103 protein-coding genes and 8 pseudogenes (2 of these 111 running past the window's edge) are annotated in these 115,343 nt (G+C 60.1%); 52 read left to right on the plus strand and 59 right to left on the minus strand.

Going from position 1 to position 115,343, the window contains the following annotated elements:
• The 3 genes from AC56QP_RS33985 to AC56QP_RS33995 all read left to right on the plus strand — a co-directional run.
• Nucleotides 1–328: the 3' end of a L,D-transpeptidase gene (locus AC56QP_RS33985; protein ID WP_489861578.1), read on the plus strand. 794 nt of this gene lie to the left of the window's left edge; only the last 328 of its 1,122 coding nucleotides appear in the window; the start codon falls outside the window, past its left edge; the stop codon is at nt 326–328.
• A gap of 138 nt (nt 329–466) precedes the next feature.
• On the plus strand, nt 467–2,104 hold the full coding sequence (gene pyrG / locus AC56QP_RS33990; RefSeq protein ID WP_489861577.1) for a CTP synthase: 1,638 nt from the start codon (nt 467–469) through the stop codon (nt 2,102–2,104).
• A gap of 25 nt (nt 2,105–2,129) precedes the next feature.
• Nucleotides 2,130–2,669 (plus strand): DUF1697 domain-containing protein, encoded by a 540-nt coding sequence (locus AC56QP_RS33995; RefSeq protein WP_489861576.1) that lies wholly within the window; start codon nt 2,130–2,132, stop codon nt 2,667–2,669.
• 33 nt (nt 2,670–2,702) lie between these two features.
• Here AC56QP_RS33995 and AC56QP_RS34000 read toward each other — a convergent pair whose 3' ends face one another.
• Nucleotides 2,703–4,160: an NCS1 family nucleobase:cation symporter-1 gene (locus AC56QP_RS34000; protein ID WP_489861575.1), complete on the minus strand. Its 1,458-nt coding sequence runs from the start codon at nt 4,158–4,160 to the stop codon at nt 2,703–2,705.
• A 15-nt stretch (nt 4,161–4,175) separates the two neighbouring features.
• Here AC56QP_RS34000 and AC56QP_RS34005 point away from each other — a divergent pair, with 15 nt between their 5' ends.
• Together AC56QP_RS34005 and AC56QP_RS34010 are read left to right on the plus strand one after the other, a co-directional pair.
• Nucleotides 4,176–4,394 carry a hypothetical protein gene (locus tag AC56QP_RS34005; RefSeq protein WP_497100909.1) on the plus strand — a complete coding sequence of 73 codons (219 nt, stop codon included), beginning with the start codon at nt 4,176–4,178 and terminating at the stop codon, nt 4,392–4,394.
• Between the two features lie 91 nt (nt 4,395–4,485).
• Nucleotides 4,486–4,788, plus strand: a complete 303-nt coding sequence (locus AC56QP_RS34010; protein ID WP_489861573.1) for a DUF982 domain-containing protein — start codon at nt 4,486–4,488, stop codon at nt 4,786–4,788.
• Between the two features lie 280 nt (nt 4,789–5,068).
• On the opposite strand, the gene AC56QP_RS34015 is transcribed toward AC56QP_RS34010, so the two are convergent.
• Nucleotides 5,069–5,530: a pyridoxamine 5'-phosphate oxidase family protein gene (locus AC56QP_RS34015; RefSeq protein WP_489861572.1), complete on the minus strand. Its 462-nt coding sequence runs from the start codon at nt 5,528–5,530 to the stop codon at nt 5,069–5,071.
• Nucleotides 5,531–5,828: 298 nt separating this feature from the next.
• Between AC56QP_RS34015 and AC56QP_RS34020 the strand changes: the two genes are divergently transcribed.
• From AC56QP_RS34020 to AC56QP_RS34030, 3 genes are all read left to right on the plus strand, one after another.
• Nucleotides 5,829–7,031, plus strand: a complete 1,203-nt coding sequence (locus AC56QP_RS34020; RefSeq protein WP_489861571.1) for an MFS transporter — start codon at nt 5,829–5,831, stop codon at nt 7,029–7,031.
• Between the two features lie 1,037 nt (nt 7,032–8,068).
• Complete coding sequence (locus AC56QP_RS34025; protein WP_489861570.1) at nt 8,069–8,941, plus strand: protein-L-isoaspartate O-methyltransferase family protein; 873 nt, start codon at nt 8,069–8,071, stop codon at nt 8,939–8,941.
• A gap of 538 nt (nt 8,942–9,479) precedes the next feature.
• On the plus strand, nt 9,480–10,022 hold the full coding sequence (locus tag AC56QP_RS34030; RefSeq protein ID WP_489863452.1) for a phosphatase PAP2 family protein: 543 nt from the start codon (nt 9,480–9,482) through the stop codon (nt 10,020–10,022).
• 95 nt (nt 10,023–10,117) lie between these two features.
• Here AC56QP_RS34030 and AC56QP_RS34035 read toward each other — a convergent pair whose 3' ends face one another.
• From AC56QP_RS34035 to AC56QP_RS34075, 9 genes are all read right to left on the minus strand, one after another.
• A complete protein-coding gene (locus AC56QP_RS34035; protein WP_489861569.1) occupies nt 10,118–10,372 on the minus strand; it encodes a DUF1344 domain-containing protein in 255 nt (84 codons plus the stop codon).
• Nucleotides 10,373–10,552: 180 nt separating this feature from the next.
• Nucleotides 10,553–13,207, minus strand: coding sequence for an FtsX-like permease family protein (locus AC56QP_RS34040; protein ID WP_497109010.1), 2,655 nt, complete (start codon nt 13,205–13,207; stop codon nt 10,553–10,555).
• Nucleotides 13,204–13,884 carry an ABC transporter ATP-binding protein gene (locus tag AC56QP_RS34045; RefSeq protein ID WP_489861567.1) on the minus strand — a complete coding sequence of 227 codons (681 nt, stop codon included), beginning with the start codon at nt 13,882–13,884 and terminating at the stop codon, nt 13,204–13,206. Before AC56QP_RS34045 ends, AC56QP_RS34040 begins: the two co-directional genes overlap by 4 nt.
• Nucleotides 13,881–14,540, minus strand: coding sequence for an ABC transporter ATP-binding protein (locus AC56QP_RS34050; protein ID WP_497100908.1), 660 nt, complete (start codon nt 14,538–14,540; stop codon nt 13,881–13,883). Before AC56QP_RS34050 ends, AC56QP_RS34045 begins: the two co-directional genes overlap by 4 nt.
• A 1-nt stretch (nt 14,541) precedes the next feature.
• Complete coding sequence (locus AC56QP_RS34055) at nt 14,542–15,105, minus strand: hypothetical protein (protein WP_489861565.1); 564 nt, start codon at nt 15,103–15,105, stop codon at nt 14,542–14,544.
• A 165-nt stretch (nt 15,106–15,270) separates the two neighbouring features.
• Nucleotides 15,271–16,632 (minus strand): HAMP domain-containing sensor histidine kinase, encoded by a 1,362-nt coding sequence (locus AC56QP_RS34060; protein ID WP_489861564.1) that lies wholly within the window; start codon nt 16,630–16,632, stop codon nt 15,271–15,273.
• Nucleotides 16,625–17,296: a winged helix-turn-helix domain-containing protein gene (locus AC56QP_RS34065; protein ID WP_489861563.1), complete on the minus strand. Its 672-nt coding sequence runs from the start codon at nt 17,294–17,296 to the stop codon at nt 16,625–16,627. Before AC56QP_RS34065 ends, AC56QP_RS34060 begins: the two co-directional genes overlap by 8 nt.
• Before the next feature lie 129 nt (nt 17,297–17,425).
• Nucleotides 17,426–18,220 carry a COG4705 family protein gene (locus AC56QP_RS34070; RefSeq protein ID WP_489861562.1) on the minus strand — a complete coding sequence of 265 codons (795 nt, stop codon included), beginning with the start codon at nt 18,218–18,220 and terminating at the stop codon, nt 17,426–17,428.
• Between the two features lie 42 nt (nt 18,221–18,262).
• Nucleotides 18,263–18,520: a hypothetical protein gene (locus tag AC56QP_RS34075; RefSeq protein WP_489861561.1), complete on the minus strand. Its 258-nt coding sequence runs from the start codon at nt 18,518–18,520 to the stop codon at nt 18,263–18,265.
• 363 nt (nt 18,521–18,883) lie between these two features.
• Between AC56QP_RS34075 and AC56QP_RS34080 the strand changes: the two genes are divergently transcribed.
• On the plus strand, nt 18,884–19,300 hold the full coding sequence (locus AC56QP_RS34080) for a hypothetical protein (protein ID WP_489861560.1): 417 nt from the start codon (nt 18,884–18,886) through the stop codon (nt 19,298–19,300).
• Between the two features lie 149 nt (nt 19,301–19,449).
• Here AC56QP_RS34080 and AC56QP_RS34085 read toward each other — a convergent pair whose 3' ends face one another.
• Nucleotides 19,450–19,587, minus strand: coding sequence for a hypothetical protein (locus AC56QP_RS34085; protein WP_489861559.1), 138 nt, complete (start codon nt 19,585–19,587; stop codon nt 19,450–19,452).
• A gap of 493 nt (nt 19,588–20,080) precedes the next feature.
• On the opposite strand from AC56QP_RS34085, the gene AC56QP_RS34090 reads away from it, so the two are divergent.
• On the plus strand, nt 20,081–21,613 hold the full coding sequence (locus AC56QP_RS34090; protein ID WP_489861558.1) for an alkaline phosphatase family protein: 1,533 nt from the start codon (nt 20,081–20,083) through the stop codon (nt 21,611–21,613).
• Nucleotides 21,614–21,755: 142 nt separating this feature from the next.
• Here the strand turns inward: AC56QP_RS34090 and AC56QP_RS34095 are convergent, their stop codons facing one another.
• The 3 genes from AC56QP_RS34095 to AC56QP_RS34105 all read right to left on the minus strand — a co-directional run bounded on the left by AC56QP_RS34095 (nt 21,756) and on the right by AC56QP_RS34105 (nt 23,504).
• Complete coding sequence (locus AC56QP_RS34095) at nt 21,756–22,310, minus strand: histidine phosphatase family protein (protein ID WP_489861557.1); 555 nt, start codon at nt 22,308–22,310, stop codon at nt 21,756–21,758.
• A gap of 187 nt (nt 22,311–22,497) precedes the next feature.
• Entirely contained in the window at nt 22,498–22,893 is a 396-nt protein-coding gene (locus AC56QP_RS34100) for a hypothetical protein (RefSeq protein ID WP_489861556.1), read from the minus strand.
• A gap of 392 nt (nt 22,894–23,285) precedes the next feature.
• Nucleotides 23,286–23,504, minus strand: coding sequence for a hypothetical protein (locus AC56QP_RS34105; RefSeq protein WP_489861555.1), 219 nt, complete (start codon nt 23,502–23,504; stop codon nt 23,286–23,288).
• Nucleotides 23,505–24,376: 872 nt separating this feature from the next.
• Between AC56QP_RS34105 and AC56QP_RS34110 the strand changes: the two genes are divergently transcribed.
• The 6 genes and pseudogenes from AC56QP_RS34110 to AC56QP_RS34135 all read left to right on the plus strand — a co-directional run bounded on the left by AC56QP_RS34110 (nt 24,377) and on the right by AC56QP_RS34135 (nt 29,477).
• On the plus strand, nt 24,377–24,430 hold the full coding sequence (locus AC56QP_RS34110) for a trimethylamine methyltransferase family protein (protein WP_256752940.1): 54 nt from the start codon (nt 24,377–24,379) through the stop codon (nt 24,428–24,430).
• Between the two features lie 3 nt (nt 24,431–24,433).
• A complete protein-coding gene (locus tag AC56QP_RS34115) occupies nt 24,434–24,850 on the plus strand; it encodes a trimethylamine methyltransferase family protein (RefSeq protein WP_489861554.1) in 417 nt (138 codons plus the stop codon).
• Nucleotides 24,851–24,895: 45 nt separating this feature from the next.
• Complete coding sequence (locus AC56QP_RS34120; protein WP_497100906.1) at nt 24,896–26,545, plus strand: ABC transporter substrate-binding protein; 1,650 nt, start codon at nt 24,896–24,898, stop codon at nt 26,543–26,545.
• A gap of 503 nt (nt 26,546–27,048) precedes the next feature.
• Nucleotides 27,049–27,373, plus strand: a pseudogene (locus AC56QP_RS34125) (IS66 family transposase); the annotation flags it as partial.
• A 1,173-nt stretch (nt 27,374–28,546) separates the two neighbouring features.
• Nucleotides 28,547–29,041: pseudogene (locus tag AC56QP_RS34130) on the plus strand (ABC transporter ATP-binding protein/permease); the annotation flags it as partial.
• Nucleotides 29,042–29,213: 172 nt separating this feature from the next.
• Nucleotides 29,214–29,477, plus strand: a complete 264-nt coding sequence (locus AC56QP_RS34135; protein WP_489861552.1) for a hypothetical protein — start codon at nt 29,214–29,216, stop codon at nt 29,475–29,477.
• A 656-nt stretch (nt 29,478–30,133) separates the two neighbouring features.
• On the opposite strand, the gene AC56QP_RS34140 is transcribed toward AC56QP_RS34135, so the two are convergent.
• The gene (locus AC56QP_RS34140) at nt 30,134–30,406 is read right to left on the minus strand and encodes a Y4oE-related protein (protein WP_489861551.1); all 273 of its coding nucleotides are present in this window, start codon (nt 30,404–30,406) and stop codon (nt 30,134–30,136) included.
• 1,089 nt (nt 30,407–31,495) lie between these two features.
• Here AC56QP_RS34140 and AC56QP_RS34145 point away from each other — a divergent pair.
• Nucleotides 31,496–33,307 carry an OmpA family protein gene (locus AC56QP_RS34145; RefSeq protein ID WP_497100905.1) on the plus strand — a complete coding sequence of 604 codons (1,812 nt, stop codon included), beginning with the start codon at nt 31,496–31,498 and terminating at the stop codon, nt 33,305–33,307.
• Nucleotides 33,308–33,640: 333 nt separating this feature from the next.
• On the opposite strand, the gene AC56QP_RS34150 is transcribed toward AC56QP_RS34145, so the two are convergent.
• Nucleotides 33,641–35,434 (minus strand): PAS domain S-box protein, encoded by a 1,794-nt coding sequence (locus tag AC56QP_RS34150; RefSeq protein WP_489861549.1) that lies wholly within the window; start codon nt 35,432–35,434, stop codon nt 33,641–33,643.
• A gap of 147 nt (nt 35,435–35,581) precedes the next feature.
• Entirely contained in the window at nt 35,582–35,887 is a 306-nt protein-coding gene (locus tag AC56QP_RS34155; protein ID WP_489861548.1) for a hypothetical protein, read from the minus strand.
• A gap of 104 nt (nt 35,888–35,991) precedes the next feature.
• On the opposite strand from AC56QP_RS34155, the pseudogene AC56QP_RS34160 reads away from it, so the two are divergent.
• Nucleotides 35,992–36,364: pseudogene (locus AC56QP_RS34160) on the plus strand (ABC-type transport auxiliary lipoprotein family protein); the annotation flags it as partial.
• Nucleotides 36,365–36,420: 56 nt separating this feature from the next.
• On the opposite strand, the gene AC56QP_RS34165 reads toward AC56QP_RS34160, so the two are convergent.
• Nucleotides 36,421–36,618 (minus strand): GlsB/YeaQ/YmgE family stress response membrane protein, encoded by a 198-nt coding sequence (locus tag AC56QP_RS34165; RefSeq protein WP_497104102.1) that lies wholly within the window; start codon nt 36,616–36,618, stop codon nt 36,421–36,423.
• An 86-nt stretch (nt 36,619–36,704) separates the two neighbouring features.
• Here AC56QP_RS34165 and AC56QP_RS34170 point away from each other — a divergent pair, with 86 nt between their 5' ends.
• Nucleotides 36,705–37,193: a 5'-nucleotidase C-terminal domain-containing protein gene (locus tag AC56QP_RS34170; protein ID WP_489861547.1), complete on the plus strand. Its 489-nt coding sequence runs from the start codon at nt 36,705–36,707 to the stop codon at nt 37,191–37,193.
• A 145-nt stretch (nt 37,194–37,338) separates the two neighbouring features.
• Here AC56QP_RS34170 and AC56QP_RS34175 read toward each other — a convergent pair whose 3' ends face one another.
• From AC56QP_RS34175 to AC56QP_RS34190, 4 genes are all read right to left on the minus strand, one after another.
• Nucleotides 37,339–38,031 carry a DsbA family oxidoreductase gene (locus tag AC56QP_RS34175; protein WP_489861546.1) on the minus strand — a complete coding sequence of 231 codons (693 nt, stop codon included), beginning with the start codon at nt 38,029–38,031 and terminating at the stop codon, nt 37,339–37,341.
• Between the two features lie 24 nt (nt 38,032–38,055).
• The gene (locus AC56QP_RS34180; RefSeq protein WP_489863449.1) at nt 38,056–38,712 is read right to left on the minus strand and encodes an NRAMP family divalent metal transporter; all 657 of its coding nucleotides are present in this window, start codon (nt 38,710–38,712) and stop codon (nt 38,056–38,058) included.
• Between the two features lie 288 nt (nt 38,713–39,000).
• A complete protein-coding gene (locus AC56QP_RS34185; protein WP_256754042.1) occupies nt 39,001–40,404 on the minus strand; it encodes an ATP-binding protein in 1,404 nt (467 codons plus the stop codon).
• The gene (locus tag AC56QP_RS34190; protein ID WP_256754041.1) at nt 40,401–41,123 is read right to left on the minus strand and encodes a response regulator; all 723 of its coding nucleotides are present in this window, start codon (nt 41,121–41,123) and stop codon (nt 40,401–40,403) included. Before AC56QP_RS34190 ends, AC56QP_RS34185 begins: the two co-directional genes overlap by 4 nt.
• Before the next feature lie 185 nt (nt 41,124–41,308).
• On the opposite strand from AC56QP_RS34190, the gene AC56QP_RS34195 reads away from it, so the two are divergent.
• Complete coding sequence (locus tag AC56QP_RS34195) at nt 41,309–41,809, plus strand: EF-hand domain-containing protein (protein WP_489861545.1); 501 nt, start codon at nt 41,309–41,311, stop codon at nt 41,807–41,809.
• A 208-nt stretch (nt 41,810–42,017) separates the two neighbouring features.
• Nucleotides 42,018–42,404 carry a DUF302 domain-containing protein gene (locus AC56QP_RS34200; RefSeq protein WP_256754039.1) on the plus strand — a complete coding sequence of 129 codons (387 nt, stop codon included), beginning with the start codon at nt 42,018–42,020 and terminating at the stop codon, nt 42,402–42,404.
• 189 nt (nt 42,405–42,593) lie between these two features.
• Here AC56QP_RS34200 and AC56QP_RS34205 read toward each other — a convergent pair whose 3' ends face one another.
• Nucleotides 42,594–43,022 carry a CBS domain-containing protein gene (locus AC56QP_RS34205; protein WP_489861544.1) on the minus strand — a complete coding sequence of 143 codons (429 nt, stop codon included), beginning with the start codon at nt 43,020–43,022 and terminating at the stop codon, nt 42,594–42,596.
• Between the two features lie 215 nt (nt 43,023–43,237).
• Between AC56QP_RS34205 and AC56QP_RS34210 the strand changes: the two genes are divergently transcribed.
• A complete protein-coding gene (locus AC56QP_RS34210) occupies nt 43,238–43,483 on the plus strand; it encodes a DUF982 domain-containing protein (protein WP_489861543.1) in 246 nt (81 codons plus the stop codon).
• Between the two features lie 389 nt (nt 43,484–43,872).
• Here the strand turns inward: AC56QP_RS34210 and AC56QP_RS34215 are convergent.
• The 4 genes and pseudogenes from AC56QP_RS34215 to AC56QP_RS34230 all read right to left on the minus strand — a co-directional run bounded on the left by AC56QP_RS34215 (nt 43,873) and on the right by AC56QP_RS34230 (nt 48,807).
• Nucleotides 43,873–45,668: pseudogene (locus tag AC56QP_RS34215) on the minus strand (ABC transporter ATP-binding protein/permease).
• A 367-nt stretch (nt 45,669–46,035) separates the two neighbouring features.
• The gene (ppk2, locus tag AC56QP_RS34220; RefSeq protein ID WP_489861542.1) at nt 46,036–46,815 is read right to left on the minus strand and encodes a polyphosphate kinase 2; all 780 of its coding nucleotides are present in this window, start codon (nt 46,813–46,815) and stop codon (nt 46,036–46,038) included.
• 124 nt (nt 46,816–46,939) lie between these two features.
• A complete protein-coding gene (locus AC56QP_RS34225; RefSeq protein WP_497100903.1) occupies nt 46,940–48,256 on the minus strand; it encodes an MFS transporter in 1,317 nt (438 codons plus the stop codon).
• Entirely contained in the window at nt 48,235–48,807 is a 573-nt protein-coding gene (locus tag AC56QP_RS34230) for an MFS transporter (RefSeq protein ID WP_497100902.1), read from the minus strand. The genes AC56QP_RS34225 and AC56QP_RS34230 overlap by 22 nt, the downstream gene beginning before the upstream one ends.
• Before the next feature lie 212 nt (nt 48,808–49,019).
• Here AC56QP_RS34230 and AC56QP_RS34235 point away from each other — a divergent pair, with 212 nt between their 5' ends.
• Complete coding sequence (locus AC56QP_RS34235; RefSeq protein WP_489863716.1) at nt 49,020–49,229, plus strand: hypothetical protein; 210 nt, start codon at nt 49,020–49,022, stop codon at nt 49,227–49,229.
• 5 nt (nt 49,230–49,234) lie between these two features.
• Here the strand turns inward: AC56QP_RS34235 and AC56QP_RS34240 are convergent, their stop codons facing one another.
• From AC56QP_RS34240 to AC56QP_RS34270, 7 genes and pseudogenes are all read right to left on the minus strand, one after another.
• Nucleotides 49,235–49,366, minus strand: coding sequence for a hypothetical protein (locus AC56QP_RS34240; RefSeq protein WP_489863715.1), 132 nt, complete (start codon nt 49,364–49,366; stop codon nt 49,235–49,237).
• A gap of 399 nt (nt 49,367–49,765) precedes the next feature.
• Nucleotides 49,766–50,497: pseudogene (locus AC56QP_RS34245) on the minus strand (amino acid kinase family protein); the annotation flags it as partial.
• Nucleotides 50,452–50,733: a hypothetical protein gene (locus AC56QP_RS34250; protein WP_489861539.1), complete on the minus strand. Its 282-nt coding sequence runs from the start codon at nt 50,731–50,733 to the stop codon at nt 50,452–50,454. The gene AC56QP_RS34250 and the pseudogene AC56QP_RS34245, both read right to left, overlap by 46 nt.
• 82 nt (nt 50,734–50,815) lie before the next feature.
• Nucleotides 50,816–51,307, minus strand: a complete 492-nt coding sequence (locus AC56QP_RS34255; protein WP_489861538.1) for a c-type cytochrome — start codon at nt 51,305–51,307, stop codon at nt 50,816–50,818.
• A 40-nt stretch (nt 51,308–51,347) separates the two neighbouring features.
• Entirely contained in the window at nt 51,348–53,084 is a 1,737-nt protein-coding gene (locus AC56QP_RS34260) for a vitamin K epoxide reductase family protein (protein ID WP_489861537.1), read from the minus strand.
• Nucleotides 53,036–54,139 (minus strand): NAD-dependent epimerase/dehydratase family protein, encoded by a 1,104-nt coding sequence (locus tag AC56QP_RS34265; RefSeq protein WP_489861536.1) that lies wholly within the window; start codon nt 54,137–54,139, stop codon nt 53,036–53,038. Before AC56QP_RS34265 ends, AC56QP_RS34260 begins: the two co-directional genes overlap by 49 nt.
• A complete protein-coding gene (locus tag AC56QP_RS34270) occupies nt 54,136–54,519 on the minus strand; it encodes a hypothetical protein (protein WP_489861535.1) in 384 nt (127 codons plus the stop codon). The genes AC56QP_RS34265 and AC56QP_RS34270 overlap by 4 nt, the downstream gene beginning before the upstream one ends.
• 580 nt (nt 54,520–55,099) lie before the next feature.
• On the opposite strand from AC56QP_RS34270, the gene AC56QP_RS34275 reads away from it, so the two are divergent.
• Nucleotides 55,100–55,306 (plus strand): hypothetical protein, encoded by a 207-nt coding sequence (locus AC56QP_RS34275; RefSeq protein WP_269908218.1) that lies wholly within the window; start codon nt 55,100–55,102, stop codon nt 55,304–55,306.
• A 642-nt stretch (nt 55,307–55,948) separates the two neighbouring features.
• On the opposite strand, the gene AC56QP_RS34280 is transcribed toward AC56QP_RS34275, so the two are convergent.
• Nucleotides 55,949–56,773, minus strand: a complete 825-nt coding sequence (locus AC56QP_RS34280; protein WP_489863448.1) for an IS5 family transposase — start codon at nt 56,771–56,773, stop codon at nt 55,949–55,951.
• An 818-nt stretch (nt 56,774–57,591) separates the two neighbouring features.
• Between AC56QP_RS34280 and AC56QP_RS34285 the strand changes: the two genes are divergently transcribed.
• The 8 genes from AC56QP_RS34285 (at nt 57,592) to AC56QP_RS34320 (ending at nt 66,791) form a co-directional block, all read left to right on the plus strand.
• Entirely contained in the window at nt 57,592–59,013 is a 1,422-nt protein-coding gene (locus AC56QP_RS34285; RefSeq protein WP_489861534.1) for a class I SAM-dependent methyltransferase, read from the plus strand.
• Between the two features lie 293 nt (nt 59,014–59,306).
• The gene (locus AC56QP_RS34290) at nt 59,307–59,615 is read left to right on the plus strand and encodes a DUF2933 domain-containing protein (RefSeq protein WP_489861533.1); all 309 of its coding nucleotides are present in this window, start codon (nt 59,307–59,309) and stop codon (nt 59,613–59,615) included.
• 26 nt (nt 59,616–59,641) lie between these two features.
• Nucleotides 59,642–60,316 carry a methyltransferase family protein gene (locus AC56QP_RS34295; protein WP_269908215.1) on the plus strand — a complete coding sequence of 225 codons (675 nt, stop codon included), beginning with the start codon at nt 59,642–59,644 and terminating at the stop codon, nt 60,314–60,316.
• Nucleotides 60,317–60,328: 12 nt separating this feature from the next.
• A complete protein-coding gene (ftsH, locus tag AC56QP_RS34300) occupies nt 60,329–62,215 on the plus strand; it encodes an ATP-dependent zinc metalloprotease FtsH (protein WP_489861532.1) in 1,887 nt (628 codons plus the stop codon).
• A gap of 143 nt (nt 62,216–62,358) precedes the next feature.
• The gene (locus AC56QP_RS34305) at nt 62,359–62,910 is read left to right on the plus strand and encodes a hypothetical protein (protein WP_497109011.1); all 552 of its coding nucleotides are present in this window, start codon (nt 62,359–62,361) and stop codon (nt 62,908–62,910) included.
• Nucleotides 62,911–63,555: 645 nt separating this feature from the next.
• The gene (locus tag AC56QP_RS34310) at nt 63,556–64,656 is read left to right on the plus strand and encodes a YncE family protein (RefSeq protein WP_489861530.1); all 1,101 of its coding nucleotides are present in this window, start codon (nt 63,556–63,558) and stop codon (nt 64,654–64,656) included.
• Between the two features lie 141 nt (nt 64,657–64,797).
• On the plus strand, nt 64,798–66,399 hold the full coding sequence (locus AC56QP_RS34315; protein WP_489861529.1) for an ABC1 kinase family protein: 1,602 nt from the start codon (nt 64,798–64,800) through the stop codon (nt 66,397–66,399).
• A 74-nt stretch (nt 66,400–66,473) separates the two neighbouring features.
• Complete coding sequence (locus AC56QP_RS34320; protein WP_497109059.1) at nt 66,474–66,791, plus strand: hypothetical protein; 318 nt, start codon at nt 66,474–66,476, stop codon at nt 66,789–66,791.
• Between the two features lie 35 nt (nt 66,792–66,826).
• Here the strand turns inward: AC56QP_RS34320 and AC56QP_RS34325 are convergent, their stop codons facing one another.
• The 4 genes from AC56QP_RS34325 to AC56QP_RS34340 all read right to left on the minus strand — a co-directional run bounded on the left by AC56QP_RS34325 (nt 66,827) and on the right by AC56QP_RS34340 (nt 69,150).
• The gene (locus tag AC56QP_RS34325; protein ID WP_489861528.1) at nt 66,827–67,636 is read right to left on the minus strand and encodes a PRC-barrel domain-containing protein; all 810 of its coding nucleotides are present in this window, start codon (nt 67,634–67,636) and stop codon (nt 66,827–66,829) included.
• 199 nt (nt 67,637–67,835) lie between these two features.
• Nucleotides 67,836–67,997 (minus strand): SPW repeat domain-containing protein, encoded by a 162-nt coding sequence (locus tag AC56QP_RS34330; protein WP_420107554.1) that lies wholly within the window; start codon nt 67,995–67,997, stop codon nt 67,836–67,838.
• A gap of 12 nt (nt 67,998–68,009) precedes the next feature.
• Complete coding sequence (locus tag AC56QP_RS34335; protein WP_489861526.1) at nt 68,010–68,135, minus strand: hypothetical protein; 126 nt, start codon at nt 68,133–68,135, stop codon at nt 68,010–68,012.
• 136 nt (nt 68,136–68,271) lie between these two features.
• Nucleotides 68,272–69,150 carry a DUF6745 domain-containing protein gene (locus AC56QP_RS34340; RefSeq protein ID WP_489861525.1) on the minus strand — a complete coding sequence of 293 codons (879 nt, stop codon included), beginning with the start codon at nt 69,148–69,150 and terminating at the stop codon, nt 68,272–68,274.
• 289 nt (nt 69,151–69,439) lie between these two features.
• Here AC56QP_RS34340 and AC56QP_RS34345 point away from each other — a divergent pair, with 289 nt between their 5' ends.
• Together AC56QP_RS34345 and cls are read left to right on the plus strand one after the other, a co-directional pair.
• Nucleotides 69,440–70,156, plus strand: coding sequence for a Bax inhibitor-1/YccA family protein (locus AC56QP_RS34345; RefSeq protein ID WP_269908207.1), 717 nt, complete (start codon nt 69,440–69,442; stop codon nt 70,154–70,156).
• Between the two features lie 982 nt (nt 70,157–71,138).
• Entirely contained in the window at nt 71,139–72,575 is a 1,437-nt protein-coding gene (gene cls, locus AC56QP_RS34350) for a cardiolipin synthase (RefSeq protein WP_489861524.1), read from the plus strand.
• A 180-nt stretch (nt 72,576–72,755) separates the two neighbouring features.
• On the opposite strand, the gene AC56QP_RS34355 is transcribed toward cls, so the two are convergent.
• Nucleotides 72,756–73,454, minus strand: coding sequence for a DUF6629 family protein (locus tag AC56QP_RS34355; protein WP_489861523.1), 699 nt, complete (start codon nt 73,452–73,454; stop codon nt 72,756–72,758).
• Between the two features lie 317 nt (nt 73,455–73,771).
• Between AC56QP_RS34355 and AC56QP_RS34360 the strand changes: the two genes are divergently transcribed.
• On the plus strand, nt 73,772–74,416 hold the full coding sequence (locus AC56QP_RS34360; RefSeq protein WP_269908204.1) for a CBS domain-containing protein: 645 nt from the start codon (nt 73,772–73,774) through the stop codon (nt 74,414–74,416).
• A 58-nt stretch (nt 74,417–74,474) separates the two neighbouring features.
• Complete coding sequence (locus AC56QP_RS34365) at nt 74,475–75,803, plus strand: glucoamylase family protein (protein WP_269908229.1); 1,329 nt, start codon at nt 74,475–74,477, stop codon at nt 75,801–75,803.
• Nucleotides 75,804–75,846: 43 nt separating this feature from the next.
• Here AC56QP_RS34365 and AC56QP_RS34370 read toward each other — a convergent pair.
• A pseudogene (locus AC56QP_RS34370) lies at nt 75,847–76,327 on the minus strand (transposase family protein); the annotation flags it as partial.
• Nucleotides 76,328–76,549: 222 nt separating this feature from the next.
• Between AC56QP_RS34370 and AC56QP_RS34375 the strand changes: the two are divergent.
• A complete protein-coding gene (locus AC56QP_RS34375; RefSeq protein ID WP_489861522.1) occupies nt 76,550–77,746 on the plus strand; it encodes a methionine adenosyltransferase in 1,197 nt (398 codons plus the stop codon).
• Nucleotides 77,747–78,103: 357 nt separating this feature from the next.
• Here the strand turns inward: AC56QP_RS34375 and AC56QP_RS34380 are convergent, their stop codons facing one another.
• On the minus strand, nt 78,104–78,640 hold the full coding sequence (locus tag AC56QP_RS34380) for a c-type cytochrome (RefSeq protein ID WP_489861520.1): 537 nt from the start codon (nt 78,638–78,640) through the stop codon (nt 78,104–78,106).
• 1,182 nt (nt 78,641–79,822) lie between these two features.
• Between AC56QP_RS34380 and AC56QP_RS34385 the strand changes: the two genes are divergently transcribed.
• The 3 genes from AC56QP_RS34385 to AC56QP_RS34395 are packed head-to-tail and all read left to right on the plus strand — an operon-like array spanning nt 79,823 to nt 84,712.
• Complete coding sequence (locus AC56QP_RS34385) at nt 79,823–80,812, plus strand: HlyD family secretion protein (protein ID WP_269908201.1); 990 nt, start codon at nt 79,823–79,825, stop codon at nt 80,810–80,812.
• Nucleotides 80,802–83,582, plus strand: a complete 2,781-nt coding sequence (gene rbbA, locus AC56QP_RS34390) for a ribosome-associated ATPase/putative transporter RbbA (RefSeq protein ID WP_497100900.1) — start codon at nt 80,802–80,804, stop codon at nt 83,580–83,582. Before AC56QP_RS34385 ends, rbbA begins: the two co-directional genes overlap by 11 nt.
• A 2-nt stretch (nt 83,583–83,584) precedes the next feature.
• The gene (locus AC56QP_RS34395) at nt 83,585–84,712 is read left to right on the plus strand and encodes an ABC transporter permease (RefSeq protein WP_269908199.1); all 1,128 of its coding nucleotides are present in this window, start codon (nt 83,585–83,587) and stop codon (nt 84,710–84,712) included.
• Between the two features lie 235 nt (nt 84,713–84,947).
• On the opposite strand, the gene AC56QP_RS34400 is transcribed toward AC56QP_RS34395, so the two are convergent.
• From AC56QP_RS34400 to AC56QP_RS34460, 13 genes are all read right to left on the minus strand, one after another.
• Nucleotides 84,948–86,987, minus strand: coding sequence for a bifunctional DedA family/phosphatase PAP2 family protein (locus tag AC56QP_RS34400; RefSeq protein ID WP_489861519.1), 2,040 nt, complete (start codon nt 86,985–86,987; stop codon nt 84,948–84,950).
• Nucleotides 86,988–86,998: 11 nt separating this feature from the next.
• The gene (locus tag AC56QP_RS34405) at nt 86,999–87,550 is read right to left on the minus strand and encodes a phosphatase PAP2 family protein (RefSeq protein ID WP_489861518.1); all 552 of its coding nucleotides are present in this window, start codon (nt 87,548–87,550) and stop codon (nt 86,999–87,001) included.
• 68 nt (nt 87,551–87,618) lie between these two features.
• Nucleotides 87,619–88,836 (minus strand): MFS transporter, encoded by a 1,218-nt coding sequence (locus AC56QP_RS34410; protein ID WP_489863447.1) that lies wholly within the window; start codon nt 88,834–88,836, stop codon nt 87,619–87,621.
• Nucleotides 88,837–88,867: 31 nt separating this feature from the next.
• Entirely contained in the window at nt 88,868–89,320 is a 453-nt protein-coding gene (locus AC56QP_RS34415) for a Chromate resistance protein ChrB (RefSeq protein WP_489861517.1), read from the minus strand.
• A 152-nt stretch (nt 89,321–89,472) separates the two neighbouring features.
• Nucleotides 89,473–90,378 carry a ribose-phosphate diphosphokinase gene (locus AC56QP_RS34420; RefSeq protein WP_489861516.1) on the minus strand — a complete coding sequence of 302 codons (906 nt, stop codon included), beginning with the start codon at nt 90,376–90,378 and terminating at the stop codon, nt 89,473–89,475.
• Nucleotides 90,375–91,886, minus strand: coding sequence for a thymidine phosphorylase family protein (locus AC56QP_RS34425; protein WP_489861515.1), 1,512 nt, complete (start codon nt 91,884–91,886; stop codon nt 90,375–90,377). The genes AC56QP_RS34420 and AC56QP_RS34425 overlap by 4 nt, the downstream gene beginning before the upstream one ends.
• Nucleotides 91,883–93,268 carry an MBL fold metallo-hydrolase RNA specificity domain-containing protein gene (locus AC56QP_RS34430; RefSeq protein ID WP_489861514.1) on the minus strand — a complete coding sequence of 462 codons (1,386 nt, stop codon included), beginning with the start codon at nt 93,266–93,268 and terminating at the stop codon, nt 91,883–91,885. The genes AC56QP_RS34425 and AC56QP_RS34430 overlap by 4 nt, the downstream gene beginning before the upstream one ends.
• Before the next feature lie 482 nt (nt 93,269–93,750).
• Entirely contained in the window at nt 93,751–96,204 is a 2,454-nt protein-coding gene (locus AC56QP_RS34435; protein ID WP_489861513.1) for a heavy metal translocating P-type ATPase, read from the minus strand.
• Nucleotides 96,205–96,281: 77 nt separating this feature from the next.
• Nucleotides 96,282–97,712: a multicopper oxidase family protein gene (locus AC56QP_RS34440; protein ID WP_489861512.1), complete on the minus strand. Its 1,431-nt coding sequence runs from the start codon at nt 97,710–97,712 to the stop codon at nt 96,282–96,284.
• Between the two features lie 199 nt (nt 97,713–97,911).
• A complete protein-coding gene (locus AC56QP_RS34445) occupies nt 97,912–98,400 on the minus strand; it encodes a hypothetical protein (protein WP_489861511.1) in 489 nt (162 codons plus the stop codon).
• Between the two features lie 20 nt (nt 98,401–98,420).
• A complete protein-coding gene (locus AC56QP_RS34450) occupies nt 98,421–98,699 on the minus strand; it encodes a DUF5676 family membrane protein (RefSeq protein WP_489861510.1) in 279 nt (92 codons plus the stop codon).
• A gap of 12 nt (nt 98,700–98,711) precedes the next feature.
• Entirely contained in the window at nt 98,712–99,479 is a 768-nt protein-coding gene (gene copM, locus AC56QP_RS34455; protein WP_497100899.1) for a CopM family metallochaperone, read from the minus strand.
• 19 nt (nt 99,480–99,498) lie between these two features.
• Nucleotides 99,499–99,888, minus strand: coding sequence for a hypothetical protein (locus AC56QP_RS34460; RefSeq protein WP_269908187.1), 390 nt, complete (start codon nt 99,886–99,888; stop codon nt 99,499–99,501).
• A 366-nt stretch (nt 99,889–100,254) separates the two neighbouring features.
• Between AC56QP_RS34460 and AC56QP_RS34465 the strand changes: the two genes are divergently transcribed.
• The 8 genes from AC56QP_RS34465 to AC56QP_RS34500 all read left to right on the plus strand — a co-directional run bounded on the left by AC56QP_RS34465 (nt 100,255) and on the right by AC56QP_RS34500 (nt 108,506).
• Entirely contained in the window at nt 100,255–101,520 is a 1,266-nt protein-coding gene (locus AC56QP_RS34465; RefSeq protein ID WP_489861508.1) for an ATP-grasp domain-containing protein, read from the plus strand.
• 2 nt (nt 101,521–101,522) lie between these two features.
• Nucleotides 101,523–102,722 (plus strand): acetate/propionate family kinase, encoded by a 1,200-nt coding sequence (locus AC56QP_RS34470; protein ID WP_497109012.1) that lies wholly within the window; start codon nt 101,523–101,525, stop codon nt 102,720–102,722.
• 4 nt (nt 102,723–102,726) lie between these two features.
• Entirely contained in the window at nt 102,727–105,081 is a 2,355-nt protein-coding gene (locus tag AC56QP_RS34475; RefSeq protein WP_489861506.1) for a phosphoketolase family protein, read from the plus strand.
• An 87-nt stretch (nt 105,082–105,168) separates the two neighbouring features.
• Nucleotides 105,169–105,396 (plus strand): hypothetical protein, encoded by a 228-nt coding sequence (locus tag AC56QP_RS34480; RefSeq protein WP_489861505.1) that lies wholly within the window; start codon nt 105,169–105,171, stop codon nt 105,394–105,396.
• Between the two features lie 51 nt (nt 105,397–105,447).
• Nucleotides 105,448–106,005, plus strand: coding sequence for a DUF922 domain-containing protein (locus AC56QP_RS34485; protein WP_489861504.1), 558 nt, complete (start codon nt 105,448–105,450; stop codon nt 106,003–106,005).
• Between the two features lie 186 nt (nt 106,006–106,191).
• Nucleotides 106,192–106,404, plus strand: a complete 213-nt coding sequence (locus AC56QP_RS34490; RefSeq protein WP_269908181.1) for a cold-shock protein — start codon at nt 106,192–106,194, stop codon at nt 106,402–106,404.
• Nucleotides 106,405–106,588: 184 nt separating this feature from the next.
• Nucleotides 106,589–107,340 (plus strand): IS5 family transposase gene (locus tag AC56QP_RS34495; RefSeq protein ID WP_489861503.1). Its coding sequence is split into 2 segments (ribosomal slippage): nt 106,589–106,919 and nt 106,919–107,340, totalling 753 coding nucleotides; the frame shifts between segments, so codons are not numbered across the junction.
• Between the two features lie 167 nt (nt 107,341–107,507).
• Nucleotides 107,508–108,506, plus strand: coding sequence for a heparan-alpha-glucosaminide N-acetyltransferase (locus AC56QP_RS34500; RefSeq protein WP_489861502.1), 999 nt, complete (start codon nt 107,508–107,510; stop codon nt 108,504–108,506).
• 325 nt (nt 108,507–108,831) lie between these two features.
• Here the strand turns inward: AC56QP_RS34500 and AC56QP_RS34505 are convergent.
• A pseudogene (locus AC56QP_RS34505) lies at nt 108,832–109,286 on the minus strand (DUF4396 domain-containing protein); the annotation flags it as partial.
• Nucleotides 109,287–109,349: 63 nt separating this feature from the next.
• The gene (locus AC56QP_RS34510) at nt 109,350–109,553 is read right to left on the minus strand and encodes a heavy-metal-associated domain-containing protein (RefSeq protein WP_489861501.1); all 204 of its coding nucleotides are present in this window, start codon (nt 109,551–109,553) and stop codon (nt 109,350–109,352) included.
• A gap of 265 nt (nt 109,554–109,818) precedes the next feature.
• On the opposite strand from AC56QP_RS34510, the gene AC56QP_RS34515 reads away from it, so the two are divergent.
• From AC56QP_RS34515 to AC56QP_RS34530, 4 genes are all read left to right on the plus strand, one after another.
• The gene (locus AC56QP_RS34515; RefSeq protein WP_497103861.1) at nt 109,819–112,278 is read left to right on the plus strand and encodes a heavy metal translocating P-type ATPase; all 2,460 of its coding nucleotides are present in this window, start codon (nt 109,819–109,821) and stop codon (nt 112,276–112,278) included.
• A 79-nt stretch (nt 112,279–112,357) separates the two neighbouring features.
• A complete protein-coding gene (gene cueR, locus AC56QP_RS34520; protein WP_269908177.1) occupies nt 112,358–112,846 on the plus strand; it encodes a Cu(I)-responsive transcriptional regulator in 489 nt (162 codons plus the stop codon).
• A 99-nt stretch (nt 112,847–112,945) separates the two neighbouring features.
• Entirely contained in the window at nt 112,946–114,379 is a 1,434-nt protein-coding gene (locus tag AC56QP_RS34525) for a multicopper oxidase family protein (RefSeq protein ID WP_489861499.1), read from the plus strand.
• Nucleotides 114,380–114,392: 13 nt separating this feature from the next.
• Nucleotides 114,393–114,833, plus strand: coding sequence for a YqaA family protein (locus AC56QP_RS34530; RefSeq protein WP_269908175.1), 441 nt, complete (start codon nt 114,393–114,395; stop codon nt 114,831–114,833).
• On the opposite strand, the pseudogene AC56QP_RS34535 reads toward AC56QP_RS34530, so the two are convergent.
• A pseudogene (locus AC56QP_RS34535) lies at nt 114,816–115,343 on the minus strand (cytochrome b) (it continues 86 nt past the right edge of the window). The gene AC56QP_RS34530 and the pseudogene AC56QP_RS34535 overlap by 18 nt on opposite strands.

Here is a 115,343-nt window from a genome sequence, read left to right on the forward strand (position 1 = left end):
CGAAGGCCTGCAGTTCAAGGGTACGGTCGCGGTCGGCGACAAGCAGGAATGGCCGCGCTGGATCCCGACCCTGGACATGCAGAAGCGCGAGCCGAAGCACTACGCCCAGTACAAGGATGGCATGCCTGGCGGTGGCCAGAACCCGCTTGGCGCGCGCGCCATCTATCTCTACGACGGCAAGAAGGACACGCATTTGCGCATCCACGGCACCATTGCGCCGCAGTCGATCGGAACCAGCGCCTCGAACGGCTGCTTCCGCATGATCAACGAGCACGTCATGGACCTCTACAGCCGCGTCAAGGTCGGCACCAAGGTCGTCATCATCTGACGCCTGCATCCATCATGCCAAAAGGGCCGGCCTTGCCGGCCCTTTTGTTTTGCCTCGTCCACCACTTCGGCGCCTTCTTGGGAAAAAACCTTCGCGGTGGTTTTTTCTCTGGCGGAATCAATCCGGCCGCGTTAAGCGATGACTCCCATGGCGCGATATGTATTCATCACAGGCGGCGTGGTTTCCTCACTTGGAAAAGGCATTGCCGCAGCGGCCCTTGGGGCTCTCTTGCAGGCGCGAGGCTATCGCGCACGCATCAAAAAACTCGATCCCTATCTCAATGTCGATCCGGGCACGATGTCGCCCTACCAGCACGGCGAGGTGTTCGTCACCGATGACGGCGCCGAGACCGATCTCGATCTTGGCCATTACGAGCGCTTCACAGGCCGCTCCGCCAATCAACAAGACAACATCACCACCGGCCGCATCTACAAGAACATCATCGAGCGCGAGCGGCGCGGCGACTATCTCGGCGCGACCGTGCAGGTCATTCCGCACGTTACCGACGAGATCAAGAATTTCGTCCTCAACGGCAATGACGACTATGATTTCGTGCTCTGCGAGATCGGCGGCACGGTCGGCGACATCGAGGCGATGCCGTTTCTCGAGGCGATCCGCCAGCTCGGCAACGACCTGCCGCGCAACAACGCCGTCTACGTGCATCTGACATTGATGCCCTACATCCCGACGGCGGGTGAGCTGAAAACCAAGCCGACCCAGCATTCGGTCAAGGAACTGCGCGGCATCGGCATCGCGCCCGACATCCTGCTGGTCCGCGCTGACCGCGCCATTCCCAAGGAAGAGCGCCGCAAGCTGTCGCTGTTCTGCAATGTGCGCGAAAGTGCTGTGATCCAGGCGCTCGACGTGCCGCACATCTATGACGTGCCCATGGCCTATCACAAGGAGGGGCTCGATTCGGAAGTGCTCGCCGCCTTCGGCATCGATCCGGCGCCTAAGCCGCGCATGGAGCCCTGGCAGGCAGTGTCCAACCGCATCCACAATCCGGAAGGCGAGGTCACCATCGCCGTGGTCGGCAAATATACCGGCCTCAAGGACGCCTATAAATCGCTGATCGAGGCACTCTCGCATGGCGGCTTGGCCAACCACGTCAAGGTCAAGCTCGACTGGATCGAATCGGAGATCTTCGAAAAGGAAGACCCGGCGCCGTGGCTGGAAAAGGTGCATGGCATCCTGGTTCCCGGCGGCTTTGGCGAGCGCGGCTCCGAAGGCAAGATCCTGGCGGCGAAATTCGCGCGCGAGCGCAAGGTACCGTATTTCGGCATTTGCTTCGGCATGCAGATGGCCTGCATCGAGGCGGCGCGTTCCCTGGCCGGTGTCGAACAAGCCTCGTCGACCGAGTTCGGCCCGACCAAGGAGCCGGTCGTCGGCCTGATGACCGAATGGTTGAAGGGCAACATGCTAGAGAAGCGCCGGGAAACCGGAGATCTCGGCGGCACGATGCGGCTCGGCGCCTACCAGGCCGAGCTCGCCAAGGGGTCCAAGATCGCCGACATCTATGGCGACACGCAGATTTCCGAGCGCCATCGCCACCGCTACGAGGTCAATATCGACTACAAGGAGCGGCTCGAGGATTGCGGTCTGGTGTTTGCTGGCATGTCGCCTGATGGCGTGCTGCCGGAAACGGTCGAATACCCCGATCATCCCTGGTTCATCGGCGTGCAGTATCACCCGGAACTGAAAAGCCGGCCGCTCGATCCACATCCGCTGTTCGCCAGCTTCATCGAGGCGGCGGTGGAGCAATCGCGCCTGGTTTAGGCACGGCCAGGCGAGACCGCGCTTCATGCAGACCTATGTCGCGCTTCTCTACAGCATCATCCTCGGCGAGGGGCGCCGAGTTGTCATGTCCGACCTCAAGGCGATGGCGGAAGGCCTTGGCCTGAAGAATGTCCGTACGCTGGTGGCGACGGGCAATCTGGTCTTCGAAGCACCGGTGACGGAAATCGCCGGCCTTGAAGAACGGCTGGAAGCAGCCTTCGAGAGTGCCTTCGGCCGCCATGTCGACATCATCGTACGCGGCGCGGCCGATTGGCTGAGGCTTGCGGCCGGCAATCCGTTCGCGGACGAATCGGCCGCGGCGGCGGATCAGGTGGCGGTTCGGGTGATGCGGCAGCCGGTGCCCGACGAAGCCATCGCCACGCTCAGATCTTATGTCGGCGTGGGTGAAAAGATGCAGGCGGTCGGCGGCGACATCTGGATTTTCTTCTCCCGCGCCACGCCAAATTCACGGCTTCTGACGGCGACAAGCCGCAGGCGCCTGGGCATCGGCACCTCGCGCAACTGGAACACTGTGCGCAAACTGGCCGAGATGGTTGGCGCATAAGGGGCGGCATTGCGCCGCCCCTTACGATGCCTGTCAGGCTTTTGCTGTCCTGGCGCCGGCGCCCACGGCGGCGGTGCGCAGCACGTAGTAGATGGTGCCGGCGATGGCGACGCCGAAGAACCAGCCATAGACGCCCCACCAGGACGGCAGCCAGTTGGTGAAGTTGGGCAGGATCGACGAGAAGATGGCGCCGATGCCAGCGGCGATGAAGGCATTGACGTGCCAGCCGCCCTGGAAACGGAACTCTCCGTCCTCGCGATAAAGCGCCTCGACGTCGACCTCGCCCTTCCGGATCAGATAGTAGTCGACCATCATCACGCCGAAGATCGGTCCCATCGTCGCGCCGATGACGTTGACGAAGGAGGCCGCACTGCCTTCCCATGGCGCGAAGGGATAGAGCACAAGCGCGATCAGTGCCGCGATGTAGCCACCCTTCTTGAAGTCGATCTGACGCGGAAAGACGTTGGAGAAGTCGAAGGCCGGCGAGACGAAGTTGGCGACGACATTGATGCCGAGCGTCGCTACCGCGAAGGTCAGGGCGGCCAGCGCGGCCAGGAACCAGCTGTCGAATTTGGCCGAGATCTGGTCGGGGTGCAGCAGCACTTCGTGGTAGACGTCATAGGCGGCTATGGTGGTGACGCCGGCAACCAGCGAGAACAGGATGAGGTTAACCGGCAGGCCCCAGATGTTGCCCTTGCGCAGCGACGCCTGGTCGGGTGCGTAGCGGGCGAAATCGCAGAAGTTGAGATAGAGCGCCGAGAAGTAGGTGACCCAGATCGCGGCCACCGCGAAGAGCGCGGTCCACGAGCCAGGTTCTCCAGGCACACCTGCGTCCCTGGTCTTCTCCTTCAGCACGTCCATCGGGATATCGCTGGTGAAGGCGAAGGTTCCGGACTTGACGCAGAGATAGACCGCCAGGATCAGCATCATCACCCAGACCGCCGGCCCCGCCCAGTCCTGGAAACGGCGCACTGTCTCCATGCCTCGCTGGATGATCAGCAACTGCAGCGCCCAAATGACGACGAAGCAGATGACCTCCAGCCCGGAATGGCCGAGAAAATGCGTGTTGGCGTTGAAGTCGGCAAACCATTGCGAGCGGATCAACAGCGCCACGATGGCGCCGGAAGCGGCGGCCGTCTGGGCGCCGTACCAGAAGCAGGCGACGATGGCGCGCACCAGCGCCGGTATGTTGGCGCCCCAGATGCCGAAAGAGGCGCGGGCAAGCACGGGGTAGGGCACGCCGGTCTTCACCCCGGCATAGCCGACCATGTTCATCAGCGCATAGATGATCAGCGAACCGATGCCGATGGCGATGATGAAGTTGACGAAGCCGCCGCAGAACAGGAACAGGCTGGCCGCGAGATAATAGCCCCAGAGGCTGTGGACGTCCGATGTCCAGACGTTGAAGATCGAGAATGGTCCCCAGTTGCGGACCGTCGCCGGAGCGAGATCCTCGTTGTACAGGTCAGGCGATGCGCCTTGTATGATCACTGCGATGTCCTCCCCTTGATGGCCACGCGCTTCCGCGTGTTGGCCGCGCAAGTTAAGCCTGACGCAGGGGAACCGGCAACCAACCCATTTGCCGGCTTTGGCCTTAAAGATATTCAATCAGAACCGAGCTTATCAGCAGGGGTAAGCTGGGTGCTGGCATGCCTGCAATGGCGATTCGAATTTGCCGAAACAAGGGCCGAAGGCTGCCCGTTTCTTGCCACCAATCTTTTTTAAGCGGATCTTTCTTTTTCTCTGGAACCAAATGGCCATCCGGGAGTTTAATGGGGTTCGATCGAGCGGAGGGCGATCGACCGGGAGGAAACATATGGACCGCTTGCATTTCTTCACGCCCGTGCGCCTTGCGTCCGGGGTGGGGTACCCAGTTCAGGAAGTCGACAGCGTTGCCGAAGCGATGGTGTTCCTGCGTAAGTGGCCAACGGGGCGGCGCGGACCGGTTTATCAGTGCGCCTTGAATTGCTGCTCCGCTGCGCTGTCCGGCAACATGTCGGCCGAGGAAGCGAGAAAGGCTTTTACCGGATTTGCCCGCATCACCCGCCTGCTGGACGACGACATGGCGCTGCCCGTCGGTGGCGACCATATCGAAAACATCTACGCGTTGAGGCGGTAGGCGCCGAATTCTGTTGAGTTCGAAGGCTGCGCCCGTGATGGCTGCGGCAGGGTTTGTTGTGCGCCTCCGGTGAGAACGGCAAATGGGCCGGCCCGGAGCCGGGGCTTTCGCACGATTCTATAGCCCCCTTGCCACTGGCCACGCGCCGGGGAGCACAAGGCATCCTCACGCCGAACTGATGCAGCCGATCGGCGGCGCGCCTGCAATTCAAAGACTGAAAACAATCGTGTCGACGCAATCCACACTTGTGGTTCGGCGCATGCATCAAACGGTGGACAGCCTACTCGCTTGCTTCCCGGTCACTCGCTTCCCGGCCAGACACCTGTTCGATGAGGATCCGGAAGAAAACGTGCGGTATGCTATCTGACACGGGAGGCATTACAGGCTTGAGGGCACCTGGCTCCCACCAGTCCGCATGCTTGCTCAACACTGACCACGCGTGATCGCGCTGAAGCTTGTGGCCGACCCGGTCAGGCAGTTCTTCAAAGCGGCCGTCGACTACCACGCTTCTCCATCCTCGCCCCTGGCCGTGTTCGTCGATCTGGACGCACACAAGGGGATTGGTCCGCATCCAGTCGATCTTCTTCCCCGGCAAGGAGAACGCATAAAGGTGATAATCGGCGTAAGCGTAGTTGAAGCACACGACGTAGGGCTGTCCGTCCTTGGCACATGCCAAGTGGCCGACACGATTGGACGTCAGCAATTTCGTGCATTCCAATGCAGACAGTGTGCGGATCAGCATCGATACTATCTCCCATGCTGTAATTTCACACCTTGGCAGCAGCATTCGCAATGATTTGGGTCAAACCGCCGCGTCTGTTTGGTCAACAGGGTTCCGGCCGTGCTTCGGAGCGCAGCAACCCGCGGGTGCAGCCGGACCGTGATCGCGGGACCATCGCAAATGGCTGACATGACGACGGCCGGACCGTTGCTCCACTAGGTCGACCGCTTGTTCGTGCGGATCAGGGCGCGGGATCGCAGGACCCGAACACGCACCTGCTCGCTGGAGATGATCAGGAAAAAGCCGGAGTTAGCAAGCCATGGCCATTGCAACGAGGCATCAACTCTTCGCCGGGCTCTCGCGCAATACGTTTCTTCTGGCCTTGGCCAGCCTGTTCGCGGACATCTCGACGGAGATGCTCTATCCGGTCCTGCCGATTTTCCTCACGCAGACCTTGAAGGCCAGCGGGAGCGTGGTCGGCTTGGTGGAGGGCGTCGCTGACGCGACGCAGAACATCGTCCAAGGCTTTTCCGGCTCGCTCTCGGACAAGCTGCAAAGGAGAAAGCCCATCGCCCTGGCGGGTTACCTGCTGGCCGCGATCGGCAAGCCAGTTATGGGCGTCGCCACGATTTGGCAAGGCGTTCTGGGCGGGCGATTCCTAGATCGGCTCGGCACCGGTACCCGTTCGGCCCCGCGCGATGCGCTTATCGCCTCCTCCGTGGACGAGGCGAACAGGGGAAGGGCCTTCGGGCTCGAAGGAGTTGGCGATAACGCGGGCGCGTTCCTGGGGCCGTTGCTCGCTGTCTTGCTGCTCATCGTATGGCATCTCGACACGCGCCTGATTTTCTATCTCGCGGTTATTCCAGGTCTTCTCGCCTTCCTGATGGTCCTTCTCGTCGAGGAACGGCCCGTCGAGCTGATGGCGAAAGCGAAGATCGACGTCAGCTTCAGACGATTTCCCAGGGCCTACTGGAAGTATCTCCTGGCGACGGCCCTGTTCGGCATCGGCAATTCCAGCAACGCCTTTCTGATCCTGCAGACCAAGGATATCGGCGCCTCATTGACGGCGACGATCCTGATCTATGCGGGCTTCAACCTTGTCGCTGCGCTGGTCTCCTACCCGGCGGGGTTTCTATCGGACAGATTGGGCAGGAGAAACATCCTGCTCCTGGCGTTCGCCATCTTCCTGGTCACCTATCTCGGCTTCGCCTTGACCCGGCACGTCGCCCTGATCGCGGTGCTCTTCGTGTTTTACGGGCTCTATCAGGGGATATTCCGCTCCGTTGGCAAAGCGTTGGCGAGCGACCACGTGCCGGAGCAGCTTCGCGCCAGCGGAGTCGGCTGTTACAACACGACGGTGGGGTTGTTCGGTCTGGTAGCCAGCCTTGTCGCCGGATGGCTCTGGGACGGGGTCGGCCACGCCGCCGTGTTTCTCTTTGGCGCTGCTTGTGCAGTTGTGGGCAGTCTCGCCCTGCTGATGTTGGTTGCCGACGTCAAGCATCTTGGAACGGGCGGACGATGAGCGTTTGACGGAAGGGCTCTTCTCACCTTCGAGCTTCGGTGGCGCAGAGGCAAATTTGACTGGACGGCTGGTGCTCGAAAAGGTAACGAACGCAAATGTCAGATATGCAACTAGCGATTGCACCCATGATGGATGGGGCAGATAAATAAGCATAATCAGCTAGTTACGGGATTTTGTGTGCAAAACGAGCACACGAAAGTTCTGCTTCTCTTCTTTTTTCGTTCCCGCGAAGGAGCCGCCGAAAGCCCGTTTTCGGACGCTCTTCTGCCGAGATTTTGGCCGCTCCGATGCGGATGTTCGCCGGGATATCCGTGAACCTCATTGTCCGCCGCGGCGTCCAGTTTGCCTGGGGTTCTTGGAAGCTTTTCGAACTTTCTGCCTTGCGCCTCCAGCCGAATTGAGCGCGCTTATGAAAGAGATTGGGAGGTCCAGCCACGCGGCGGTACAAACTTGATCATCCGAGACGGCCGCTCACCGCGGGGGGGGGTGAGTCGGGAGGCCGCTACATCGTGCGACCCTCTATCGAGAGGGGCGTTCTTTTGCTATCGTCGGCGTGCAGCGTGACAGCCAAGTCTAGATCGCGCGCGACACGAGGACTCTCCAGACACTGGGCCTTCGGGATTGCGCTTTCCGGCGGGGGATCAGAAGCGCGACCTTCGCCATGGGCGTTCTCGTCTCGGTGTCTAAAGAAACCTCCCCAGACCCATTCATCGTACTTCCCACGGCGTCCGCTGCCCACAGCCGATTGGCAAATACAATAGTGCCTTCGCGTGTAAAGTGCGGTGCGTGTGGCGGCCAGGAATGGCGCCAAACCTTACAGTTTTGTATTGTGCAGGCAATCTAGCCTCAAACCGTCCTATGTATGTCTTGTACCGTCGGAACTGTCCGGATGATTTCTATACCCCTAAGGTTAGGCGACGCGGCCCACAGCATCGAGTCCCAAGGTGGAACCCCGTGGCAGGACATCCAATGCTGGAAGTGGACAATGGAGCTGCGGCATTGGTCAACGGTTCGCTGCTCTGGAAGGGTCAAACGCCATGGTGCTCAGCCGACGCGAATTGATGCTCTACGGTGCCGGAGGGCTGGTCTGCGCGGCCTTCTCGACCCACGCCGAGGCCAAGGTCCAGGCGCCGCTGACCGATGGCCCTCCGTTGTCGGGCAAGGCTGATTACATCCAGTGGATGCAGAAGAACCGTGGTGAGACGGCTAGTTTCCTGGGACAACGCTGGGACCGTCTCGAACAATTGATAGTCCACAAGGACGTGTGGGACGATCGCAACAAGCGCGCCTATCTTCTGACCCCACGCGAGCGCTTCGTCACCAAGGCGAACATCGCGCGCGCCTATGAATGGCACTATCTCGACATCGGCTATGGCGTGACCATCACCGGCCCGCATACGGTTGCCCGCATGACCAATTCCATCGACGTGCGCCAAGGCGACAAGGTGCTGGAGATCGGCACCGGCTCTGGATACCAGTCCGCCTATCTCTCCTATCTCACCGACAAGGTGTATTCGATCGAGATCATCAAGCAGCTGGCCGCCCGCACGCGCGGCATCTATGACGGGCTCATCGCCGACGGCTACACCGAATACAAGCATATCTCGACCCATACGGGCGATGGCTATTACGGCCTGAAGGAAGAGGCGCCGTTCGACAGGATCATTGTCACCTGCGGCATCGACCACATCCCGCCACCGCTGCTGCAGCAGCTGCGGCCCAACGGCATAATGGTCATCCCAGTCGGACCGCCCGGCGCCCAGCATGTGCTTAAGGTCACCAAGAAGCAGGCCGCGGACGGCAGCTTCACTGTCGCGCGATCGGACATCTATCAGGGAGGCACCTTGTCGTTCGTGCCACTGACCAAGCTCGGCGAGTCAGGCATAGTCGGCACCCACAATGGCGGCTGACGATGCGTGTCGGCCCGGCAATACCTGACAGGATACGGCAGGCCCTTCGACAAAGCCCGGCGGCGACCATGCATGCGGAATATGCCTGCCTAGCCTTTTTGCCAATGGCCGCCATTTTGTGAAGCCTAACGAGACGGTATTCATGCCAATAGGCAATAAGCAACCCCAGGACTATCAACGATGCCGGATATGCCCATAACTGGTTTTTCAGCAAAGCGATCACGAGGGCGATTTTTACGATCCCATGACTGAGAAGTTAGAATGCGTAAAAATCCTGGGTAGTGACCGAGACGTTGCTCGCCAGCACCATCGGATGGCTGGCGATGAAATCTGGGGGTCCTCTACGAGCTCTTCCGGTGTCAGGCTGTTGGCCAGCGAAACGATCGCGTTTGTGCTGACGAACGCCAGTACGACGGCGCCTACGCATTCAATGAGCGCGTGTGCGCCCTTGAGCAGCAGGCTGACCTCGAAAATCTGATGGACACTATGCTCGTTCATGGGTCTCCTGATTGGCAAAAAACGACGACAAGGCAATTTCATGGACGTGGCGATTACGCAATGGATCAACGCGGCAGCGGGAACCAGCCCCGAACTTGACAAGATGATGGTCGGGGTGACGACGTTTGGTGTCCCATTTCTAATTGCCTGCGTAGCCTTGCAATGGTGGAGCAAGACGGACCGGGTGCATGTTCGCCATGCGGCGATCGTTGCGGGACTGTCGTTCTTGACCGGGCTGGGCGCCAACCAGGTTATCCTGCTTTTTGTGCACCGTATGCGGCCCTACGAGGCTGGAGTCACCCATCTCATAATCCCTACCAGCGCTGACTGGTCGTTCCCTTCGGATCACGCGACCGCCGCCTTCGCGATCGTTGCTGCTTTTGCGTTTCAAGCCTTGCCAAGCCGTGCGCTCGTCTTCGCCGCAATAGCTGTCCTTGTTGCCTGGTCCCGGCTGTTCGTTGGGACACACTACATGACGGATGTCCTTGGCGGAGCGCTCACGGGTATCTGTGCCGCCGCGCTAGTGTCCGCGCTCTATCGGGAAGGCAACAGGCTTGACCGGATTGCAACAGGGATCCTGTAAGCGATAGGTAAATCCCAGACATGGGCGAATCCGGCTGCCCTTCAAGGAGAGGAACCGGGCTGGCAGAGCCAACCCGGTCTTTTGTTTTGTGAGGCCTACTTGGCCTGATGAATGCTTGAAACCGACAGCTTGCCGGCCTTGGTAGTGTAGGTGACACTCACCTTTTCACCGACTTTCAGCGTCTCGGCTTCGATGCCTTCCGGGAGGGTGAAAGTCCGCCCGTCGGACAACGTGATCGAGTCACCATTCTTGTCGACGCTGGTGATCGTGCCGGTGGTTGCCTTGGCAAAGGCTCCCGTTGAGGTGGCGACTGCCAGGATCATAGCGGTAGCGATGACTGATTTCTTCATTTTCATTTCCTTGTTGGGTTGTGATGCCGCAACGGGCCTTGAGCCCAGGCGGCAGCTAGGGCGATCCGGAGTAGCTCGGCTTCCGGATCATCTCTCTCACCTTGAGAGGATGGCGTGAGCCTAGGCTTGAGAGTTTTCAGGGGGATGGCCGCTGCATTACAATTGGGTAAGCATAGGCTGTCAGATATCCCGCAGGTGCTCGGCGTCGTGCCCGGGCGAGGGCCTCGCCGACAAGACCGCAATGACGACCGATGCGATCACAAGACTGAGCACGATTGCTAGGTAGGTCCATGGAATCGAAAGCGCCTCGGGCGGAGGATCGAACACGCCGGTCAACAGTTTGACCAGCATCCATGCCGTCATGAGACCCGAAGCCACACCGAATATGATGCCGCCGACAACAATGAGAAGGCCCTCGCTCCAAAGGAACGCGGCCAGTTGCCGGGGCTTGGCGCCGACGGCGCTCAAAATGGCGAAGTTCCGGCGGCGTTCGATGAACCCCAGCGCCAACATCAGCCCGGCCGCAGCTGCCGCCATGACGACAGAAAACCCAAGTTCGATCGTCGTCAATCCGCCCAGGTCGACGGCGGTGAGGCTCGAACCGATGAGGTGCTTCGCCTGGCTGATGTCGGAAACTTTCAAAGACGGGTCGATAGCGACTGCCGACGAGGCCTGTCGTGCAAGCGCGAGCGGATCACCTTTTGCTCTCATCAACACGTACTCGGACACATCCGACCCGGTCATGCGGGCTACATAGGCGGCATTGGCGACGAGGAACGGATCCTTCGGCGCGGTCGGAAATTCGCGCGCCACACCAATGAACTTGAACGGAACCGGATGATACTGGTGATCTCGTGCGTTCATGAGCCGCAGATTGATCGTGTCGCCTAGCTGGAGCTGAAAATCCTGTACGGTCTCCTCCGACACGAGCACGCCTTCGGGCGACGCGGCAAGGCGTTGCAGGATCTCGATCGCGCTGCCGCCGCTGAAATAGGCATCGGATAGGTTCGTTGCGCGTTCGATGCGCCCGGGATTGATGCCGTAGAGATCCTGCAAGTCCGCCCCGACATACGCGAAGCGATGCTGCATGGGCTCCGCCGCGGCTGCTTCTGGCGATGTCGCCAAGAGGCCCAAATGTGTCCCTGCCGGCCTGTCCGACGTTCCGAACACAGTGACGTCGGATCCGTTGGTGAGTTCTGCATCGATGCGGGCTTGTGCGTTGTAGGTGGTGTTGAAGATGGCGGTCGACGTGGCGAAGGATATCGCCAGCGCGGTCATCGCGATGCCGATGGTCAAGCGCCGCGGCTGTCTCGACAATGCGGCCGACACGATGGAAGCAAGTGGTCCAGAGACTGGCCTGACGATACCTTGCAACATGACGCCGTTGCGCGAGATGATTGAGGCCGACAGGCGGATAGTGAGCAGGGCTGTGCCCAGCCAGAACAGCGCCGGCGCTATGAACGCCTTGTAGTCGACCGCTGTTGCGGCGACGCCTTCAGGCGCAAGCACGATCTGATATCCGGTGCTCGCCGACTGCCAGAAGAACAGCCCGGCGGCGGCAAGCAGGACGATGTCCAGCCACAGGCGCTGCCAGAGCGGCGCATCTGTTCGGACGACGGCGTGACGGGCAGAACTTACCGTGCTCCAACGCGCATCGCGCCAGGCTGGCCACAGGAAGGCTGTGAAGCCCAGCAACAATCCCGCGCCCACGACAAAAACCAGCATCGGAACGCTTACCGATGTTGTTTCGAGCATGCCGGGAGCCAGAATGCCGAAGACCACTGTGCCAGCAATCCCGATCCCGGTGCCGCCGATCGCCGCCATTGCGGCCTCGGTGGCCGACAAGGCCATGATTCTGCGGGTCGTGGCGCCGCGAACACGGAGCAGGGCCTGCTCGATGCGCCGGCGTGCGGCGCCTGACGATGTCACGGCAAAGGTTAGGACCACGGCCAGTGCGATGCCGGGCAGGCCCAAAAACAGGAACAGGACGGAGGCGTAGAGCGCATCCTGGCGGACGGCGTCAAGGCGGGCACCGAGATTGTTCGCGACCAGGGCTTGACCCGCGACCTTCGCTTCAAAATTTTTCTCCGCGCCGGTAACGAAATTGTATGCCGAGACCGGGTCGGGCGGTAGCATGGCGTGAGCAAGTTGCACATGTAACTGCAGCCTGGCGGTGTCAGGTCGCGTTTTCTGCTGAGCATCAAACAATTGCTGCCAGTCTTGCTCCGGCAGGATGAGCACGTTGTCCGGTGGCGCCTGGGGAGCTGCCTGAGGCGGCAAGCCCACCGCCTGGAACAGGGAATCCGCATCGGGCAGATCGATCACACCGGCGACCTTGACGTCTACTGAGGGCAGCCCGATCCGCTCGATCGAGATCGTGTCACCAGGGCCAACGTGAAGGTTAGCCGCCGTTTGCTGGGCGATCAGCACGCCGTTGGCATCCCCGGCAAGTGGCCGCACTTCCGCCGGGAAGTCCTTTAAATAGCCGCTGTCGAAGGCGATGACTTGTCCCGGTCCCGTGGTCTGTGTTGTGCCTCCCGTCTGCGCCTCAAAACCTGCGACATCGGCATAGCGGACGCGGTGGACAGTCTTCACCCGCGCGGTATCAATCAACGCCTTGCCAACAAGGTCCGGATCCGCCCCTGGGATCACTAGAACCTGCCAGTCGATCGGGACAGCCGAGATGGCCCGGGCCGTCATGGAATTACTGGCGTTGACGAGGAACAGGCCCACCACAGCGAGAAGCATGACTGCCAGTGCCACGCCGGCTGTAGAGCCGGCGACACGTAGGAAACGGCGGGCGAGTATCCCACGGACCCAGAGGAGATATATCATGCCGCCTCGTTCCTGCGACGACCACTAACAAGCCGTCCATGATCCATTGTCCAGCGCGTCGCCATCCGGGCGGCCACCGCCTCGTCATGTGTCGCGATGACCAGGGCCACGTCTGTGCCTTCCAGTCTCTTGAGAATAACGTCGAAGAAGAGTTGCGCTGTCACGCTGTCCAACTGCCCCGTCGGCTCGTCTGCCAGGATGAGTTTTGGTCCTATGGCAAGGGCGCGAGCCATTGCTACCCGCTGTGCCTGTCCTCCAGACAACTCCTCCGGCAATTTGTCCTTGACATTGCCAAGGCCAAAGGAGTCAAGAAGCGACATCGCCGTGGCATTGTCCGCGGGGGCTTTGCCGCCCAATATCAGCGGCAATTCGACATTCTGAACCGCTGTGAGCGCTGGGAACAGGCTGGGGGTCTGGAATACGAATCCGATCCAGCGTGGCCTGAGTTCCTCGAACGAACCGAGGCCGGGCCATTCCACAGTGCCCGTTGTCGGCTTGTCCAGTCCGCCGAGAATATGCAGCAGGGTGGACTTGCCGCTGCCGGAGGGTCCAACCAAAGCAATGCGCGCACCACTGACGATCTCGCAGTCGACATTGGCCAGGACCGTAACCAGGCCGGCGTTGCCATCGCGGAAGTCTCGGCCGAGGCCTTTGCCAACAACGAGTGTCTCACTCACCTGACAATCCTCCCGTCTTTCAGCCTGACGATCCGGTCGGCTCGATGCGCCAGCGCTTCGCTGTGCGTTGCCAGCAGGGTTGCCAATCCCGCCTCGCGTCGCGCCTCGAAATGGCCGATGAGCCTGGATTCCGTCTCGCGATCGACTTCGGCGGTTGGTTCATCGGCAATCAAAATGGGGGGGTCGGCGGCCAGTGCCACGGCGAGACCGGCACGCGCCGTTTCGCCACCTGAAAGCTGGGTTGAAAATGCCGTTGCACGGTGCGAAAGGCCGACTCCTTCCAGGAGGGCGGCAAGTCGTTTTTCGTCCGGGTTTCCGGCCAGGAGCATCTGGAAGCGAAGGTTTTGTTCGACGGTCAGATGCCCGTATAGGTTCCCCGACTGCAGGAGGATGCCGAAACTGGCCGCACGAATGAGCGTGCGCGCGGCTTCCGACCGCCGGGTCAGCCGTACTCCGGACACTTCTACATGGCCGCCATCGGGCTCGTCCAGACCGGTCAAACAGGACAAAAGCGTGGACTTGCCGCTCCCTGACGGCCCGGTTAGCGCAACAATCTCGCCCGCCGCCAGCTGAAAACTGACGCCGCGCAGTGCGGCGGTCTCGTCATCCCCGATGTGGAAGAACCGATAGAGCTCATGCGCTACAAGGATAGGCATGTCACTTCCACTTGAACGAGTTGGACATCAGCTGCCATTGATCGACATTGTCCGCGCCCTTGGGCGCATAGAGTTCGAGCGTGACGAGCTTGCCGTCCTTGAAATAGAGGTAGCGCTCGTTCTCGAGCCGGATTTGTTTGTTGGTGACGGCGTTGGGTTCGGAATTGGACGTATAGACGATGCGGATCGCCGAACCCGCCGGCAGCTTGACCTGCTTGACCGCAGTGACCTTGACGGCGCGTTCGGCCGTTTCCAGCTCCGGAACAGACGTTGCCTTGACGCTCTCGACCGTCGGCGCGGCGTCTGCCTTTGATGCAGAAACAATGACGCCGTCGAGCTTATCGATGAAGCTTGCGCCGTCCGCATGATCCGACCGCGCCCAGCCCTCTGGCACCTTCATCGTGAAACCCAGCGGCGAGGCGTAGTCGATGAAGACCTGGGAATCCGGGATATCTCCGGGAGGGTTCTTTTCCGTGGGGACAGCCTTTTCAGCGGCGGCTGCTGCCTGGGCGCCGATGGCGGGGAAGAATACCCCCATGGCTCCCAAGGCCATGGCGAGCGTCAAAGTAGGCAGAGTGCGGGTGGTTGGAGAAATACGTTTCATAGTTGTTGCGGCCTTTCCAATTGAACGGGCAATAGGTCAATCTACGGCATCGAGTTTACAGCGAAGTCGCTGCTCTTATACGGATCGGTAAGCTTTCTGACGCGGCTTCAGTGCCTCCACAATCGGCTATTCCGCTGCTGGAAAGCTCACGATGACTGCCAGGCCCGGTCCGCAGTCTTCAAGCGCTATGGTGGCGCCATGCAGATCAGCGATCGCCCGCACGAGGCTCAATCCTAGACCGCTCCCGGGCGTGGAGCGGCTGTTGTCAAGCCGGTAGAGCCTCTGAAACACCTTTTCGCGCTCTTCGGATGGAATACCTGGTCCGTTATCGCTGACAGTTGCGAGAATGCGACCCGGCCGCCGCGATGTCGATAGCTGGATGACGGTACCTTTGGGACAATGCCGCAGCGCATTTTCTGCCAGGTTGGCGAACATTTGGGTCAGAAGTTCCCTATCTCCATGGATTTGGGCTCCCCCGGCTTGTAGAGGCGTTGTCGACAGCGACTTGCCGTCATCCTCCGCAACGTCGGCGTAGACCTCAACAATAGCGTCGATAACGCTGTTGAGATCCAGGTCTGCAAACCGCGCCTTGCGCGCGCCAGCCTCGATCTGTGCGATACGAAGCAGCGCATCAAAGGTCGCGTTAATCTCGGCGCTCTCGTCCAGCGCTTCCTCCAGTTCATCCCCAACCGTCTGGCCCAATGCCGTTTTCTCGGATGCCGCGTTCAAAATCATCTGGAGGCGGTTCAAAGGCGTCTTCAAATCATGCGCGATGTTGGCACTGACCTGCTTCATACCGTCGACAAGCGCTGACAGGCGGTCGAGAGCGGCGTTCACCTGAGCAGACACAATGTCGATATCGTCCCCGTTTCCAGTGAGGGGAATGCGGGCGTCAAGCCGACCATGCGAGACGTCCACCATCGTTGCAGCAATGCCGTCCAGTCGGCGCTGGACGCGAGATGCAAGCAGGGCGCCGCCGATCACAGCCAGACCTGTGATGATGAGCGTTCCCCAGCCGAAACTCATGAGGAGGATGGTCTCCAGCTCCTCGGTTTCAGACAGGCTGAAGGCAACCGTCAGCTTGTTTCCCCCGACCAAACCTGAATAGGCACGATACCGACTATCCGGCGCCAACCCCGGCAGTTGAGCGCTGACTATAGAAAATCCATCGCGAAGCGCTGTCGCGATGAAGTTTCCGGCCAGATGATTGCCACCCGGGCTAGTGAGTGAGAACAGCTGTTCTTTTTTCGTGCTGATCTGCGAGTGGCTGTCGACGGTGGAAATCAGATCCTCCAGATCGTTCGCGGCATACGTTTCCGCGACGACCGAATAGGTTTCCCTGATGGACTCGTCGAGCCGGTCGGCCAGGTCGAGACTCATCAGGCGATAAACGATGCCGCCGGAGACGATGAAAGCGAGCACAAACAAGAATGCAAACGTCAACGCAAGCCGAAAAGGCGTGCTGCGAAAGAGCCTGAGGCTAGGCATGCAGGCTGTAGCCGGTATGGCGCACCGTATGGACGAGCTGGGTTTCGAAGGGTTTGTCGATTTTGGTCCGTAACCGACTGATATGGGTCTCGACCACACTGGTCTTGGGATCGAAATGGAAGTCCCAGACTCGTTCCAGGAGCATGGTCCGTGTGATTACCCGCCCTTCGCCACGCATCAGTACTTCCAGCAGGCTGAATTCCCTCGGCTGAAGGTCGATCGTCTGGCCATGACGCGTAACATGGCGCATGATGAGGTCCATCTCGAGATCAGCGACCCGCAAGGTGGTCTTCTGCTCCTGAGTCGCCGGCCGCCGGTTAAGCGCATTGATCCGGGCAAGCAGTTCGGAAAAGGCGAATGGCTTGACAAGATAGTCGTCGCCACCAGCTTCGAGACCTTCGACCCGGTCGTCGACGCCGCCGATCGACGTCAGGAAGATCGTCGGGGTCCGCACGCCAGCGGCACGTACCGCCTTGATCATCGAGAGGCCGTCGAGGCCGGGAACCATCCGGTCGGCGACAATCACGTCGTAGGCGTCGCGGGTGGCCGCAAAGAGCGCATCACGTCCGTCAACCAAGATGTCGCACATGTGACCGGCCTCCGACAGGCCGTTTGCTATATATTGGGATGTCCTACTGTCATCCTCTAAAATTAGAATTCGCATTGCAACGACCTTCCAAATATATATTGCTTAGTGTCATAATATTATATTGGTTGATGACATGCTGCTCGATTCTTTGCTACAATGGGGATTGCCGCTCTATTGTTGGGTCAGCGTAGGTCTAGCGCGGATTTATTCCGTTTCGCCAATGCCTTCGCCGAGCGGGTCGGCGTCCTTCTTCATGCTCATGTAGAGGACAAGCCCGGCAATGCAGCCAAGGAAGATCAAGCTTGTTGAGGTGGTGCCAAAGCCCAAGCCGCCGTATTCGAGCGGTTGCGAGAGCAAGTCACCAAACGAGGCGCCAAGTGGCCGCGTCAGGATATAGGCAAGCCAGAAGGCGAGAATCCCATTCACCTTGAAGACATAGTAGGCCAAGGCGATCAGCGCGATTACGCCGCCAAACAACAGGCCGGTGGTCAGATAGCCCATATCAAAGGTTTCGGCGACCAGATCCCCCGCTGCGGTCCCCAGCGAGAACGTAAAGAGGATCGCCAGCCAATAGAAGATTTCGCGTTTCGTGGTGTAAATGGTGTGGATCGACAGTGTCCTTTCGCTGGCATACCAGACCGCGAATGTCGCAGCCAGGACGACGCTGAACGCGACTGTCGTCGTTTCGAGGCGAACGCCGAAATTGTCGACAAGGTTGTCCGTCACCAGGGTGCCCACAACGCTGATCAGCACGACAGCCAACCAGTAAGCCCAAGGAACGTAGCGCTTCTGCGCGAACTGAAACACCAGGGCGACCAACAGGACACCGGTCATGATCAGCGACGTCACCGTGAGCCCAAGGCCAAGATTGACGGCGAGGTAGTCCGCCGCCGTTTCACCCATGGTCACGGCCATAAGTTTGATCAGCCAGAAATCGATGGTGACCTCGGGAACACGGTTCGCGGCCGGTTGGGCAGATTGAAAGGGTAAGAGCGTCATGGTGGTGTCCTGTGATCGAGGCGTTGATTGTTGTCGGCTGGCTTATTTGCCCACGACTTTCATGGCCTGCGCGAAGAAGTCGTCCGCGCGCTTGTCGTCGTCCGCGTTGCAGCGCTCGATGCCTTTCGTCTCGAGGTCGGTCACCTTGGCCTTGTCCGCGTCGCTCATTTTTGCGGTAGCTTCGGCTGCTCGAAGCGTTTTGAGCATTTCCTCGCATGGCACATTGGCGGCAAACGCAGACGACATCGGGCCGGTAAGGGCGAGCGTGGCAAGGGCAAGGGCGAGGGTCAGATTCTTCATGCGGGAGTTCCTTCTTCGGAGCCGGTCTGGCGGCGACATCATTCATCGTCGGTCAGCTGAAAGCAGCCGACATCAGTAGGGTAGGGTGCTAACTTCACCTCGACCTGTCCGCAGAGTTACAGTTTCGTAATAAAGTCGCCGTTCAGGAATCAATGTCGCACAATGACCGCTGCACTGACAAAACATTCCAGCGACGTTCGCAATCCGTCACGTACTATGCAATGCGGACGGGAATTATTACCACTGCCAATATTACCGATCTGTAAGGAGTCGGAAAGCTTACCGGAAGTCGCGATGCCTATATTCTACATTCTTCATGTTTGACCCGAGCGGCCTTCGCCACTTTCTGTCGGGATGGTAGGTATGTACAATTTGTACAAAACGGCACGTATTTATTTCGTCGCCACGGCGAGCGCCTTGTCGGTCTGGACAGGATCCTCCTGGCCAGCGGAAATGTCTCGGCCGAAGCTTTGCGCGCCTTTGGTCGCGAATGACTGCTATGTTGGCTACATAACGCCCGCCGGCACCCTGCTGGTTTTGCTTTCTTCGAAAGACAATGATCCGTTGGTGAGTCTTGAGGTACCGGTCTCCTCTGCCAACCCAGAGATACCGTTCACTCCGCTCGATTTTTCAAAGCAGATCGGCAGCATCGTGATGCTCGACGCAGTGGGTACCGATCGGATCTACTCCGCCCGGATTGTCTCTATTGCCGACCCGATATTCACCGCCCTGTACATGGCCACCATTCTTAAGTTCCCACCAGGTGAGCAGCAGCAGTAACTGGACGCGGATGGTGTGGCGCGCTCGAAAGTTACGGTGAAGTCTCAGTTTGAAATCCATACCAGTATCTTCTTTTCTAGCCTCCGAACTGGTATTGATTGACGGACAAGCATTGATGAGCCGCTAGCACAGGACGTCACCAACAGCGTTCACGGACTGCTTCGCCGCGAAAAGCTGCCGGTGGAGGATCGGGAGATGTGCGGCATGGCTTCCCAGGCCGACAGCGTGATCTTCACGTCTGCCACGGGCGCTCGGTTGGCGTAGTGGATGGCATCGTCGAGGAGCACTTCGTCGCCTCCGACGTCGATCGCGGATCAGCGGAAGGTCGTCGAATTCCGCGTAAGCGGCGATGCGTTCGGGTCGACAGCGGCCGACCCTCCAGATAGCCATTGGCGAACGCCTGGAACATGCGTGCGTGAAGATTGGGTCATCAAGTGGGTCAGAGCGGCCGTTCGCCAACGTCCGATTCTGACCGATATTGTTGAAAAGTCTGCGCCGCGGCGGGGTACGGCATTTGCGCAGAATGGAATTCCCCCAAGGCACCAAATTGAATTCAAGTTCCATGCAATACGCAGGCGTGGAACGGGACTCTATTATCGGTGGCCACTTTGCGGTGCGCCCGACTTTTTCAACGGTATCGACCCAAAAGCGGTCGCATCTTCACAACACGGCTCGCTCCTGAGGCGCCTGGAAATCTTTGCCAACGAGTTTTCATGAACCTGTCATGTGCTGTCGCCTATTCTCGATCCGTCGCGGGGCTGCGAGACGAGGGACACTTCAATGAAATCGCTATCTCTGGCGCTGGCTGCGGGTACGCTGACGGCGGCGTTGGCTGGCGCGCTGTCTGATTCCAGCGCCGTCGCCGCACCCTACAAGCACGTATTGCTCATTAGCGTCGACGGGCTTCATGCGCTGGATCTGGCAAACTATGTCGCCGCCAATCCCGCAAGCTCGTTCGCCGAACTCGCCCATACGGGGATTTTCTATCCGAATGCGCTCACCAGCGCCCCGTCCGACTCGTTTCCTGGCCTTGTCGCACAGGTAACCGGCGGCACGCCCAAATCGACGGGCGTGTTCTATGACGACAGCTACGACCGCACCTATTTCGCGCCGGCCTCGGATTGCAAGGGCGAGCCGGGGGCCGAGGTGGCCTTCGCCGAGAACATCGACGTCGATTCGACGCGCCTTGATGGTGGTGGCAAGCCGGGCGACTACCGTAGCCAGATCGACCCGGCAAAGCTGCCGATGACGCTGATCAACGGCAAATGCTCGGCCGTCTATCCGCATGATTTCGTGCGGGTCAACAACGTCTTCGAAATCGTGAAAGCTCATGGTGGCCGCACGGCCTGGTCCGACAAGCACCCGGCCTACGAATGGCTGAACGGACCTTCGGGCAAAGGCGTCGACGACCTCTACGCGTTGGAACAGGACAGCTTGATCCCCGGCACGAAGGTCAAGACGACGGGCAGCTTCACGGCCGAGCGTGACTTTGATGAAGCGCGGGTCCAGGCGGTGATCAACGAAATCAAGGGCCTCGACAGCACCGGCGCGCATCACGCAGCGGTTCCCACGCTTTTCGGCATGAATTTCCAGGCGGTGAGTGTGGGGCAGAAGCTTCCCAAGGCCGGTCCTGGCGACGAGGCCGGTCTGATGGGTGGCTATCTGGATGCCAGCGGCGCGCCTGGCAATGGTCTTGCCGGGCAGCTCGCCTATGTCGACGGCGCCCTCGGCGAACTGATTGTCGCACTCAAGGACAACCACCTTGCTGATTCGACCCTGGTCATACTTGCCTCGAAGCATGGCCAGTCGCCCATCGACCTGGCGACGTTCCAGCCACTGGACGATGATCCATACACGAAGACACCGGGCTACGCCTTCCACATCGCCGACGACGCCGCGCTGATCTGGCTCAAACCGCAAGACAGGGTGAAAAACCTTACGGCGGCGCTGGATTATCTCGAGAAATCGAGGAAGGCTGAAGGCATCGCCCAGATCCAGCCGCCGAATGCCCTCGCTCTCGCCTATCAGGATCCGGCCACCGACAGCCGTACGCCGGACTTTATAGCCACGGTCAATCCGGGTGTGGTCTACACATCTGGTTCGAAGATTGCTGAGCATGGTGGCGCCAATGCGAATGATCGCAACGTGGCGCTTCTCATCAGCAGTCCCTCGCTCAAGCCGAGGTCGGTACCAGATCTGGTGCAGACGACGCAGGTAGCTCCCACCATCCTGCGGGCTCTTGGCTATGACGCGAACGAACTCCAGGCCGTGAAGCTCGAAGGCACCCAGGACCTGCCGGCGATACCGTTCTAGGCCCAGGATCATGCCGTTTCACAATTGGCCGCCGGGCATGCCCGGCGGCGAATTGTTCGTGATCAGCAATGTTTGCAGACAAGTGACCGCATCGCTGAGTGTGTTGCTGCGATCAGTTGAATCCGCCACCCAAAGCAGACTCTCACCTCAGTTGATCGGTGTCATCACCGTCCAGGAGTGCTTGGCGTTTCTGCGAGAACGACCAGACATTTGCCTCATCTGCTTCCAGTACCCAGATGCTGTCGAAATCATCGTCTTGCCATGATTGCGGAGCGATTCCGATGCCACCGACAAGCGCAGTTGCCAGGGCAGGAATAGACTCGTGTTGCCAGCTAACCAACACCGGCGACTGAGCTGTTCGGATGGCGTCCGCCGCTAGCTGCTCTTGGCCCTTTGAATGAGTGACATCCGGTTCAACACCAAGGCGCCTTGCCAGCGGAGTGATTGTTTGGCTAGGCCGCTTACTCCGAGTGCCGGAATCATCTCTTTTGATCGTGCCCGAGGCAACAATTGATGCTGGTCTGCCTAGAGGGAGAGGCGGATCGTAAAAAAATCTGCAAAGGCCTCCTGCGCGTTGCCAGCCACGCACCGTCAATGACGAGGGATCACTTTCGCCCTGTTCGGTAACTCCGAGGTCCGGACCACCTGGGATCGGCTTTTCGGCATGACGAATGATCATTACTAGCTTGTTTGGCATCGTCTCGCCTGCCTCAGGTTAGCATTGGACTAAGTCGACTGTTCTCTAGGCTGGCTTCGTGGTGTCACCAGAGATCGTTCTCGATACAAGCTCGTTTCCGCCTGTTGTAGAGCCTGCATAGCGGCCTGCATCATCGGATTACCGGACCCAAATTACTGCTTCTAGCGAAGTAGGACGCCAAGGTAGCCTACCGAATTTTCATCTCGGCTTCGCTCAAATACCCCATTTGAAGGCAGTTCGCGACTTCAGATGGGCGGCTCGGCGGTATGGAAACCGTGGCTTTCAAGTAATCGAGGCATCTCGCGCCGCATCGCATTATCCACCAGCTGCTGCAACGCCGCTTGTTTTCCTTGCTGGTGTTCGATGTTCGCCGAGGACATAACACCCAACCCGGACGATAATTGCCTCGAAAGCGATAGAGATGAATTAGCATCACCATCTCGGCGCTGCCGGCTATTGATTTTGACGGCATGGACTCTACGAGAGTTTCGAGTTGAGCGTCGTCCATCGTTGCGAGATGGGCATCAATGGCTTCGATGCAGTCGCCAAGCGCGGCTAGCAATTTGGCTGCGTTGTTTTGCATGTTTTTCACTACTGCCGGATTGATCTCGCCGGCATTGGAATGTCGGTCTGTATTCCTACAGTGTCCGCTGACCAGTCTCGCATCTCAGGGGAAGCATCACCGGATTTCAATATTGACACCGCCAGCGCAGCTATATCTGCGGGCGGTTTTGGCTTGGCAGTCGTAAACGTGAAATAGCCGGCCACGATGGCGCAAATATCGAAATGATCGGTGGAACGAATCGTATTGTCGTTAGCGCTGTTGTGCGCCAGCGCACGGATGTACCGTTTTTTGAAAGTTCGTCCTCATCAATAAGTTCAGTCATTCCACTTCGCCCCCGCGTCGATAGAACGTGAGTAGGATCGTTGCCTACATTAGTTAAAATGCGGATAAGGCCGACCTGGCCTCTGCCCTCAGTGAGTCCATTTTCGCAAAAGACGGCTCGCATCCAAGTCGATCATCCGTTCGAGCGGGATATCAAAATACCAGACGGCCACTGTGATAGAGACGATGGCAATAATCATCGGATAGAACGGGTCGAAGACAAAGTTGAGCGGGTGTCGCCTAATTTTTTTTAGACGCTTGCGCTCCCTGCCGTATTGAAAATCTTCGCTCAAAGCTTCGTTTGCCACGCTGCCAACCGTTACCGTATCGTAAGTCGCAGCAGGTTAAATAATTCTATCAGGTGTGGCTAATATAATCTGCGAGGAATACTACAGGGGGCAGTATGGTCAGCTCGGTTGCCCGTGGCGACCAGCGAAGACTTCCCAGCAGGGCGGGCGCTTTCATCGCTGCCTCGAGCTCCGCAACTGCCGTTTCCAAGGCCGGGGCGCAAGGCAGTGCTGTTGCGGATCACTCGCGATGATAATAACCGCTTGGCCTCGCTGCCTGTCGGCCCGGGGTTGCGGTTCGTTTTCCGGTCGGCGATCTGAAACACCCGAGGCTGCCGTCGGGAAGGTGGGGCGTCGGAACACTTTAGCCATCAATCGTGCTCCCACGGCGTCCGCCCGCAGGCGATCTTCAACGTAAAGTGTGGTTGTGTGCCGGCCAAGGGATCGGTCAAACCTTACGGTTTTGTATAGCGCCGGCAATCTCGCCTCAAACCATCCCGTATATGTCTTGTACCGTTGGAACTGTGGCGATGATGTCCGCCCCCACTCGGCGGCCCACAGCTTCGGTTCCAAAGGTGGAATTTTGTTCGATGGTCCGCCACGCAAGGGAGGTCAAAAGCCATGGCACTGAACCGACGCGAATTGATACTTTTCGGCGCCGGAGGACTGGTCTCCACTGGCTTCTCGACCGGAATCGCCGTCCCCGCGCGACTATCCAGAGTGCCCTCCGCTTACCAGCAAGGCTGGCTATATCCAGTGGATGCGGAAGAACCGGGGTGAGACGGCTAATTTCCTGGGGCAGCGCTGGGACTCGAACAAGTGACAGTTCTTAAAGACGGGGGCGATCGCCGCGCCACAAACAGATCTACGGCCAGTTCATGGTGACGGTCGACATGAAGACCGGCGCCCCGATGGGCGGCACGCCGGAGGGCGCCCAGATGATGTAGACGATGGGAGCACTGGCACTGAAATACCGGCTGCCGGTGGCGCACTGCGGCTATTCAAAATTAGCGACCGACTGCGAACAGCTTGTCGGCTGGTACAAATATGCGGGCGGGCTGCCATTCGACGATTTCAAGGAGGCCATGGCGGCGATCCGCGAGGTGGGGCCTCAGGGCCATTTCCTCGGCACCCAGCATACGCTCGAACATTTCGAGTCGGCCTTCTTCATGCCCACCATCATGGACTTCAACTCGTTCGAACAGTGGAAGGCTGAAGGCGCAAAGGACCACGACACCCGCGGCCGCGAAAAAGCGCGCAACATGCTCGCGGATTATGAGGAGCCGAAGCTCGATGAGGGTATCGCGGAGGGGCTGACGGATTTCATTGCGCGGCGCGAGGAGGCGCTGCCAAACAGCGTCAGTTGACGCGACGGACGAACAACTAACGGGAACAAAAAAAGGGAGAAAAAAATGACGCTCTTCAGAAGCAATGGCGACCGCGTGCCGGGCGCTATCGAGGCAATGGCGAAAGAGACGCGTGCAGGCCGCATGGATCGGCGAGAATTCCTGGCGCTGGCCAGCGCCTTCGGCGCCTCGACGGCTTTCGCTTATGGCATGATCGGCCTTGCCGCGCCGACAAAAGCCCTGGCCGACGAACCGAAAAAGGGTGGAACGCTGCATGTCGCGATGTCGGTCAAGGCACAGAAGGATCCGCGCACCTATGACTGGACCGAGATGGCAAACGTCACCCGTTGTTGGCTGGAGCCGCTCGTCCGCTACACGCACCAGTTCACTTTCGAGCCGGTCCTGCTCGAAAGCTGGGACGTCAATGACGACGCCACCGAATACACACTGCATCTGCGCAAAGGCATCACCTGGAACAATGGCGATGCCTTCAACGCCGATGACGTGGTCTCCAATCTGAACCGCTGGTGCGAAAAGGGTGCTTCCGGTAATTCCATGGCGGCACGCGTCGGCGCGTTGATCGACACAAAGACCGGCAAGGCGAAGGATGGCGCCATCACCAAGGTCGACGACCTCACGGTCAAGCTGAAGTTGTCCGAACCCGACATCGCGATCATACCGGGCTTCACCGACTATCCGGCGCTGGTCGTGCATCGCGACTTTGACAAGGATGGTGCCGACCCGATCAAGAAGCCAATCGGCACCGGACCTTTCGAGTTGGTGTCCTATGCAGTAGGTACCAAGGCGGTCGTCAAGCGTCGCGAGAACGGCAAGTGGTGGGGTGGTGAAACGCCGCTCGACGGCGTCGAGTTCATCGATTACGGCACTGACTTCAATGCCACGTTGAACGCCTTCGAATCAGGCGAGATCGACCTCGATTTCGAAACACCGGCCGATTTCATCGACGCCCTTGATAAGATGGATCTGGTGAAATCGGAGGTCGCGACGGCGACCACGCTCGTTGCCCGCACAAACATCACCTACAAGCCCTATGACGATCAGCGGGTGCGCAATGCGCTGCAGATGGCCGTGGACAACAATGCCGTAATGCAGCTCGGCTACGCGGGGCTCGGAACGGTCGGCGAGAACCACCACGTCGCTCCGATCCATCCCGAATACTATCCGCTGCCCAAGAAGACACGCGATGCCGCCGCCGCCAAGAAGCTGATGGCGGATACCGGGCACGCCGACTTCGAGCACGAGCTGATCACTGTCGAGGACGAATGGCAGAAGAACACCGGCGATGCGATCGCCGGCCAGTTGCGCGATGCCGGCATCAAGGTGAAGCGTACGGTGCTGCCGGGCTCGACCTTCTGGAACGACTGGACGAAGTATCCGTACTCGATGACCATCTGGTACATGCGGCCGCTCGGCGTCCAGGTGCTGGCGCTCGGCTATCGCTCGGGTGAGGCCTGGAACGAAACGGCTTATGCCAATCCGGATTTCGACGCCAAGCTGAAGCAGGCGCTTTCGCTGGCAGATCCTGCCAAGCGCAAGGAGGTCATGAAGGACGTCGAGCAGATCCTGCAGGATTCCGGCGTCATCATCCAGCCGTTCTGGCAGAAGCTTTACTGCCACATGAGCAAGAAGGTGAAGAACTACGGAATGCACCAGACCTACGAAATGGACTTCCAGACCGTCTGGCTCGACGCCTGATTTAGCTTCCGAGCTTTGCAAGCAACCGCCGCCGGCACCTCTGACAAAAGGTGCCGGCGGCCGGTAAATCACCGACAGGCAATTGGCGCAGGCAAAATGTCCGACGACGAGATCATCCTTTGCGAGCTTTCCGACGACGAGCTGGGGGTGATCGGCACCGCTTTGCGATGTCAAACCGATGTCAACGTCCGTCATTGATTCTGAGCGCTATGAGGCGAAGCGAAAGGGAGGAGAGGCAATTTGACCGCAAGGCGTGCCATCGACGTATGCGAGACTGTCTTCAGTACCTCCAGCCTCAAATTGCCCATCAAATTGGATCGCTTTGATCTTCGTCGAGCGTCTTCGATGTCTGTTCCAATTCGATGCCAATCGAAGCATGAAGCACGGCCTCGGACCTACCCACACGTCCGCTCTCCAACCGGCCACGAACTGTCCATTTGCTGCCCAATCAGTATAAATAGCTCTTGAAGTTTGCTCAGGGAGCGACGCCCCGGCATGCCCGTGACAAGTACGGCCAGCATCAACCCTTGAACCGCCGAGCTGGATGTTTCGCTCGCGAGGCCGTGCCACTGAGCCTGTCGACGCTCGCCGACCAGGTTGGCGCGGCCACTTTCGCGCTTATGCCCCTCTATCGCCGGATCGTCATGTTCTCGCTGCCGACCGATTGTATGGCGACGACACAACGGTGCCGGTCCTCGCCAAGGGCAAGACCGATATCGGCGGGGTTTATGTCCGCGACGACCGCCATTCGGCGGCGCCGATCCGCCCGCCGCGCTGTTCCACCATTCGCGCGACCGCCGTGGCGAACATCCGCGAGCGCATCTCGCTTCAGGGTATGCACCCTCGCGCTAACGACACATGATGATGTTGAAAATGCTCGGCATGCGTTCTTGACGGCTGCGTCGAAAATTACGTGCGGTGGAAGCGACGACGGGCACCGCTGCGCCAAACCCAAGCAGCTCGGCGTCTATCTATTGCAACCACTGGATGTCTTAACCAGATGAATCAATGCCAAGTAAAGACGCAGGTGCCCCTGGGAAGTTGCCGAATGAAGCCTTCGTCAGGCCGCCTCGCGCTTCCGCATTCCAGATCGGTACAAGGTGCCAATGGCTTCTACTCAGACTTGAATAGGGATCGAGCGGGCGTCCTTTGCGATCGAAATGCACCGCGAGCCCTTGGTCGACAGCGCATAGTACGACGTAGCGCTCGATCTGATCGTCCGATAGCTCGCAACCGTACGCTCTGTCCCGCACCATCTGAGCTGCGGAAAAAGTTGAAATTATGCAACCGGGAGCGCAGAGGTCGACATACCCCTGAACAGCGTCGATAACGTTGTCCGGAATCGGAAAGTTAAAGTGCCGCAAGTTTGTTGTAGTAGAAGCTATGGTCCGATTTGGCATTTCGCCTACTTAAAGCCCCTGTACACGCTATCAGGTGGGCGGACATAGCTGCAAGGACTGACTGAGAACCGCCGGCGAGGGATCGGTCAGCGGCCGCTCGACCGCAGGCGTTACGGAATGATTCGCCAAACGTCACCTTAGAGCGCATCATGCGCCGTCGCTGGCCACTGAACGGGCGCTCGTACTGGGAGTGTGAGCGTACTCCACCCTTGCCGGGAGCATGCGTTGGAAGACGACTTCCTTACTTCACGCGTGTCGGCTTTCGATTTCGACGCCCTTCGGAGCGTTTCTTAGGCATCTCTCGCCGAACTGAGCATCCCAGAGGTGCGATGGGCCGAACACGAAAAGGCCATGGCACGCGATTTCACACGATGCACATGTTGATGCCGGTATGATCGACTGGATCTTTCGCAAATGACTTGCCTACCAGCAGCGGGCTACTGGTTCTGGTCCTGGAAGATGAGGCGCTTATCGGCCCTAATTTGGAAGCGGCGCTAGTTGAGGCCGGCTTCACTGTGGTCCTTACCGCTGGCCCGCGTTGAAGCTGCCTGCGCCAATGCGCATTGCTTTCGATGGAGAAGCTGCGGCCGACGCTAGGCGCGTAGATTTCCTGCCGCTCGTGTTCGCGAGCGGAAGTCTGGTCGTTGCGCAGGTCTACCTTCGCATGACGATCCAGCGCCGCTGGCGTTCCTGGCTCACCACCGCGGTCATCGCGCGCTGGCTCGCAAGCGGCCGTTACTATCAGTTGAACCTCGTCAGCGGCGACCGACAGAATCCCGAATTCCGCCTCACGGAGGATTTGCGGATTGCCATGGAATCGCCCGTTGATTTCATCTCTGGGGTGCTCGACGCGTTTCTGTCGGCCTCCACCTTCATCGTGGTGTTGTGGACGATCGGCGACGCCTTGAGCCTCACCCTCGGAGGCTCGACCATCACCGTTCCCGGCTTGCTCGTCATCACGGCGGTGATTTTTGCCGCGATCACGTCCACCTCGATGGCGGTCATTGGCCGCCATTTCGTCCACCTCTCCGAGGGGAAGAATCAGGCGGAAGCCGAATTCCGTTACACGCTGACGCGCGTGCGGGAAAACGGCGAGGGCTTTTTTGCAGGATTAACGGAACCGCATGCCTGTGGCGGTACGGCGGTCGGTTTCCTTCTTGAGGGAAACTCTTTCCCAATGACGGAGTTGATGGAACAAGCTGCCTTTCTGGCAGCCGTAACCGGAGAAATTTTCCATGAGCAACTTCAAAATACTGACAACGGGCGCTATGGCGCTTGCGATCATGGCTGGTTCAGCGCTTGCTGGCGGCAGCACTGGAACGTCCGCGCTCGATGACCCGGCGAAGATGTCTCCCTTCTTTACTGATGCCGGCATGAAGACGATGAAGTCCGAAGCGGAATTCAAGGCCGCCTGGATGGCCATGAAGGAAGAAGACCGCGCAGGCATGATGAAGGAATGTGGCGACGAGGCTATCGCGAAGTCACATGACAATTTCTGCAAAATGACAAAGCAGCTCGGCGGCGCCAACTGATCAGCTAGGCCTAGTTCCCGATCGCCCCGCCGGAGTGCGCCGGGGGGTTTTTTCGTTTCGACACGTCTCAGCATGCGGAACCGAATCAAGGGTTCGCCGCTTCTACCTGCAGCAAACAATCCACAAGGCGCGTCTAATGTTCAGTGACAAGGAAACTCGTTTTTGGGAGGCCGGACTGTTCATGGCGGTGCCGCTCTCAATCCTGATCTCGGTAGTGATGGTTAGCTTTACGTTCGGCTGGTTTGGATGAGCATGCCGCCGCCAACCTCCTCGATTTGCCAATGGAAAACAATTCCTTACGAATATGTAAGGGGTGAACCTTGGCCAAGCGACTATAAGTGAGCGAGCAGCAGACCCCCGCTGCTCATGGGTGCACCACATCCAGCAGCCCGCTGCCTCGTCCCAATCAACCTTGGCAGCGGGCTGTCGGCTTTAACAGATCCGGTTTCAATCGTGTGGCGAGGTTTCAGGAATACGGATTTCCAGCGAGTGTTGTTCATCTCGGTCGCGATTCTGTTTTTCGCAGGCCTCGCATTTTGGGTGACAACCGAGTTGATTATTTCAAGCCATCCTGCCGTCGCTCATTGAACGGCATTTGACCAAGTATCATACACGCGAGGGCGGTTTTTTCGGAACCGGCTGGCGGCAGTGAAGTTCTAATGATGCCCGGTTCCCTCACCGGGCCGGTGTAACAGAAAGGCCCGTCGCTGCGTCCTCGGTGGCGGGTTTTCCTTTGTCGCGTCTAGTTCCTTGAAGACGCCATACCAGAATCGGTAGTCCGGTTCGCTGCCGGCGAAACGCGCTTCCAGGGCACACCGCGCAACTGCGGTCGCTGCGTCTGATCCATAAAGCTCGACCGCTGCTTGGATGGCCCGGTTCGGGTCAGCGAGCCCGGCCACGGTCAATGTGAGGAATTCGGCGTTCGGCATTTCCAAGCCTCAGCCTGTATTTTACCTCAAGCGTTATCGCTTGGTCACTACGAGAAATCTCGCGTGGCCTCAGCGTCGACTGCTGAATTCGTGGACGACGGCTAACCCTTCATCGTTCTGGCTGCCTTAGGCGAAAATAATGGCCCGCTGCGGGAGGCAACGGGCCATCAACTTAGGCAAGGGTGAATTGACCAATCGCGCGTCGGCATTGGGCGGTGGACCTAGTTTCGAACCTATGCAGCATAGTTCCGAGCCGGATTCCGCGTTTCAAAAACAAGAATCCCGCAGCGGCTGAGGCAGACCGCATACGTGCTCGATTAGCGCCATCTGTGCGGCCGCCGGGCAGCGCTCGCGCGATGGGCTGGGGCGCCTGTCGGCCAAGCAGAGCCGCTTATAACTTAAATGCCTCCGAGCGGCGCAAACGGCAGGTCACAATCTCGGCATCCTCGCTAGGGGCGACTTGAGGCGGCGCCTTGCCGAAATCCAACAACCGTGCTCGGCCGGGGGGCAACCAAAATCTAAGTCGTGCATTTTAGTCGATGCTGTTAGACCTACTCCCTATGTGCTGTTCTCGATGCGGTGCGCGCGACCATGGTTATGAGCACTGCACGCGTCTGAACCATGGCAGCCTCTCCGAGGCGCCTGCGCCTTCGACCAAGGGCGACGAACGGCACAAGCAACAGGTTCCGGTTAGCAATCCAAACAGGTCGCTGGGCCGGGCCAGATCGCTGGGCCGGGCCGGATTTTTTGATACTGATTGAAGTCGTGCGCCTGCAGCGCGCGAAGTCAGATCGCGGGACTGAAGCCATTTGCCCGCTGGGTCCCTCCAAGCGGTCAAAAGGGCCGGAAGGCCCGTCGCCAGCTGGCTCCCGGCCAGCGGGCGTTTTCATACGACAGACCGCAGATTACCCCGGAACAGGCCGCGGCGTCCTCCGACGGACTGTATCTCCGGCTAAGCCCGGCTCGCGGCGTCGCCTCCGAAGCAATCCGCCCGTCGTCTGTTAGCAAGCGCGTCATTCGAGATTGAGCGGGAACGAATGTGGCAGTGCCCAGTTTGGATAGCGACGGGACACCACATGGAGAATTCAAATGACACGCCGACCAAAGATTTTGGCCAGCACCGCACTCGGTCTGCTGATCGCGTCCGCGCCGTTCGGGCCCTTCGCGCCCCTCCGCAGCGCAGCATTCGGTGCCGCACGGTTCGTCGCATCCGCACCGCCAATTCTTATCAAGTTAAAATGCATGGAGGGCGAGTCCGCCGAAGCCTGCGCGCTGAGGCAGCAGGCTCCGTCCGAAAACGCTCCAGCGACCGAACCACAGCCTGCTCAGAAACCGCAGGAGCAGCCAAAAGAGGCAGCACCTCCGTCTGAGGCGGCTCCCGTTCCAGAATCCACCCCACCGGCTGAACCGTCTGCGAAGGACCAGCCTGCTCAACCGGCCGCGCCAGCGCCGCCAGCCGAGCCTGCGCCCGCTCAGGCTCCCGACAAATCGGCGCCAGTCAAGCAGGTCGAGCCGCCCGCAGATCAGGCACCTTTGCCCACCCCGGCTCCCCAGGCGCCTGCTACGACGGATCAGCCTGCGCCTGCCCAGGGTGAACAGCCGGCGGAGCCTACGAGCAAGCCAGAAAAGAAACCTGCCACCGAGAAGCCCGCACCAAAGCAGCCCGTGACTGGAGAACAACCTTCAACCGATCAGCAGCCTGCAACTGCCGAAAAGCCAGCCAATGGTGAGCCGGCGGCGCCCGCCCAAAGCGTCAAGCCAGTCCAGGGCGAGGCGCCAGCAGATCCGAACGCCGCCCCAGTTCTCGACAGCGAAAAGGATGCAAAACGTCCTGGCAAGGATGGCAAACCGCCCGCTCAGCAGAGCGATGGCGGTCAGGCCCCCGCGCCTGCGGCTGCCCCCGTAGACTCCGGACCGCCTCCTGCGGACGACAAGGCCGCGCAGCAGGAGATCAAGCCGGAGAAGATCGTTCCGGTGACGGACGAAAAGGGTACCCGCCGTGACAAGGCCCCAGATAGCCAGGCGCCGGAGCGTCCAAAAGGCGCCGATGTCCTCACGGAAATTGGCGGCCGGGTCATCATCCAGTTCAACAACCAGACGATTGTCGAGAGCAACGAAGCTCCGCGAATGAACCGTGGTGCCAAGGATGTGTACTACGAGGATCTGCCGGGCGGCCGCACCCGCGAGACGATCGTTCGCGACAATGGCAACCAAATCGTCACCATCCGCAACCGCAATGGAGACGTCATCCAGCGCTCCCGCATCACGCCCGACGGTCGCGAGTATGTGCTGAGCTATGTCGACGAGCGGTATTACCAAGACGTGCAGGATTGGCGCGACCCTGGAGATGACTTACCGCCGATGCGGCTAACCATCCCCCGCAAGCAATACATCCTGGAGTCGGATTTGGTAGAGGATCAAGGCGACTACTACACCTTCCTCGAGCAACCGCCGGTGGAAAAGGTCCAGCGCCTCTACTCGGTCGACGAGGTCAAGCGCTCGGCGCGTGTGCGCGATATCGCCCGGCGCGTTGATCTCGACACGTTGAATTTCGAATCCGGTTCGGCGGCGATCTCGGACAGCGAAGTCGAAAAGCTCCAAGGAGTAGCGGACGCAATGGAGCGGCTGCTGAAGAAGAACCCAGCGGAAACATTTTTGATCGAAGGCCACACCGATGCCGTCGGCAGCGACAACGCAAACCTGGCCTTGTCCGACCAGCGAGCCGAGGCAGTTGCCGAGGCCCTCACCAACGCCTTTGGCATCGCGCCAGAGAACCTGACGACCCAAGGCTACGGTGAACGCTATCTCAAGGTGAACACGACAGGGCCCGAACGACAGAACCGCCGCGTCGCTATTCGCCGCATCACGCCCCTTGTGGCGCCCGTCGCCAGTTCCAACTGACCAAGACAATCTCGCGATTCGGTAAAGTCCGAATCGCGAGACCCTTGCCAGACCAATCGCCCGGTCTGCTCCGATGACTGCGGTGGCCTTGGTGGACGGACGCCCGCTACGGACACCTCGAGGATTTCGGCGACGCCATCCTAGGTAAACTCCGGTTCAGCGTGAAATGGTAGCCACGATCGAGATGCCGTAGCGGCGTTTCAAGCGTTTGCTTCGCCAAATCAATTTCGAGGGAGCCGAAGGCGCGTTCCTTCTGCCATCCACGACAGTGACACCGGCGCCGTGGTCACAGTTCGCCTAACTCGGCGTATTGTAGAACGCGGCCTGCGGTTTCTAAGCTCCATTGACAACAGAGGCTTCCACGGCAGCCAGCGGCGCTTCCAGGCTCCAGGTGATGCCATGCGGACCGTACTCGAGATTTCCATGGCCTCCAACCGCTGCGGGCGCAATCCGCTTCAGCACCACGATTCCAAACCCACCCTGTCGGATGGCCTGAACTTGCGGCCCATTAGTTTCGGCCCAAACAAGGTGAAAGAGCCTCGAGGCACCGGAACCGCTAATGTTCCATCGGACCGAAATCCGGCCCATGTCCCCTGACAGTACCCCGTATTTGGCTGAGTTAGTCGCGAGTTCGTGGAAGGCGATTCCGAGATACTGCACCGCATTGGGACTGAGGACCAACGATGGTCCCGACATATCGATGACCTCACCCCGTGGGAACGGCCTGGCCTGGGCCGCCAAGAGTTCATTGATGGTGGCTCCCTTCCAATCGGCGGATACCAACAAGTCGTGGGATCGCGACAGCGCCATGATGCGCTCGCGCACCTGGGATTCAAACTGACTTGGTGTCTCCGATCGTTTGTTGGTCTCCCGGATCATTGACAGGATGACAGAGTATTGGTTTTTAACGCGGTGGTTGACCTCGCGCATCAGCATGCGGATACGGTGCTCGTTTTCCTTTGCCGATGTGATGTCCCGCGCGATCTTCGATGCGCCGACGATCCGCCCGGTCGCGTTGCGCATAGGCGATACGGTAAGCGAGACCGGAACCAGGCTGCCATCCTTGCGCTGACGTATTGTTTCGTACGTTTCGACCCGCTCACCACGGCGAATGCGTCCGAGGATGCGAGGTTCCTCGTCCTGGAGATTATCCGGAATCAACATGGTCACCGGCCTGCCTATCGCTTCGTCGGCGGTGTAGCCGAACAGCCTTTCGGCCCCGTGATTCCAGCTCTTGATGATGGCATTCAGATCCTTGCTGACAATTGCGTCGAACGAGGATTCCACAATCTCTGACAGATGCTGCCTGACCTCTTCGGCACGTTGGCGGTCGGTCAGGTCCAGCAGCATGTTCACGGCACCAATCAGATTGCCGTGCTCATCCCGCAGCGGTGTGGGGTAGGGCAGGAACGGAAAAAAGGATCCGTCCGGACGGCGCGCTATGGCTTCCTGGTTGCGGACCGGCCGGTTTTCCTTGAGCGCGATGGCCATCGGGCACTCGTCATGCGGCAATTCCTTGCCGTCGGGAGTGAACAGCTTGAACGTCACGCACCATTTGTCCTTGCCGACTTTTGGCTCCGTGCCCGCAAGGTCGGCGGCGGCGCGGTTGTAGTAGGTGATCGTCCCGTGCTGGTCGGTCGTATAGATGGCAACCGGAAGGGCGTCGAGAATTTGGTGATAGGTGCTGCCCTGCTGCCTTAACTCGATGCGTGTCCGCTCCAGGTCGGTAACATCGACCGTGAAGCACCTTGTGTTGATCAGCTCGCCGTCCCGAAAATGGCCGCTCGACGTGATTTCGACATGTTTGATCGATCCGTTACAGGCTCTCAATCGCGCCGGATATCGCGTGATCTTCTCGCCACGGGTCAGCCGTTCCAGAATGTCGTCGATCACGTCCCGGTCGGGGTAGAATTCTGCAATGTGTCGGCCGACATAATTTTCGGCACTAAACCCGAGAAGGTCAAGCTCAGCCTGATTTGCGTGAAGGATGACACCATCCGCGCTTACCAGATGGAGCGCGACGGCCCCGTTCTCGAAGAAATCCTGGTAGTCGAAGGCCCTACTATCCTCACCGGACAGTTCCGGACTCTTGAAGGCGACAACGTTCGCCTGCGTTACTTCCTTCATCCGAGTCCCCGATCGCGACTTAACCGACCTAAATGTGGTTCATAGCAATTCGTTCCACAACAGTCATTCCGTCGATGGTTCGCACGACTCCTGTCGCCGTCGTTCGTGGGACTGCGGAAGACTTTTCCGTCATCCCAATAAAAGCGACTAGTCGGGCCAATCTCTCGACGGTGGGGATTTTGACTTCGGCCTCTTTCCGTGCGCGGTTATCGAGGCGATGTCGACCGTGACCAGACCGCCAACCTTCACGGTCACCTTGCCATCTTGGTCATCGACGCGGATGACACGCCCGACGAGACTAATCTTGTCGCCGGACCTTTTCTTCTTGGGAGCATCGATCGCGAAGGGGAAGTTATAGGTCGGAATACTGACGCTGGCGCGGCCGCCTGGCAGCACCTTTATGATGGTGGCTGTCAACGTAATCTCATCACCGATCTCTATGTCCCACGCCATGGATATGACTCTGGAGAGGTCAGGTCGGTCGTCAAGCGAAATTTTGATTTGAGATAACAACGAAACCGCTGCGTCACGCGTCTACGCTGATGGCGCCCTGAGCGTCGCAGTGGGCCGTCCGGCTGCTTGATTGTGCAGGTGCGGCTGGCCGAGACGTTCCAGCGTTCGGACAGCTTTGCCGGCGTCGGCAGCCCGGGCGAGGGCTTGGCGATCGACTATCAGGGTGATCGTCGAGATCCGTTCATTCGAAGTGCGGGTCGACGGCTGCGACCATGCCGAGTCGACCTGTTCGTACGCATCCTGAACGACCGCAATGGTGAGGTGCTTGCCTCGAAGTGCTTCACCGCTTCCGCGCCTGTCTCGGGCGGCGGCAATCAGGCCTATGTCAGCGCGCTTGTGCCGGCCGCCCATTCGGTGGATCTGTGGGACGTTGAGCGCGTCGTATTGACCCGCCGGCTAAATGCAGACTTCGACTGAGGCCGTGCAAAATCCGATTGCGGCCGTCCTTTGGGACGATGGGTTCCAACCCCGGGCTACCGCCACCGACCGGATCGGCCCCGCCATCCGCCCCCGAGACGACCGCCACCAGCAACCAACGGGATGATTAGGAGAAGTACAATCGCACCGACGGTGGCATTGACGATCAAGCCGATCGTTCCGCTCTTGAGATGGACGCCTAAGCGGGGCAGCAGCCAGTCCCCGACGAACGCGCCGATGATTCTGATTGCGATGTCCCCGGTAGCGGGAGAGTGCTACCGTCTTTCCCCCCACTCATCGGTGTATCGATTCAGGCTTTGCTGCTACGGCTAAGCGAAACTTGACCAAGACGGATACTCTAGCCGCAGAAACGGATGTTGCGTTCTCCAACGGCTGGCGATACGGCGCGCCTATTCCTTCGGGTCCAGTGAGTGTAAATGACCTCTGGAACATCATTCCCGGCAACCCGCCAGTCTGTGTCGTCGATCTGACCGGCGGGGAGTTACGCGCAATGCTAGAGGAGAACCTAGAGCATACCTTTTCGGCTGACCCGTACGACCAGATGGGCGGGTATGTGAAGCGGTGTCGAGGCGTCTCGATATTCGCCGCGATCGAAAATCCGGCGGGCCAGCGGATACAAAAAATCTTCGTCTGTGGAAGGGAGATGGACCCGTCGGCGACCTATCGAGTTGGCTTTGTGACAATGCAAGGCGTACCGCCGAAATACGGCCGGAACCGCCGTGAACTCGATATTCAAGCCATCAACGCTATGGAAAACCTCCTCGCAAGGGGGCATGGAAAGGAACTGATAGAACCACCGTCACGCTAGACTGCGCCCTTAGGATTACAACTGTCATTGCACCGGCAGTCGTCGCCGAATACGAGTAGCTCTTGTATGGGTTGTTGAAGGCCTATCGCCTGGCCTAAATATCGTCCGCGCGCTATGGATAAAAACTGGATCAATCACGCCAAGGTCAGCACCAACTAGCTTGATCACCATCGGGCGCTCGCAATAATTCTTGAATGTTTGCTTCGATGATCCGGAAGCCAACGTCGCCGTACAGCTTCTGGCGTCCCTTATTCAGCACAAAACTTGGACTCCCCTCGATGTGCATCTTCTCGGCGTCTTGATAATCCGCCAGCAGTTCGGCAAATGCGATTCCATCGTGAATGATTTCTTCAATCGCGTCTATATCGACGCCGAGAGCTTCAGCCAGTTCGCACTGAACATCCCAACGGGAGATGTCGCGGCAATCTCGAAAAAACCCAGAACGGAACGCCCATAACACTTGATCGAAGATCGATGCCGCTGATCCGCTTCGGGGTTGCTGCATTTGTTCCTGCTGCCAATGCTGGACCGCCTTCATAAACAAATGTGGGCTTGCCGACGTCCGCGGGCGCGTTCCCAGCCAAATGTCCCGATGAACCGCGATGTGCGGGAACTTTTGCGCCACTTCACGCAGGTGAGCGTTGAACCCGGAATAGTTGCCTTTAGCGTTCCAAGTCGAAGGTATCTTGCGAGCCGTATCGCCAAATACCGAGCAGAACCAATAGTCCAAGTGAACCGCGTCACCGAATTGCTCTTTGACAGCGTCGACACGAGCCTGCGAGGCATACGCCCAAATGCACAACACGTCCGAGAAATATGTAACATGGACAACGCTCATCTAATCGGCTCCCTGTTGTTCGACCTAAATGCCTCTGGGGGCACCTTTGAGCGGTTTGCGTTCCGGTTTGGCCTTGATGTCTTCCACCTCTTGGGAAGCCTGCCAGAAGAACAGATAGGGACTGATGGTGGTCCCAAAAATAGCGACCACAGCGGTCCAGAATTGGACATTGGACGTGAATGTGGGGATGAACAGGCCCTTCGCCACTTCCTTCCAAGGAACTTGAACCACCATCGCCGTTCCGAAATAGGCGAACAGCGAGAGCGTAAGCCATTTAAGAATAGAAACGCAGCGGCTGTATGCCAGGAGAACCTGGAGAATGACCGACGCTGCCCCGAACAGGACGACGTAGATAAGCAGCGGGCCGCCGACGATCAGTCGTAAGGCATCCGCCATGCCGCCGAGATCGGCGCCAATGTTGATGGTGTTGGCGATGAGCAGGAGGGCTACGATGGACTGCAGCAGCCAGTTCGGGTAATAGAGCCGCATATTTCCCGCGATGCCGCGGCCGGTGGTTCTACCGATCCGCGCGCTGATTTCCTGAACCACCGACATCAGCTGATAGCTGAAGAGCATCGTCCAGGTCAGGCCGAAACCGAATTGAGCGCCGGCTTGCGAATAGGTCGCGATGCCGCTCGGATCGTCATCGGAGGCGCCGGTGATCAATCCCGGGCCAAGCACACTCAACAATCGCGGCTTCGACGGGCCTACGACTGGATCTGACTTTGTCGAGCTCATAGCAACCCCATCCGGATGAAATCTGGGCTAACAACTCGCCATGTCGATAAAAGCTCCATGCCGCCTGTCGCGGTTTATGGTGACCATGCAGAACGAGTGCCGATCGCGGCGGAGCTAAATTGGCAGTCGAAAGGGGGTCTCGTCAGGGCTCATCGATGACAACGACGCCGGGATAGGCCTCGGCTGTTCTTTTGTATCTGCGCCGACTTTCTTCCTTGGAAAGCAGGCTGATCACGCATCCCCGATCGGAAGCCGCACCATAGCGTCCAACCCGCCTCCAGCGCGGTTCCGCAGCAGAACCGTTCCGCCATGCGCCTGAATAATTGTTCGGGCAATGGCCAGACCCAGACCAACCCCGCCCGTATCCCGATTGCGAGACCCTTCCAGCCGCACGAAAGGCTCAAAGACGACCTCAAGCTGATCCTTGGGCAATCCCGGACCCTTGTCGGCGATGGTGATGATGACCGTCCCCGGTTCTTGCGTCAGGGTAACGTTTGCCACGTCGCCATAGCGGACCGCATTGTCGATCAGGTTGCGCAGCGCGCGTTTCAGGGCGTGAGGTCGAATGGTGGCGGGCACCGGCTGCGATCGTGAGAGGTTCGCCTGATCCCTGCCCACATCGCTCACTATATCGGCCAGCAAAGCAGCAAGATCTACCGTGGCTTCGGGCTCGGCCTTGGCGACGCCGCGCGCAAATTCAAGCGTCGCCTCGACCATGGCCTGCATTTCCTCGACCAGCGCCTTCAGCCGGACGCTGTCGTCGGTTTCGTCTAGCATCTCGATCCTGAGCCGCATGGCGGTAAGGGGTGAACGCAGATCATGGCTCAGCGCCACGAGCATATGCGTGCGCTCGTTCACGAAGCGCGCCAATCGGTCCTCCATGCGGTTGAAGGCCAGCGTGGTATCGCGCACCTCTGCAGGCCCGGTCACGGGCAGCGGACCAGCATCAAGCCCGCGCCCCAGCCGGTCGGCCCCGACGGCAAGCGCGCGCATCGGACCCACGACACGCCGCGCTGTCCACCAAGCCACAAGAGCCACGGCAACGGCCATCAACAGTAGCGGCAACAGGGCCTGCGGCGAAAGTTGCGGGCCCGGGCGATGGAACATCGTGCGCACATTCAGCCAATCGCCTCTGGCCAGACGGATCGAAAGCGTCATTTCCACTGGTTCCGTCCGCCCTGCCATCATCGCGTCGTGCATGGGGCGCATTGCGGCTGGCATGCCCTCGGGCATCGGCACAGGAGTTGTGGAAAGGGCATGAATATCCGCCCGGATTTCACGTTCTGGATTGCCGAGGATTTGCCGGATCTGGCCCAGAACAGAGTCCGCATCGGTGCTATCGTGCGATGCTTCAGGCGCAGGTCCCACTTCGAACCGAACCAGGGGCGAGTCTGCCGCCCTCAGGATGGAGGCGCGCAGATCTGCTGGCGCGTCGTCCAACAGCAGCACGACATTCGCGGCGCGTCCCGCTACCTCGAAACCCAAGGCCGCCCGCACGGCGCGGTTGCGCTCGTCGGTCAGCAGCAGGAGGCCAAGCCCCTGCGTCGCGACGAGCGCCAAAAGCAGCATAGCCAGCAACTGGCCACCCAAGGACTGCGGGAACAGATTGCCCAGACGGGCGAAGCGCGCCTTCACGGCATCTCCCTTACATCGGCGGCAAGACTGTAGCCGCCTCCCCAGACGGTGGCGATTAGTACGGGCTTGGTTGGATCCGCCTCGATCTTGCGGCGCAATCGGCTGATCTGGTTGTCAATGGTGCGATCAAACACCTGTGCCGCCCGGCCAGAGGTCAGATCGAGTAGTTGATCGCGACTTAGCACGAAGCGTGGGCGGGCCAGAAATACCGTCAGAAGGCGGAATTCGGAGGTGGTGAGCGCGACTTCGGCGCCTTCGGTATCGATCAGCCTTCGCCGGTCGGTATCCAGAACCCAACGGTCGAACGCCAGCTTGTGCCCGGAAATGCTGCCACCCGGCATCTGCGCCCGTTCGGACCGGCGCAGGATCGCCTTGATCCGGGCCAGGAGTTCACGCGGATTGAACGGTTTGGGCAGGTAGTCATCGGCCCCGACTTCAAGTCCTACGATGCGGTCGGTCTCATCCCCGAGTGCCGTCAGCATCAGGATTGGTATGCCACCCTGCGCGCGCAAACGGTGGCAGACCGACAGGCCGTCTTCGCCCGGCATCATCAAATCCAGCACAATCAGATCGAACTTCCCAACCTTCATGGCCGCGTCCATCGCTACGGCATTCGCCGCGGTGGTCGCGCGCATCCCGTTCTTTTCCAGATACTTCGCCAAGGCATCGCGGATCTCGCGGTGGTCATCGACGATCAGGATATGGGGCGGACTGGTCATCACAATATCTCCTTGACCTGACCCTAACTTATCCTGTGGGGTCACGTGGGCAGAAGATTGTCGCAAACCTTCACCGGGGCGGTGCTTGCGACAGTTTGATACAAATGACCATCCCACCTGACAAACCTGTGGGACACCTGCACCCCAAATTGAACTCATCGCAGATCAATTCAGGAGTGGTAATCATGAAACGTTCAACGAAGCTGACCCTCTCAATCGTTGCAGCCCTTGGACTTGCGGCGGTTGCAGTGCCCGTCATCGCGCAGCAGATGCAGCATGGCGGAATGATGGGCGATGGCATGGGTATGGTGCGTGGGCATGGCGGCATGATGGGCAGCGGTATGGGGACGATGATGGGTGACCCCCGGAGCTATGTTATGGCCACCTTTGATACCAACAAGGACGGCACGCTCAGCCCTGAAGAAATGACGGCAGGCGTTCAGGCAGAACTCAAGACCTATGACACCGATGCCAATGGCAAGCTGTCGTTGGAGGAATTCGCGGTGATGCATGCGGCCCACACCCGGCCGATGACGGTACGCGCCTTCCAGATGCACGACGCTGACGGTGACGCGCAAGTGACGGAGGCTGAAATGGCTGCCATGGCTGAAATGATGCAGAGCCACATGGCCGGGCAGCAAGGCGGAATGCCGGAAATGGGTAAAGGCATGATGGACAACAACTGACATAAGTGCTGCCCCCGGCTGCTTTGACGCAAATCTGGTGTCGGGGGCAGAGTCACGTGATAGGAGAAATCGATGATGAACGACTACGGTATGGGCTTGGGGATGGGGTTCGGCTGGCTGGGGACGATCGTCATTCTGGTCCTTGTGGGTCTAACAATCGCCGCACTGATTAGGTATTTACGAAAATGACCAACAGGGAGAAGTCGCCATGAATTATACGTTCAATCGGTTGGTAACCGGGGCGAAGTTTGACGAGGTCGACGCCCGCACTCGGAAGGCGCTTGCAGACAAAGGCTTTGGCGTCCTGACCGAAATCGACGTCAAGGCGACTATGAAGAAGAAGCTCGACGTGGACATGCCCCCCTATCGAATCCTTGGCGCCTGCAATCCGAAGATGGCGCATCAGGCCATCGGTATCGAGCCGCGCGTTGGCGCGATGCTACCCTGCAATGTGATCCTGCGCGAGGTTGCAGGCGGGGTTGAGGTCAGCGCGATTGACCCGGTGGCCTCGATGCAGGCGATCGATAATCCTGCACTGCATGCGGTTGCGGGTCAGGTGGGCGACCTGCTGGCCGAGGCGGTCGCTGCAATCTGACAGGCTGCCAATCTTGGCGAGAAGCAGAACGGCGGTCGCCGTCCGTTTCGAGCTCGAATTCGGCCGTCGCCTCAACAAGGCGATGGGAGGCGCGGTGGAAAAGACGCCTCACGCCTTCACGTCCGCGCCCTCCTTAGCAAAGGAACCAAGCCGTTCGTGAGTAAGACGGGCTGGATTCTCCGATTGCCTTCAGCCTCGTACATAACGCACAAGTTGATCGATGTTGAATTCGCGTTCGGCGATGATGCTTTTCATGAGATCGCCAATAGATATTATTCCTAGGAGACGCCCGTCACGCAGGACTGGAAGGTGCCTTATTCGTTTCTCGGTCATCAGGGCCATGCAAGCTTCAGCGCTCTGCGCGGGCTCCACGTAGACGACGTCTGGTTCCATAACCTCACGGATCCGCGTCTTCGGTGATGATTTGCCTTTTAAAAACACTTTCCTAGCATAATGCCTTTCGGTGAATATGCCGACGAGATTGTCGTCCTCCTTGACCAACATCGCGCCCACGTTTTTTCTTTCCATCATCTGGAGCGCGTGCAGAACCGTGTCGTCGGGGCGGACGAAATAGATATCGTCGCCCTTGGCATCGAGGATTTGCTGAACCGTGGTCATATGAACCTCCGTCGACCAAGTTCCCATCGTCAGGCACACAACTGCAAAAACCTAGTGCATGACGCATCAGGGCTCATTGACGTGAATCAATTCGTTATGCGGCAAAAAGCTTCATATTAGCCATAACTTAAGCGGCAAAGTGTTCAAGGGAGACGGTGATGGCGATGTAGAATCTACCGTTCCTGACCCCGGTTGTAGTCAAGGTCGACGGTACAGTGCAGGAAGTCGGCTCGGTCGCCGATGCTTTCCGGTTTCTGAGACGGTGGCCGACGGGGCGTCGTGGTCCGGTGTTTGGGTGTGCGTTCAATAGCTGCAACGCTGCATTTTCCGGTCAGCTTTCGGCAGAGCAGGCTCGACAAGCGTTTGCCAGCTTTGCGAGAATCAGTGGAATTCTCGTTAGAACTGGGGAAACGGTAATCCCAATCGAATGGCATCAAGCCGGAAACCGAATGTGGAAGTAGGCCTAAGATATCCCGCCGGCCAAGCGTACTCCGGCCACCTGTGAGATGCTTTTCTTTCTCGTGGCTGTTCTGCAATTTGCGACTGTCACGCCGGAGCCGACCATCAATCCCAGCCCAGACGTGGCCGGGTATTTAGCTATCATCGTTATCTCGCCATACTGGGCGAAGGTACCGAACCGCTTCCTGTCACAAGTTGACGGAGCGACAGATGACGCCTTCATGTCATGAGCGAGGGTCATCGAGTCCGGACCATCTTGCAACTGGATTGACCAAGATCAAAGCCATCGAAATCCAATCGGCTAAGCGCGTCGAGCATGGTCGGACCATGATGTTCCATCCGTATATTTCGCCGCGATCGCGGCGAATAAAGCTTGGACGCGCGTAGCCGGCTACCTCTTTCGACGGGCAGCAGCGATCGGCGGTGGCTCGATCGCACCGGCCCTGACAGTGGCCGGCTTGAGAGGCGACCCGCCGGCATCTTTCACAATCGTCAATGAGTGTGGAAAGAATTCAATGTTGTGCTGTCCGCGGCCGATGTTGAGGATGGCGGCACCGGGGAGACGCTTCTCCATCATCGAGAACACCCGTCTCAGCGTCGTGTCGTCGAACGCATCCAGCGCCTCATCGATGATCACCCATTTCGGCCGCCGCAAGGCAAGCCGGGCAAAGGCAAGCAGGCGCTGCTCGTCATCGGCCAGTTCATGCTCCCAGCGCGCGGAGCGGTCGAGCGAGGACGACAAGCGATCGAGACCGACCTCGGCGAGCACCGCCGAGATTTCGGCATCATCGACCTTGGCAACGCCGTCCGCATGGTTGAGCACCTCGCGCAGCGTGCCGAATGGGAAATAAGGAGTGCGTGGGACGAAGAGCGGCGCCTCGCCCGCCGGCATGCCAATGCGTCCGTTCCCCCACGGCCACAGACCAGCAATGGCGCGAAGGAACAGCGTCTTGCCGGCGCGCGACTCTCCCGTGATCATGACACGCTCACCGGCGCGGATTTCCACATGCGGCTCGGCGAGTTTCGCACACCCGTCCGGGGACGCGACCTCGAGTTTCTCGAATGTCAGCCTGCCATCCGGGTTTTCGCCGAACTCGATCTGCCTTTCCGTGCAGTGGAGCAGATCCGTTTCAGCAAGCGCAATGCGGAAATCGGCGACACGCATCAGCGTGGCCCGCCAGTCGGCGATGGCGCCTATGTTGTTGATGAACCAGCGCAGCGAGAAATGCACCTGGTTGAAGGCGCCGACCGCCATCATCAGCCCGCCGAAGCTGATATCGCCTGCGAAATAGATCGGAGACGCGACGAGGATCGGCGCGACAACAGTGATCCACCCATAGGTATCGGTAACCCAGGACAGGTTGATCTGGGCGCTGTAGATGCGCCGCATCGCGCCCAGCAACGTCCCGAGGTCGAGCTCGAGCTGTCGTTTCGCATCGGCCTCGCCATGCGCAAGCGCGATTGCATCGACATTCTCGTTGACGCGAACAATCGAGGAGCGGAGCTCTGCCTCCCGCGTGTAGCGATCACTGTTGAGGCGGATCAACGGGTGTCCGGCCAGCCAGCTCAGCCATGAGGCTGTGCCAGCATAAGGGAAAGCCGCCCAGACCATGTAACCCGGTATGGCCAGCGACGTTCCACCGATATGGAAGACGAAACCCGATGACAGCTGCCACAGAACGCCAACAAAGGAAGCAAGCAGGATGAATGCCTGCAGCAGGCCAACGCCGAGATCCGTCGAAAGATCGGAAAGGTGTCCGGCGTCCTGCTGCATGCGCTGGTCGGGGTTGACGCCGATGGCGCCGACATTGGCGAGCCGGAAAGCACGCGCCGGCCACATCCATTCGCTGATCAGATCGAGCGTCAGCGCTTCGCGCAACTTCAACCGTATCATCTGATTGAGCCAGGTCTGGCCGATATTGAGCACCAGCAGCCCCCGGCGATGGCGGCAAAGACGAGAAGCTGGTCCAGGAAGGCCTGCATGTCGCGGCGTGCGAGCGCGTCATAGAAAGGCTGGTTCCAGCGGTTGAGCAGAATTTGCCCGATCGACGTCGCCACGATGACGAGCATGATGCAAACCGACATCCACAACAGTGCCTTGCGCATCGGCGACCCGGCAAGGGCCTGTCTGATCGTTGCCAGCTGCTCGCGAAGGCTGCCGGCCTCGACATCCGGATGATCAGCCATGTGTGAAACCCTTGCGTTCGGAAGCGGTTACAGACGTTGACGGCGCATGTAGCCCTTCTGCGGAGATCGATCGCGGCGAATGGTTCGGCCCGGATATGGTTCGGGAAACGATGCTTATGGGCTAGCGGTCCTTTCTCGACCGACTTGGGGCGTCAGGCTAGACTTGCAGCCAGATAGGGAGGTTCGCGCGGCGCGCCTCAGTTGCAAGCGAGCCGAGCTTCCCGATTTCCATGGCCGATAGCCGAGCGTCGCGATAGTCGCATGATTGCCTCGCGCCCAGGAAACCAAAATGAAGAACAGCGGCCCGGCGCAGAAGAGATTATCCCTACGGCTTTGATGCCAGCAACATTATGCCCTGTGGTGTCATTTATTTCGCGAGCAACCCATTGCTGATTGCATTTTCATGAAAGCTGAAGACGATGTTTGGATCTGGAAGATCGGCTTTGCGATCTTTCCCTTCGAAATCGAGCCGGGTCAGGAGGTCCCGGATAAGGTTGATTCTGGCCAACGGCTTGTCGTCGGCCCTGACGATCATCCACGGCGCTGCAATCGTGTGGGTCCGCGCCAACATCTCGTTGCGAGCATCGCTGTAATCCTCCCAGTGCTTCACGGCAGTCGCGTCGATGGGACTGGTCTTCCACTGGCTCAGCGGGTCATCGCGACGCTCTTTAAGCCTCTTCTTCTGCTCCTCCTTTGAAATATCGAGGTAGTATTTCACGAGCGTGATGCCGCAATGCACCAGAAGATCCTCGAACATCGGCGCAGTCTTGAGAAATGTTTCGTATTCCTCGTTAGAGCAAAACTTCATCACGCGCTCAACGCCGGCGCGGTTGTACCAACTGCGATTGAATAGGACGATCTCGCCGGCGACCGGAAAATGTTTGACATAGCGCTGAAAATACCAGGCCTTGCGGTTTCGGTTGGAGGGCTTGGCCAGGGCGACCACGCGTACTTCGCGCGGTGAAAGATGTTGAACAATCCGCTTGATGATGCCGTCCTTGCCGGCAGCATCTCGTCCCTCGACAATCACCAGGATTTTCTGCCCGGTCTCGATGACATGGCGTTCCAACTTCACCAACTGGATCTGCGCGGCCTTCAACTCGGCCTTGTCGTTATTCTTTTCGCGGTTCTCTTTGTCAGTAGACATTTGATCAGGCTCTCGCTTCGAGGGTTGTAGGCGTGTGGCGCGGTTGATAATCTAATCTGCTTAGACGGCGACAAGCGTTCCAGAGGGGCGGAACAACCGCCGATCGCCCCACACCCTGTTGTGATCAACCCACCGCGTGGTGTTCAGAATGGTCGCCCGGGAGCTTCGCCATGTCTTTCACGTCTTGATGCAGATCGAGACGAACCGGTTCCGTCGTCTGAAGGATCGCCTTGGCTCGGGCCATCTCCTCGACGGGGCCGTGCGCCACGAGCAGGAATCCATCGGCTTTCAATGCGTCCTCATACTGGATCACGCTGTCCTTGGGGATGCCGAGACCGAACAAGGCTGCTCCGAGCGCGCTGAGGCCGCCGACGACAACCGCCCCCTCAACCACTGCGAACACCATGGCGGCAAGATGTCCGAGCACCATGACCGCACCTACAACAGGAATTGTCATGAAAATTCCACCGAAGAACAGGCCCCATAGACCGCCCCAGATTGCACCGTTCTGGCCCCAGAACTTGACCCGATCACCGGTATTGTAAAAGCCTATAACCTTCTCTTCCGTATGATACCCTTTGCCGACGATGCTGAAGTGTTTCATGTCCAGGCCGCTTTCGGCGAGCTTGCGGACGGCGGCTTCGGCTCCGCGGTGGTCGGTGAATACGGCAACGACTGCGTCAGTCTTGGTCATGATATGTTCCTTATCAAGTGAAAGTTCAGGCGATGAATCGGCCTGTTTTGGCGGAATTGGGGGGTGGGTATTGCGCGGGTCATCTGCGTCGGCTTTGCCCTGCTTGCGAGTCACAAGCCGGCTCGGCAGGCCAAGGCTGAGCAAGATACCCAGCATGGTCAGGACCGTAACGAGCAGGAACGAGGCGTTGGGTAGCCAGGCCACTTCGAACAAGAGGCCTCCGGCTGCCGATCCGACGGCCGCACCCAGGCTCGCCGCGGCCGTTTGCTTGCCGAGTTCCGCTCCCTGGGCGTTGCCGGCCTTTCTTGAAATCCAGTAGGTCAGGATCGGGGAGAGAATACCGGCGCTTGCAGCTACCGCTCCGATCACCGCAAGCATCAGCGCAAAGTTGGAAGCACGAGGAACGAGAAATAGCCCGGCCGCCAGGATCGCGAGGGCTGGTGCGATGAACCAACGCGTCGTTTCGGGCTTGACCCAGGGCGAGAATACGATCGCCTGCACGACGAACATCACCAGGCTGCACTCTGTGAACATCAGGGCGATCTGAAATGGCGTCAGCCCGAGTTCCTGTTTTCCACGAAGCGCCAATCCGACTTCAAATACGCCGATGCCGGCAGAGACAATGAAAGCGATAGACAGAAGCTTGGGAACGAGCCACGCGGTCGCTGCCGAAGCAGGTTGCTCATGCTGTAGGGCAGCAGCGCTCCGCTTCGTTCCCGGGACCGTTATCGTGGCGGCACCCGCCACGAGAAGCGACAGGATTGCTGCCCCTGCAAGGGGAGGGCAAGGGATCCGGCCGCACTGACGACAGGGAACAAATTGGCCGCGCCACGCGCAATGAAGACCCCCAGCATGGGTCCGAGCAAAAACCCAGCGATTCCGGCCAAACTGACAAAGGTAAGGCGGCGGGCTCGCGCCTCTTCAGTCGTCGCGAGGTCGCCTATTGCAGCCAAAGCAACCGGTGTGACTGCGGCAGCGAACATACCGCTCAGGAAGCGCTCGGCATAAACTGCGGTCAGGTTTTCGATGAAGGCGAAGGTCATCATGGTCGCGCCGAACCCGATCAACCCGATCAAAAGAATGCTGCGGCGTCCGAATCGATCGGACAAGTGCCCCCACATTGGGGCAAAGAGAAAGAGCGATAGCGTGTAAAGACCTGTAAGCAGGCCTGTTGCGCGCGAAACTTGCGCCGCATCACCGCTGGTGCCAAGCAGCCGCTCGATCAGGTAAGGGAGCAGGGGCAATGTGATGCCATAACCCATCGATACCGTGAAGACAGACAGCATCAGCACAACCATTGTGGTCGGCGGTACACCCGTGGATGTGGGGCGGTCTGTCATGATGTTGCGATACCTGGGGTAAATGCAAGGGTGGAGGCTAAGCTAGATCTTGATTGGATCACCGCCCTTTCCCGCTTCGCTATCGTGGAGTGGACCAATACGTCCTCCGATATATAGATCAATCCTGGATCGACGATCCATTCACCAGGCGAGAGCGATTCGACATCGTATTGTCCATCAGAAAGGCGCCTGGCAAGCCCAACGTAGTGATAGCGGTCGCCGGAGAAATCTATGATTGTGGCGAAGATTGGCCGGTCTGCAAGTTTGCCGACGACAGTGCATCCACCAAGTCGCTCGGCAGCGGGGCCAGCGATCTTGAGTATGTAGTATTCGAACGGAAAACTTCTTCTGCCAATGCGCATCTGGCAATGGTCGTTTGAGTTTATCATCGCGGCGATGTCTCCGACCCGGCCGTGTAGCCCCGTTGCGTCGGCTGGTTCACGGGCCACATTGGTGCCGCCGCCCTCTGCTCGACATCGGCCGCCGTCAGCACCAGCGCGTCATTGATGCCGTCCATTTTTGTTCTCCTGTGACCTTAGTGTCGGACAGAATGCCTTGGCGTCGAGTGCCTGACTTTGTTCTGCATCAAAATGGGCTCGATTAATGGTGTCCACTTCGCGTTCTTGCCAAACAAGTTCGCGATCGACTAACCAGAGTCTTTTTATATGTGGCATCGGCAGTTATATGTGGCATCGGCAGACACTTATGTTTCCGCCGTCTACACCCAACGTGACGTGCATGGTCAGCAGCCAAACAGCCGAATTGTGATGCAATTCCACTGAGCTGAAACAGACATGTCGGAAGCCGACGTTGCTAACCCGGCCCGAGCCCTCGCGAGGCCGCGCTACCTAGATGGCACGCGTAGAGAATTGCCGGAGGCTGCTCGTCGACTATCACCGAGCCGCCTGTTGGCCAGCTATCGGCGTATTTCGATTTCCGACTTACCGGCTTCGATTGTCGTTCCAGCTTCGCCACGCAGGATCGCAACGGCATCCTCAAGGCGACCAATGGCTGCTAGACGGCCGGTTTCGGTGGCGAACATCGTCGCCGCTTCAACCTTTGGGCGCATCGAACCAGAAGCAAACTGAGCTCCTGTGGGCGACAATGCGCCCGCGCGCCCAATGCGACGGGCCTCAGGTTTGCCGAAATCAAGATAGACGGCATCGACGTCTGTCAGCAGCAAAAGCATGTCGGCGCCCAGCTGGCGGGCAAGAAGGTTGCTGGCGCGGTCCTTGTCGATGACGGCTTCAATGCCGATCAGGCTGCCGTCACTTCGCGCAATAACCGGTATGCCACCACCGCCAGCACAAATGACGGTAACCCCACGCTCGACCAGCATCGAAATGACCTTCATTTCCAGGATTTCGAGCGGCTCGGGCGAAGCAACGACGCGGCGCCATTTTTCGCCATCACGAGCGATTTGCCAACCACGCTCGGTCTCGATACGTCGCGCGGTCACTTCGTCATAGACCGGGCCAATCGGCTTGGTCGGATGAAGAAAGGCCGGGTCGGATGCGCTGACCCGGATCTGGGTCAACAGCGTCGCTAGCATTGCGCCGTCTGGCAGGATGTTGTCGAGTTCCTGCTCGATCAGATAGCCGATCATCCCTTCGGTTTCGGCGCCCAGAATATCGAGCGGATAGGCGCCGTCTTTTGTGTCCCTAGTAGCCTGAAGGGCGAGAAGACCGACCTGCGGCCGCTGCCGGTGGGGCCAAGGTAGGTTACATGTGCGCCCTGGTCATAGGCAGCCACCTCAAAACCGGTGCGGGTCCGGGTCGAATCCTTCTCGAAGATCAGGGCGATGTTTCGGCGCCTACGCCGAATTTGAGCGGCAGGCAGGGCTCGGCCAGTTCGCCGCCAAGCCCGCCAAGGTGAAGTGCTCATCGCGCACCCTTACACGCGCCAGCCACCCAAGCGCCCGAATGGCTGCAGCCACCGATCTGTCCGGCCTTGACCACCGCCCGTCTCAGCGTTCGGCCGGAACGCGACGGTCCAAAGCGTCATAGTCAGCTGCGGACATTTTGGGCAAGGCCATCAGGAATTCGGTCACGTCCCAGATTTCCTTATCGCTGAACGACGGACCCCAGGCGGGCATACCGGTGAAGCGAATGCCGTTTTTCGTTGCCCAGAACAGTTCTTCGGCGCTCATGTCGTCAGCGTCGGCACCAAAGGTGGGGGCCCGCGGGTTAAAGCCGGCGGCCATCGGATTTGGCGTCTGGCCAACCGGCGTGTGGCACATCGCGCACTGCTGCCGGAAGATGCGAAAGCCATTGTCACGATCCGCGGTCACAGCGGGGCTGGGCAGCGCAACGTCGCGCGAATGCGTCTCGATGGAGGCCTCGCGAACAGTGATGAGCAACCATTTCAGCGCCGCGGAATCCTCCACCGTCGCCGCCACGTCGAATACGCCCGAATAAATCACCACCACTGCGGCCACCATGCCGCCGACCACCAGCACGCCGACAGCGACAAGCGCATGGCGGACCCAATGCCTGGCTTCAAACCACGTAGACATTCCAGCCCCCATATGAATTGCGGATAGATCCGCGCGGAATTGCGAGCACGACAAGCAGCAGTCCGGCAATGACACTGGCTCCCTGCGCCAGCGTCGATGCGGCACCGCCCAGCAGCCAGGGAGCTGCGATCAGCCATGCACCGGCGGGGACATTCAGGAAACGCACAGCGCGCGTCACCTCGGCGAAGGCGATGATCGAGAAGGTCACCACCAGCAGACCGACCAGATGGTCGCTGTTGGCCATGCCGCCGGTGCTCCCAAAACTGAGTCGGGTAAAGGTCAGCCAGATCCCGATGGCGATGCTGGCCAAGAGCGCCGGAGGGAAGGTTACGCCGCGAGCGGATTGTGCAAACATCTGCCCCTTTGGGGCCAGCACGCCGCGGGCATGGTCGTCGCTGCCGCCCTCGATCGCGCCGCCGGTCCAGAAGGTGCGCCAGAACGGTTTGCCGGCGCGCGTCGATTTGACCATAAACTGTCCCATTGCCACGAATTCATCCATCGAGAACGGGATCATCAGCGCCATCGCCAACGCTGCGATCAGGCACAGCGTGCACCAGGTGCCGATGACGATTGGTTGGATGATGACAAAATAGATGCTGACAACTCCCAACGGAACGATCAGCAGCGCCAGCGCCAGCACCATCCAAGGCATGGTGCGCCAGCGGTCCTTGCCGCCCATGAAGGTCATCACGATCTCCAGCGCATAGACCAGTGCGCCCAGCCCGGCGTCGGCAACCGGCCAGGCCTTTGACACCGACGAGGTGATGATGGTCTCGGTGCCGTTCAGGCCGTTTTCACCGGCAAAGAATGGATCCCATTGGCTGTCGATATGACCAAGCTGATAGGCGGTCATGTAGCGCGCGATCAAAAACCCGAGCAGCGCAAATGCCGCGATCGGCACTCGTTGCAGCCAGCTTGCCGGATTATAGCCCCATTCCGGCGGAATGTCGGGCTTGCCCATCATCCCCTCCATGCTCATCCCTGGCATCATCGGGATCAGTACGGCAAGGGCGATCACTAGGCTGCCGACCAAGGTGCCGTTGGCATAGGCCTCGGGCAGCGGTGTCCAGAACACCAGGGGCGCCACCAGCAGCCAGCCGCCGACCACCGCATTCGCCCATTGCGCCCAGGGATAACGGCGCTGGGCGTTGGCCGACAGATAGCCGAAGATCACGATCAGAACGCCGCTGGCCACATCGCTGATGGTCATTTCCATGTTACGATGCGCAAACGGCGTCAGCCCGCGCTCCGCCATCACCCGCAGTTGGTTGACGTCGGGCACGAAATTACTGAGGTAGCCCAGCGTGAACGGCGCGGTGATCATCCAGAACCCCAGCATCATCGCCACGTAATGCGGCCAGAGCATCGCGCGGTGCGCATCACCCATCATGTCGCCCATCCCGCCCGCGGCCATGCCGGGCATCGCATGGGCCTCCATCCCGCTGGTCATGGCCGTCATCGTGGGGCTCTGCATGGCGGGCGTGGCAGCGCTTTGCGCGGTATCTTCCACCAGCGTCATGCCGCAGATCGGGCAACTGCCAGGTTCGCTGCGCTTTATCTCGGGGTGCATCGGGCAGGTGTAAGTCTTGCCACCGCCGGTACCGCTCGGTTTGACTGCCGCCGCCGCTTGCGGCGCCGCACCGTGACCGGCATGGCCTGAATGACCTTTTGTCATTGCCTCTGCTCCTGTTTTGCCGCTTCGGCGTTGGCCAGCATCCATTCGGCCGGCTCCAGGCCGTTTTCTCGGTAAAAAGCCAGCGGATCGGCCTTGAGTGCCGCCACCATTTTCGGGATCGTCTTGCGCAGGGTGTGCTTCGGTACCCAGCCCAAAAGTTTTTTCGCCCGGCTCGGGTCCAGCGCGTAATGGTCATTGGCGCGGTCAATCATCCACGGCTTGATGAAAGGTTTCTGACCGAGGACATTGTCCTCAACCCACGCGCCGATCTTGGCGATTGGCCCCGGCACACTGAGCTCTTCGTAAGACTCGTCATGGATCTGCCGCATGAAGGAGTGTTGCAACTCGTCATAACTCAGTGTGTCGGGCTCGCCGATAAGGATCGCTGTCTCTGCCGCCAGCCTGGCGCGGCGTGCCACGGTGCGGGCGATCGCCTCCACCACGTCGTCCATATGAACATAGGCTGTGCCATGTGATGTTGAGCCGGCGTAAAGATGCGATTCAAGCTGGCGTTCGTGGATCCGCTGAATCTGATGCGCCAGGGGCGGCGAATGGCAGCCATCGTCATAGACGCCGGCAAAGCGCAGCATCACCGTCGGCACGTCACCGCGCTCCGCAGCGATCATCGCCTCGGTGCGAACCTTCGATTCGGGGTAGGCCCAGGTGGGGCCGATCGGCCAATCTTCGGTGATGAATATGCCCGGCTCGCCGGGTTTGTGCACCAGCATGGTCGAGGAGAAGACGAACTGCTGCACGTCGAACCCGACGCGTAGGCCAGCCAGCAAGCGCCTGGTACCATTGACCGTCACTTTATCATACATCGGGCTCGGTTTACCGATGAAATCGTAATATGCGGCCAGATGGATCACCGAGGCGATGCGATCGCCGTGATGGGCACGCAAGATGCGCAGTCCTTCGGTCACGCTGGAGTCCGAGGTGATATCGACCGGAATCCGGGTGCAGCCTTCGGGCGGATCAGGAGGAGACTGGAGATCGAAGCCGACGACGTTGGAGAAGGTCTTGCGCAACTCGCGCATCACGGCAGTGCCGATCCGGCCGTTGGCACCAGTGATCAAAATGATATCCCCGTCCGGCTTCATGGTCGCTCTCCTCGTGCTATTTCGTCGGGTTTTGGATATCCTGACAGACGCCGTCGCGTTGGCCGATCCGCCAAATCTGGATTATTGACGCGCGCGATGTTCTTGGTGAAGACCAATCTGCCCAAACCGAAGTCTGAATCATTGGCAGATGTCATCGACGCTTCCTTCACACGAAAGAAGAGGGTGACATCGCCAGAGAATTCCCCGCGGTGAGGCAGGTTGCCATCGCAGTGGGACTGGGCTGCTCTTGCCGAGAATGGCACGGGCTTCGCCGTAATCTTCGGAACCGGCGCAACTTCCCGCTTTACAACAGCTGGGGGTGCGATCGTCTCCTTTGCGACCTGGCCGCAGCAGGCATATGTGCCGGTCTTGCTGTCCATTTTTGTTCTTCCGCGACCTTGGTGCTGGGACAGCATGCCCTATCGCCGAGAGCCTGACTTTGCTCTGAATCAATCTGGGCTCGATTAATGGTGTCCACTTTCTTTATCGAAAAGGAGATCAAGACCAGCTTCGCCGACAGGGCAGGAGTGGATTAAGCGAGACGAGGTCACGGAAGTGGCCTCGTTTCTCAAGGATCCGAAAGCTACGGGAGGCTGGGCTCACATGAGCCGAAGGGCGTGCTGCTGGTTGGTCAGGGGGTACCGGCAAGACGCTGCTTGCCCGGGCTGCCATAGGGGAGGCGTGGGTGCCTTTTTCTCGATCTCGGGCTCCGAGAGATGTTCATCAGCCTGGGTGCCACCCGACCGGCGTCGTGGTCCGGTGTTTGGGACGGTCACATTGTCGTTAGCCCATGAGGGTCCAAAGCGCCGGAGGGGTGTGGCATCACACCTTGTGTTTGACTCGCGTCAAAGCGGTTTTACCGAAATCACCGTAAAAGCTATTCGCCCATGCCGAGTGTGATACGCGGCTGTGGCAGCCAGGGACAAAGGAAGACAGCAAATGATGAGGGATTGGATCGATATGACCGGATACGACCTCGGCCACTGGGTCGTCTTCGCCGTGATGATCACGGTACTTCTCTATCCGATCGGCAGGATCCTCAGGCGTATTGGCTTGTCGCCACTCTGGTCGGTTCTAGCGGTCATTCCGCTTGTGAATCTGATCGGGCTTTGGGTACTTGCATTTGCCGACTGGCCGGGAAGGAGAGGCGGGGCAGGCAGGCAATAGGGCGCCCGACGACTCAAAGGCGTCCTCCTAATCGATATCGATTGGTTCGGACCGTCGCCGATGGGCCGATGTTCAATCGCGGTTAAGATTTCCCAAGGCCGTGCCGCTCAGTTTTCCTAGCCTGAGACAATCTTTGCCGGAAGTGACCTCGCGTCATCGCCCATCCCGGACCACTCGCGAACGACGGCCCCTCTTGGTCATGAGATCTGATGGAGACACCGCGCTATGCCCCTTCGTCGACCCCGATATGAGCTCCACGCCAACATGCAACACACCGCGGAAGCGATTTGTTATGTCATCCTCAAGACTGCTGCGCATCGGCTTGTCGGGGGCCTCATCTCAAGACCCGCGGCTCGGCGTGCCGCGGGAGTCGATATACGACTGGGCTTGTGAGCCTACGCTGTTTGAGGACCTCGCCGCGCATCCGGTGAGGTCGACCGCGCCATTTTGCGCCCACCGCCCACGTCGGCCCTTCGACTCCTTGTTGATCGGCCACTCTAACCGAAAGAATCCGCCCGCATTTCCTGGAAGCTGCAACTGCAGCAACCGGATTGACCTCGCCGGCGAACTCAATCTTCGCGATTGAGCTGGTCGAAAGAGGCTCCATGCCTTAGAGCCTGAATCAAAAAGAATGGTTTGATATCAAGCTCTTGCGAGCCTGCGTGTGAGCAGGCGAATGTGGGCGACGTATATCCAGGCTTCTGCAGAAGCGATGGATTTCTCCCAGTCCTTGGCGAGCCTGCGGCATCGCCCCAGCCATGCGAACGTGCGCTCCACGACCCAGCGGCGCGGCAGGAGCTCGAAACCTTTGGCTTTGTCCGTCCGCTTGACGATCTCCAGGGTGAACGTGCCGATCTTTTGCAGCGCGCCCTTAAGCTTCGGTCCGGCATAGCCGCCGTCGGCGAAGACGTGTCGCAGCCACGGCCAGCGTTCGAGAATGGTCTTGAGGGCAGCCGGTGCGCCGTCCCGGTCCTGGATATCGGCGGCGTGGACGACGAGACCGACCATCAGGCCGATGGTGTCGACAACGATGTGACGCTTGCGCCCGTTGATCTTCTTTCCCGCGTCGAAGCCACGAATTCCGCCGCTTTCCGTGGTCTTGACCGATTGGCTGTCGATCACGCCTGCCGTCGGACTTGCTTCGCGACCCTCAGCCTCGCGCGCCGCCATGACGAGGCTGTTGCTGATGGTCCGCAACAGGCCCGCCTCACGCCAGCGATAGAAATACTTCTGCACCGTCGAAAAGGGTGGGAAGTCTTTCGGCAGCAATCGCCACGCGCCACCCGACGAGGCCAGATAAAGAAGCGCGTTCACGACCTCGCGCAGGTCCGTTTTGCGCGGCCGGCCGATGCGGTTCGCTGACGGCATCATCGGCTCAATCAGCGCCCACTCCGCATCGGTCAGATCGCTTGCGTAGCGGGCGCAACGCCGCTCATAATGCGCACGGGTGATTTCAGTCCAGGCCATCGTGATCTCCATCGAATCTCGCAAATCCGACGGAATCACAACCTGCTGAAATCACTCAACTCTTTTTGGAACGGACACTTAGGCTAGTCTGGTCACGGCTGCCGTTTCGCAGATCCTGCCTGCCCGGATAGTTTCGGCTAGCCAGGGTTTCTTGACGCAGATCAAAGCGCCCAGTGCCAAAATCCGGTGGTATCGATCTAGAGAACCTTACGTGGGATAGTCATGGCTAATATGCCTGCAAAAGCCTGTGCAGTTGCGGCGCAGCCGAACAGGGCAGCGGCGGGGCACACGTTTCTGCTGGCGTTATTCTTGGTGAGCTTGCTGTTGTCGACGGGCCATGCCAGGGCGGAAGGGCCGGCCGCCGTCCCCAATCACCTCGTCGCGGGTATTGGCGGCTTCGAAACTCAGAGTTCTTCGTCGACGGTATGGGACGCATCGACAAGCAGCGCACACCAGAGCCACAGCCTTCCCTTAGTCCCCTGCACAGGCGCCTGCTGCTGTGGAACAGCTTGCCACGCGCCTGTGGGATTGGTCACGGCGGTGGAACTGCACTCGCCAGCTGGGATCGTTCATCATTTGGCCTTTGTTGCGTCCGCGGTCAGTGAGTCGGGTTCGCCCGACATGTTGCGACCTCCGATCGCCTGAAATCGGCAGCCGGGTATTTAAAGCCGGCAGAGTCGAATGTTCGCAATAGCCATCGCAAGGACCAAGCGGTCCGGCGACCGGTATTGCCGACGCCCACGAAGAATCCACATCGAAAGCTCAAGTCCGTCTCGTCGGGTGCCGCCCTGATGACAAACGGCAGTATGAGGCAAAAAATGGAACAGATCATCCTCAACGAACGCGCGGTCCCTTCTGGCCGGTGCGACCACGGTCCGGCCACCGAGGATCACGTGCACGAGCATCACAGTTCGGCTGGAGGCCAGCGGAGCTCGTCCACCTTGATGTCGCCTGACGCGGCCGCCGATGGCGTATGTCTGCCGCAAGCAATCGTGCCCCGGAAGCAAGGCGCCGGAGCCAGCGCAAGCACGTTCTTGCTGCGGAGCCTGCTTCGCCGCATCATCCGCAACGGCACGTTGACCCTGGTGACGCCCGACGGCTACGCCTGCGACGTCGGTCATGGCGAGCCGTCAGTTACTATCCGGATCACAGATCAAGCCACGGTGCGGCGTCTGTTTCTCAATCCCGATCTGGCGCTAGGCGAAGCCTATATGGCCGGCACGCTCGTCGTTGAAGACGGCGGAATCCATGACCTGCTCGATCTCTGCTTCGCCAATCTCGGCTGGAGCACAGGACATTGGGTCCAACGCGCTCAGGCGATTGGCCGACGCCTGGGCCGACGCCTGACGCAGCACAATCCGGTTTCGATCTCACGCGCCAACGTGGCTCACCACTACGATCTTTCAGATTTGTTGTACGAGCTGTTCCTCGACGCGGATCGCCAATACTCCTCCGCCTACTACATGTCGCCTGACGACACGTTGGAGCAGGCCCAGGATCAGAAGAAGCGGCATATCGCAGCCAAGCTTCTGCTACGGGCCGGCCAGCGCGTTCTCGACATCGGCTCGGGATGGGGTGGATTGGCCCTTCACCTTGCACGCAATGCCGATGTCGACGTCACCGGGGTGACGCTGTCGACAGAGCAGCATGCCTATGCCAACCGGCGCGCCCACAACGTCGGGTTGAATGAACGCGTCAGGTACCTGCTCAAGGATTATCGACACGAGAACGGGCGTTACGAACGCATCGTATCGGTTGGCATGTTCGAACACGTCGGCGTTGGGCATTACGGCGAGTATTTCGCAAAGATAAAAGATCTGCTTTCGGACGACGGCGTGGCGTTGATCCACACGATCGGCAGCGCCGCCGGGCCGGGGGCGGCCAACCCCTGGATTCGCAAATACATTTTCCCTGGCGGGTACACGCCGGCGCTGTCCGAGATCGTGCCAGCCATCGAGCGTGCTGGACTTCATATCACCGACATCGAGGTGCTGCGGCTGCACTACGCCGAGACGCTGAAAGACTGGCGCAAGCGGTTCATGGCCAACCGCGATCGCATCGCTGCGATCTACGACGAGCGGTTCTGCCGGATGTGGGAGTTTTACCTGGCTGGTTGCGAGCCTGCATTCCGTCATTCGGGGCTCGTCGTCTTTCAGATCCAGCTGAGCAAGCGCGTCGATACCGTGCCTCTTACCCGCGACTACATCGCCGAGTGGGAGCGCGCGCAAAGCCTGGTCTGAAGGGCTCGATTTATAGGAACCGCTCCTCCCAATGAGCGGCGGAGATCAACGGAGACGAAAATGAAGAGAACGATCAACCAAAGCGCAGCCCCATCTGGTGGATGCGGCTGTGGGCACGCCGCAGATCATTCGCACAAACACGAGGGGCGCGCCGGACACGGCTGCTGCGGCGACGCAGCGCATCACGCTGATTCCGCGCACGAGCGCCAAGAGGGCTGTTGCGGCGGATCGAGTGTCTCGGAAACGAGCCAAAACGCCGACTGTCCGTCTGTTTCTGACAAGGGGGATCACCCATGAGCAATCACACGCATCTCCCGGTCGATCACGAGCCGGGGCCTCAGACCGGTCAAGAGAACAGGCCGAAACCATCCGGTTTCTGGAGTTCGAGGACGGGTCTGGTGACGATCGCTTTCCTCGCCATCGGCGCCTTCTTCCTGGTTTCGGAGCATCGGGCACACGTCATTCCCTGGCTTCCCTGGCTCATCCTCCTCGCTTGCCCTTTGCTGCACTTCGGGCACGGCGGGCACGGCGGGCATGGCGGGCATGGCGACGCCGAGAACAACCCGTCCGACAATCGACCGAATTCGCCGCATCAGCACTGAACCAACAGTCTGTCTGGAGAACCATCATGAACGACACCATTCCCGCCTATGGCCTATGGTCACTTGTCATCGTCAATTCAGCGATTTTTATCTTCTTCGCTTTCAGCTTCTTCAAGCCGCAGACGAAACGCGACTGGCGCTCGTTCGGCGCGTTCAGCGCCTTTCTGATCGCGCTGTTCACCGAAATGTATGGCTTCCCGCTGACGATCTATCTGCTCTCAGGGTGGCTGCAGAGCCGATACCCCGGCGTCGACTGGTTCTCGCATGATGGCGGGCATCTTCTCGAGGAGCTGTTCGGTTGGCGCACGAACCCACACTTCGGACCGTTCCACATCCTGAGCTTCGTTTTCATCGGCGGCGGCTTCGTCCTGATCTCGGCCGGCTGGAAGGTGCTCTACGAGGCGCAGCGTCGCCGGACGCTCGCCACCACCGGGGTCTATTCCTATATCCGGCATCCGCAGTATGCTGGCTTCGTCCTGGTGATGTTTGGCTTCCTGCTGCAGTGGCCGACCTTGCTCACATTGGCGATGTTCCCCGTTCTGGTCTACATGTACGTACGCTTGGCCCGGATCGAGGAACGCGAGACGCGAGCAGAATTCGGGGTCGAGTATGAGCGCTATATGCGTGAAGTACCGGGCTTCGTCCCGCGCTTGCGTGACCTCACCGGCGGCCCGAAACATGGCCAGGCCGGCCAGCGCTGATCGGAGAAGACTATGGAGATCAAGCGCGAGCACCAGATCAATTTCTGGTACATCGTTATTGCCGTTGTCGCCGTGGTGCTGATTCAGGGCCTCCTGTTCCAGCCCACGCACACGAAGACGATCCCCTACAGCGAGTTCCAGCAACTCGCCGACCAGGGCATGGTCACCGATCTCGTGATCGGGCCCGACCGGATCACCGGCACGTACAAAGCGCCGGCAGACAAGGCCGTTCCGCACTTTGCCACAAACCGCGTCGATCCGAGCCTCGCGCAGACGCTAGGGAAAGGCAATCTGGCGTTCTCTGGCGAGGCCGCTCCGGGCCTGCTTCAGACCATCTTGGGCTGGCTGATACCAACCCTCGGCTTTGTTCTGCTCTGGATGTTCCTGGTGCGGCCGATGGCCGGCCACGGAATGGGCGGCATGATGTCGATCGGCAAGAGCAAAGCCAAGGTTTTTGTCGAAAAGGACATCAAGACCAGCTTCGCCGATGCGGCGGGTGTGGATGAGGCGAAAGACGAGCTCAAGGAGGTCGTCTCGTTTCTCAAGGATCCGAAAAGCTATGGCAGGCTAGGCGCGCACGTACCGAAGGGCGTGCTGCTGGTTGGTCCCCCGGGCACCGGCAAGACGCTCCTTGCCCGTGCTGTCGCGGGGGAGGCGGGTGTTGCCTTCTTCTCGATCTCCGGCTCCGAGTTTGTCGAGATGTTCGTTGGCGTGGGTGCCGCCCGCGTGCGTGACCTGTTCGAGCAGGCGCGCCAGCACGCACCAGCCATCATCTTCATTGACGAGCTCGATGCGCTCGGCCGTGCCCGCGGCAGCTCTGTCCTGGGCGGCGGCGGCCATGACGAAAAGGAGCAGACCTTGAATCAGCTCTTGACCGAGATGGACGGCTTCGATTCGAGTGTTGGCGTCGTGCTGCTTGCCGCGACCAACAGGCCCGAGATACTCGACCCGGCGCTGCTCCGCGCTGGCCGCTTCGATCGGCAAGTGCTTGTCGACCGGCCGGACAAAAAGGGGCGCGTCGACATTCTCCAGGTGCACTTGCAAAAGATCAAGCTCGCCTCGGGCGTTCCTGTCGAGGACATCGCCGCGCTCACGCCCGGCTTCACGGGGGCCGATCTCGCCAACCTCGTGAACGAGGCCGCTCTTCTGGCCACGCGGCGTGATGCCGAGAACGTGACGCTTGACGATTTCACCCAGGCAATTGAGCGCATCATCGCTGGCCTTGAGAAGCGCAATCGACTGCTCAATCCCCACGAGCGAAAGATCGTTGCCCACCACGAGATGGGCCACGCCCTGGTGGCGATGGCCTTGCCCGGCGTCGATCCCGTCCAGAAAGTCTCGATCATCCCGCGTGGCATCGCGGCACTCGGCTATACGCTTCAGAGACCCCTCGAAGATCGCTTTTTGATGGATCGCGCTGAACTCATGAACCGCATGACCGTACTGCTTGGCGGCCGGGCGGCGGAAACCCTCATCTTCGACGAGGTATCGACCGGCGCCGCCGATGATCTCGGCAAAGCCACCGAAATCGCGCGAAGCATGGTCGTGCGCTTCGGTATGGATGAGGCGCTGGGCCAGGTCGCTTATGAGCCCGAGGCGGCCCCGCTTCTGGGAGGCCCTGAGGGTGCCGATTGGCGCCCACGCCGTTACGGCGAGGAGACGGCCGCTGCCATTGATGCTGCTGTGCGCGGGCTGATCGACAGCGCCTTTCAAAAAGCGATTGCTGTTCTGACGACCAATCGCGCCCTGCTCGCCCAGGCGGCAACGGAGTTGCTCGCGAAGGAGACGTTCTCCGCTGCGGAATTGCGCACGGTCGCCGAAAAGCTGACGCGAACCGACATGCCCAGGAAGACGCCGAAGATCGGCATAGGTCTTGCCGCCATAGGCTCGACCTCGTGATGGAGCCCTTGGATGGATACTGGATCTGTGTGGACGCCGCTATCTCGTGGCCACTCCCGGTCGACTCCTGCGGACCACAAGCCGCCCGCCCGGGCGGCTCTGGCGTTGCCCACGGCAACATTCCTTTAGCAAGGAGAAAGACGATGTTTTACACGAGGCGAGACGCAATCGCGACAGTGTCGCCTGGCCGGATTTGGGGAGCACAGGCGGTAGCGGCGAGGCCCGAATGGTGGCGAGGCCTCTTCGTGGTTCTGGCGACTGCGCTCTGGTTCGCAGCCATTTGGTTTACCCCGGCTTTGGCCGAAGAGAATGAAAACTATAAAGTAACGCAGGGGTTGGGCGTCTATCTGGGAGTCTTGCCGGCGGCAATTGTGCGTGGTCATCTCCAGAGCCACCCGGAGGCTACCATGCATGGCGGCGCCCCGCGCGGTGCGCATGAATATCACATGATCGTCGCCGTCTTCGAGGCCGCGACGGGCGCGCGCATCGAGAACGCCAAGGTAACCGCAACCGTATCGGGACTAGGACATGTTGGGCAAAACAGCCTGGAGCTTGAACCCATGGCGATCGCCGGAACGGTAACCTATGGCGGCTTCGTCGCGCTGCCCGGCAATGACCGCTATGATATCCTGGTGGACATAAGTGTCCCTGGACGCCCCGCGCCCGCTCGGGTCAGCTTCACTTACCAACACTAGGGCCTTGCAGGGCAGGCAGTGACAAGCAGCGCCTGCCATCCGAATTCTGCGCCAACGTTGTTCTGCAACAAAGAAGCCTCTCTCATTTGAGGCCATTATCCAATCTGAAGCCTGAGACCGACAACGCCGTTCGACGAGGGGTCGGCTTCACGGGCACGTTGATAACCGAAAGTCATGATCCTGCGATCGTTCGAAAAATGGAAAGCAAGATTTGGAACAAGGCGCTTGGCCGTCGCCGTGTTGGCGGCAGTGCTCGTACTGACAGGCGTGCTCAATAATGGGCTGATCAAGAACGGGCCTATGCACCGGACAGAACAGTATATGGTTCTCGACCAAGCCAGCAACAGTGCGTTCGGTCAGTACGCCCCGGGAGGCCATCCGTGGGGGCAGCATGATTATGGCCAAGTTGCAGGGTGCACCGCCGGAGGCTGTGGCTTGTGCGCTGTGGCGCCAATGACATCTCCCATCGCACGTAACGTTGCAGGCCAGACGGCGCAGGCTGGCCCCGCCGGCTCTTTGGTTTCGCTCGCTATTGTGCCGCCGCTGCCGCCCCCCATTCTTCACGCGTAGGGCTTCGTCACTGCGCCTCCGGGCACTTATCGAAAAAACCGAAATACGTGGAGAATTGTTATGTCACTGATCAATATGGCGTCGCGCGCGGCGCCGGTATTTTCGCGCGCGTTTATCGGGCTTGCCATCGCGGCGGCTGCCGGTGTGGGCCTGTCCCAAACCCTGGCGGCGGAACCGAATCTCGGCCCAGGTTCGGTCTTTACCGCCAACGAAGAAGGCGGGAGCCTCAGTCGCATCGATCTCAAGTCAGGCAAGGTTCAGTCAGTGACCTTGCCGCTGATGCCTCACAATGTCGACGTCAGCGCCCAGGCGAGGCTCGTCTTTGTCGTCGGCACCGGCCAGGAGAGCGAGATGTCCATGTCTGGCCAGGCCACCGATACCAAAATGAAGATGGCCATGGCCGGAAGTACGTCGGAACCCGGTGGGCGTTTGGCGGTCCTAAAATTGGACGCCATCGACGAGGGGCCAATCGCGGTGGTCGACTTCGGCCACCATCTGGCCCATGTCATTCCTGACCGGGATGGGAAACGGGTCTTCGTAACCGATTCGGAATCGAACACTGTTTCCGTGGTCGATCTGTCTACGCTTAAGGTGTCGAAGACAATCCCGACTGGCCGCTATCCGCATGGACTCCGGCTCAGCCCCGACGGGAAGGAATTGTTCGTCGCCAACGTAGAGGATGGATCGGTTTCCGTCATCGATGTCGCGAGCCTGGCAGAGTCGGCTCGTATCCCGGTTGGCAAGGCTCCGGTTCAGGTCGGCTTCACGCCGGACGGAACACGCGTCTATGTTTCCCTGCGGGACGAGGACAGCGTTGCGGTGATCGATCGCGCCACGCGGCAGGTGGTGGCCAAAGTCGCCGTTGGCCGCAACCCGATCCAAGTCTATGCGACGCCGGACGGACAGTTCGTCTACGTCGCCGATCAAGGCAGCGATGCCAAGCCCGATAACAGGGTCTCGATCATCGATGTGGCCGGAAATAAAGTCGTGAAGACGCTGGACGTCGGCGCCGGCGCACACGGCGTCGCAATCGACAACGATGGACGATACGCTTACATCACGAACATCAAGGACGACAGCGTCTCAGTGATTGATACTGCCGCCCAGGCCGTCGTCCGGACCATTCCTGTCGGCAAGGGACCGAACGGGATCACTGTCTTCTCCGGCAATTCATGAACATGCTCTGCTGACAGTCCGGCGGCGCGGCCCCGCTTTCTGGCATGGCCGCGCCGCCCCCAAAGCCACCGTACAGCTCGACTCGCATGTTTGGCCCTTTGCGATAAGCTGACAATATCTCATGCGCTTCGGATGGCTTTGATGCCTATTTTCCGACTCTTCCGCATCACGTTAGAAGCGCTCCGCTTCGTGTGGGACGGCGCCTTGGGCCGACTCGGGATATCTTCATCGGTTCCGCGGGCGCCCGAGCGGCTGCTTCTTAGCCTGGAACGGCTGGGCACAACATTCATAAAACTCGGCCAGGCGCTGAGCATGCGTCGGGATGTGCTCCCTGACGCATACATTGTGGCCCTCCAGGCGCTTCAAGATCACGTGGTGCCGTTCCCGACGAAGGACGCAATCGAGGAGATCGAACGCGGCCTGGGGCGTTCCGTCGGCGAGTTGTTTGCCGAATTCGATGCCACTCCGCTCGCTGCGGCGTCCATCGCGCAAGTCCATACGGCACGGCTGCGTGACGGACGGGACGTCATCATCAAGGTTCGTCGTGCCGGCATCAAGCAGCAGATCGACCGCGACATGCGTTCCCTCACATTGTTGACGCGCGTCGCCCTCATGCTCTTGCCACGACTACGGCACTATCAACCTCTGCGTATCATTGACGAGATCTGGAGCAACCTCTCCAAGGAGATCGATTTCCGCCGGGAAGCGCGGAACATCAAACGGTTCGCGGTGGCCTTCGCTGGGTGGCCGACTCTGCTCGTGCCTGACGTAGTCGACGATCTCGTTTGCGAGACCGCTATCGTCCAGGAGCGGAGCGGTGGACTGCGGATCGATGATCCGGCGGTGAAGTCCATTGGTCCGCGGCTAGCACAGGATTTTGTGGATGCGTACCTGCACCAGATATTCATTCTTGGCGTGTTCCATGGTGACCCGCATCCCGGCAATCTCTTCATCACTCAGGACAAGCGGATTTGCTTTCACGACTTCGGCCTGGTCGGGTTCCTTGATCCGGCGGCGCGCCGAAAGCTCGCCGCGTTCACCATCGCCTTCATTCGCCAGGATGCCGACTGGCTCCTCGACGCGGCCATCGACCTTGGCGTTCTGGGCGGCGAAATGAATAGAGACGAATTCCGGCGCGGACTGGCGGAGATCATTGCCGACTACGCCGCGTTGCCGCTCAAGGACTGGTCTCTCGCTGAAGCGTTCCTGCGGGTGACCCGTCTAGGACGGGCTCAGAACATATTCGTCCCTCTCGACCTGCTCATCCTGATGCGCGCTATGTTCCTTGCCGAACACACCGTGCGCATTCTCGACCCCGATTTCCAGTTGCTGGAAAACCTGCAGTCCAAAGGCCCTGAGGCGCTCAAAGGTGCGATGGAGCAATCAGACTGGACGGGCGCGCTCGACCGGCTGAAACTCGACGCCATCACGGCGGCACACGACCTGCCGACGGTGATCAGGTCATGGACCCGGCAACTGGTGCAGGAAGGCGATGGTCTAGGCCTGAGCTTGCACGTGCGCGAGCTGAGGGGATTGAACGAGCATATCGACCGCGGCAGCAACCGGCTCGCGCTCGGCCTTGTCACGCTGGGCCTCTATATTGCCGGCTCACTGCTCATGCAGCACAGCGTAGGGCCGCGTATTTTCGGCGACATGCCTGCCCTGGCGGCCTTCGCTTATGTCCTCGCGCTCTGGTTCACCTTTCGACTTGTCCGCGGCATTGCCAGGTCCGGCAAGCTGTGAAGAAGACGAATTAAGCTCTGCTGAAGCTGGCGCACATCGATCGCGTCTTGAAGGGTGCCTTCCACGCCGCTGCCTTGGCCGCCGTCGAACGGCCCATGACCACGGCGGTCGGTTCACTGCGTCCTGCGACCATCCTGGTGATCGGCTTCGGTGTTGCTGGGCTGCAAGAGCTCGCAACCGCGCAACGGCTGGCCGCCGTCGTCGAAGGCTACGACGTACGCCCGGAAACCAAGGAAGAGGCGGCATCCCTCGGTGCGAAGTTCGTCGACATCGGAGTCGACGCCCGGGGCCAAGGCGGCTATGCGCGCGAGTTCACGGCGGCGGAGAAGGACAAGGTAGACAAGACCCTGACGAAGCCACGGCGTCCGGCGGATCAAGGGAGCGGCCGATGAAACCGCGCCTTGAACCGGCTAGTGGCGTGCGGATCTTACTTCAAGGCGCGATCCCAATATTGGTCCAGCGAGCGCTGCCATTCGCGACTGGCGGTCGTTGCAAAGTTTCTGCGGTCCACTGGTGGTGCCTTGTCCATGGTCTTCGGCGGGACATCGAGCACATAGAGTTCATGATCCTCGGTGGCGCGGAGATCGTTCCACCGCACAGCCACCAGCTTGCCGCCGAAGCCGAGAAAGCCGCCGCGGGACACCAGGACATAGAGAATGTCGCGCTTTTGCGGATTGAGTACGAAGTCTGCAATCTCGCCGAGCCGTTCGTCCTTTAGGTTCCGGACCTCGGAACCGATCAGGACGTCGGCCCGCATGAGATGATCCATCTTCGCGACGGGTTCAGCTCTTGCCAGGTGAGCGCGCCGCCAGGCCGTGCGCACATTCGGATCGTCGCTCTCCGCCCCAATCAGCTTCTGGTGCTCGTCATAGACTGCGCGCATCGCAGCGAGTTCGCGCTGGCACGACGGCTCGTCGCCGTCGAAAGCGTAGACGTACGCGGCGTCGCGCAATGCTTGCATCTTTTTGCGCGGCGTGGCCTCGACCCCGTACAAATAGAAGTCGGAGTAACCGGGTGGCACGGGGACGCCGTAGCCTCTGGGTGGCAGCGCGCCGAAGCCAACGCGCCACAGCTGTTCCTCGAACGCCTGCAGATCGCCCAGGCACTTCTGCGCGATCTGCTCCTTGGGCGGCTGCGCCCCGGGGAGACCTTCCACGTCGGCCGCGGAGGCAGCTGCCGTCGCCACCAGACCTATCCCCACCCCCACCGCCGCGGCAAGAAAAATGGACAAGCGCATGACAGTGCTCCCGTTATTTAGATTTGTGCTTCATGACCGAACGCGACCCCACCACTCGCCCCCCAAGCCAACGCGCGATCCGCGTCCGCTACTTCGCCATCTGCTTCGGGCCCTGTATCTGCCGTGGGCCCTGTTCTTCGGCGAGGAACCCAGCCCGCCAAGCCGAGGACGAGAACGCCGATGATCACGGCATTCCACATCAAGTCCGCGGACGTGCTTGATCCCAGCACCCAGGCGACACCAGCAGCCAGGCGCCCAGCGCAACGTTGAGCCATTCCTCCCATGACTTGAACGCGAAGAGCGCAACGGCGGCCAAGATCACAACGGCGACTCCAACGATGTGCTGATTCCACTTCCTCACTTCCGTTACGCGTCACGCCGCCAAGATTCGCAGGGGCTCACCATAACATGCGCGAACATGCGCGATCGCCCACGGAGAGAGGATCACCCGGAGACCGAGCACAAGGTCCACCCAGTCCTGCAAATGCTCGTTCTTCATGACGATCTCCTATCTGCCGCAAGGGTCGCGGCCATCCATCGCACACTTGGCAACGCCTAGGCCCCGCGTGTCTTTGACGAAGATCAAAGATCAGGATCCGGATATCCGCGCGATGCAGAAAGCGGTCCCATTCGCCTTATGACTGCGCGACCGGGTCATACTCCTCAGCGGGCAGATTGAAGGTCCAGGCAACGGCCTGGCGCGCCGTGGCCATCGTCGGCGGAACGGGTAGCCAGAACTCGCGGACACTGCCGTCCGGCTCGGGCGTATGGTTCATCACCGGCACAGCCAGGATCGGATCGCTCAGGCGTCGCGCGAGACGGTGGAGTTGGCCGCAGTCGTCGCGCTGGATCTCGGCGGCGCCGGCTTCCACCAGATAGCTCCCCAGCCCATGGCGCTCGATCAGCACCCAGCGCCGATCCGGATTCATTTTGCGGTCGATGCGCCGACGCGTGATCGGCCGGTCCCGGTCGAGCACTTCGGGTGAACCCAGCCGAAGTGCCAGGCAAAGATGCGCGTGCCATCCACCCAGGCGAGCGCTATCCCCTCCTCGGCGTGCGGCCTGCCCCTCGGCGTCGAGCGCCACCGTTGTTGCCGGCCGTACTGCCATCGCAATCGCCGCGAAGGGGTAGAGCCGATCGACATGAACGGCCAGCTCGGCGAAGAGCGCCGCTGCGCCGCTGGCGTCGGCGCGGACGGCCGCCACAGCGCGCCGCGTCCTCGATCCCGTCCAGATCGGCGGTATCCCGCGAATGGCCTCTGGATGCAGATTCGGCGACATGTCGCCTGCGATCCAGCCAAAGCCGTCCCAATTAGTGACTCGTCGGGTGAAGGCTTCCCGATAGACAGTGCGATAGGCCGCCAGCAACAACTCGTGCGGTCGCGGGCCAACAACGGCGGTTCGCGAGTATGGAATCCACGCCTCCCACCGCGCACGCTTGAGCTGGTGCACGACGGATGGAGATGGCGAAAGCTCGCGGAGGGAGCCTGGCAGGTGCGCGTAGGTGCGCCGCATGCGCAAGCCAAGGGACACGCCCGGCAGCGTTCCGACCGATGCCGCCAGGGCGAGGGCAGCGCCGCACTTGTGTCGGTCAATTGCCGCATGGCGGGTAGGAACCGGAAAAGCTACGTCGGGAAGTTTTCCGACGTGCGCGACAGCATCCCCTGCACATTGATTGAGATCAAAGCTGGCCGACGCGTGGCTCTTTAGAGTGCAGATAGTTCCAGTCATCTTAGGTCGGAGCGAGCGCTCTAGCCGCGCAGAACCGGAAGTTCTCGACCTCAAAATGCAAAGAAGAATCGTCATGGTCGACCAACATGCCTCCCACGCCACAGCTCCAACCTCTGTCGGACAACCAGCGATCGACGCGGGTCTGCGCGCGTATATGCTGGGCGTTTACAACTACATGGCCGGCGGACTTCTTCTGACCGGAGTTGTCGCCTACGGCGCGGCTGCGAGTGGCTTGTATCAAGCTATCGCTGGCACGGCCTTTATTTGGATAGTGCTGCTGGCCCCCTTGGCTCTCGTTATGCTTTTGAGCTTCCGCATCGAGCGCATGAGCCTGGGTACGGCACAACTGACCTTCTGGGCCTATGCGGGGCTCGTGGGTCTGTCGCTCTCCGGCATCTTTCTCATCTATACTGGCGCAAGCATCACGCGGGTATTCTTCATCGCCGCCGCAACCTTTGGCGCTATGAGTCTTTACGGCTACACGACTCGGAGCGACCTCTCCCGCTTCGGCTCTTTCCTGTTCATGGGACTGATCGGCATAGTCATCGCTAGCCTCGTCAACATCTTCCTCGCCTCTTCGGCGCTGCAGTTCGCGATCTCGATTATCGGTGTCCTCGTCTTCGTCGGCCTCACTGCTTGGGACACGCAACGGATCAAGGAGATCTACATCGAGGGCGAGGATGCGGCGGTCGCCGGGAAAAAAGCAATCATGGGCGCGCTGGCGCTGTACCTCGACTTCCTCAACCTGTTCCTTCTGATGATGCAGCTCTTCGGTGATCGACGCCGCTAGGACTCAAGGGCTGACGCCGCCTGCGGCAGCATAGAGCCGTCAGTCGAGCTGGCCCCGAACGATAATGTGACGAGGCGATTGAAGTGGTCCGCGCCAAGACCGAGCGAGCAAGCAAGCGTCCGCAGGTCGGCTGCAGAGACGAACGTGCCCTGACTCGAAGCGCCTCTGTGACAGTCGCTGCAAAGGAGTGACGTGATGACTTGGCTTGGAAATAATTGGATTTGGATCGTGTTCGCCTTTGGTATGTTCGCCATGCACTTTTTCGGGCATCGGCACGGACATGGGTCCGCTCATGGCAACGGTCACGATCCTGACCCCGCGGTTCCGGCAGATCGATTGAGCAGACAGACAGAGGGCGAGGTTTCCGGGGCCTTGGGGCCGGCCGCCCTTCCTCACGCCTCACTGGCCGACGACGCTAACGTGGCCCGTCGCAGCTCTGTTGTTCCTCAAATCGCGCCCGATCACGAAACTGCGTCCGGCGATGTTTCGGCACCGATGGCAGAACACGCTGCACATGATGGTGAGGCGCGGCCGACCGGAGATCGGCGGCATCGCCACCATTGTTGAATTATTAGCGAGGCCGGCACCGTGGCGGGCATCGCCAAGGAGAACAACCTTTGCCTGATGGGCAGCGCAGCTAAATGCCCGGGCGTAGACCTCGCTAATACCTGTTTGATCAGGGCAAGCCGGCGTGGCGCGGCTCGCCGAACAGATCGGCGCGATAGCCCCGTAGCGACGTCGCGTGCCCGGCCAACTATTTTCCGCCGCAACGCGATCTTGACCTGTCGCGGCCACCTCGATTTCGTTTTCTAGTTGATCGCGTGGGCGCGCAAAGGAGATCTGGACGACAGGTTGAGTCCTCGGCCACGGAATCCATGCTGATTTGGCTTCATTTCTGGGTCCAAATATCACGGCTTGACCCGATCAGACCGTTATAATTGTATCCGGTTTACCGGAACTAGCTCTGACATGGACGTGGATTTTGTCCGAAGCCTTGTATTTCGAAATCGGCAGTTTCTGGACACTGTTCTACCTTCTTTTCGAATGGTCGATCCGGGTGATCATGTTGGTGATCGTACCATTTCGTCGGTCACCCGATGCCGCAAAGGGCTGGCTGCTTTTGGTTTTCTTTTTGCCGGTTCCAGCCCTTGTGCTCTACATCCTCATTGGCAGACCGAGCTATCCAAGATGGCGTCGCATGCGCTTCGCCCGATTGCACACAATCCTTGAGCGCGCGACCCACCAGATATCCCGTCTAGAAGCTTGTCGCCCACCTATACTCCCGAGCAATCTGGTTCAGGCTGCCACCCTGATCAAGAACCTCGGTCAATTTCCCACGCTGGCCGGCAACAATGCGGAACTTCTCAGCGACTACAACGGTCTCATCGACAGACTCATTGCGGATATCGACGCTGCCCAGGATCATGTGCACCTGGTCGTCTACATTTTTGCAGACGATGATACCGGCAGGAGAGTGATCAAAGCCCTTGTTGGCGCGGTACGGCGAGGCGTCACGTGCCGAGTTCTCATCGATGCTCTCGGTTCGCGGCAGTGGGCGCGACGGGTTCTTGAGGCTCTCATTGCCGGGGGCGTAACCGCTCACTTGGCGCTGCCAGTCGGACTGTTACGTCGTAGAACCGCGCGAGCCGATTTGCGCAACCACAGGAAGATTTTCGTGATTGACAGCCGGATTGGCTACGCCGGCTCCCAGAATATTGTCGATGCCAATGTGACTAACGAGGAGCTCGTCGCGCGCGTAACTGGTCCGGTCGTCCTCGAGCTGCAAGCAGTCTTCGCCGCAGATTGGTTCTTGGAAACCGAACAGGTTCTCAATATCGCGGATCTCTTCCCCCACCACCATCCTGGCTCAGGCATGGTCGCGCAAGTCCTGCCCAGTGGACCCGATTATCCAACCGCTGGGGTGGAAAACCTTATGGTCGGCCTTATCCACGGCGCCCGGGAGCGGGTGGTCATTACAACCCCATATTTTATCCCGGATGAGGCGATGCTGCGGGCGCTCCAGACTGCCGTGTTACGCGGCGTCGACGTCCATCTGGTGGTATCACGCCGGGTGGATCAGGTCCTCGTCGGTTTTGCGCAGCGCTCCTACTATGAGGAACTGCTTGAAGCCGGCATTCGACTTCACCTTTATCGAAGCCGCTTGCTGCATGCGAAACACTTCAGCATTGATGGCGAAATCATGCTGATCGGGTCGAGCAACGTCGATATTCGCTCGTTCCTGCTGAATGCCGAGGTCAGTCTTATCTTTTATGACAAAGACGTGACCGCTCGGCTTCGCTTGGAGCAGGAACGCACCTTTGCGAGCAGCGACTTGCTAACGCTTCCCCTGTGGCGGGACCGTTTCGTCGGCATAAAAGTGTGCGAGAATTTAGCGCGTTTGATGAGCCCGCTCTTGTGAGCTGAATTTTGTGTGGGCTGAATTTTGTGCGGCGTAACGAACTGGCCCTTGGCGTTCATGAACGCCAAAATAGTCTGCCGAGCCCTAATGAACTCTTCGGCGGCAATCCAATTGGCCTTGCGCCGACACGATTAAAATGTTGCCACGGCCGTGCATGGATTTGCCGTCAGCGAGGTCCGGTTAGTCAGTGTCGATCGCGACGGAAAGGGGTGCATCTCTCTGCCGACGCCGATCGATCCAGAAGATCATGGCGACGAGGTAAAACGACATCAAAGCACCACCGAAGCAGAACACCGATATGTAGGCGAAACGGAAAAACAGGTACGTAATGGCGGCGACAATCGCTACGAGCGCTCCAAAGACCCTGACCTCACCCCTGGTCGAAAGAAGAAGCGGCAGGATGATGAGCGTGAGATAGATGGCATAGGTGAGTTCACGAGCGAACAAGAAATCAAACAGTTCGACCCCATCATACATGATCGCTGAATCGAGGAACTGTACGCTGAGCCAGTTGCTATGAACGAAATAGGGAAGATACTGGCCGGCGCCGAGTATTGCGCCGGCGATCGCGAAGACAAGATAGAGCGGCTTTCGGCGCGCCGGCTCGAGGAAATAGATCGAGAATGGAACCCATATCGGCCAAGCCAGCCACGAGAAGAACATGTAGCCGACAGCGTAGAATTTGACGAGATCGAGATCGCCACTTGCGCCGCTGGTCCAGACGAACCCCTCCAAGAGCTGTTGCAGGCCGAACAACAAAGGCAGCGCACAGACCAGTGCGTAGCGGCGGTCGGTACGATAGGCCCTCTGGATGCTGAGTGCGCCTGACGGAATGAGTAGCGCCGCCGCCGTAAAGCTCGCCTCGGCCGAGAAGCACATAAAACCTCACTGCGTCGATTCTTTCTGCAGAGGCGGCGGATACCGTTGCCGCGAGACTAGATTGACGATGCAAGAACTGTCCATAGCTAATCATTGACGTCGCACGTGCGCATCGTGGCGACTAAAGTTGCGACGCCGAACGCGCCGCGGCCCAGAGGCCCGGTGCGTTCCTGGCACTCTGCTGCGGCTGGTTCGGAGCCGGTATTGATTTGCCTCAAAGGAGGCCGGGCACGTCTACGCTACGATGCCGCCAATTGGTGCCCGGGCGCATGGTCACTTGGCGCCTGTTCAATTGAACTGAGCTAGGGATGAGGCAGATGAAAGCAAAGGATGTAATGACTGCAAAGGTTGTTACCGTGTCGCCCGACCACAGCGTAAGACACGCAGCACGGATCATGCTGGATCATCGCATCAGTGGCATGCCTGTCGTCGATGACAACGGCCGTCTGGCTGGAATTGTGAGCGAAGGTGATTTCCTGCGCAGGTCGGAGCTCGGTGCCTCAGCGTTTCCGGCAGGTGGGGCGCGCGGCTATGTGAAGGGCCACAGCTGGAAAGTGGCGGATCTGATGACCTCGGATGTCATCGTGGCCGATGAGGAAACTCCGATAGAGCGAATTGCTGCGCTGATGCAGGAGCACGGAATCAAGCGCATACCGGTCATGAGGGGACAGCGTCTGGTCGGCGTTGTCAGCCGCGCCGATCTTCTGCGCGTCGTCGTTGCGGCAAAATTAGACGACGACACGGCGGCAGGTGACGATGCGATCCGGCGCAGCATTCTTACACGGTTGCAAGAGGACGCAGGCGTCAACGGAGACGCAATAACGCTCACGGTCACCGATGGCCTGGTCTATTTTTCGGGAGCGGTCTCATCGCAGAGTGAACGGGATGCTGTCCGCGTGGTTGCCGAGGGCGTCAGGGGCGTCAAAGGTGTGTTCGACCACCTGTACCTGGCGCATCCGTGAAAAACGGCCGGGGGTAAATACATTGGTGCAATCGCAACCTTCGCACGCCAACCACCTGATGAACACGTCTGCCACGCAAGACGATCTTGCGACGCTGCAGCGGGAGACATTCGACTACTTCATCCATGAGGCGAACCCTGCCAACGGTCTCATTCTGGACAAGACCGAAGCAAATTGGCCCGCAAGCATCGCGGCCACCGGCCTGGCGCTGGCTTGCTATCCAGTGGGGGTCGAGCGCGGATTCATGACGCGAAGCGCGGCTGTGGAACGCACTTTGGCAACGCTGCGCTTCTTCTGGAACAGTCCGCAGGGGCCGGAGCCGGACGCTACGGGATATCGCGGCTTCTACTATCACTTCCTGGACATGCAAACTGGCCGGCGGGCCTGGCAATGCGAGCTGTCTACCATCGACAGTACATTCCTGCTGGCGGGCGCGCTGGCTGCAGGGCAGTATTTCGATGCCGACACCGCGGCCGAAGCCGAGATCCGGACCTTGGCGGAAACGCTCTATCACCGAGCCGATTGGCGCTGGGCGCAGGACGGGGGAGAGACCGTCACCCATGGTTGGACACCAGAGCACGGATTCCTGAAGTATCGCTGGGAAGGCTATGACGAAGCGCTCTTGCTCTATGTCCTGGGGCTCGGTTCGCCGACACATCCCTTACCCCGGAGCAGCTATGCGGCCTGGACCGCGACATTTCGATGGGAGCACTGTTACGGCTACGACTATCTCTATGCGGGGCCGCTGTTCATCCACCAGCTCTCGCACGTATGGATCGATTTTCGCGGCGTGCAGGATGCCTTCATGCGTAGCAAGGGAAGCGATTATTTCGAGAACAGCCGACGCGCCACCCTCGTCCAGCACCGCTACGCCATCGAGAACCCGCGAGGTTTTGATGGCTACGGCGAATATTGCTGGGGCATTACCGCAAGCGAGGGTCCTGGCCCTTCCACGCTCAAGTTGAACGGCATCGAACGCCGGTTCGAGGATTATGTGGCGCGCGGTGTCCCGTATGGCCCCGACGATGGCACGCTCGCTCCGTGGGCCGTCGTGGCATCCTTGCCGTTCGCTGCCGAAATCGTCCGGCCGGCGATCAGCTTCTGCATCCACCAGGCCAAGCTGAAAGCCGTCAAAGCCTATGGTTTCAAGGCGGCGTTCAATCCGACGCATCCGGGAACGTCCGACGACGCCTTTGGATGGTGGGTGTCGCCCTGGCATTTCGGCCTCAACGAAGGCCCCGTTGTCCTGATGATCGAGAACGAAGCCAACGGCCTCTTATGGCGGTTGATGCGCTCATGCCGGTATATCCGCAGCGGCCTGCAACGAGCGGGATTTGAAGGCGGCTGGTTGAGAGAGTTTGACCAGGAGTCGGCGCGACCTGTTTGATGGGCTTACACGGAATTAGAACGTATTCGCCAAAAAACGCCGGGGCGAACTTGCTTACTCGGTCGATGGCGACGAACATGTAGAGCTTGCCCTCCTCGGTCCAGACTTCGGCGATGTCGACATGGAAGTAGCCGATCGGGTAGGCCTTGAACTTCTTGCGCGGCTTGGCGCCTTCGATGCCTGGCAGGCGGCTGATGTCGTGGCGCTGGAACAGCCGATGCGGACTGGAACGGGTGAGATGTGGGACCGTGGCCTGGAGCGCATAGAGGCAATCGTCGAGCGGCAGCAGCGTGTGCCTGCGGAAGGCGACAACCAGCTTCCTCTTCCTTTGAGAGCACTGTCGAGCGCACATCCTTCGGACCCATCGGCGTGTCGGTGACGAAATCGCGCTTCTTCCACTTCGTCCCCGTCTTGGGGTTTATGCCGTAGCGTCCGCTCAATTCTTGGATCGAAGCTTTCGATCGCTGTATCGCAGCTCGGACCGCATGAGTGGTCGTGGCGCTCCCGTGAAGTGTCTGTCCCATAGTCTGTCCTTGTCGATGGCGGCATCAATTCTACCATCACACCGTGGGACTAAACATCTAGATCGGGCAGGCGACCGCAAGAACGAAGAATACAAATGTAGGGCCGCTCGCAGCGAAAACTCGGATATAAGCGAATGCTACACGTACCGGGTCTCCACCGAGTAATTTCGCAGAGGCTGCGGTTCAGAGCGATGCTCTCGCAGCGGGTTGAGGCAAGATCACATGGCGACTATCATCGTTTCCGCGCTTGAGATCGCCGATAATGCAGTGGAGCTCGTCGAGCGCAAAGGTCTCGGACACCCAGACACGATCTGCGACGCGCTTGCCGAGACGCTCTCACAAAACCTTTCTCGCGAATATCAAAATCGATTTGGGAGCGTCCTCCATTACAACGTCGACAAGGCGCTTCTCTGTGGCGGACGCGCAGCGCCAGCCTTCGGAGGCGGTGCTGTGCTGGCTCCTATCAATATCTACTTGGCCGGACGAGCCGTAACGCAGGTTGGAAACGAAGCCGTCCGGATCAACGAAATCGCGGTCGAGGGATCGCGGGCGTGGCTGCGTACCAACTTGCATGCGCTTGATGCCGAGCGCGACGTGCGCATTCACGAATTGATTCAGCCAGGCTCGTACGATCTGCAGGCGGTGTTCTCGCGGCGATCCGGGTCACAAATCCATCTCGCCAACGACACGTCAATTGGTGTTGGCTATGCGCCGATGAGCCCACTTGAGCGGATGGTCCTCGCGATTGAGAAGCAGGTCAATGGAAAGATCCGTGACGGTGAGCATCCCGCGTGGGGTGAGGACGTCAAGGTCATGGGAGTGCGAAACGGGGAGACGGTAGACCTGACAGTCGCATGCGCCATTATCGGGCGTCACGTGGCGCATATCGACGACTATCTAGCCGCAAAGGCGTCCATCGAAAAGCTTGTGCGGGAGCTTGCCGCCCATCACGGCTTTGCTTCCGTCCGAGTCGCCGTCAACGCGGCAGATGATCCCCCCTCTGGCGCGCTTTATCTAACCGTTACCGGGACTTCGGCAGAGGCGGGGGACGATGGTCAGGTGGGCCGCGGCAATCGAGCAAATGGCTTGATAACGCCCTGCCGGCCTATGAGCCTCGAGGCAGCTGCCGGGAAGAATCCGGTCAGTCATGTTGGCAAGATCTACAATATCCTCGCGCGCGAGATTGCCAGAACGCTGGCGGTGACAGTACCCGAAATCGCGGCAGCATATTGCTTTATGGTCAGTCGGATTGGCGCCCCGGTGACCAACCCGGCGCTTGTACAAGTAAAGCTGGCGACCAGAGATGGCTTGCCGGCCATCCAATTGAAGGAGCGGGTTGACGACATCGTTGCCGTTCATCTTTCCCGCGTGCCGCAGTTGATCGATGAGTTCGTCGCCGGCGCGATTGATGTTTTTTGACCTCGAGCAACACCGCGAGGGCGTAGTCACAGTTGCGGCGGTGCGCGATGATGGCGGCAACGGCGAGCAGGCTGCACGTCGCGCCGAACCATCGCCTCGTGCATGCCGAAGACCCAACTGGAGCCGCCAACGCGCTTGGCGGCGTGCGACAGATTTGATCCCATGTTTTGATCGGGCATCCTTGTCGTCCGAAGCAGGGGATGCCCTACGGGCCAAGTTCTTCATGGGCGCCACGACGACAAAGGCGATCCGTCGAGCTAGTCAAGAGAGCCTGAGGGCGCTGGCAAAGTGCTACGGGATCAATCAGAAGACCGCTGAGAGGATGATCGGCGTCCCCGTCGATGTCGGCAGGCAAGCCTACTGCCCCTTAGACTTTCCGCTCACCATGCCGCCATGGCCCTCCATCATCATCTGGGAGCCGTTGGACGCCTTGTCAGATTCCATGTGCTCCTTGATGTCGGCTGGAATGTCAGCCTGCGAAAATGTTTTCTGCACATCCGCATTGTGGACGAATGCGATGATGTCAGCGAGGTCCTGACCCGTGAACTCGATTTGCTGGCCGAGCTGCTCGTTCTGCATCGCGATCATCGTTTCGGCACCGAGCCACATCTTGGCGAAGAAGTCGAATGGGCTCATGATGGGATCCAGGGTTTTCTCGTCGAGCGCCACGGCGTCCGTTCCGCCAACTCCATTGATCGAGTGGCACACCACGCATCCCTTGCCGGCAAAAAGCTTCTTGCCACGTTCGGCATTCATGCTTGGCAACACAAGCCCGGGCGCGATCGCAGATTTCGCTGACTCACCGGCAGTGGCCGGTGCAACAAGAAGCCCGCCAACGGTGGCAACTGTACCAAGCGCCGCCAGGACCATTCCTTCGATCACTTGACGCCTCATGATGCGGGGCATCCTGTTGTTGCGGCAGATTTAGCCGGCCTGCACATACAGAATCGACCACCGCGATAGGTGCCATCGTATTTGTTCTGGGCGTGCGGTTCGCATTAGCCTATGCCCCGGGGGCAAACGGGCGAATTGCCGATCTGCCCGGCTTCGATCCTATCGGCAGTGTACCGTCCGAGAGTTCGCTTTGCCAGTGGGTGTAACCGAGGGCGGTAGACCTCGACTTTCTTTGCTGCGACCTGCTTTGGCGTGCAAATCCACGACGCCATCCGCTTAATCGAGGAGGTCGTCCAACGTGCCGCTGATAGCCAGACGGGCTTGTTTCATTGCCTGGGGTGCTCCGTCGTCGCGCCAAACGGGCGGACTCCCTTATGTGTGGCCATTCGCCGATGGAGCGCCGTCCGCAGGAGGTCTCCATCGAAGACAAATAGGGGTCGAGCACTCCTTCCGGCCGCTGTCGGCCAACCCTGGAATCTTACGGAGCAGCTCGTTCAAGGAGCAGGTTTTGATCTGGCTCAAAGAAGGCGAAGTCGATCGCGATACAATGCCATTTATACCGCTGTTTCTACCCGGCGGCGCTGCTGATCAAAGCAAACTTCAACAAATTATGGGAACAGGAAATATGAAAGAAAATAACGTAGAGACGTCGGGTCTCATCGGGGGCGACGAAACTCCACTGGTTAGAGGGCCTCTGATGCGAGGCATGCCTGCTTTGACGATGCTGGCTGCGGCCTTGATCATTTCGGGGTGCCAACAGTTGCCCGCTGGACATTGGGCCGGCACGCCATGCGGACCAAAGCCGAGCGACGCCAGAAACTGCTACGGGTCTGCTGCTCCTCCGCCCTCACACGGGCACTAGCTCATTAACGATTTGGCTCGGCGCGCCGCAACGGGTGAAGGCGGAAAGTCTCGACCGGCCTCAAGCGCGACGAGGAAGCTTGAGTTGACCGAGTTCGCCAAGGTAGTGCCCGGCGCTGATCTCCAGGGGTGTGTCTTGCGTTCGGGTACCGGCCATGGCATCTGGCAAGGCCAAACGTCGATACATGTTCGTTGCTCGTATTTGCGTTGAGTCAAAGCAATCACCTGGCTCAAGCTTACGACATTACAAACTGCTTTCCCGAAGCTGGACCAAAGCAGTTTCGGCAGACTGTCCGGCACGTGCGTCCAAATGGATCAAAAATGCGTATTGCTCCGATCATAACTGTCGCAGTCCTCGCCGTCGCTGCCGCCGGTGGTGCTTACGCATACTGGCTGAAGGAACAGGCAGCCCGTGTTCCGGTGGGATTGGCACGGGCCAATGGTCGCATCGAAGTCGAGCGGGTCGACATCGCAACCAAATATGCCGGTCGCCTCGCTGAGGTGGGCGTCAACGAGGGCGCTAATGTCGAAAAGGATAGTATCCTTGCGCGTATAGACACGACAGAAATACTTGCGCAGCGCGCCGGGGCGAGAGCTGCCGTCCACCGCAGCCACCAGGGTGTAGCAACTGCCGAGGCCAATGTTGCGCTGCGCGAGGCGGAGTTGAAGCTGGCCGAAGTCGAGCTTAAACGCATCGTTGAGCTCGCGCGCACCAGTACGTCCACACAAGCGGAACTGGACCGCCGAACGGCGCAGAGAGACATCTCAAAGGCCTCTCTGGACATCGCCAAAGTGGCCGTCGAAGACGCCAAGACGGCGGTGGAGGCTGCCGAGGCTCAGATCACCCAGATTGAAGCGGTGATTGCTGATATGACGCTGAAAGCTCCAGTGTCGGGCCGCGTCGAATATCGTCTCGCTCAGGCTGGGGAGGTTGTTGCGGCGGGCGGGCGGGTGCTCACGCTTCTCGACCTTTCAGACGTCAATATGACCATCTTCCTGCCCACCAGCCAGGTCGGACGTGTCGAACTCGGATCGGAGGCGCGGATCGTGCTCGATGGATCGTCGGAATATGTCGTTCCGGCGACAATTTCCTTCGTTGCAGCCGACGCACAGTTTACCCCGAAATACGTCGAGACCGCCGATGAACGCGAGAAGCTGATGTATCGGATCAAGCTGCATATCGATCCGCGGATACTCGAAAAGCACAGCGGCTATGTGAAAGCAGGCATGACCGGCAACGCTTACGTCAAAGTGCAGGCCGGAGCAGCCTGGCCGGCCAATCTGACGCCGAGGCTGCCGGATGACCGCTGACGAGGGACCCGCCATTCGAGTTGATGCGATCCATCACCGCTATGGCAAAACAAATGCGCTCGACGGCGTCAGCCTTTCGATCGCACGTGGAATGACAGCGGCCTTCATCGGCCCCGATGGCGTCGGCAAGTCCACCCTGCTCGGCCTGATTGCCGGCGTCAAACGCATCCAATCCGGGACCGTGACGGCTCTTGGCGGCAACATGGCGTTGCGTTCTCACCGTGATATGGTTTCGCCACGCATCGCCTATATGCCGCAGGGTCTCGGCCGCAACCTCTACCCGACACTCTCCGTCGTCGAGAACATCGATTTTTTCGGCCGTTTGTATGGGCAGCGTGAAAGCGAACGCCGTCGGCGCATCGCACGCCTGCTTGCTGCCACCGGCCTCGATCCTTTTCCGGATCGTCCGGCCGGCAAGTTGTCCGGCGGAATGAAGCAGAAGCTTGGACTCTGCTGCGCCTTGATTCATGATCCCGACCTATTGATCCTCGATGAACCGACGACCGGTGTCGATCCTCTGTCGCGGCGCCAATTTTGGGACCTGATCGGACGTATCCGCCTCGAACGTCCCGGCCTGACGGTACTGGTTGCGACCGCCTACATGGAAGAGGCTGAGCGCTTCGACAACATCGTCGCCATGGATGAGGGCAGGGTCATCGCCGCGGGTGACACGGCCCAGATCCTTGCCCAAACCAAGGCTAGCACGCTGGAGGAAGCCTACATCGCTCTGCAGCGCCCTGAACGTCGTGGCGATCGCACGCAGCTCGCTATTCCAGAACTGCAACCTAGCGACGGTCCTCCCGCGATCGCCGCGGATAACCTGACCATGCGCTTCGGCGATTTCACGGCAGTGGATCACGTCAGCTTCCGAATCCAGCGCGGAGAGATCTTCGGATTTCTGGGATCAAATGGTTGCGGCAAGACGACGACGATGAAGATGCTCACGGGCCTTCTGCCGGCAAGCGAAGGGCGAGCCGAGCTGTTGGGAAAGCCGGTCGATGCCCGCGACATCACGACAAGAATGCGCATCGGCTACATGTCGCAATCCTTCTCGCTCTATGAGGAGATTTCCGTCAGGGCAAACCTGGAGCTTCATGGACGCCTCTTTCGGACTGCGGCGGGCGAACTTGAGGCACGCGTCGCCTCGGCATTGGCCCGATTCGACCTCGACGCCGTTGCGAACGCGTTGCCTACTGAGCTGCCGCTCGGGATTCGCCAGCGGCTCCAGCTCGCCGCCGCATGCCTGCATCAGCCGGAAATATTGATCCTCGACGAACCCACTTCAGGTGTCGATCCGGCGGCACGTGACCGGTTCTGGCGTCTCCTCGTCGAGATGTCGCGCCGCGATGGAGTGACGATCTTCATATCGACGCATTTCATGAACGAGGCCGAGCGCTGCGATCGCGTTTCGTTGATGCATGCCGGCCGTGTTCTTTCGATCGGCAGCCCTGAGGAGCTTCGCCTTGCGCGCGGGGCCGATAATCTCGAAAACGCCTTTGTGGCCTATCTCGAGGAGGCATCGGCACAGTCGGTCGCACCGAAGGATCTACCTGCATCATCCGCCGGCGTTAAGCCTACTGATGCGTCTGGTCTGTCCGGGTCAGAGACGAGATCCCTGTCAGATCTCCCGTACAGATCGGCGGCGGCACCTCTGCGCCGAATCTGGGCCTTTGCCCGGCGAGAGGCGGTGGAACTCCTGAGAGATCGGGTCCGGCTTGCCTTCGCGCTGCTCGGGCCTCTTTTGCTGCTGGCGACGTTTGGTTACGGCATCTCGTTTGACATCGAAAATCTTCGTTACGCGGTGATCGATCGGGATCAGTCTCTTGAGAGCCGCTTGTTCCTGGAGCAATTCTCGCATTCCCGCTATTTTGTCGAACAGTCACCACTGAGAGACGAGTTCGAGATCGACAATCGCTTGCGATCGGGCGAGTTGCGGTTCGCTGTCGATATTCCGCCCGGCTTTGGTCGCGACCTTCTGCAGGATCGGCAGCCGCAGGTGAGCTTCTGGCTTGACGGAGGCAGTACGTTTCCAGCGGAGACGGCGCGCGCTTATATCCAGGGTGCGGTTCTGACCTACGCGGCGGAGCGCCATCTTCAGTTGCAGGGCCAAGATCCGCAGATGCTGCCGGTCAATGTGGAGCCGCGGTTTCGATACAATCAGGATTTCCGCAGCGTATTCGCAATCACGCCGGGGTCGATAATGCTTCTGCTGGTCGTGTTTCCAGCGATGCTGACGGCACTCGCCGTCGTGCGGGAAAAGGAGATGGGCTCGATCACGAACGTCTACGCCTCTCCCGCGACGGTCAGCGAATACCTCATCGGCAAGCAGCTGCCCTATGTTGCCACCGGTTTTATCAGTTTTGTGAGCCTTGTGGTGATGGCCGCCGCCGTGCTCGGTGTCGTCCCAAAGGGGTCCGTGCTTGCCCTGTCAATTGCGGCCTTGGGTTACGTGTTTGCGGCAACCGCCTTCGGCCTTTTGGTGTCGGCGTTCGTTTCGACACAGGTCGCGGCGATTTTTGCAACTGCGATCCTGACCGCAATGACTGCGGCACACTATTCCGGGTTCCTTTTCCCGGCCTCCACACTTGAAGGCCCGGCTCGTCTGATGGGGCTTTCATTTCCCGCACTTTGGTTCCAAACCGTCAGCCTCGGCGTCTTTGCCAAAGGGCTCGAGGCGAACGCGTTTATTCCCGAGATCGCTGTATTGCTCGGCTTTGGCATCCTGTTTCTCCTGCTGGCCCGCCTGTCGGTCCGCAAGCAAGGCGTCTAGCCATGCGATATTGGGTTCGCAACGTTTTTCATCTCGGGGTCAAGGAGCTCGCCAGCCTCGCGCGCGACGTGGTCATGGCCGTACTGATTGTCTACGTTTTCACGGTCGCCGTTTACTCCGAGGCGACCGCCATGAAGACCGACGTAAGCAATGCTGGCGTGGCCGTCGTCGATGCCGACCACTCGGCCTTGTCGTCTCGCATCAAGGACGCCCTGCAACCACCTTATTTTCGCGCACCCCGCGAAATCGATCGCTCGGAGCTCGATGCACTCCTGGACAAGGGACTGTATACGTTCGTCCTGGATATTCCGCCGCGTTTCGAAGCCGATCTTTTGGCGAACCGCGGCCCATCAATACAAATCAATGTCGATGCTACGGCAGTGGCACAAGCTGCCGTCGGAACGGCCTACATCCAGCAAATCATCGCCCGCGAGACAGCAAACTTTCTGCACCAGCACGGTGCCAGCCAGGCCGTACCGATCGAGCCGGTCATCCGCGCCTTGTTCAATCAGAACCTTGAGGCGATCCGCTTTTCCGCGAGTATGGGTATCATCAACAATGTCACGATCCTCGCAGTCATCCTCGCCGGCGCGGCTGTGATGCGCGAACGCGAGCGCGGCACCATCGAGCATTTGTTGGTGATGCCTGTGCTGCCGAACGAAATTCTTGCGGCAAAGATCTGGGCGAATGGTCTGATCGTCCTGCTGGCGGCAGGGCTTTCGCTCCACCTCGTGGTGCAGTTCGCGCTGCAAGTGCCAATCGTGGGATCGGTGGAATTCTTCCTTGCCGGGGCCGCCGTTTATCTCTTCGCAGTGACATCGCTCGGCATCTTGCTGGCGACTATCGCGAACTCGATGCCGCAATTTGCGCTGCTAGCGATCCCGGTCTTCATCGTGATGTTCCTGCTATCAGGCTCGTTCACGCCATTCGAGAGCATGCCGGTGTTGCTGCAAGACATCATGTACGCGTCGCCGTCGACGCACTTTGTCAGATTCGCGCAATCGGTCCTCTATCGTGGCGCCGGAATTGACCTCGTCTGGAAGGACCTGGCAGCAATGGCAGCGCTGGGCGCCGCGTTTGTTGCCGTTGCTTTGTCGCGCTTCAGGACAATGCTCGCACGGCAGTCGTAGCCGATGTTCCTGCCTAGCCTAACTGAACTGGTGCTGCCGTTCTGGTGTTCTGTGGTTGTGATGAAGCCCACTTCGCCGACGGCACACTGCTGGAAATGCGCGCTGCTCGAGACGTTGTTCCGCGAAATGCCGTTCAATGAGCCGTTTTCGCGGACATTGCGTCGCCGAGAGCGACAGGATGCACTCTGCACCGACATACGAGTCGGTCGAACGGGTGACCGGCGACCGTTCGGACTCACTTCCGCATCTCATCTTGGCGAGCCAATAGTACCTGTCCGTCCCAATCCGAGGCCGTCACTCTTTTGGCCGGTGAAACGAGGCGTCCTCCGTCGAGAGCCTCGGCCAGCGCTTTTCGCGGCGCGTTGACGTTGGGCTGCGTCGAGGCCAGAGTGACCAGCCCGAGAGGATGAGTGAGACGCTCCTCGACGACAGACCCGATCCAAAGCGGCGCGGTCTGTCCGGCGGTAACCTCGACGTCGGCGGCCCACAGCCGGAGCACGAGACGAGAATCCAAGAATACAACGTCACCGGATTGTCGAACAAGGGTAAGGCTGGGAAAGCGACCGCCGGCGAGAAAGGGAACAACCGGAAGATTGGCCGGACTGGCCGATCCGGTGAACCAGGTCAGAGTGCTCAATGGCGCCCAAGCTGTCGATGTGTGCCAGCCCTTCCGCAGCAAGACGTCTTGCAGGCTTTGCAAGCTACCGGCCCACTGGAACGTTAGCGGCTCTTGCGTCTCGCCGGTAAGGTCGATGCGCCGGGCCGGCAGTTGCTGCCAATCCGACGCCCACCAATCAGCGGCCGCAATGGATTGCGTCGCGCTTTTGACGGCGTATCGCTGGAGATCCGTCGCGTGGCTGCGGTAGATATGGAAGCCGCCGGCGAGGATAAGCGCCGCACATCCGACGGCGAGCAGCCCACTTGGTTCAATGCGCTCGGTTTGCCGGCGCAGGTAGGATAGTCCAAGCAGCGCGAGCCACGCGGACCCGAACGCCAAGCCCCCAAGCACGTCGGACAGCCAGTGCGCACCGAGGTAGAGGCGTGAGAACGCGATCATAAATATCAGGACCGCGGCGCCGAGAGTGACCGACAAGCGCAGCGCCGGGCGAAGTTCACGCGCGATGAGGAAGGCGAGGAATCCGTAGAGCACCATGTTGATGGTGCTATGGCCGCTTGGAAAGGAAAAGGCGCTCCAGCCAGAATACAGCGACTCACCGGGCCGGGCTCGATGCAATGCCACCTTGATGGCCGTGTTGAGCGCCGATGCGCCGGCGATTGCAGCGATCCAGTAACCGGCAGTGCGCCAGGCCCGCTTCCAGGCAAGCCATAGAAAGATGATGATCGTGACCGCGACCACGACGACGGTGTCGCCGAGTTCGGTGATGGCTATCATCAACGCATCGCCGGGTGCGGTGCGAAGATCCTGGAGGGCGCGATAGATCGCGCTGTCGGCGAGCACCAAAGGGTCGCCACTGACGACATCTTCAAGGACGCCGAAGAACAGCCATGCTGCACCGATCAGCAGAACCATCGGCAATGCGAGAGCCCGCGCCTCGTGCTGCGAAGGATCAAGCAAACTGGTGAGATTGCGGCTGAGCCAGCTGTCGCGGGCGCCGGCCCAGCTCCGCAGCCGTTCCACACCAACGATGAGCAGGGGTATGCCGCGGCGCAACGTCCAGCGCACGACATGTACAACCACCCAACCTGCCACGACCAGAACGACCAGCAGGATCGCGAGCGGCTTTGCGGCTGCACCGAAGATGCCGAAGGCGGCACCGACGAGCACACCCGGCAGGATATGCGACGGCGCCCAGGCGATCGCCGACGCGACATTGACGGCATAGAACCGTCTGACCGGCATTCCCAGCATGCCGGCGAGCAGCGGAATGAAGGCGCGGACGCCCGGCGTGAAGCGTGCGAGAAAAACACTCTTGTCGCCGTGACGCGTGAAAAAGGCATCACTGCGCTCGATCAGTTCGGGGTTCCGGTTCAGTGGCCAGAGGCCAAGAATCTCGCGATGGTATCGGTGCCCGAGCCAGAATGAAAAACCATCACCGGCGATGGCGCCTGAAGTGGCTGCGATCAGCAATGGCCAGAGCAACAATACGCCGCTCGGCACCAGGGTGCTGAGCGCGAGGATCACGGCGGTGCCTGGGATGACAACGCCGATGATCGGGATCGACTCCGAAAGCGCCAGCAGAAACACCGCCAGATAGGCCACATGCGGGTGCGCCGTCAGCAATTCGACCACCGATGAGACCAGGGACGTCAGCATCCCGAGGCTTCCTATAGAATGCCAGTGACGAGGCGGTCGATGCGGGTGTCTTGCCGATAGACCGCGCGAACGGCGAAGGCGGCAATAACCCCAGTCAGCGCCCCGCCCAGAACGTCACTGCCGTAGTGGGTTCCGATATAGACGCGAGAGAAGGTCACGAGTGCCGCGGCGGCGAGGAAACCAAGCCCGACGCGCCGCATGCCATGCAGAAGGAACGCCGCCGCGATGGCAAAGGTCGCTGTCGCGTGATCAGAGGGGAATGATGGATCGGCGCTGGGGGCGATCAGGACATGAGTTACGCCGCTGTCATACGGCCGCATCCTGTGAACGACGAGTAGGATAAGCTGATTAAGGGCGAGCCCAAGAAGGAACGAGAGTCCGGCCGCGACAAGCGCGTGGCGAGCGTGAGGCCTTTCGGCTCGCCGCCACCATTGTCCTACGACAGCAAGCACCAGAAGCGGGACGCCGATGGAGGAAACCCAGATCATCAGAAAATCGACGACCGCACTGCGTTCCGCCAATCCATTGATTGCGTGTGTTACCGCGGCGTCGAGTTCAAACATCGGCAGCTCCTTGGTTCGGCCTTGGGGACAATTGATGGGTGGAGGCCAGTGGACTGGCGCCGAGGTATTCAGGCATCTGCCCGCCCTTTCAGCCGACCGCGGATGACAAACAATCCTGCGAGCGTCAGCACGGTGAAGGTGGCTCCTGCCAGAAATGTGCCTTGCGGCCCGGTCAAGTCCCAAAGCGCGCCGGCGACGACGCTGGCGACGAGCAGCGCGACGCCGGTCATAAGATTGAACATGCCGAACGCGGTCCCGCGCAGTTCCGCAGGCGCGGTCTCAGCAATGAGGGTTGCGAGCAATCCTTGGGTGAAGCCCATGTGGAGGCCCCAAAGCACGACGCCGGTCCCAAGCCAGGCAAAATCTGTCGCGAGGGCGAGTACGAGGTCAGCCAGCAGAAGAAGCACAAGACCAATGGCCAGGAGAGTCAGGCGATTCACGCGATCGGACAGCACACCGATCGGGTAGGCCGACAAGGAATAGGCGAGGCTCATGATCACCAGAACAACCGGGACCAATGCCAACGGCAGGCCGATCGATTGCGCACGCAAAATTAGGAAGGCTTCGCTGAAGCGAGCGAGCGTGAAGAGTGCCGCGATCCCCACAACCCACCAATAGGTCGCTCCCATCCGCCGCAGTTCGTCGCGATGCAACGGCATGCGAACACGGCGCAGGTCCAGCGGACGATCCGGCTCCTTGACGGCGACGAGGATCAGGGCGACCGACAGCAATGCCGGGATAGCTGCAATCCAGAACACCGCCTGAAAATGATCCGCCGTCAGCCACATCAAGCCGATGGCGAGAAGCGGGCCTATGAAAGCCCCGACAGTGTCAAGCGTCTGGCGCAGACCGAAGCTCGCGCCGCGCAGATGCGGCGGGGCGAGGTCGGCGACAAGTGCATCGCGTGGCGCGCCGCGAATGCCCTTGCCGACACGATCGATGAATCGCGCCGCGATGAGCCATTCGATCGAATGTGCCAGCGGAAAGATCGGTCTGGTGAGGGCCGCCAGGCCATAACCGAACGCGGCGAGGAATTTGCGCTTGCCGAGCCAGTCGCTGAGCGCGCCGGAGAAGACCTTGGTGATCGAGGCGGTTGCTTCGGCAATGCCCTCGATGGTTCCGATGGTCAGAGCCGAAGTTCCGAGCACCGTCACCATGTAGATGGGCAACAGCGCGTGGATCATCTCCGACGAGATGTCCATCAGCATCGAAACGAAGCCGAGGACCCAAATGCCGACGGGAATCCCCTGCCGGGCTCCGGAGCGATCAACTGTCTCGGCTGTCATCGCGCCCGTTCCGTCATCCTGGCCGATCACCTCACCGATTTTCATCATGAGCGTCGAAGACCCGTTGAGCGTAACTGTCGAGCAAAGCCTCGCAGGCCCGCAGTCGTTCGGCGGCTTCATCCGCAAGTGATGCACCGTAGAAATCGAGCTTCTTGATCTTCTCCAGCCAGCCCTGGAGCTTCTTCAGATCGGTGTCTTCCTCTTCGAGTTCGGCGTAGGTGAACTTGTTGATCGTGATCTCCTTGGCGATCTCGACCTCGAAACCGGCGCACCGGCCGAGAAACTCGCGATACTGGTCGTCGCGATCCGCCTTGAAGCGGGCGACCACCTTGTCCTCTTGGGCGCGATCAAGGGCAATGGTCTCCAGGATGACGGATTCGCCGCCCATCTCGGAAACGTCGTTCTCCAGCATTTTCAGCCGACGGACATGATCGTCAGTCTTCGGCAGCAGGCAGACGCCGTTCTGCAGGTAGATCGCACCCATACCCTTGAGCCGGCACGCCACAGCGCGATACGCTTCGTCGCCGGTTCCGGGGGCACTTTGTACGTGAGCAAGAGCCAAGCTGTAGCGGTCATATAGCAGCAATAATGCAACGACCGTTACAAATCAATATAAACGGGCGGCATTGTTCATCACTACCGGGCAGAGAGGGCGTTCCCGAACAATTCGGCGCTGGCCTCAGCCAGCAAGCCGGCAATGGAAATCGTATTCGACGGATGCGGAATTGAGTCCGTGCTCACGATCCTTTCGGCACCGGCCGCCAACAGCTGCGCGTAGGCGTTTTGAGCGAACACGGGATGAATGACAATGCAGACTGCGGGAGGCAGACGAAGCTGCCTCAGGTGATCCAGGGTTTCGATCATGGTCCCTCCCGACGAAACGATGTCATCAACGATGATTGGAGTTCGGCTGCGAGCCGCATCGATCGAAGGAAGGCTTACCTCGACGTGGCGGTCACCGCGTCGGATTTTCGTCAAGATCTGAAAGGCAACACCAGCGCGGTGGGCGATCTCGGATACCCATCGGTCGCTTTCACTGTCGGGACCTATCAGGATGGCGTTCGGGACGTTGACACGGATCCATTCTGCGATAAGGGAAGCCGTGGCCACCGCATGGGCCGGGATCCGAAACAGCTCGGAAAGCTTGGGATTCCTGTGCAAATGGGGATCTGCCGTCACCAGCCAATCGAAACTTTCCGCCAGGAAACGTGCGAACACTGGCGCGCTTACCGCTTCGCCGGGATTGAACCGCTTATCCTGGCGCATGTAGGCCAGATAAGGCGCTATGAGGCCTACGGAGCGAGCGCCGAACTCGCGCGCTGTCGCGGCGGCGAACCGCAGCGGCATGGCAAGTGCATCGGGATTGCGCAAACTGGCAACGAGCGCGACATCAAAGCCGCGCAAATCCTGTTCGATCGCGACCAGGGATTCGCCATCCGGAAAGTGGCGCCAGTCCAGCCGGCCGGTTCGCGCGCCCAGCAAAGGGGCTATCGCGTCAGCCAGGGTTCGCTGTAACGGGAAAGGAAGCAGCACGCGGGTCATTGTCCGGCCCCGATTTCGAAAATGTCTGGATGAGCCGAAGCATATTCAAATGCGTATTCCAGCTCTCCTGGCGACCGGGCGTGGACTTCAAAAAGCGGCTCGCCGATCTTGATACCGTCGCCGATGCGAAGGCGGGAATCAATTCCAGCAATAGCGCTGCCGGGAGCGCCGGCGAGCTTGGCGACCTTTGCAAGCCGACGGTTGTCGATCTGACGGATCTGGCCGGTTCGGTTGGCGAAAACCGGACGGATGTGAGGAGCCATTCCTGGCTCGGTAAATCCGCCTTGTGCCTCGCAGATCGCAACAAACTTGCGCAAAGCGGCGCCGTCGTCGAGCAGTGTGCAGGCCAATGCCCGTCCTTTGCCGGGCGCGGCCCCGGGTGCGGTATCGAGCAAGACGCCAGCAAGGTCGAGCGCACGGCTGCGGAGATCGCGGGGCGCCGCTGCGTCGTTGCGCAGGACGCTCAGCACGTCCCGCGCCTCAAGAGCCGGACCGATGCCGTATCCAACGGGCTGCAGGCCATCGGTGCGCAGCACCGACAGGTTAAGTCCGAGAGCCTGAGCTGTCGCCAGGAGCCTTGCCTCAAGCAACGCGGCGGCTGAGGAAGAACGCACCTTGGCGGTCGGTCCGATCGGAATGTCGATCAGCACGTGGGTCGAGCCGGCGGCGACCTTCTTCGAAAGCACACTTGCGACCAACTGTCCGTCGCTGTCGAAGTCGAGTGGGCGCTCGATGCGGATCAGAATGTCGTCGGCAGGGCTGAGCCGGACTTTTCCGCCCCAGACTATGCAGCCTCCTTCGCGCTCGACCACCCGTCGCATGGCCTCGAGGTCCAGTGCCACCGGCGCCATGACCTCCATGGCGTCGGCGGTGCCCGCGGGGGATGTGATGGCACGCGAGGACGTCTTTGGGATTCGGTGACCAGCGGCCGCAACGATCGCAACGACGATGGGCGTGGTGCGATTTCCGGGAAGGCCGCCGACGCAATGCTTGTCCAATACCGCGCCGCTGCCCCAATCGATGCGTTCTCCGACCGCCAACATTGCCTTTGTGAGAGCAATCGTCTCTTCATTGTCGAGCCGCTCGCCGGCACAGGCCGTGACGAATGCCGTCAGTTCCATGTCCGACAGGCGGTTGCTGACGGTGTCGCGCATCAGGGCGAGGAAGTCCGTCTCCCCGATACGCTGGCCGAAGACCTTCGCCCGCAGCGCCGGTGCCGAAGCGGGCGGCTCCGGGTGACTGAATACGCCCCATGCCTCAGGGCCTGGCCGGAGCGCTGTCCAGGCGGACTCGGACAGTGCGGCCACATCCAGTTCAAGGTGGTCATCGACAACGACGTTGAGTGTGGCAACCACCTCCCTGTCGCCGCTGCGCGCCAGAACCCGGGTGAGCGCTGTAAAGCCCTCCGACCGGCAGACATGGCAGTCGCGGTGCATGTAGACGACGGGTTGCTGGTATGTGTCGATGCCTGCTCGGACGAGGCGCAACCGGCTATGAGCGCTGTTCATGCCGGGTCCTCCAAGCTAATCTCTTCTAGATGCTCGGGGACGCGGGCCTGCCATTGCAGTTCGCGATTGATGCGGCCACGCAGCGTATCCGCGGCATCCGGTTCGCCGTGCGTGAGGTACGTCATCCTGGGTGCGCGGCGAGCGTGCCGCATCCACTCAAGAATTTCGTCGGCGTCCGCATGTCCGGAGAAACTTTCAAGCTGAACGACTTCGGCGCGGATTGGGACGTCGTGTCCAAACATCCGCAAGTGGTCGGCGCCGCCTACAAGAGCCGTACCTCGCGTGCCTCCAGCCTGGAAACCGGAAAGCAGGATCGCATTGCGCGCATCCGATCCGAACGCCTGCAGGTGGTGCAGCACCCGTCCTCCCGTGAGCATGCCGCTTGCCGATATGATGATCATCGGGCCCCGCCTGAGGTTCAGGGCCTTGGATTCTTCGACAGAGCGCACCAGTGTGGCGATCGAGTACATCGCCCGGCATTCATCGACGCCGACGTGATGCTCGTCATGAAAACGGTGATAGATCTCCGTGGCGTCGACAGCCATCGGGCTGTTGAGGAAGACTGGCACGGCCGGGATCTCGCCGCGCTGACTTAGGCGGGCAATGTGCAGCATGATGCCTTGGGCGCGGCCGACGGCGAACGCGGGGATTACGATCACGCCGCCTCGAGCTGCGACACGCCGGATCACCGGAGCGAGTTCCGCCTCGGCATCAAGTCGCGGATGTCTGCGGTTGCCATAGGTGGACTCGCACACGAGTATGTCGGCTTCAAGCAGCGGTTGGGGTGGCCGCATCAGTGGGTCTTGCGGGCGCCCGAGATCACCGCTGAAATGCACAGTCATGCCGGCCAATTTCAAGCTTATCTGCGCGGCGCCAAGAACATGCCCAGCGTGGATGAAACGGGCTCGAACGCCGGGCCGGACTTCGAATTCGCTATCGAAATCCCGAGTCTCGATATGTTCCAGCGAAGTCCTCGCATCCTCAAGAGTGTAGAGCGGCGCAGGGTTGGCATGCTTGGAATAGCCTCGCTCCTTCGCGTACCTTGCCTCTTCTTCCTGAAGGTGGCCACTATCGGGCAGTAGCAGAGAACACAACTCGGCGGTGGCGGGAGTGCATATGATCTTGCCGCGAAAGCCATCGCGCACCAAGGCGGGAATATAGCCCGAATGGTCGAGATGCGCATGAGTGAGCACCACCGTGTCGATGATTTCGGGCGGCACCGGGAATGCCGCGCGATTGCGATCGCGCAGCTGCTTGTAGCCCTGAAAAAGACCGCAGTCGATGAGGACGCGGTGACCATCCGTTTCAAGCAGGTACCGCGATCCGGTAACTGTTCCTGCGGCCCCGAGAAATTGAAGCGACGGTGAGGAATGTGATTTCACGTAGCTCTCCAAACAGCGGGCAAAAGTCCGAGAATACTCATTCGGCAATACCCCTCCCGTAAACGGCGCAAGGCTCAGCCGTCTCAGGCACCGGCCGCGGTGGCGTGAAGCGGCCGGTTGATCGACCTCTAGGAAGAGCAGTCCCGTTACCTACAGCAGTGGCCAGAACCCGGGCGGCCGCGAGAGGCAGCGGGACGACTCGCGCAGACGAGGATCCCGCGCTGCCGAAGTCAAACCCTCTCCGGCAGCGCGGCCGCCATTCAAGATCCGCCCGACATAGAGAACGGGCAAACTTGGCACGAGCGCCGAAGCCGCCAAGGTGACGGCAAAGCTGATCAGAGCGACGACAAGGATGGGCCTGCGTCCGATCAAATCCGACAACCCGCCCCAGATCCCATAGCCGCGCGCAACGACCAAGGCCGAAGCCGGAAGTGCGCCCAGGATCCACCGCGATGCGGGCAGGGGGCCTTTCGTGGATACGCTCATGCCGGGGCGCCAGTAGGCTGCTCATGAGCTGCACCTTCGGTCATCGACCCGGCGGGCCGGATGCCCGCGAGCCTGGTTCGCTTGAGCAGCAAGGCGTTGACGGCCACGAGAGCCGAGCTGCCAGACATTGCCAGCGCCGCAAGCTCGGGGCTCAGCAGGAATGGGTAGAATACGCCTGCCGCGATCGGGAAGGCGATGAGATTGTAGCCGACCGCCCACCACAGGTTCTGGTGCATCTTGCGTAGCGTGGCACGCGAGAGCGTCATCGCGCCGACCACGTCGTAGGGATCGCTCTTCATCAGCACGATGTCGGCGCTTTCAATGGCGACGTCGGTGCCCGCACCGATCGCAAATCCGACGTCGGCTTGCGTCAGGGCTGGCGCGTCGTTGACGCCATCGCCGACCATGCCGACCTTCAGGCCTTGTCCTTGCAGTTCCTTGATCTTCTCGGCCTTCTGCCCTGGCAAGACATCGGCCAGGACGATGTCAATGCCGAGCACGTCAGCGATGCGTTTGGCGGTGCCGGCATTGTCGCCCGTGAGCATGGCCACGCGAACGCCCTGGTCGTGCAATTTGGCAATCGTTGCGATGGCTGTCGGGCGCGGCGTATCGGCGATCGCGATCAGCCCGAGCAGCTTGCCGGACCGTGCCACATGGATGACGGTGCGGCCTTCGCCCTTGAGCGTTTCGGCCTTGTCGCCCAGCGCCAGAAGATCAATCTTCTGCTCGTCCATAAGACGCCGGTTGCCGAGAAAGACCGGCGCCCCGCCGATCGCGGCTCTGGCGCCTTCGCCTTCGATGTTCAGGAAGTCCGACACTTTGGGGAGCTTCAGGTCCTTGGCCCGCTCGACGATGGCGACGGCCAGCGGGTGGTCCGACCCCTGATCCACGGCAGCCGCGACTTGGAGGACCTCGTCGGGGGAAACGCCGGCAGCCGGGACGATTTCGACGACCTTGGGCTGGCCCATCGTGAGCGTGCCGGTCTTGTCGAAGACGATCACGTTGAGCTTGGTCGCCTCCTCGAGAGCGGCGGCATTCTTGAACAGGATGCCGTTTGACGCGCCAAGGCCGGTGCCGACCATGACGGCCATGGGCGTGGCTAGGCCGAGCGCATCGGGACAAGCGATGACGAAGACAGTGATGGTCAAGGTCATCGCGAACAGCAGAGGCTGGCCAAGCCACCAGAACCAGACGGCGAAGGTCGCAAGCCCGATGACGATCGCGGCGAGTACCAGCCATTGCGAGGCGCGATCGGCGAGCAGTTGCGCTGGCGCCTTCGAGTTCTGGGCCTCCTGGACCAGCTTGACGATCTGGGCAAGCGCCGTGTCGGCACCCACCTTGGTCGAGCGGTAGCGCAGCGTGCCGCTCTTGTTGATCGTCGCCCCGATGACCTTGTCCCCGACCTTCTTGGTCACCGGCATCGATTCGCCAGTCAGCATCGATTCATCGATCGTCGACGTGCCCTCGGTCACCTCGCCGTCGACGGGAAGCTTGTTGCCGGGTCGCAGGATCACGATGTCGCCGAGCACAACGTCGGCGGTTGCAACCTCGACCTCCTTGCCATCACGGAAAACGGAGGCCCTGGGCGGGGCGAGGTTGAGCAGGGCCCTGATCGCGGCCGACGCCCCGGCACGGGCGCGCATCTCCAGCCAATGGCCGAGCAGGATGAACACCAGCAGCACGCTCGCCGCCTCGTAGAATTGCTGCCCCTCGAAGAAGAAGGTCGCGCCGACGCTGAATAGATAGCCGGTGCCAACGCTCAGCACCACCAGCACGGCCATGTTGAGGACGCCGTTGCGCAAAGCCCGCCAGGCGGCGACCAGGAATGGCCAGACCGGGTAGAGGATCGCGGCGCTGGCGAGGAAAAACATCGCAAGGTCTTCGCTGAGACCGAAGGGCGGGCGCAGCCAGGGCTCGCCCAGGCCCATCGGCTCCATGGCGAAAATCGGCAGCGTGAAGAGCAGGCTGACAAGGAACCGGTTGCGCATGTCCTTGACCATGCCTTGCATGTCCATGCCGGCGCCGTGTCCCATCTCATGCGCCATGGCGTCGTGCGGCGCCTTGTCTGCAACCGTCCTCTCGCCCGCCGGAGCCGACTCGATCATGGCGGCGTGCCCCCCATGATCGTGCCCCCCATGATCGTGCTGCGCGTGATCGTGCCCGGTGTGCCCGGCGGTCGCGCGCGGATGTCCCGGCGGCATCGTCGTGCTGTCGGGAATGCACAGATGCCGCGGCACGACCTCGCCACGGCAATGGAAGCCGCAGGCCTCAATTTCGCTGGCGAGGATCTCCGGGCTCGTCTGCCCCTCGTCAAATTCGACGCTCGCGGTTGTCGACCCCGCGTTCATCGCGACACCCGCGACACCCGGCAAAGCCGCGAGATGCATTTCGACCGCTGCGAAATCCATTATGCCGACAAGGCCGCGCACTTCCAGATTGACCTTTTTCATCAACGGTCTCCTATGCTTCCTGCTGCATTGCCATCGTTGTTATGCAGGCCCCGGATCGTTGCGGCCCGCGGAATATCCTAAACCCGATAGGCAAAGGTCGACATCATGCCGGTCGCCATGTGGTAGAGATGGTGACAGTGGAACGCCCATTTTCCGGGATTGACGGCGTCGACAGCGATCGTCACCGAGCGATTAGGGGGCAGCAGGACCGTATCCCTCACCGCTCCCGCAAAGCGCTGTCCGTCAATCGCGACCACCTGGAAATGATGGCCGTGCAGGTGCATTGGATGGGCCATCATGCTGGTGTTGCGCAGCGTCACTTCCACCCGGTCGCCCGGATCGACGACGAGCGGTGGGTTGGTCTGCAAGCCCCAGCGGTAGGCGGCCATGTCGCCCGTTAGCGCCATGTCGAACGTCTTGTCGGCAGGGCGCGATGCAAGTGGCGCGATTGCCCGAAGTTGTGCCTCGAGCGCCAGGTCGAGAACTGGAGCGTCGGCATCCGCCGCCGTCCCGAGCTTGGCCACCGCTGCGCCGGCCGGACGCAGGACAATTCCGGTGCGTTCCTTGCTTCCCTCGCGCAGCGCCAGGATCGGAAAGGATGAGCTGAGGTCGCGCGGCAACTGCACGCGCACGTCGATGCGCTGGCCCATCGTCATTGGAAACCGTCGGCCCCTGACCGGTTCGACAGGCTGACCGTCGACCGCGATCAGTTCGCCTTCAAGCGCGCCAAAGTCGATCGTGAACGCCGTCGCCGTGGCGCCGTTGATGATCCGCACCCGCACACGTCCACCCCGTTCGACCGGGACGATCTCGGGGTCGTTCAGGGACCGGTCGTTGGCCAGATAGGCGTCATAGTCGATATCGTTGATATCGGTCGCCATGCCGCCATTTTTCGTCCCTGCCATGGCGTCGGTTTGCGCTCCCGACATATCCATCCCGCCCATCGGCATGGAGCCGCCGGTATTCTTACTCTGCAACCCGGCCAGCAGCTCTTCCGGCGACGAGAACGAGAAATCGTGGAGCAGGATGACAACCTCCTGCTCGTCCTTTGCGTCATCGGCGGGATCGGCGACAATGAGCGGAGCGGCGAGCAGCAATTGCTCCTGCAAGGTATGCGCGTGCATCCAGAAAGTGCCGGGCCCGCCGACCGGAAAATCGAAATTGCGATCGGCTCGGGCGCCGATGAGCGGCAGTGGCGCGTCGGCGACGCCGTCGCTCGGCCACGGCGGCGTCAACCCGTGCCAGTGTATGATCGTTGGCTCGGCTGTCTCGTTTCGAAGCAGCACGTTGAAGGCTTCGCCCGCCCGCAAGCGCAGGCCAGGCGCGCCGTCGGCCCTTTGCAGGCCGAAGACGCTGGCAGCTTTGCCGTTCACCTCGATCGTGCGGCGTGAGATGCCAAGCGGCTGGGCGCCTGACTGACCGGCGAAAGCCGGCCTGAACGAGAACGCTGGCGCCGCAAGACCTGCCGCACCGGCTAACGCACCTTTCAAGAAATCTCGGCGCTTCATCATCATCTCCTTCGGTTTGAACTCCAGGTCTCGAAACATTCGGCCTGGGTTAGGGTGTAACAAACTCACGTTCGCGGCTTGCCGCGCGTTGGAAGCCAATCGTGACCAAGCCGGTCTTCGAAGTTTCCGCCCGATCCGGCCTCGACCTCCGGCTCTGGTTGGGCAGGTCGGGCGTACGGACATGCGGTGCGCGTTGGGGTCATTGGCTGGTTCTCTTCGTTAGAGATTGTCGTTGCTCGGGCACGGCGGTCGATGTGGAGGCTTCGAAGCCGTACGCGACGAAGCTCAGGGCCCAGACCAGCGCGCAGGCGAACAGGGGCCACCTGAAGTCGGAGCCGATCGTGAAGTTGACCACCGACATCAAGCCGATGGATGACGCTCCTCCGACCAGAGCGCCTGCCAGCGCGATTGGGTGGCGCGCGCGGAACGCGGTGAGTGCCAGCGCAATCAGGAGAACGCCGGTGGCGAATGCATAGCCACCGAGCACCCTGAAGACGTATGTGAGCCACATAGCAAGACGCGGACCGATGGCTTCGAGCTCGGCGGCCGACAGGCGCATATAGCGGATATCCTCGGGCAGTAGTGGCGGCCGGAGAACGATGAAATACAGTCCGATCCCGGCAATGATCATTCCCGCCAGGGCAAGAATTGCGGCCGACATCGTCCACGGATTGGCTGCAGCTTTCACAAGTGGATCCTCGCCTTGCCCTACCGGCTACCGGTTGCGACAACATTGTAGATCGAGGCATACACGACACCCGCCACGATGCCGACGACACCAACGCCGAGAACGCCGTAGATAATCCGGCCAGGGCGCATCGGCGCCGTCGATTTGACCGCGCTGAGGTCGAGCCCATGTGTGAAGGCTCCGAAGAAATCGAGCGTTGCGTCCGGCCAGATGGCGAAGGCCAGAGCACAGAGCATGCTCATCAGGGCCAGTGTCACCCCAAGCGCAATGCCGACGGACAGAACGCTGAGTTTGTTCATGGATTCCTCCTGTCATTTCGCGTGTTGCTTGAGCCATTCCTGCATTGCGGCGATCTCGGCCTGCTGAGCCGTGATGATCTGATTGGCCCAGCCCTTGACCTGATCATCCTTGCCAAATTGCAGGACCGCACGGGCCATGTCGATGGCTCCTTGATGGTGCGGGATCATCGCCTGGACGAAAGCGACATCGGGATCGCCAGCCTGGATGCCCTGCATCATCGGCCCGTCCATTCGCTTCATGGCCTCCATGTAATTCCTGGACGCCTCCGGCATGTTGTCAGTGTTCATCGGCATGCCGTTCGTCATGCCGCCTTGCATTCCGCCGCCCTGTCCGCCTTGCATCATGCCGCCGCTCTGCGTCGTGCCGCCTTGCATCATCTGCTGCATCATCGGCATCATCTGCTGCATCATGGGAGCCATTTTCTCCATCATGGGCATCATTTTCTGCATCATTGACATCATCGTTGTGCACTGCTCGGGCAAATTACCGGGCATCGCCTCCGCGGCGGGGGCCGCTGTCGTGGATTGTGGTACGTCAGCCGCCGGATGGTGCGGATCCGTCTGGGCAAGGGCCGCGCTCGACAGGGTTGTGAATGCGGCAAGCGTGATCAATCGAAGATGGGCTTTCATGACTGTTTCCTTATCGTTGATGTGAAACGGATAGGCGAAATCTGGAATTGGGTGCGCAGGGCAGCCGGAGCGCCGGTACCGGTTTGGTTTTGGTGGATCGCTCGCGCGCTGTCGGGCCTTGAAGGGCGCCGCAGGGTTCAACAGTCCCAAGGACAGCGACGGCGCGATATCAGGCGAAGATCTGGGGAGGTCGCAGGAGGGCCTCTGGATCGACGCCCGTTGCCAAGAACGCCTTGCCTGCCATGAACCGGACGGCATCCGGCGCGTCATGGAGAACCCTGCATTCGCCGGTGGCGGAAATGCTTGCGGCACAACAGCCCGATCCGGTCGAGTGCACGCAATCCAGGCAGCCATCACATGGGGGGCGATGGTTGTCCCGGTCTGCGGACGCGACGTGACCCATCACCTTGTGTGAGGCGCTCGTCGAGCGCGTTGCAACGTTAGCAGTAACGTCAGCACCCATTCCAAGAGCCTGCTCGGCAAAACCAGCAATAGCCCCGCCCGCGATCAGCAGGATCACGGCGAGCAGTAATCGAAGCTGAGCCATCGCGATTTTCATAAATTCAGTATAGCCCAGTTGCGCGTCGCCACTTTGACGCAAATCAATGCCGCGAGCCGGTGGAACTTCTTAAGTGGCCAAGTCTCATCGGACGCGGATCAAAGGCCTTTGCCGATAACGTTGGGTGACCTAAGCAGGAGTTGAGGCAAATGCCGGTAGTGCCGCGTTCCACCGAGGGTACCGTCAGGATAGAATTCGGCGCCAAGACCTTATCGCCTGTCTCCACGACCACGGGCATCTGGGTGCTCATATGAGCCCCTCGCACTGGGTCCCGTCGATAGGCTGATCGGGTCTCGGCCAGGTTTACTGGCAGGAAACCGCAGCCGCCGGCAGCGAGGAGATACTGACATGCTAACAGTCCCCGGCGTGGCGGAAATCACCCCGTCCTTATCGGCGCGGCTCAACCGCAAATGCTTCTGCATCACGCTCGACCGAGCGGAGCTTCGGGCGGCACTGGATCACGAAGCCGGCGACGCTGGTTTCTGCGAAGCTTTCATGGCGTCGCGGCCGCATTTGTTTTCCAATGTGCCGGTCTTCCTCGCCGCGTCCGCCCTCGACGAGATGCAGAGAATCGTCGTCGCCATCGAGGCGACAGCAAAGTTGCCAGCTTACCGCGAAACGGTCCTCTCCTGGGCTCCCGAAATCGCGCAAAGGGATTTTGGACCCGTCGGCGCTCTGATGGGCTACGATTTCCATCTCGACGATCAGGGTCCCAAGCTGATTGAGGTCAACACCAACGCCGGCGGGGCTTTCCTCAATGCCTTATTGGCCAGAGCACAGAAGGCCTGCTGCTCCGAAGTCGATCGGGCGTTGATCGGCGCCAGGGACGATCACTTCGAAACCAGTGTCATTGCGATGTTCGAGAATGAATGGCGCCGCCAGCGCGGAGCCGGCTCGCCGCGAATGATTGCGATCGTCGATGATCAGCCTAGGGAGCAGTATCTCTATCCTGAATTCGTGCTGGCCCGGCAGCTATTTCTGAAGCACGGCGTGGAGGCGATGATCGGGGACGCGAGTGAGCTGAAATATGATGGCGGCAGGCTTCGGCTCGGCGGACAGCAGATCGACCTCGTTTACAATCGCCTGGTGGATTTCACACTTGACCGCCCGGAACATGCCGCGCTCAGAGCGGCTTATCAGGACGGCGCCGTGGTGCTCACTCCCAATCCGCACAACCACGCGCTCCTTGCAAGCAAGCGCAATCTGACCTTGCTGTCCGATCCGGCGGCGCTGGAAGCATTCGGCCTTCCTCCGGACATGCGCTCGCGGCTCGCCGGCATTCCGCGGGCCACGCTGGTCACGCCCGACAATTCGGATGCCGCCTGGCAGTCCCGCAAGGACATGTTCTTCAAACCGCTCTCGGGCCACGGCAGCAAAGCGGTCTATCGAGGCGACAAGGTGACGAAAGGGATGTGGGCCGAGATCGCCCGTGGTGGCTATGTCGCCCAGGCATTTGCCGCACCCGGGCAGCGTATGATCGAGATCGATGGTGCACTCTCACCGCGCAAAATGGACGTGCGGCTTTATACATATGATGGCAAGGTGCTGCTCGCGGCCGCGCGCCTCTACCAGGGCCAGACCACAAATTTCCGCACACCCGGCGGCGGTTTTGCTCCTGTCCTGGTCATATGAACATGCAAGAATCATCGGTGCTGACGATCAATGGCGGCTCGTCGAGCATCAAGTTCGGATTATTCGCGGTGGCGGACGCTCCGATCCGCCAACTGCGCGGCAAAATAGATCGTCTCGGCGAGCGCGATGCCACAATAACCTTGACAGATTTAGCCGGTGGCGAAAATCAGATCCGCTCGGTTGGCGCGTTGGATCACAGGTCTGCAACGGGCTACCTGCTTGACTGGCTCGAGGAGCGCGTCGGATTGGCCTCGCTGAAGGCGGTAGGTCATCGTATTGTCAATGGCGGCGCGCGCTACAAGGAACCGCAACCGATCACAAGCGAACTGATGGACGAATTGCGGCGGATAAGCGCCTACGCGCCGGAGCATCTGCCATCCGAGATCGCAATGATCGAGCTGTTCAGCGGCCGCGCTCCGACCTTGCTGCAGGCCGCATGCTTCGACACCGCGTTTCACCAACACATGCCGCGCGTCGCGAAAATCCTGCCAATCCCGCGGCGTTACGAGGCGTTGGGAGTTGAGCGGCTCGGATTCCACGGTCTTTCCTATGCATTCCTCGTCGAGGAACTGACGCGTGTCGCTGGCGTAGAGGCGGCCTCTAGCCGCGTGATCATGGCCCACCTCGGCAATGGCGCCAGTCTGTCGGCGGTGCGCGGCGGCAAATGCATCGACACAACCATGGGATTCACCCCTGCGGCCGGCGTGCCGATGGGCACACGGTCGGGCGATCTCGATCCGGGCCTGGTCTTGTTCTTCGCCCAAGCCGAAGGCCTGAGCGCCGAACGATTTCATCGCATGGTCAATCACGAGGCTGGATTGCTCGGCGTTTCGGAAACAAGCTCCGATCTGCGCGACCTCCTGGATCGCGAAACCCGTGACGTCAGAGCATCCGAAGCCATTGATCTGTTCTGCTACCAGGTCAAGAAGAGCATCGGGGCGTTAGCCGCCGCGCTCGGTGGGCTCGATACGCTGGTCTTCACAGGTGGTATTGGCGAGAATTCGTCCGCCATGCGTGCGCGCATTTGCGCCGATCTCGATTTCCTCGGCGTCCAACTCGATGCGGCGCGGAACGATGGCAACGAGCCGATCATCTCAACCGACACTGACCGCATCTGCGTCCGTGTTATCGCAACCGATGAAGAAATGATGATCGCCAAAGCGGTCAGTCGCATTCTGGACCGCACTCACTCAAAGGAATAGACGCATGAACGAGCCGCTCTCGCCCGAACTCCTCCGGAAGATGCATGCCTACTGGCGGGCAGCTAACTTTCTTTCCGTCGGCCAGATCTACCTCCGCGACAACCCATTGCTAAAGGATCCGCTGCTCTTGGAGCACGTGAAGCCGCGGCTGCTTGGGCATTGGGGCACGACCCCGGGGCTGAATTTTATCTATGTCCATCTCAACCGGATCATAAAGCAGTTCGACCTCGACATGATTTATGTCGCCGGACCAGGGCACGGCGGCCCGGGCGTGGTGGCCAATACCTATCTCGAAGGTACCTACAGCGAATTCTATCCGGCAATTTCCCAGGACGCAGACGGCCTGAAGAAGCTTTTCACCCAGTTTTCCTTTCCTGGCGGCATTTCGAGCCATGTCGCGGCGGAAACGCCGGGTTCGATCAACGAGGGCGGCGAACTCGGCTATTCGCTGATGCACGCCTACGGTGCCGCTTTCGACAACCCGGACCTGCTGGTCGCCTGCGTGGTGGGCGACGGTGAAGCCGAAACCGGCGCCTTGGCCACGAGCTGGCACTCAAACAAGTTTCTCAATCCGGCGCGCGACGGCGCAGTGCTGCCGATCCTGCACCTCAACGGTTACAAGATCGCGAGTCCGACAATCCTCGCTCGGATTGGTCACGAGGAACTCGAGGCGCTGTTTCGCGGCTACGGATACAAGCCATACTTCGTCGAAGGCGATGATCCGCAGACGCTGCATCAGCTCATGGCCGGAACGCTAGATCAGGTCGTCGGGGAAATCCGGCAGATCCAATCCGACGCCCGGGCCAACGGGTTCACCAGCAGGCCGGCTTGGCCGATGATCGTGCTTCGGACGCCCAAAGGATGGACAGGACCCAAGGAGGTCGATGGCAAGAAGACCGAAGGGTCATGGCGCTCACACCAGGTTCCGCTGGCCAATCTTGCTGGCGATCCCAGCCATCTTGCGGTGCTGGAGACTTGGATGCGGAGCTATCGGCCAAAAGAACTGTTCGATGAAACGGGCCGCCTTGTTGCTGAGTTGAGGGAACTGGCGCCCAAAGGCGCCCGCCGGATGGGAGCGAATCCGCACGCCAATGGTGGATTGCTTTTGCGCGAACTGGAGCTGCCCGATTTCCGCGACTATGCCGTCGATGTGCCTGTTCCCGGGACGGTTGTCGGTCAAGCCACCCGCGTTGCGGGCACCTTTCTGCGGGACGTGATGAAGCTCAACATGGCTGGGCGCAATTTCCGTGTCTTCGGTCCGGATGAGACCGAATCAAACCGTCTCTCCGCGCTGTTCGAGGTCACCGACCGGGCTTTCACTGGCGAACTCATCGACGATGACACTCAAATCGCGCCGGACGGCCGTGTGATGGAAGTCCTGAGCGAGCATCTTTGCCAGGGTTGGCTGGAGGGATACCTGCTCACCGGCCGCCACGGATTTTTTTCCTGTTATGAGGCCTTCATCCACATTGTCGACTCGATGTTCAACCAACACGCTAAATGGTTGAAGGTCTCACGCAAAGTCGCTTGGCGGCGTCCGATCGCATCGCTGACCTATCTGCTTACCTCTCACGTTTGGCAGCAGGATCACAATGGATTCAGCCATCAGGACCCCGGTTTTATCGACCATGTCGCTAACAAGAAAGCCGATATTATCAGGGTCTATCTGCCGGCCGATGCCAATACGCTGCTTTCGGTCACAGATCATTGCTTGCGTAGCCGCAACTATATCAACGTGATCGTTGCGGGAAAGGCGCCAGAGCTACAGTGGTTGGATATCGACGCCGCAGCAGCTCATTGTGCGGTCGGCGCAAGCATATGGGAATGGGCCACCAGTGGTGGCGAGCCCGACGTGGTGATGGCTTGCGCCGGGGATGTACCAACGCTCGAGACCTTGGCCGCGGTCGACTTGCTTCGGCAGCATGTCCCGGATCTAAAAATCCGCGTCATCAACGTTGTTGACCTGATGGCATTGCAGTCTCCAAACCAACATCCCCATGGTTTGAGCGACGGTGCTTTCGACGAGATGTTCACCAGGGACAAGCCCGTGATCTTTGCCTATCACGGCTATCCGACACTGATCCATCGGCTCACCTATCGGCGCACCAACCATCAGAATTTTCACGTCCACGGCTATAAGGAAGAGGGCACCACCACTACGCCGTTCGATATGGCGGTTCTCAACGAGATCGACAGGTTTCATCTGGCCATGGATGCCGTTGATCGGGCGTCGCGCCTGGGCTCACGTGCGGAGCAGTTTGGCCAAGAGATCCGCGACAAGCTCGCCGATCATGCCCGCTACATCAGGCAACATGGTGAAGACATGCCCGAAATCCAGAATTGGAAATGGAGTGCCTAGCGAGGCTCCTATCAGACGATCTGGCTGACGGTCGTTACCTTCTCGGACCCAACCAGGGCAGTTAGGACTAATGACAATTTCAGCATCGTGATCGTCGCGTCGCGGGCCGATGAGTCCCTGCTCTCCACCGACGATCTCTGGCGACGCGGCGACGTGCTGGCGGCGTCGCTGGTCCAGCTCGCCGAAGCCGACGCTTTTCTGCCGGATCTGAACCTTGCCCGCCATCAACGCGCTGCGGGACGAACCTTTCCCTGTTTGTGGCCTGCCCTCGTCATGTGGCGCAGCAGCCGCAATATGCCCCAACTGTTCGTTTAAGGAGACGGACACGATTGAAGGAGCGCCACGATGCAATGCCAGTTATTGACAATGAGCAAATACATCGCCGTTTTCAGCGGTTTTGTCTTTATGGTTGGTGTCGGAGCGGCCCGCGCGGACGTGAAGCTCGATATCACCTATTCGACTTATCAGTTGCGAGGCCTTAGCCGGCAAGCGATACATGAAGACTTGCACCGGGTGGCCAAGCGGGACAGCGACGGTATCATTGAAGGCGAAGTGTCAGATGATTGGCACTGGAATTTCCAGTTTGAAGCGGCGGAGAACTCCTGCCGGGTCAGCTCGGACGAAATCGTTCTCAAACTCAACATTTTACTTCCGACCTGGGCCGACGAAGAGCGCGCCGACCAAGCCGTGCGCACGGCTTGGGCTAGTTACTTTCAGGAGCTGAAGGCCCATGAATATGGTCACAAAACGATTGCCGTTGATGCGGCAGAACAGGTTAGCAAGCTGACCCATGGCGCGACGGCACATGGCTCATGTACAGCTCTGGAGCAATCCCTAAATCGCGCTGCCAAACAGATTGTCGAGAAATCAGAAAAGGCGCAGGATCAGCTTGAGGCCACCCTCCCGTCATATACACTCGAATGAATCGACGTTCGATTTCCGAGGACGGATCGTCCAATAGGGAAAGATATTTGCGGGCATCTTGGCGGCCTTCGGGACACCCACATCGATGTGGTTCTTGGCTGCTGGAGCCTTTGCTTGCAATTTTTCGCTTTTGTGCGTCTATCTCAAATCTCGATACAAATCGGTCTGGCTACAAGGGATACGCACATGGCTACTGGCACCGTGAAGTGGTTCAACAGCACCAAGGGCTTTGGATTCATTCAGCCCGACAACGGCGGTCAAGATGTGTTTGTTCATATTTCCGCAGTCGAACGCGCGGGCCTCTCGACCCTGGTTGATGGCCAGAAGATCAACTATGAGGTCGAGCAGGACCGCCGTACCGGTAAATCTTCTGCTGGCAATCTCAGCAAAGCAGGCTGATTTCTGTCCGGGCAGGAGCCAGAGCCGCGCAACCGAGCGTCGGCAGCTGGGTTCGGTCGACATGATTGGGTTCCTTCGTTCCGCTAGATCGCTTGACTGTCTGAGGCGGCGATACATCGTGCTGGCCTAAGGCCTGTTGAGATTCAGGATTCCACTTTTGGCTTGGTTGTGATTCAAGCTTCGGATGGAACGATTTGTGCTGACTGACGCCCAATGGGCGAAGATGGAACCGCATTGCCTGGGTAAGCCAATTGACCCTGGTCGAAGTGGAAGCGACAACCGCCGCTTCATCGAAGCCGTGCTTTGGATCGTGCGCACGGGAAGCCCGTGGCGTGATCTTCCAGCTTTCTTCGGGGGCTGGAACACCGTTTTCAAGCGATACCGCGATTGGGTCAAAGCCGATGTTTTCATTCGGCTTTTCGAGGCCTGTTCGGACCAGCCGGATATGGAGTATGCCATGATCGATGCAACCATCGTCAAGGTCCACCGCCACGGCCAGGGCGCAAAAGGGGGACTCAAAGCCAGGCCATAGGCCGATCCAAGGGCGGCATGACCACCAAGATTCTCGCGCTCACTGATGCGCTCGGCAATCTCGTGCGCTTCGTTCTCCTGCCCGGCCATCGTTTCGATACGGTAGGCGTTGCGCCGCTCATCGACGGCCTCTCCTTCGGCGGGCTGATCGCCGACAAGGCTTTCGACAGCAACAGCATCATCGCCGATCTGAACGAGCGCGGCGCCAGGATCGTTATCTCGCAGCATCCGAGGCGCGCCTTGCCGCTGCCTCTCGATCTCGAACTCTACAAATGGCGTCATCTCATCGAAAACTTCTTCTGCAAACTCAAGGAATTCAAGCGCATTGCCATGCGAGCTGACAAAACAGACCAGAGCTTCAACGCCATCATCCATCTCGCTGCCGCCGTCATAAACTCACGATGAATCTCAACAGGCCTTAAAGCGGCTTCTATGTGATGTAAGCTCACAGACGAAAGGTCTGGATGCAGGACGCGACGGCGCAACCGCTTCTGGCGCTACGCGTGGCCAGCTTCTTTTGCCCGGCGCAACAGTGATAGTCGTCATGCGGGGCTGAATCAGATCGCGAGACCATGAGCATCCATACGCTGACCGCACCCGTTCAGGATCAACCGAAGCGCATCATCGCCATCGACATCGTGCGCGGCATCGCGTTCGTCACCATGGCGAGCTACCATTTCACCTGGGATCTGGAGTTCTTCGGATATACCGATCCCGGCCTGACCGCCTATGGTTGGTGGAGGATCTACGCCCGCTGCATCGCTTCGACCTTCCTGGTACTGGTCGGCGTCAGCCTGTACCTTGCCCATGGCAGGCAGATCCGCTGGAACGGCTTCTGGAAGCGGTTCGCCATGGTTACCGGAGCCGCGATCGCCATTTCGGTCGTCACCCGCATCGCCATGCCGGACGGCTTCATCTTCTTTGGCATATTGCATGAGATCGCGCTGGCCAGCCTGCTGGGTCTCGCCTTCCTGCGCCTTCCGGCGGTGCTGACGCTTGCCGTTGCCGCGTTTCTCATCGCGGCACCCGTTTACCTGCGGTTGGAGGCCTTCGATCATCCCTGGCTATGGTGGGTCGGCCTTTCCGCCATCAATCCGCGTTCCAACGACTATGTGCCGCTGTTCCCGTGGTTCGGCGCGGTGCTGTCGGGGATCGCGACGGCGAAGTTTGCCTCCACCTCCGGTATACGGGCGCGCCTGGCAAGCCTCGCACCCGGCCGATGGGCCAACCCGCTGGTCTTCATCAGTCGCCACAGCCTGGCCTTTTACCTGATCCACCAGCCGCTGCTGATCGGCTGCGTCTGGCTGTTTTCTCTATTGATGCCGGCCAAGGTTGAAACCCCACAGGTTAACTTCCTGAAAACCTGCCAGCTATCGTGCGAACAGTCGCGCGACAGCAAGTTCTGCTCCAGCTATTGTGCTTGCATGCTCGATACGCTGGAGGGCGAAGCCTCGCTTGATCGGCTCTACAACAACAACGATCAGACTGCGGAATGGAGGGCGCATCTGGGTGATCTCGTCGGCATGTGCACCGCCAGCACCGACATCAAGATGGAGAAAGGGGTCAAATGACCGAAGCCAACTGCCCCTCATACGCAGGTCCGCGCCTTGCCCTGCATGGCGGATGAGACGCTGGTCCTAGGCGGGCGAAAGAGCCGGGTAAGGTGGGCTCACCGCTGCACGACGTCGTCATCCTCGTTGGAACGCAGCGTCTGCGTCGTGGCCCCCATATATTCAGTGCGTCGGATGTCTCCTCCCATTCGTCCGGCGCGTTTCCCTCTGGAGGTTCCGACCTTCATTCTTGGCCGGACTTTCATAGTCCGGCCTTTCTGTTGGCAAACGAGAGCGTGACCAAATGGGACTGGTGTGACGCGGTCGCGCATTCGGCGATTTGCAGGCGCTGCGTCATCAGCCCATGCTTCAGCTTGCGTGCGACCAGCCAGACATTGGCAGGGTAGGCGAGCGCAAAGCCGGCAATGACGCCGATCGACATCACGCCCCAGAACAAAAGCTCAGTCGGCTCCATCGCGCGCCTGTCGCGACCCATCATCAGGAAGCTCATGACGGGGGCCATGCCGGCCATCATGAAATTCATGGAGATGAACTCGGGCAGAAGCTTTTGCGAACGTTTTCCCAATAGGTGCCGCCCATCATCGATTTCATGAACAGCGACTGGAATATGAACAGTCCGAAGGCGACGCCCGCGAGATATTCAACGATGAGATCGAGCCACATCGGCAGGCCTAGCGTCGCCGTGATGACGGCGGCGAGGATGATGCCGGTCGCGTCCCCGGCGACGCAATGGATTGTCGAGCCGACGCCCTGCCGGCGGCTCTTCCTACTAAGCCTCAATGGACTTTAGTGTATGAACGCGGCCGACGCGGTTTTGATCCGCGCCGGCCGCGCGCGAGACGATTAGGCAGCCAACTTTTCGTTGTCGTAACCAGCCGACCTGATGACGTCGCGGATTGACGTTTCGTCCGCCTTGGTTTCGACAGCGACCGTCGATGACCCGAGGTCGACTGCCACGCGAGCTGTCGGATCGACGCTCTTTACCGCCTTTTCGATCGTGCTGGCGCAATGGCCGCAGCTCATGTCCGGAACTTTCAATTTCAACATCACTGCTTTCCTTTCTTGCTGATGGGAGCCATATGGGGCTTCCCATCGTTGGAAGGTCAAGAGCTTTTTTCTGGGCCGGTTAGATCGTCGTAGCCCACGGCGACGTAATGATCGAATTTTGCCTCTTGACCTTCCAATTATGGGAACCTTTATATAGTGTGGCTGCTACCGAATGGAGTTGCAGACCGTGAACGCCGTTACCCCCCACACACCAGCCGACCCCGTTTCAGCTCTTGGTTCCACAATTCAGATTGGCATCGAGGGCATGACGTGCGCCTCGTGCGTGCGGCGCGTCGAAAAGGCGATCGCCTCCGCGCCGGGTGTCGTCGGGACATCGGTCAATCTGGCGACCGAACGTGCCCAGGTGACCTTTGCCGGCAAGCCGGACCTCGCTCCCGTCATCGCGGCGGTGTCGGCCGTTGGGTACGAGACGCGCGCGGATACGATTGAGCTCGCCCTCGAAGGAATGACCTGCGCCTCCTGCGTCGCACGCATCGAAAAGGCGCTCAAGGCCGTACCGGGCGTAACCGAAGCCAGCGTCAATCTGGCAACGGAGCGTGCCACCGTCCGCATCATCGCGGGCACCATCGAGGCTGCCTCGCTTGAAAGAGCGGTGGCGACCGCCGGCTACGAGGCGCGCCAGATCTTGCCGGACACAGACAAGGACCACGACCGCGACGGACGCGAAGCTGAGATTCGGACGCTCCGTCGTTTGCTTGCGTTGGCCGCGCTTCTGACGCTGCCTGTCTTCATTCTCGAAATGGGCTCCCATCTCGTGCCCGCATTCCATCACTGGGTGATGACGCTTGGCGACTGGAACTGGCGCCTGCAATTCGTCCTGACCACGATTGTTCTGTTTGGTCCGGGCTTGCGTTTCTTCAAGAAGGGAATGCCGGCGCTGCTCAGGGGCGCACCAGGCATGAACGCGCTGGTCGCGCTTGGGTCCGGTGCTGCCTGGGCCTACTCGCTCGTCGCGACTTTCCTTCCCGGTGTTCTGCCGGCAGGCACAGCCAACGTCTATTATGAAGCAGCGGCCGTGATCGTGACGCTGATCCTGCTTGGACGCTATCTCGAAGCGCGGGCCAAGGGCCGGACCAGCGAGGCTATCAAGAAACTCGTCGGACTGCAGCCCAAGACGGCGCGCGTCGTCAAGAACGGCATCACGGTAGAGGTGCCGCTCGCCGAAGTGCGGGTCGGTGACATGGTCATGGTTCGGCCGGGTGAAAAGATCGCGGTCGATGGCGAGATCGTCGGAGGATCATCCTTTGTCGACGAGTCCATGATGACTGGCGAACCGCTACCCGTCGCCAAGGATATCGGCTCAGAAGTAGTCGGCGGCACCATCAACAAGGCCGGCAGTTTTTACTTCCGAGCCACCAAGGTGGGTTCGGCGACGCTGCTCGCCCAGATCATCCGCATGGTTGAATCTGCGCAAGGCTCGAAGCTGCCGATCCAGGCGCTGGTTGATAAGGTGACTGCGTGGTTCGTGCCGGCTGTCATCGTGGCCGCCTTGCTCACCTTCGGAGCCTGGCTTGTGCTGGGTCCGGAGCCGGCCCTGTCCTTCGCGCTGGTCAACGCCGTTGCCGTGCTCATCATCGCCTGCCCGTGCGCCATGGGCCTCGCCACGCCGACCTCGATCATGGTTGGCACGGGGCGGGCGGCGGAACTCGGCGTGCTCTTTCGTAAGGGCGAGGCGCTGCAGACACTGCGTGATGCTACAGTCATTGCTCTCGACAAGACCGGAACGCTCACCGAGGGCCGGCCCGAATTGACCGATTTCGTCGTGACAGACGGATTTGTCGAAGCCGACGTGCTGCGGCTCGTCGGCTCGGTGGAGGTGCGCTCCGAGCATCCGGTGGCCGAGGCGATCGTGCGGGCGGCCGAACGGCGCGGCCTTGTGCTTACAGACACCCAGAACTTCGAGGCCGTCCCCGGTTTTGGCGTCAGTGCTGCCGTCGAAGGCCGCAAGCTTGAAATTGGCGCTGATCGCCTGATGACACGGCTCGGCCTGGACATCTCGATGTTTGCTTCGGCGGCAGCACGGCTCGGCGACGAGGGCAAGACCCCGCTTTATGCGGCCATCGATGGCAGGCTTGCTGCAATCATCGCGGTCGCTGATCCGATCAAGGCATCGACGCCGGCGGCCATCGCTGCCCTGCATGCGCTCGGTCTCAAAGTGGCCATGGTGACCGGCGACAACCGGCGCACGGCTGAGGCGATCGGGCGGCGGATCGGCATCGACGAAATCGTGGCAGAGGTGCTGCCGGACGGTAAGGTCGACGCCGTCAAGCGGCTTGGCCAGCACGGTGCTCGCGTCGCCTTCGTCGGCGACGGCATCAACGACGCGCCCGCGCTTGCCGCGGCCGATGTCGGCATCGCCATCGGCACTGGCACGGACATCGCCATAGAAAGCGCCGACGTCGTCCTGATGTCTGGCGATCTGCGCGGCGTGGCGAATGCGATCGCGCTCTCCAAGGCCACGATCCGCAACATCGGCCAGAATCTGTTCTGGGCCTTCGCCTACAACATCGCGCTCATACCCGTCGCCGCCGGGGTGCTGTACCCGTTCTCCGGCGCGCTTCTGTCGCCGATGCTCGCGGCGGGCGCCATGGCGCTGTCCAGCGTCTTCGTCCTGACCAATGCCTTGCGCGTCAGGCGCTTCCAGCCGCCGATCGACGGCAGGCCGCGCGCCGACCAGTTCTCCGGGCCGGTCCCGGTCATATGAAGGGGCTAGTTCAGATGTGTCTTATCCCCGGATCCCGGCTCTGCTGTCGCCGGAAGCCTCAACCTGCAGGAATTCGCTCATGAACATCGGTGAAGCAGCAGCGGCGTCTGGCGTCTCGGCCAAGATGATCCGTTATTACGAGACGATCGGACTCATCTCGAACGTTGTCCGGACCGATGCCGGTTACCGGGTCTATTCCGACGACGACGTCCACATGCTTCGTTTCGTCCGTCGAGCTCGCGATCTTGGCTTTTCGGTGGAGCAGATGACCGCTCTGCTGGCGCTCTGGAGCGACCGCTCGCGGGCGAGCGCCGATGTCAAGCGGATTGCCATGGAACATGTCGCGGAGCTCGAGCGGAAAATGCGCGAACTCCGCGACATGAGTAAAACTCTGCGTCATCTGGCCGAACACTGCCAAGGCGATGATCGCCCGCATTGCCCGATCATCGAAAGCCTTTCCAGCGGTCACGAGGCCGGGCCAGCCAGGGCACCGAAAAAGCGCCGGAGCCCCGTGGTGGCGGCGACAGCGCCAAGCGTTGGTGGACTTTCTCATCGTACCGCGCGCTGACGCGCTACTCTGTGACGTAGGAGACGACAGATGCATCGACGCGGTTTTCTGGCGGCAGGTCTTGCGACGGTTTTTGTTAGCCGGCGTGCGATCGCTCAAATGAAGATGGACGGCATGGATGACATGCCCGGCATGGATATGGGTGGCAACGACATGGCGGCACCGAAGAACGCGGTCATGCTGCCTGAGGGAGAGCCGCTTCGTCAATTGCCTCTCCTCGTCAACGAAGCCAATACGCCCGGCCTGTTCAGGGCGAAACTCACCGCCGAGCCCGCTACGGCTCGCTTCGCCGCGGGGCTCGACACGCCGATTCTTGGCTACAACGGCATGAGTCCCGGTCCGCTGATCGAGGCGGTCGAGGGCGACCGCGTCGAGATCACCTTCGCAAACCGCATTCCGGGCGAGGCGAGCACCCTCCACTGGCACGGCATGCCGGTGCCGGCGGACCAGGACGGCAATCCGATGGATCCGGTCGCAACGGCGGGCGATCGCACCTACAGCTTCGAACTGCCCGAGGGAAGCGCAGCAGCGTACTGGTACCATCCGCATCCGCACGGCAAGACGGCCGAGCAAGTTTATCGCGGCCTTGCCGGCGTGTTCCTGGTCAAGCCGAAGGTCGATCCAATTCCGGCGGAGTATGGCGATACCGTACTGGTGTTCACCGACCTTCGCCTTGCTGCCGACGGCACGATGCCGGACAATACGATGGTCGATCTGATGAACGGGCGCGTCGGCGATCACGTACTCGTCAATGGCCAGAAGAATCCTGCGCTAACGGTCCCCTTTGGCACGAAGCGGCGCTTCCGGCTCTACAACGCCACCAATGCGCGCTTCCTTCGACTGTCGTTTGAAGCGTCAATGATGGTTGTCGGAACGGACGGCGGTCTGTTGGAAGCACCGATCGAAGCCGACGAAATCCTTCTCAGCCCGGCGGAACGCCTTGAGCTGATTGTTACCTTCGACAAGCCCGGCCCAGCCACGCTGTACACGCTTGACTACGATCGCGGCTGGATGGGCGCAGGCCGCCCTGCGGATGCAGGCCTGACACTGCTTACGGTCAATGTTTCGGAGACACCTGCAGAGCCGCTCCCGCCGCTGCCGGACAGGCTGCGGCCGATTGCGCAACTTAACGCCCCTGTCGTCAGCCGGCGCTTCGTCTTCACCGAAACCATGACGATGACCGCGACAAACATGGAGATGGGGTTCCTGATCAACGGCGCCGCCTTTGACATGGGCCGCATCGATGTCGTGTCTAAAGCAGGACAGGTCGAACTCTGGGAAATTGTCAACAAGGCGGACATGGACCATCCGTTCCATGTGCATGGGACGCAGTTTCAGGTGATCGAGCACGAACGCGATGGCCAGGTCTCGAAACCGGCCTACCTGGCCTGGAAGGACACGGTCAACGTGGCGCGCGGCGAGACGGTGCGGCTCCTGCTACGACAGGACCGGCCGGGGCTGCGAATGTTTCATTGCCACATCCTGGAACACGAGCAGCTTGGCATGATGGGCATCGTCGACGTGCAGGCGTAGCCGGTCGTTCGACGTGGCAGCGTTGGCCATCTATGGCGGTCTGTTCGTCAGCGCATTCCTCGCCGCAACCGTCTTGCCAGTCTCATCGGAGGTGGTGCTCGCGGGCTTAGTCGCCGCGGGCCGTGGCGATCCGGCGCTGCTCTTTACGGTTGCCACGATCGGCAACACGCTCGGCTCGGTGATGAACTGGATAATGGGGCGGGGCATCGACACGCTCCAGACCAAGCGATGGTTTCCAATCACTCGTGAACAGTATGAGCATGCGAGCCGGACGTTTCGCCGCTTTGGCGCGTGGACGCTCCTGTTCGCCTGGCTGCCGGTCGTCGGAGATGCTTTCACGGTAGCGGCCGGCGCAGCGCGCGTGCATTTTGGTTTGTTCGTGGTGCTCGTCGCACTTGGGAAGGCTGCACGATATGCGGTGATCATCGCGGGAGGATTATGGGCGATCGCCTGAGCTGCCGGCTTTATCGCCGACCGCAACCGGCACCTTCTGCTCCCGCGAGGCCGTGTTCGACCGATTGAAGAACATGCTTCGCATTACACCATCGCGAAGCAGCACGAAATGCACCAGCGCGCCCAGGACGTGAGCACCAATGAACCCAAGCAAGATCCAGACGAGCTTTGCATGGACGAACGCGAAAGCCCTTGCCGACAGCGCGCCGACAGATGGTGGCAACGGCACGGGCAAGTTTCCGAAAAGCCGTGCGGGAGGCATGAAGGGCATTGGCTGGTAGCCCAGCCATCCCGTTATCAAGACGGCAAGAATCATTGCGTAGAGAAACACGTGGAAGAAAGAAGTCGCAAACCGCACGGTTCGTTTGGGCTGCCTCACGGGGGGTGGGTGAAGATGCGCCAGCAAAGCCTAAGGACAATGATGGCAAGGATCGTCACGCCGATCGACATGTGGAGCGGAAGCCAGTTCATCGTCGCCATCCCCGGCCCGTTCATCGGTCCGAAGGCAATG

The sequence above is a fragment of the Mesorhizobium sp. RCAM 05104 genome (genome assembly GCF_059683645.1).

What these genes read in the sequence shown, in the direction of transcription:
- AC56QP_RS34355 (WP_489861523.1), bottom strand. Translation starts at nt 73,454, where the DNA reads ATGTGCTTCTCGGCCGAGGCGAGCTTTACGGCGGCGGCGCTACTCATT.
- rbbA (WP_497100900.1), top strand. Translation starts at nt 80,802, where the DNA reads ATGACCGCTGACGAGGGACCCGCCATTCGAGTTGATGCGATCCATCAC.
- AC56QP_RS34120 (WP_497100906.1), top strand. Translation starts at nt 24,896, where the DNA reads ATGACGCTCTTCAGAAGCAATGGCGACCGCGTGCCGGGCGCTATCGAG.
- ppk2 (WP_489861542.1), bottom strand. Translation starts at nt 46,815, where the DNA reads ATGTCTACTGACAAAGAGAACCGCGAAAAGAATAACGACAAGGCCGAG.
- AC56QP_RS34440 (WP_489861512.1), bottom strand. Translation starts at nt 97,712, where the DNA reads ATGAAGCGCCGAGATTTCTTGAAAGGTGCGTTAGCCGGTGCGGCAGGT.
- AC56QP_RS34380 (WP_489861520.1), bottom strand. Translation starts at nt 78,640, where the DNA reads ATGAGGCGTCAAGTGATCGAAGGAATGGTCCTGGCGGCGCTTGGTACA.
- AC56QP_RS34150 (WP_489861549.1), bottom strand. Translation starts at nt 35,434, where the DNA reads ATGAAGGAAGTAACGCAGGCGAACGTTGTCGCCTTCAAGAGTCCGGAA.
- AC56QP_RS34475 (WP_489861506.1), top strand. Translation starts at nt 102,727, where the DNA reads ATGAACGAGCCGCTCTCGCCCGAACTCCTCCGGAAGATGCATGCCTAC.
- AC56QP_RS34515 (WP_497103861.1), top strand. Translation starts at nt 109,819, where the DNA reads ATGACGTGCGCCTCGTGCGTGCGGCGCGTCGAAAAGGCGATCGCCTCC.
- AC56QP_RS34315 (WP_489861529.1), top strand. Translation starts at nt 64,798, where the DNA reads ATGCCTATTTTCCGACTCTTCCGCATCACGTTAGAAGCGCTCCGCTTC.
- AC56QP_RS34510 (WP_489861501.1), bottom strand. Translation starts at nt 109,553, where the DNA reads ATGTTGAAATTGAAAGTTCCGGACATGAGCTGCGGCCATTGCGCCAGC.
- AC56QP_RS34065 (WP_489861563.1), bottom strand. Translation starts at nt 17,296, where the DNA reads ATGCGAATTCTAATTTTAGAGGATGACAGTAGGACATCCCAATATATA.
- AC56QP_RS34425 (WP_489861515.1), bottom strand. Translation starts at nt 91,886, where the DNA reads ATGAACAGCGCTCATAGCCGGTTGCGCCTCGTCCGAGCAGGCATCGAC.
- AC56QP_RS34080 (WP_489861560.1), top strand. Translation starts at nt 18,884, where the DNA reads ATGTACAATTTGTACAAAACGGCACGTATTTATTTCGTCGCCACGGCG.
- AC56QP_RS34100 (WP_489861556.1), bottom strand. Translation starts at nt 22,893, where the DNA reads ATGCAAAACAACGCAGCCAAATTGCTAGCCGCGCTTGGCGACTGCATC.
- AC56QP_RS34360 (WP_269908204.1), top strand. Translation starts at nt 73,772, where the DNA reads ATGAAAGCAAAGGATGTAATGACTGCAAAGGTTGTTACCGTGTCGCCC.
- AC56QP_RS34265 (WP_489861536.1), bottom strand. Translation starts at nt 54,139, where the DNA reads ATGAAGCCGGACGGGGATATCATTTTGATCACTGGTGCCAACGGCCGG.
- AC56QP_RS34490 (WP_269908181.1), top strand. Translation starts at nt 106,192, where the DNA reads ATGGCTACTGGCACCGTGAAGTGGTTCAACAGCACCAAGGGCTTTGGA.
- AC56QP_RS34070 (WP_489861562.1), bottom strand. Translation starts at nt 18,220, where the DNA reads ATGACGCTCTTACCCTTTCAATCTGCCCAACCGGCCGCGAACCGTGTT.
- AC56QP_RS34030 (WP_489863452.1), top strand. Translation starts at nt 9,480, where the DNA reads ATGGACGTGGCGATTACGCAATGGATCAACGCGGCAGCGGGAACCAGC.
- AC56QP_RS34135 (WP_489861552.1), top strand. Translation starts at nt 29,214, where the DNA reads ATGGCGCTTGCGATCATGGCTGGTTCAGCGCTTGCTGGCGGCAGCACT.
- AC56QP_RS34345 (WP_269908207.1), top strand. Translation starts at nt 69,440, where the DNA reads ATGGTCGACCAACATGCCTCCCACGCCACAGCTCCAACCTCTGTCGGA.
- AC56QP_RS34405 (WP_489861518.1), bottom strand. Translation starts at nt 87,550, where the DNA reads ATGTTTGAACTCGACGCCGCGGTAACACACGCAATCAATGGATTGGCG.
- AC56QP_RS34200 (WP_256754039.1), top strand. Translation starts at nt 42,018, where the DNA reads ATGAATTATACGTTCAATCGGTTGGTAACCGGGGCGAAGTTTGACGAG.
- AC56QP_RS34365 (WP_269908229.1), top strand. Translation starts at nt 74,475, where the DNA reads ATGAACACGTCTGCCACGCAAGACGATCTTGCGACGCTGCAGCGGGAG.
- AC56QP_RS34250 (WP_489861539.1), bottom strand. Translation starts at nt 50,733, where the DNA reads ATGAGCACTTCACCTTGGCGGGCTTGGCGGCGAACTGGCCGAGCCCTG.
- ftsH (WP_489861532.1), top strand. Translation starts at nt 60,329, where the DNA reads ATGGAGATCAAGCGCGAGCACCAGATCAATTTCTGGTACATCGTTATT.
- AC56QP_RS34195 (WP_489861545.1), top strand. Translation starts at nt 41,309, where the DNA reads ATGAAACGTTCAACGAAGCTGACCCTCTCAATCGTTGCAGCCCTTGGA.
- AC56QP_RS34260 (WP_489861537.1), bottom strand. Translation starts at nt 53,084, where the DNA reads ATGGATGCTGGCCAACGCCGAAGCGGCAAAACAGGAGCAGAGGCAATG.
- AC56QP_RS34340 (WP_489861525.1), bottom strand. Translation starts at nt 69,150, where the DNA reads ATGCGGCGCACCTACGCGCACCTGCCAGGCTCCCTCCGCGAGCTTTCG.
- AC56QP_RS34025 (WP_489861570.1), top strand. Translation starts at nt 8,069, where the DNA reads ATGGTGCTCAGCCGACGCGAATTGATGCTCTACGGTGCCGGAGGGCTG.
- AC56QP_RS34155 (WP_489861548.1), bottom strand. Translation starts at nt 35,887, where the DNA reads ATGGCGTGGGACATAGAGATCGGTGATGAGATTACGTTGACAGCCACC.
- AC56QP_RS34050 (WP_497100908.1), bottom strand. Translation starts at nt 14,540, where the DNA reads ATGCCTATCCTTGTAGCGCATGAGCTCTATCGGTTCTTCCACATCGGG.
- AC56QP_RS34485 (WP_489861504.1), top strand. Translation starts at nt 105,448, where the DNA reads ATGAGCAAATACATCGCCGTTTTCAGCGGTTTTGTCTTTATGGTTGGT.
- AC56QP_RS34275 (WP_269908218.1), top strand. Translation starts at nt 55,100, where the DNA reads ATGACCGGATACGACCTCGGCCACTGGGTCGTCTTCGCCGTGATGATC.
- AC56QP_RS34435 (WP_489861513.1), bottom strand. Translation starts at nt 96,204, where the DNA reads ATGAAAAAGGTCAATCTGGAAGTGCGCGGCCTTGTCGGCATAATGGAT.
- AC56QP_RS34060 (WP_489861564.1), bottom strand. Translation starts at nt 16,632, where the DNA reads ATGCCTAGCCTCAGGCTCTTTCGCAGCACGCCTTTTCGGCTTGCGTTG.
- AC56QP_RS34285 (WP_489861534.1), top strand. Translation starts at nt 57,592, where the DNA reads ATGGAACAGATCATCCTCAACGAACGCGCGGTCCCTTCTGGCCGGTGC.
- AC56QP_RS33995 (WP_489861576.1), top strand. Translation starts at nt 2,130, where the DNA reads ATGCAGACCTATGTCGCGCTTCTCTACAGCATCATCCTCGGCGAGGGG.
- AC56QP_RS34415 (WP_489861517.1), bottom strand. Translation starts at nt 89,320, where the DNA reads ATGGGTGCGATCTACCTGCAGAACGGCGTCTGCCTGCTGCCGAAGACT.
- AC56QP_RS34115 (WP_489861554.1), top strand. Translation starts at nt 24,434, where the DNA reads ATGGGAGCACTGGCACTGAAATACCGGCTGCCGGTGGCGCACTGCGGC.
- AC56QP_RS34010 (WP_489861573.1), top strand. Translation starts at nt 4,486, where the DNA reads ATGGACCGCTTGCATTTCTTCACGCCCGTGCGCCTTGCGTCCGGGGTG.
- pyrG (WP_489861577.1), top strand. Translation starts at nt 467, where the DNA reads ATGACTCCCATGGCGCGATATGTATTCATCACAGGCGGCGTGGTTTCC.
- AC56QP_RS34015 (WP_489861572.1), bottom strand. Translation starts at nt 5,530, where the DNA reads ATGCTGATCCGCACACTGTCTGCATTGGAATGCACGAAATTGCTGACG.
- AC56QP_RS34075 (WP_489861561.1), bottom strand. Translation starts at nt 18,520, where the DNA reads ATGAAGAATCTGACCCTCGCCCTTGCCCTTGCCACGCTCGCCCTTACC.
- AC56QP_RS34295 (WP_269908215.1), top strand. Translation starts at nt 59,642, where the DNA reads ATGAACGACACCATTCCCGCCTATGGCCTATGGTCACTTGTCATCGTC.
- AC56QP_RS34420 (WP_489861516.1), bottom strand. Translation starts at nt 90,378, where the DNA reads ATGACCCGCGTGCTGCTTCCTTTCCCGTTACAGCGAACCCTGGCTGAC.
- AC56QP_RS34450 (WP_489861510.1), bottom strand. Translation starts at nt 98,699, where the DNA reads ATGAACAAACTCAGCGTTCTGTCCGTCGGCATTGCGCTTGGGGTGACA.
- AC56QP_RS34230 (WP_497100902.1), bottom strand. Translation starts at nt 48,807, where the DNA reads ATGGTTGTGCTGATGCTGTCTGTCTTCACGGTATCGATGGGTTATGGC.
- AC56QP_RS34290 (WP_489861533.1), top strand. Translation starts at nt 59,307, where the DNA reads ATGAGCAATCACACGCATCTCCCGGTCGATCACGAGCCGGGGCCTCAG.
- AC56QP_RS34325 (WP_489861528.1), bottom strand. Translation starts at nt 67,636, where the DNA reads ATGCGCTTGTCCATTTTTCTTGCCGCGGCGGTGGGGGTGGGGATAGGT.
- AC56QP_RS34145 (WP_497100905.1), top strand. Translation starts at nt 31,496, where the DNA reads ATGACACGCCGACCAAAGATTTTGGCCAGCACCGCACTCGGTCTGCTG.
- AC56QP_RS34090 (WP_489861558.1), top strand. Translation starts at nt 20,081, where the DNA reads ATGAAATCGCTATCTCTGGCGCTGGCTGCGGGTACGCTGACGGCGGCG.
- AC56QP_RS34470 (WP_497109012.1), top strand. Translation starts at nt 101,523, where the DNA reads ATGCAAGAATCATCGGTGCTGACGATCAATGGCGGCTCGTCGAGCATC.
- AC56QP_RS34035 (WP_489861569.1), bottom strand. Translation starts at nt 10,372, where the DNA reads ATGAAGAAATCAGTCATCGCTACCGCTATGATCCTGGCAGTCGCCACC.
- AC56QP_RS34385 (WP_269908201.1), top strand. Translation starts at nt 79,823, where the DNA reads ATGCGTATTGCTCCGATCATAACTGTCGCAGTCCTCGCCGTCGCTGCC.
- AC56QP_RS34175 (WP_489861546.1), bottom strand. Translation starts at nt 38,031, where the DNA reads ATGAGCGTTGTCCATGTTACATATTTCTCGGACGTGTTGTGCATTTGG.
- AC56QP_RS34205 (WP_489861544.1), bottom strand. Translation starts at nt 43,022, where the DNA reads ATGACCACGGTTCAGCAAATCCTCGATGCCAAGGGCGACGATATCTAT.
- AC56QP_RS34270 (WP_489861535.1), bottom strand. Translation starts at nt 54,519, where the DNA reads ATGGACAGCAAGACCGGCACATATGCCTGCTGCGGCCAGGTCGCAAAG.
- AC56QP_RS34310 (WP_489861530.1), top strand. Translation starts at nt 63,556, where the DNA reads ATGGCGTCGCGCGCGGCGCCGGTATTTTCGCGCGCGTTTATCGGGCTT.
- AC56QP_RS34460 (WP_269908187.1), bottom strand. Translation starts at nt 99,888, where the DNA reads ATGAAAATCGCGATGGCTCAGCTTCGATTACTGCTCGCCGTGATCCTG.
- AC56QP_RS34280 (WP_489863448.1), bottom strand. Translation starts at nt 56,773, where the DNA reads ATGGCCTGGACTGAAATCACCCGTGCGCATTATGAGCGGCGTTGCGCC.
- AC56QP_RS34240 (WP_489863715.1), bottom strand. Translation starts at nt 49,366, where the DNA reads ATGGACGGCATCAATGACGCGCTGGTGCTGACGGCGGCCGATGTCGAG.
- AC56QP_RS34040 (WP_497109010.1), bottom strand. Translation starts at nt 13,207, where the DNA reads ATGATATATCTCCTCTGGGTCCGTGGGATACTCGCCCGCCGTTTCCTA.
- cueR (WP_269908177.1), top strand. Translation starts at nt 112,358, where the DNA reads ATGAACATCGGTGAAGCAGCAGCGGCGTCTGGCGTCTCGGCCAAGATG.
- AC56QP_RS34500 (WP_489861502.1), top strand. Translation starts at nt 107,508, where the DNA reads ATGAGCATCCATACGCTGACCGCACCCGTTCAGGATCAACCGAAGCGC.
- AC56QP_RS34395 (WP_269908199.1), top strand. Translation starts at nt 83,585, where the DNA reads ATGCGATATTGGGTTCGCAACGTTTTTCATCTCGGGGTCAAGGAGCTC.
- AC56QP_RS34140 (WP_489861551.1), bottom strand. Translation starts at nt 30,406, where the DNA reads ATGCCGAACGCCGAATTCCTCACATTGACCGTGGCCGGGCTCGCTGAC.
- AC56QP_RS34095 (WP_489861557.1), bottom strand. Translation starts at nt 22,310, where the DNA reads ATGCCAAACAAGCTAGTAATGATCATTCGTCATGCCGAAAAGCCGATC.
- AC56QP_RS34375 (WP_489861522.1), top strand. Translation starts at nt 76,550, where the DNA reads ATGGCGACTATCATCGTTTCCGCGCTTGAGATCGCCGATAATGCAGTG.
- AC56QP_RS34410 (WP_489863447.1), bottom strand. Translation starts at nt 88,836, where the DNA reads ATGACAGCCGAGACAGTTGATCGCTCCGGAGCCCGGCAGGGGATTCCC.
- AC56QP_RS34020 (WP_489861571.1), top strand. Translation starts at nt 5,829, where the DNA reads ATGGCCATTGCAACGAGGCATCAACTCTTCGCCGGGCTCTCGCGCAAT.
- AC56QP_RS34335 (WP_489861526.1), bottom strand. Translation starts at nt 68,135, where the DNA reads ATGAAGAACGAGCATTTGCAGGACTGGGTGGACCTTGTGCTCGGTCTC.
- AC56QP_RS34400 (WP_489861519.1), bottom strand. Translation starts at nt 86,987, where the DNA reads ATGCTGACGTCCCTGGTCTCATCGGTGGTCGAATTGCTGACGGCGCAC.
- AC56QP_RS34190 (WP_256754041.1), bottom strand. Translation starts at nt 41,123, where the DNA reads ATGACCAGTCCGCCCCATATCCTGATCGTCGATGACCACCGCGAGATC.
- AC56QP_RS34305 (WP_497109011.1), top strand. Translation starts at nt 62,359, where the DNA reads ATGTTTTACACGAGGCGAGACGCAATCGCGACAGTGTCGCCTGGCCGG.
- AC56QP_RS34525 (WP_489861499.1), top strand. Translation starts at nt 112,946, where the DNA reads ATGAAGATGGACGGCATGGATGACATGCCCGGCATGGATATGGGTGGC.